Genomic DNA, 114,752 nt, shown 5'->3' with positions numbered 1-114,752 from the left:
CGGTGGTCAGGCCGGTATTGACCTTGCCGTCGTCGGACAGGAACACATAGGTGGTCAGCAGCGGCGCGGCGGCCGTGGCCAGCAGCGCGGCGGTGGCCAGCACCACGAACGCCGCCGTGACGAGTCGCCGGACGAAGGCGACCCCGTGGTCGGGGTCCTCCTGTTCGGCACGCACCAGGGTCGGCACCACGATCGCGGTGAGCACGGCGCCGAGCACCAGTTCGGCGATCATATTCGGGATCTGGCTGGCCACGGTGAACGCGGAGGCGATGGCCGGGCCGAGGACGGTCAGCAGCAGCAGCTGTTTAGCGAAGCCGGTGACCCGGCTGATCAGGGTCACGAACGCCATCGATCCGGAGTCGCTCAGCAGCCTGGAACTCGAATTCGAATTCTGCTCGGCCGCTTTCGTGGCGGCGGGCCACTCCTGGGTGCGCGGCCGGTTGCCCTCGGCGACCGCCACGGGTGCGCGGCGGTGCGGCGGCGGGGCCGGCTCCGGCCGCGCCTGCGGCGGTGCGTAGCGCGGCGGGGGCATCCGGTTGGACGGCGGCGTCGCGGGAATCGGGCCCGAGTGTCCGGGTCCGGGGCGCGGTGCGCTGGTCGGGATCGGCCCGGACTGACCCGGCGCGGGTCGCGCGGGTGCCGGACGCGGAGCGCCGGGCGGCATCTGACCTGGCTGACCCGGTGCGGGCCGCGGCGGACTGGCGGGAATCGCGCCGGATTGACCGGGCGCGGGGCGCGGCGGGCTGGCCGGGATCGCGCCGGATTGACCGGGCGGCGGTCCTGGCCGCTGGCCGGGCGGAATCGGTCGGGGCTGGGCGGGCGGCGGTGCGGGATATTGCCGCTGCCCCGGGTGCGGTGCGGGTGCGGGCCGTTGCGGCGGGCCCGGTGGCCGTTGGGGCGGTCCGGGTGGCATGCGCTGGCCCGGCCACGGCTGCGCCGAGGGCCGGCTGATGTGCGGCACTCGGGGCGAGGGCGGTTCGTGCGGGCCGGCGTTCATGTCCGGGTCCTCGGCCTCCGCCTGCGGCGGTAACCGTTCCCACGGCGCAACCGGCGCCCGACGGGCCGGTGGCCCGTCTCGCCGATCGGATCGAGGCCGATGCGCCGATGAGTCATCGTCGCTCATCATGCCTCCTGCGCCCGGCTCGGCAGTGCAACCCGGTCGGCTCGGCGAGCGGCGTCCACGCTGAATCGCTCACCGTTCCTCCTGGTACTGCCCATTACTCACACCGCCCCTGCGCCGATGCGAGCCTTCCGCGATTGTCCTCCACTCTGCCACTGTGGTTTGTCGGACGTCCAAATCCGGTAGACGCGGCCGGTGACACAACAGAGGGCGCTAGCTCACCTTCCCTCACTGTGCCTCCTGGTGCTCCTGCTGCATGACGCGGTTCTTGGCCCGCCGGTATCGATTCACCCGGCGCCGGGTGCTCGGATCGAAACCTTCGTCGGCCGGGTCCGGCTGGCCGCGGAACCGACGCCACAAGCGGCGCCCGGCCAACAGAAACAGCAGTACTCCGGCACATGCGGTAATTATGGCCAGGGTTTGACCATAGGCGTTGGAGCGCACCGAGACCGAGGTGGCATTCCCCAGTGGAATCCCGTCCGGTGTGGTAAGGGAGATCGGAATCACCAGGTTACGGCTGTCGCTCACCTCGGTCGGGATTTGGAACGAGCGTGTCCCCTTCGGCGGCAGTTGCTGTTCGCCCAGGTCGGTGATCTTTGCCTCGTGGGGCGCCTCGATGCGGAACTTGATCCGGATGGACACCGGCAGATTGTTCCGCGCGACCAGCAGCAACGGGCTCTGCTCGGACGCGAGGGTGTACACGCCGCCGGGCGGCAGCACGGTCACCGAGTGATAGATGTTGTCCATCGCCCGGGTGTTCTGGTCGATCCGGCGCTGGGCGAAGGTGTCGGCCTGGGCCGCGTCGCCGGTGCGCCGATCGGACAGGCTGAGCACCCGGAGCAGGTCGTCGCGCAGCGGGTCGAGGAACTCGCGCGGCGTCGGATCCGCCTCCGGCACCTCGACCAGCGCGCGCATCAGCTCGCTGATCCGGCGGCCCTGCTCGCGCACCGGCCCGATGAACCGGTCCGGCACCGCGTCCGCGGCGGCCTGGGTCAGATAGTCCAGCTCGTAGGGCTGCGGGTCCGGCGGCTGGGTGACCAGGTCCTGGAACGGCCGCGGCGTCGCGAGATTGCTGCGCACCAGCAGTTCGATCTGCCGCAGCAGCGCGGTGCCCTCGTCCTTGCTCGCGCTCCACTGCTGCGGCGGGACGAGTAATAAGGAGCGCGGCTGGTTCGGCTGCGGGTTCAGCGCGGACCAAGAGATCGCGCCGAGCGCGTCCTGCAACCGGGCGACCCTGGAGTCGTTGCTGACCTCGTAGCGGACCTTGGTGGGGGTGAACGAGGGGGTCGGCGGGTTGGAGCCGAGCGCGGCCAGCGCCGTGGCCGACCAGATGTCGAAGGTCGCGACGTGCAGCGCCGGGTCGACGGCCGGGGCGGTCGTCGGATTCCCGTTCGGTGCGGGCGGATTGGCGGCCGGTGGCGCGGGCGTGGCCGGCGGTGGCACCGGCGCGGTGACCGAGGGCACCCGGACGACGTCCGGGTTCACGCCTTCCGCAGGCACCGTGGTCTGCGTCGGCAGTTTCTTGCTGTCCCCACGACCGGTGGACGTCTGCGTCGCCTCGGACGTCCCCGCCGTGCCTTCCGGCGCGATGGCGGAGTCGGCCAGCACGGCGGTGCCGAAACCATGACTGCGCAACAGGATTCCCGCGCCGTTGTCGATGCTGCCGGAATCCGGCAGGCTCACCCCGCGCACCGACTTGGTGGCCAGAATCGAGTCGACCAGTTCGGCGGGCGCGTTCATCGCCCTGGCCGAGAGGTCCGGATCGTTCACCGCGGCCAGCGCGTCCAGGTCTACCTGCGCGAACGGCAAGGCCACCGAGCACATCGTGCCGGTCAGCGCGCGCAGTCGGTCCAGCCAGGTCTGGGCTTGGGCCGCACCGGTTCCCGGGCGGGTCGCGCCGTCCGGATCGGACGGACTGGCCAGCACCCGATAGCCCTTGGTCATCTCCTGCACCGTGACCAGCAGGTCCGGATCGATCGCCAGGCACACCGAGGCGGCCAGGGCGCGATCGCGGGTCGGCGTGGTGTCGAACACCGTCTCCAACGCGCCGAGCAGCTGATCGAGCCGCCCGCCCTTGGCGAGGGACGCGGCCAGCTCGTCGTCGGTGAGCTCGACCTGCCCGTCCGCGGTCCCCGGCCGGCCCGCGACCAGGCGCGGACGGTCGGCCAGCGGCCACAGCAGCGTGGTGGCCACCGGCGCGTCGGTCGGCGCGGTCACCGCCTGACTCGCGTCCGGCGCGTCGGTGCTCTTCGCCGTGGGCGGCGGCACGCCGAGCACCGGCAGCAGGAACCTGGCGTCGTCGAGCCTGGCCTGGCTGCCGTAGTCGGGCTTGCCGTTCACGTTCAACAGCAGCGGATACACGCCCGGCTCGGTGATATTCAGCGTGCTCTTGCCGCTGCTGCCGCCCGGGCGCAGCGGAATAGTGACGGTGAACTTGGTGCGCTCGCCCTTGTCCAGCTGCGCCACCACGTCTTCGAAGTCACCGTTGACCTCGTAATTGACCTGGTCCTGCTGCAAAGTCGCGCGCAGGTCGCGGGGCACCGCGACCGCGGCCGCCCGCTGTACCCGGATGGTGAGGTCTTTGACCTTGCGGTCCCCGATATTCATGATCGAACCGGACACCGTCAGCGTCGAATCGCTGGTCGTGGTCACCGCGGTCGGCGTCACCGAATCCAGGGACAGCTTCAGGAATTTCGGCCCCGACTCCGACCCGGTACCGGTCGGCTGCGCCTGCGCGGGTACCGCCAGCATCGGCAGTACCGTCGCCGAACCCAAGATGGTCAGGACCGCCACGATGATCCGGAACAGGCCCGCCCGCCACCCGGCCACCACCCCCCATGGAATCGCTGCGCGATGCAGGGCCATCCATCGCCTCATCGCTTGCCGGTCTCCATCCGGTCGATCAGCTTGTTCGCCACTTCGGCCAAGCGTCGTTCGTCCGCGTACGCCAGTCGAGAATTCAACTCGCTCAACGGCACCCACGCCACTTGAGTGACCTCCACGTCGGCATCGGACAGTTCGCCGCCGGTGGAACGCAGTAGATAATGATGCACGGTCTTGTGTACCCGCCGCCCATCGGTGACGAACCAGTAATCGATGCTGCCGAGTTCGGCGACCACCACCCCGTTGATCCCGGTCTCCTCGGCCACCTCGCGGATCGCGGTCTGCTCGGAGGTCTCGCCCTCCTCGATATGCCCTTTCGGCAGCGACCACAGCAGCCGTCCGCGCCGATCCGTGCGTCCGATCAGGGCCGCGCTGCGCTTGTCCCGCGGGCCGTCCAAACCGTCCACGACCAGGCCACCGGCCGAGGTTTCGCGGACCGTGCGCATGCGCGGTTTCGCCGCGTTGGCGGCCGAACCGCGGCGCCGAGGCTGGCGGCGTCGACTGTTCGCGCGATCGGCCGGAGACACCAAGCAATCCTACTGTGTTGGATTTGCGCTGACGCACGCCCCGCGCAACCGACACTGCGCCGGAATCTCGCTTGGTAGGGCTCGGTAAGCTGCTATTTCGTGGTTTCGACCGAGTCCGAGGACGCAGAGCTGGATAGACGTACCCGATTGCTGGCTGCCGCGGCGGTGACGCTGGGCAGGCTGTCGGAGGTACTGGAACCGCTCGGCGAGATGTTCGCGGCGAGCGGTCATGAGCTGTATCTGGTCGGCGGCAGCGTGCGTGACGCGGTGCTCGGCCGGCTCGGCACCGATCTGGACTTCACCACCGACGCCCGCCCCGAGCAGGTGCAGCAGTTGCTGCGCGGCTGGGCCGATCATCTGTGGGACACCGGCGGTTTGGCGTTCGGCACGGTCAGCGGGTCCAAGGGCGGCCAGCAGTTGGAGATCACCACCTTCCGCAGCGACAACTACGACCGGGTTTCGCGCAATCCCGAGGTCACCTTCGGCGACAACCTCGGCGACGACCTGGTCCGCCGCGACTTCACGGTCAACGCGATGGCGGTGCGGATCGGCTCGGACGGCTCGCTGGAGTTCGTCGACCCGCTCGGCGGGATGGACGCGCTGCTGGCCGGCCTGCTGGATACGCCTGCGGCGCCGGAGGATTCGTTCAACGACGACCCGTTGCGCATGCTGCGCGCCGCCCGGTTCGTCTCCCAGCTCGGCTTCGAGCTGCATCCGCGGGTGCACACGGCGATCACCGCGATGGCCGAGCAGATCGAGCGGATCACCGCCGAGCGGGTCCGGGTGGAGCTGGACAAGCTGATCGGCGGCGCGCACCCGATCGACGGCATCAACATCATGTGCGAGACCGGGCTGGCCCAGCGGGTGCTGCCCGAGGTGCCCGCGATGAAGCTGGAGATCGACGAGCACCACCAGCACAAGGACGTCTACTGGCACTCGCTCACCGTGCTCCAGCAGGCCATCGACCTGGAGGAGGGCGACCCGGACCTGGTGCTGCGCTGGGCCGCGCTGCTGCACGACATCGGCAAGCCGGACACCAAGCGCAACGAGCCGGGCGGCGGCGTCAGCTTCCATCACCACGAGGTGGTCGGCGCGAAGATGGTGCGCAAGCGGATGCGCGCGCTGAAGTACCCGAAGCAGTTCACCGAGGACGTGGCCCGGCTGGTGTTCCTGCACTTGCGTTTTCACGGTTACGGCAAGGGCCAGTGGACCGATTCCGCGGTGCGCCGCTACGTCACCGACGCCGACGAGCTGCTCCCCCGGCTGCACAAGCTGGTCCGCGCCGACTGCACCACCCGCAACAAGCGCCGGGCCGCCGCGCTGCGCGGCACCTATGACGACCTGGAAACGCGCATCGCGAAGTTGCAGGAGCAGGAGGATCTGGCCAAGGTCCGCCCCGACCTGGACGGCAACGCGATCATGGAATTGCTCGGCCTGCCACCGGGTCCCGAGGTCGGCAAGGCGTGGCGGTTCCTCAAGGAGCTGCGCCTGGATCGCGGCCCGATGACCCGCGACGAGGCGGAGTCGGCCCTGCAGGAGTGGTGGAAAGCCCAGGCCTAGAAGACGATCAGCGTCGTCCCGGTGACGATGGCGGAGCGGATCTGGGCCAGATCGAACGACCCGGTGATCTCCGGCAGCTCGATCCGGAAGCGGACCAGATCGCCGTCGCGGGTGGCGTGCACGATGCGCGCCTGATTCGGTAGTTGCTCGAGCAGCAGCGCGGGCGTGCCGATCATCCGGCGCGGCATCCGCAGGCCCAGCCAGGTGGCGCGGAGCAGGTCCACGGTCACCCGGTTGTCCGTCACGGAGGCGTCCACCAGCGCGGTCAGCCGTCGGCGCCGGTGCTTGGCCCGGATCAGTCCGCTGTCCTCTATATCCAGCACCCAGTCCAGCGGCTGGCTGTTGATCCAGCCGACCAGGGCCGCGGTGGTGACCGTGCCCTCGAGGTCGAGCCGCGCCGCCCGCACCTTCGTCGGCACGCCGGGGATGAGCCGGACGCCGTGCGCGATCACGGTCACGGCCTCGATCGGGTGGTTGTCCCAGCGCAGCCGGGACAGGACCGTCTTGGTCTGGAAATGCGCGCCGCGGCGGCGGACCTTCAGCACCTGCAAGGTGGCGTGCAGGTCGTGGCCGAGCAGTGTGGCGCTGACCTCCTGCCCGCCGAAGCGGCTCAGGATGCCTTCGCTGAGCACGGTCATCAGGGCGTCCGGCATCAGCGCCGTGACGGTGCCCGCACCGAGGTCGGCGCCCGCGTCCACCCAGGAGGTGGTGACGGAGATCCACTGTTCCAGCCAGGATTGCTCGAACAGGCGCTTGCCGAGATCGACGGCCCGTAGCGGCGACCAGGACTTCGGATCGAAATACGTGGCCATGATTGGTCCGAGCGTACTTGCCGACGCTGAACTGGACCATCGTCCTGTGACCCAGGTCGCGTTCGGCGCTGAGCACCCCGTCCTGACCGGGCATTCTTGCTTGGAGAGCACCGGCACAACGAGAATCGGGTGCGGTCCGACACACCGCCACGGAAAGGGTGCATATGCCGCTGGATCTGAACAGCGATCTCGGCGAGGGCTTCGGTCCGTGGAAGATGGGCGACGACGCGGCCATGCTGGACATCGTGACCAGCGCCAACATCGCCTGCGGGTTCCACGCGGGCGACCCCTCGATCATGCGCCGGACCTGCGGGCTCGCCGTGGAGAAGGGCGTCCGGATCGGCGCGCACGTCGGCTATCGCGATCTGGCCGGGTTCGGTCGGCGCGAGGTCACCATGGTTCCGGCCGAGCTGCGCGACGAGGTGCTGTACCAGATCGGCAGCCTCGACGCGTTCGCCAAGGCGGCCGGTGATCGGGTGCGGTACGTGAAACCGCATGGTGCGCTCTACCATTCGGCCGCTCGGGACCGGCAGCTCGCGGACGCGGTGCTGGGCGCGCTGGTCGATTACGACCCGGAGCTGGCCCTGCTGGGTCCGGCCGGCTCGCAGCTGGAGCAGGCGGCGGAGGCGGCGAAGGTGCGATTCGTCGGGGAGGGATTCGCCGACCGCGCGTACACGCCGGCCGGCACGCTCGCCGCGCGTGGCCTGCCCGGCGCGGTGCTCGGCACCAATGAGGCGGTCACGCAGGCGGTTTCGATCGCCATGTCGGGCACGGCGCGCACGGTGGACGGATCCGGCGAGGTCACGGTGCGGGCGGCCAGCATCTGCGTGCACGGCGACACTCCGGCCGCGGTCGAGATGGCGCGACTCATTCGCACGGCCCTGGACGAGGTCGGGGTGCCGGTCGAATCGTTCGGCTGAGCATGACCGACCGCGAACCGGCAGCGGCGGATCCGGAACGGCAGATCCGGGCCGCCGGCGACTGCGCGCTGCTCGTGCTGCCGTCGCACCACGACGAGGTCGCGAAACTGGTTGCGGCTCTGCGTCTGCACCCACCGAAAGGTGCGCAGGACATCCTGCCCGCCGCGGAAACCGTTCTCGTGACGCTGCTTTCGCCGAAGCACGCGGAATCCGTACGGCACGAGTTGGCGACCCTGCTGCGCGAGCTGCAACAGCCGACGGCAGAACAGGATTCGGGCATTGTTTCCCGTGGAACACTGCGCGACAACGATTCTCCGGACGATCCGCTGGTCGTCCCGGTGCGCTACGACGGCGCCGATCTCGCCGAGGTCGCGCGACTACTCGGACTGGCCGAAGCCGAAGTAATCGCCGCACACACCGGAACGATGTGGCGATGCGCCTTCGTCGGATTCGCCCCCGGCTTCGGCTATCTGGAGTCACCCGATGCCCGATTGACCGTGCCGCGTCGCCCGGAGTCCCGCACCACCATCCCGGCGGGCGCGGTCGCACTGGCCGGCGGCTACTCGGCCGTCTATCCGCGCAGCACCCCCGGCGGCTGGCACCTCATCGGCACCACCGGCCTGCGGATGTGGGACGTGGACCGCGATCCGCCCGCACTGATCCGCGCGGGTGGTCTCGTCCGGTTCGTCGAGGACTGACTCAGTTCGCCGAATCCAGCTGCGCGTGCATGAGATACACGTTGTAGCTGTCCCAGGACGAAATGGTGAAGTACAGATCCTTGCCGGTCGACCACGGATGGATGAACCCGCCGTAGGACTTCGGATAGTCGGCCGTGGACAGCAGCTGCGCCGCCTCGGTCCAACTGCCTTGGGGTTCCGCCGCATTGCGCACCACGATCGCGCCGCGACCGGAGTCCAGATACACCATCTGCCACTGCGCGTTGTCCCGGTCGTAGCGCACCGACACCTCGCTGGCCAGGCCGGGAACCAGTGGGGTGGCCTGATTTTCGGCGGCCGGCGCCCAGCTGCCGTTCACCCAGTACTGGTAGGCCGAGGTGTTGAGCACGTCGTCCTTCGGCACCCGCGCGAGACCGATCACGCCGACGCGTCCGTTGGGCGTGCCGAACATGTAGACGTAGTCACCCTGCGGCACCATCGCCGCGACCTGGAACCGGCCGACGCCGAACAGGTTGTCCCACTTGGCATGCTGATCCTTGGTCCAGGTGCGCCCGTTGTCGTCGGAGTAGGCGAGCCCGCCGTAGTTGTTCGACCACAGTCCCGGGATCCGGCTCCACCGATTCACCGACATGTAGCTCAGGTACTGCCGGTCGCCCAGCGCGAAGCCGGAGGTCGGGATGGTGGTGGTCTCCCAGTTCTTGATCTTGCGGCTGTCCAGGATCTCGGCGGCGTGGCAGCGGCTGTCCTGCACCATGGCGTCCAGCGACATGCCGTCGGACAGCTCGTGATCGGTGCTGTAACCCAGCACGTTGCTGCGCCAGTCCTGGTCGTCGTGCCCGGCGCCGCCGACCTGCCAGCCCTTGCCGAAGGTGTCGCCGAACACGACGGCGACCTCCCCCGGCTTGGTCTCCCACATCACGCCGAGGTCGGTGCCGTCCACCTGCCAGCGCAGGTCGGTGCGATTCTGCGAGCCGTGCCCGGTGATCTGGCCTGCCAGTTCCACCGAGGTGACCCGTGGTTCGGCCACCGGTGCGGCGAGTGGTCCCGGTTCCGCGGGGCGCGTCACCACCGGCGGTGCGGGCTGTGGCGCGAGGCCGGGTCCGCCGGGGACCGGCACCGGGATCGGTTCGATCTCGGGCTTGAATTCGATGCGCGGCACCTTGATCGGGTCGGCCGAACTCGGGCCAGGCGGTTGGCCTGCTTCCGGGAACGGGCTCGGATCAGGGTTCGGCTCAGGCGGTTTCGCGATGTCGCGGACTTCGGGGCACGGCGTGTGGCACGGATCGGCGGCCGGCGGACCCGGGTCGATCCTGGTCCTGTCCGGCTCCGGTCCGGGCACCGTGATCGGCGTGAGCTGCGGAATCGGCACCGGAATGTCGATCCGCTCGGGTAGCACCACCGAAGGCAGCGGCGGCAGCGCGGGATCGCGCTCGCGATTCAGCGGATCGAAACCGACCTCGCCGCAACTATTTACCGGCGAGGGGGCCCAGGGGAACGGCGCGGCCTGCGCGGCCGGGACGGGCAGCAGGCACAGCCCGCCGAGCACCGCACCGAACAATGCCGGTGCACCAGCGGATCGGCTTCCGAAGCGGCGCATCACGTATCACGATTCCGCGCCGGAAAACCCATGTGTCGCTGACTCCTGTCGAATCGGGCCGAAGCGAAAAGAAACCTACCGGAATGGACTGTGCGAAATAGGGAACCGAATGTCGGTCGCGCGCGTCCAATCACATATGAACGAGATCGAGTACGTGTTCGGCACGGGCGACGGCACGGTGCACGTCTGGCACAGCCAAGCCGATCTGGAACTGGCCGGCCCGGCCTCGGCCACGGCCGACGCGGTCCAGCTCGACTTCGACGGCGACGGCCTGACCGACGACGCGATGTGGGACACCTGCGGTTCCGGCATCGCCGACGTGGCCGCCTTGGACGTGGACAACGACGGCGTCCTCGACCACTTCTATACCGACCCGACCGGGTTCGGCACCTGGAATCACCACATCACCGGCACCGCGTCCGACGCCGTCAGCGAACCGCTCGACTGGATCGTGCGCACCGACCACATGGAGGCCCACCAGCACACGGCCGCCGATGCCGCACCGCAGGATCCGATCCCCGGCTGGTCGAATGTCGACGAACAGCCGCCGCATCAGCCGACGCTCAAAGACCCGCCACCGTCGCACCGGCCCCCGGACGACCTACCCGACTACCTGGCCCAGCGGATGAATCCCACCGGACGGCACCTGGACGACGATCCGGTCATCACCTGAATAAATAGCGTCAGCCGAGTTTCCGCCGCCGCATATTGAGCGCGATGGCGGCAATTCCCGCGCAATAGATTCCGGCGCCCACCACAATCACCGGCAAGGACCGCCCGTCGTCCGGGATAACCAGCGCCGCCGCGGCGATCGCCAGGATGAACGCGATATTGAACACCGTGTCCTGCAACGCGAATACCTGTCCGCGCCGGGCGTCATCGATATCCATCTGCATCGTCGCGTCGCCGGTCAGCTTGATCGTCTGCCCGGCCAGCCCGAGCAGGAACGCGCCCACCAACAAGAGCTTGTGCGCGTGCGGCACCGCCGCGCCCTCGTCCACGATGGCGATCGGGGTGACCAGCGTCAACTGGACCACCGTCGCGGTCAACAGGCCGGCCACCACCGTCTTGGATCGGCCGAGGCGCGGAATCAGCAGCGGCGCGACCACGGCCGCCACCAGCATGCCCGCGGCGATAGCGGCAATGGCGACCCCGAACCCGAGCAGCCCGCTGCTCAACGCGGAACCGTGGGCCGGTCCCTGCCGCAGCACGAGCACCATGATCAAGGTGTTGATGCCGAACACGATTCGGTGCGTACCGATGCCCAGCATCGCGGTGGTCACCTGTACCGACTCCCACACCGCCGTCGCACCCGTGCGCAGGCCGGTGGCGATCGCGCGCACCGTGCTCTCGTCGGACGGCCCGCCCGCGTCCGGGCCGAGCACCCGCGGCGCGAACCCCGCCGCCAGCAGCGCGCTGACCACCGGCCCGAGCCCGCTGATCGCCACCGCCACCGCCGAGGCGAAGTCGCCCGCCCCGATCGACCCGATCACCGCCACCGAGGTGGCCGCGCCGAGCCCCGCGCAGCCCGAGGCCACCGTGGCCAGCACCGAATTCATCGGCACCAGCCAGTGTTTGGCCAGCACCTTCGGCAAGGCCGCCGATACGCCCGACAACACGAATCGGCTGATCCCCACCACGGCCAGCGCGAGCAACAACAGCGGCGTCTCCCCGAGCCCGGCCAGCAGTCCCGCGCAGACCAGCGCGATCAACACCGCCCGCGCCACGTTCGCCACCAGCAGCACCGTGCGCCGATCCCACCGGTCCAGCAGCGCCCCCGCGTACGGCCCGATCAGCGAATACGGCAAGAGCAGCACCGCGAAGCCGGCGGCGATCGCCAGCGGATCGGTCTGCCGCTCGGGATTGAACAGAATCGCCCCGGACAGCGCCGCCTGGAACATCCCGTCCCCGAACTGACCGGTGAACCGCACCAGCGCCAACCGCAGCACGCCCGGGCTCTGGCGTAGCGCAGTCCACAGCGGCTCCGGCCGCTCGTCCGAGGGAATGGAGCTCTCCGAGCGACCAGTGGACACGCCGCGAGGTTACTGGCTGCGGCGGATTCGCGCCGAATCAGTGCGCGCCGGTGACCAGCGCGCTGACCGCCGCGCGCATGTCCGGCGCCATCGGCAGCTGGTCGAGGGCGCCGGCGTCGATCCAGGCGAACGCGTCGTGCTCGCCGGGTTCGAGGGCCACCTCGCCCGGTTCGACGTCGACCAGGAAGCTGAATTTACGTACTCGGGACTTGGTTCGGGTGGCGTAGTCGATGCCGCCGAGGAAGTCGGTGATGCGGCGCACCCGCAGGCCGGTCTCCTCGAACAGCTCCCGTTCGACGCATTCGGCGAAGGTTTCGCCGGATTCGACTCCGCCGCCGGGTAGTTCGTACATGCCGCCGTGATAGTCGTCCGGCACCCGGCGCACCACCAGGAGTTTGCGCTCGCGGAACACCGCGACGCCGACCACGAAGTGGGCGATGCCGTCGCGGCGCGCCTCGCTGCGGAGTTGTCGCTCGATGCGCGCGAGGGCCTCGGGTCGCATCTCTTCGTCACCTCCGGTTGCATTGCGGCGCATCATTTTACGAATCCGGCCCGGGCGTGGGAAGCGCGCACCCACCGGGTCGCTGGACCGGTCGGTTCTGCTCGCCTGACGTTCACCCGCTGGTCGCTCGCGTAAAATGCCGAGTGCAGGACAATTTACTAGGAATGTGGAGTACCGCGACGTCTGTGCTCCTACCCTGAAAGGTGATCGGTGCACGGTCCCGAGAGGAGGACCTGATGTCCACACTCACGACACCACACATCGACGTCCATCGAGCAGGCGACCGCATGAAGACGCGGGTTTCCTGGCTGGATTCGAAGCATTCGTTCTCGTTCGGGGAGCACTACGATCCGGACAACACCCACCACGGCCTGCTGCTGGTCAACAACGACGATGTGGTCTCCCCCGGTCAGGGCTTCGACACGCATCCGCACCGGGACATGGAGATCGTCACCTGGGTGCTCGGCGGCAGCCTGGTCCATCAGGACTCGCTCGGCCACAGCGGCATCATCTACCCGGGTCTGGCCCAGCGGATGAGCGCGGGCACCGGCATCCTGCACTCGGAGAAGAACGACGCGTGGCGGATCGACGGCGCCCGGCACGACGAGCCGGTGCATTTCGTGCAGATGTGGGTCGTCCCCGATGAGCCGGGCCTCACACCCGGCTATCAACAGCTCGAGATCGACGACGAGCTGGCGTCCGGCGGTTTGGTGACCGTGGCCGCCGGCCTGCCGCGCTACCGCGATCGCACCGCCATCGCCATCAACAGCAGCCACGCGGCGTTCCACGTGGCCCGGATGACCGGCGATCCCGAGCACGTCATCGATCTGCCCGACGCCCCTTACCTGCACGTATTCGTCGCGAGCGGCGAGGTGGAGATGGAAGGCGTCGGCACCCTGGACGAGGGCGACGCGGTCCGGCTGACCCGGTCCGGCGGCCAGCGCGTCATCGCCCGCAGGCCGTCGGAGATCCTGGTCTGGGAGATGCACGCGCGCCTCGGCGCGCAGTAGCCGAACGGCCTGATTCGATCTCGTCGCGCGCGTCCAGCCACCGCAGGCCGCCGGCTTGCGACAAAATGGGCATACCTCGCATTAACATCCGCCCGTAGCGCATGCGATCAGTAGGCGATCCCCGCGTACCCGCCGGCCCACCTGGTCCGGATCGAGCGGCGCGAGGCACCGACGGAGAGGAAGTCCATGTCGCAATACCCGCCTCCCGGCCAATATCCGCCACCTCCCGGGTACGGCCAGCCACCCGGCGGTCAGCAGCCCGGTCAGCCCGCGTACTGGCAGGAGTCGCCGAAGGGCAAGGGCCTGGCGATCACCGCGCTGGTGCTGGGCATCATCGCGCTGCTGAGCTTCTGGACGCTGGTCGGCGGCTACCTGTTCGGCGCGTTCGCCATCATCTTCGGCATCGTCGCGCTGGTGAAGACCCGCTCCGGCCGGGCTGGCGGCGCGGGGATGGCGATCACCGGCCTGATCCTCGGCGCGCTGGGCCTGATCGGCGCCATCGTGGTCACCGTCGTGGGCTACAGCTTCTTCGTCAACAGCGGCGGCAAGGACTTCGTCGACTGCGTGAACAAGGCGGGCGGCGATCAGTCCAAGATCGACCAGTGCGAGAGCGAATGGAATCAGCGACTGGAGGACAAGTTCAGCGTCACCCTCACCCCACCGCCGGCGCCTACTCCCCGCTGACCGCCGCGCAAGCCCGGGTAGCGGCCAGCACGTCGCCCATTTCCGGGCGAAAGTCGCGCTCGGGCTCGGCAATCCACTTGCGGTAGCCGCTGCCCTCGTCGGTCGGCGAGGGCAGCACGATATGACTGCCGGGCAGCGCGACCGAGGCACAGACCCGGAACAGCTCGGCGAACAGTTCGGTGTCCAGATACGAGTTGTCGGTGGGACCGGTGAGGAACGTCCACCGGTCCGAACGCGGATGCGCGATGATCGGGCCCGCCCGGTCGTCGGGCGCCGCCTCGGTCAGCCACGCGCGCACCCGGCGGCCCAGCGCGGCGGGCATCACGACCGCCCCGACCGCGCCCACCTCCAGCATGATCCGGCCCAGCGCGGGATCCACGACTCCGTATAGGCCGTGGTCCTTACGATATCGGCGGCAGCGGGCGATGGCGTCCTGCATCGTCGTGTAATCGGAAGACGCGGGATAACTGCCTGATTCAGTGCGGGACAAACTCATGACGTTCCTCGCCTCGATGCGGGTGGATCGCGTGAAGGGGGGAGAGAATCGACCGCTGAAACCCGACCCTAATGCCGCACAACTGGGTTGACAATAGTCACACGCCGGTGAGTCGACCCCGCGTACGATCGCCTGTCATGGCACCCGTCTCGCCTACCGTTGCCCGCTGGGAACTGGTGTTGCGGCTGCGTGAGCTGCGCGAACAGCGCGGCTTCGATTCGGCGGGCTTCGCCAAGCGGGTCGGCTTCACCCCGGCCAACTGGTCGCATGTGGAGAAGGGCCGCCGCGTGCTCACCGGCAACACCATCGGCCCGGTGCTCGAGCTGCTCGAGGTGGAGGCCGAGGAGCGCGCGGAGCTGCTCGCCCTGCTGGAGGCCAGCAAGCAGCGCGGCTGGTGGACCAAATCGTCCGCGCTGATCGGCCCGGAATTGCAGCGCCTCTACGGCATGGAATACGGCGCGCAGAGCATCCGCAGCTACGACAGCCTCGTGGTGCCCGGCCTGTTGCAGACCGAGGACTATGCCCGCGCGCTGATCAGCTCCGACGTGATGATCCGTCCGGTGCAGGTGGACCAGCTGGTCGCGATCCGGATGCGCCGCCAGGAACGGTTGCGCGGCACGGAACCGGTCGAGCTGACCGCGGTGATCGGCGAGGGCACGCTGCTGCAGCAGACCGGCGGCCCGGAGGTGCTGCGCGCGCAGTTGACTCATCTGGCCGAACTGATCGACCAGCTGGACACCATCGAGGTGCGGGTCATCCCGTTCGCCGCCACCGCGGGCGCGGTGCTCGGCGGGTCGAGTTTTCACCTGATCGATTTCGCCGGCGAGCAGCTCCCGACCTTCGGCTGGGCGGAGAGCGCGGTATTCGGCGGGGCGGTCGACGACCCGGAACTGGTCCGCGATCTGAGCTTCGCCTACGTGCGCGCGCAGGAGCAGTCGCTGGACCGTGTCGCATCATCGACCCTGATCAGGACGTATGCCCGAGTGTAAAATCCGGCCCATGGCCACCACCGCTACTTCCCGGTCGGTTCGCACCGACTGGTTCCGGTCGACTCGATCGAACAACGGCAACCAATGTGTCGAGGTCCGCTTCGATGGGGACGCGGTGCTCATCCGGGACAGCAAGTACCGCCGCAATCCAGCCAACCACCCCGCCGACGAACCCATCATCACCGTCACCGCCCGGGAGTGGACCACGTTCCTCGACAGCCTGCGCGCGCCCGGACGAACGTCCGGCGCGCTGATCGCGCACACCACCGCCGACGGGCACACCACCCTCCAGCACGGCAGCACCGTTCTCGGCTACACCCCGCAGGAGTGGGACGCCTTCCTGCTCGGCGCCCGCGACGGCGAGTTCGATCGCGTCGCGCTCACCGCCTGATCGACGCACTGCCAAATCCATGACCGTTGCCCCCGGCTGTCCGCAGTCGGGGGCCGATTTCTGTGCGCGTCGGCATACTGGACAGCGTGACTTCCGAGCTGAACAGTCCCTCCGGTATTGATCTGTCCTACCTTGACCAGGCCGTACGGGTGCAGGACGACCTGTTCGCGCATGTCAACGGCAAATGGCTGGACGACTACGACATACCGGCCGACCGCGCGGTGGACGGCGCCTTCCGTACGCTCTACGACCAGGCCGAACTCGACGTCCAGGTGATCATCGAGCAGGCCTCCGCCCAAGCCGCCGAGCCGGGCACCGATGCCCGCAAGATCGGCGATCTGTTCACCAGCTTCATGGACACCGAGACCGTCGCCGCGGCCGGCCTGGCCCCGATCTCGGCGGAGCTCGCCGCGATCCACCAGGTCGCCGATCGCAGCGCGTTCGCCGCGCTGCTCGGCTCGTTGCAGCGCACCGGCGTCGGCGGCGCGGTCAACTTCTACGTGGACACCGACGACAAGAACTCCACCCGCTACCTGGTGCACGCCACCCAGTCCGGCCTCGGCCTGCCCGACGAGTCGTACTACCGGCAGGACGAATCCGCCGAGATCCGCGCCGAATACATCGCGCACATCGGCCGCATGTTCGCCATCGCCGCGGCGGATCCGCGGATCGCCGACCTGCTGCCGCAGGACCTGGACACCGTCGGGCAGCGGGTGTTCGAGCTGGAGCGCAAGCTGGCCGCGGGCCACTGGGATGTGGTGCGCCGCCGCGACGCCGAGCTCAGCTACAACCTGACCACCTTCGACGAGCTGGTCGCCGCGCACCCCGAGTTCGACTGGGCGGCCTGGGCTTCCGCGCTGGCCGAGAACGTGTCCGCGTCCGGTCCCGAGGTGCTCGCCGAAGTCGTGGTCCGGCAGCCGGATTACCTGGACACCTTCGGCCGCGTGTGGACCGAGGAGTCGCTGGCGGACTGGCAGGCCTGGGCCGCCTGGCGGGTATTGCGTGCGCGCGCACCGTATCTCACCGACGAGCTGATCGCGGAGAACTTCGCCTTCTACGGGCACACGCTGACCGGCGCCGAGGAGATCCGCGAGCGCTGGAAGCGCGGCGTCTCGCTGGTGCAGGACCTGCTCGGCGAGGCCGTCGGCAAACTGTATGTGGCCGAACACTTCCCGCCGGACGCCAAGGCCAGGATGGTGGAGCTGGTGGAAAACCTCCAGGAGGCCTACCGCCGCAACATCGCCCAGCTGGACTGGATGGGTCCGGACACCAGGGCGGCCGCGCTGGCCAAGCTGGAGAAGTTCACCCCGAAGATCGGCTACCCGGACAAGTGGCGCGACTACTCCGACGTCCGGATCGACCCGGCCGACCTGGTCGGCAACTACCGCAACGGTTACGCCGCCGACCACGATCGCGACCTGAACAAGCTCGGCGGCCCGGTGGACCGCGACGAATGGTTCATGACGCCGCAGACGGTGAACGCCTACTACAACCCCGGCATGAACGAGATCGTCTTCCCCGCCGCGATTCTGCAGCCGCCGTTCTTCGACATGAACGCCGACGACGCCGCCAACTACGGCGGCATCGGCGCGGTGATCGGCCACGAGATCGGCCACGGCTTCGACGACCAGGGCGCCAAGTACGACGGCGACGGCAACATGGTCGACTGGTGGACCGACGACGACCGCACCGAATTCGGTAAGCGCACCAAGGCGTTGATCGAGCAGTACAACGTGCTCTCGCCGAAGGACCTGCCCGACGAGCACACGGTCAACGGCGAATTCACCATCGGCGAGAACATCGGCGACCTGGGCGGGCTGTCCATCGCGCTACAGGCCTACAAGATCTCGCTGGACGGCAACGAGCCCGCGGAGATCGACGGCCTCACCGGCCTGCAACGCGTCTTCTACGGCTGGGCCCAGGTCTGGCGGACCAAGGCCCGCACCGAGGAGGCCATCCGCCGGCTCACCGTCGACCCGCACTCGCCGCCCGAATTCCGTTGCAACGCAGTGGTTCGCAATATCGACAGCTTCCACGAGGCGTTCGCGGTGAACCCGGGCGACGCGCTGTACCTGGATCCGGCCGAGCGGGTCAAGATCTGGTAGGTCCGGCGGACCGAGGGACGCCTCAGCGCAGGCGTTCCTCGGTCGTCGCGTCGAAGAAGAACACGTCGTCGAGCTTGGGCCGCAGGCGCAGCTGATCGCCGAGCGCGACCTGGAAGCGGCGGTCCACCCGGGCAACTACCTTGCCGGAGCGGCTGTTCCAGTCCGCAGCCACGCCGTGGCTGTAGACGAACGACTCCGAGCCCAGCTCTTCGAGCAGCTCGGCGGCGACGGTGAGCCCACCTTCGTCGGTGGTCACCTCCCACGATTCCGGCCGGATCCCGACGATCACCCGATCGCCGGTATCCGCCGTGCGCGGCACCGGGATGCGCAGATCGTCGAGCACCGCGACCCCGTCGCGCACCGGCGCCTCCAGCAGGTTCATCCCCGGCGAGCCGATGAATCCGGCGACGAAGGTGTTCACCGGGTTGTCGTAAAGCTCACGGGGCGCGGCGATCTGCTGCAACTTGCCGTCGAGCAGCACGGCGACCCGGTCGCCCATGGTCATCGCCTCCACCTGATCGTGGGTGACGTACACCGTGGTGGTGCCGAGCCGCTTCTGCAGCGCCGCGATCTGCGACCGGGTGCTGACCCGCAACTTCGCGTCCAGGTTGGACAGCGGCTCGTCCATGCAGAACACCTGCGGCCTGCGCACGATCGCCCGGCCCATCGCGACCCGTTGCCGTTGTCCGCCGGACAGTTTCGCCGGTTTGCGGTCGAGCAACTGCTCGAGCTCCAGCATCTTCGCCGCCTCCTGCACCCGGACCAGGGTGTCGGCCTTGCTCATGCCTGCGTTGCGCAGCGCGAAGCCCATGTTCTCCGCGACTGTCATGTTCGGGTACAGCGCGTAGCTCTGGAACACCATCGCCACGTCGCGCGCCCGCGGCGGCAGCGCGGTGACGTCCTTGCCGCCGATCAGGATTCGGCCCGCCTCCACCGATTCCAGCCCGGCCAGCATGCGCAGGCTGGTCGACTTGCCGCAGCCGGACGGGCCGACGAGCACGATGAACTCCCCGTCGGCGATGTCGATGTCCAGGCTGTCGACGGCGGGTGTCGGCGCACCGGGATACAGGTGCGTCACACCGTCGAACTGCACTGTGGCCATGGGCGTCGATCTCCTCGTGTGAAACTCACGGTGGCGGCCACGCGCGGCGGCCGCCACCGGATGCGGGTGTTACTTGGGCAGCTTCGGGGTGATCTGCCGGTCGATGATGGCCTGCAGCTGACTGGTGACATTGGCGTAAACCGTTGCCGGGTCGGCGTTCTGCAGCCCGATCTGCTCGAGCCCGGTGCCGATGATCTGGTCGCCGCCGGGCACGAATACCCGGGCGTAGTCCTGCGACTTGGTCAGCGGCAGCTGGTCGATGGCGACCTTCGCGTTCGGGTTCTTCGCCAGGAAGTCCTGTTCGCTCGGATCGGTCACCGCCGACTTACGCACCGGCATGTACCCGGTGGCCTGGGAGAAGTACGCCGTGTTGGTGGCGTTGGTGATGAACTCGATGAACTTGAGCGCGTTCACCTTCCGCTGATCGGAGATCTTCGCCGGGATCGCGAGCCCGGCGCCGCCGGTGGTGACGCCGGGGCCGTTCGGGTGCGGCAGGTTCGCGGTGCCGAACTGCAGCTTGCCTTCCGCGTTCTGCTTGATGCCCTTGAGGTCACCGGTGGAGGCGATGGTCGAGGCGATCACGCCGGTGCCGAAGTCGACGGCGATCTGCGGCTTGATGCCCGCGTACTTCTTGGTGTGGATCATGTCCCGGAGGAACTGGGCCGCGGTGATGGAGCCGGGCTCGGTGAACTTCAGCTTCCACTGATCCGAGTACGCGCCGCCGAAGGTCCAGTTCGGGCCCTGGAAGGTCCAGGCCAGGTAGTTCTTCGCGTCGCCCCAGCCGTGCGCGAGCTTGCCGTCGCCGACCACGGCCTGGATCTTCGGGCCCCACTCGTCGAACTCGGGCCAGCTGTTCGGGCCGCGGTCCGGCAGGCCTGCCTTCGCCCAGACGTCCTTGTTGTAGTAGAACAGCGGCGTCGAGCGGGAGTACGGCAGCGCGTAGTGCTTGCCGTTGAACAGGTAGTCCGCGGCCAGCGAGTCGACGTAGTCGTCCAGCTTCACCCCGGCGTCGCCGAAGTGCCCGTCCAGCGGCTCGATGGTGCCGTTGAGCGCGTAGTTGAACCACCAGACATCGGACAGCACAACGACATCGGGCAGCTCGCCGCCGGTGAGCGCCGCGTTGAACTTCTGCGCCACCTCTTCGTAGTTGCGGCCCGCGTCGATCAGATTGACCTTGAGCTCGGGGAACTTCTCCTGGAAGCGCTTGATCAGCTCGGCTTCCTGATCCTTCGAGCTGCCGGGGTGGTTGGACCAGAAGTTGATGGTGTTGGCGTCGCCGGACTGCTTGGCGCCACCGCCGCTGCCCGCGCACGCGGTCAGCGCCGCGCCCGCGGCGACGGCGCCGGCCAGCCCGATGAATCCGCGCCGGGACAGCGCGGGGAATCGATTAGTGGACACGTGGTTTCTCCTGTATCTAACCCTTGACCGCACCAGAGGTGAGGCCTTTGATCATGTGGCGTTGCAGCAGCAGGAACACCACGAGAATCGGCAGCATGGTCAGCAGCGTGCCCGCCATCACCGGCCCCCAGTTGGTGACGCTCGGATTCTCGGTGTTCTGCAAGAGGGTCAGGCCGACCGGCAGCGTGGCGACCTCGGGACCGTCGGCCATCAGGAACGGCCAGAGGTATTCGTTCCACTCGTTGACCAGCGTGACCACGGCGAACGCGACCATGGTCGGCCCTGACATCGGCAGCACCACCTTGACCAGCAGCCGCCACCAGTTCGCGCCGTCCATCCGGGCGGCCTCGATGACCTCCGACGGCAGCGACAGGAAGTGGTTGCGCATCAGGAAGGTGCCGAAGGCGACGCCGCAGAGCGGAACGATGATGCCCACCAGGGTATTTCGCCAGCCCAGCTGGGCGACCAGCGCGTAGTTGGAGATCACGGTGATCTGGTTGGGCACCATCAGGGCCGCGATGATCACCAGGAACACCACCGACTTACCGGGGAAGCGCAGGAACACCAGCCCGTACGCGCTGAGCACGCCGAGCACGAACTTCACTGCGGAGATGACCGCCGTGACGATCACCGAATTACGGAAGAAGGTCCAGAACGGCAGCTTGGTGGTGGCGTCCTGATAGTTCTCCGGATGGAAGCTGTGCGGCCAGTACACCGCGGGCTGCACGTAGATGTCCGGGCGGGCCTTGACCGAGGTGATGATGATCCAGAACAGCGGAACGCCGACGATGATCAGCACGCACACCATGGCGGCATAGCCGAGCAGCTTCACCCCGCGCTGGCGCCGCTGGTAGGAATTCGTTTCAGCGCCTGCGCTTTTCACTGCTCATTCCGATCCATGACGCGAACCTGCACCAGCGTGACCACCAACAGCACCACGAACATGATGGTGGCCACGGTCGCGCCGTACCCGGCGCGGAAGTTACGGAAGGTTTCCTCGTACACCTGGTAGACCATCGTGGTGGTGCCGGTGCCGAGCGGCCCGCCGCGGGTCATCACGTTGATGATGTCGAAGACCTGCAACGAATTCAGCAGCACCGTGATGGACAGGAAGAACGTGGTCGGGCGCAGCTGCGGCAGCAACACTTTGGTGAAGGTGGTCCAGCGGCTCGCGCCGTCCATCTCGGCCGCCTCCATCAGCTCGGCCCGAACCCCTTGCAGCGCGGCCAGATAGATGACGAAGCTGTAGCCGAGGTTCTTCCAGATGTAGGTCACCGTCACCATGAACAGCGCCCAGTGCGGGTTCTGGTAGAAGTCCGGCACGTTGTCCACGCCGAGCCGGCCCAGCACGTCCTGGACCAGGCCGAAGCTCGGATCGAAGATGAACTGGAAGGCCACGCCGATGGCGGCGCCGGAGATGACGAACGGCGCGAAGATCGCCGAGCGGACCACGTTGCGGCCGAACAGCTTCCGGTCCAGCAGCATGGCCAGCGCCAGGCCGAGCACCATGCTGCCGACCACCGCGGCCAGGGTGAACACCAGCGTGTTGGTGACGATGTCCCAGGAGTCCGACCGGCCCCACCACTCGGTGTAGTTGTCCACCCCGATGAAGGTGGCCACCGGGTCGGAGATGTTCCAGTCGAAGAACGAGAGCCGGATGTTGTCGATCAACGGCCGGTAGACGAACAGTGTCAGCAGCGCGAGATTGGGTACTACCAAGATCAAGAACAGGACGTAGTCCTGCCAGGGCCGGTTCCGCAAACCGCGTCCGCGCGGTTGGGGTAGTACTCGTTCCGGCTTAGCTCGCACGTCGCGCACTCTACGGACAGGAGCAAACAGTCGGTTAACGCTGTCCGGACGAACGCTGAACTTCTCGAGCACGCGCCCAGTGAATCAAGAAGCCGAACATCACGATCAGCAAATCAGCTAATTGATCGTAATGTTCGGCTCGATGACGTGTCTTCGGTTGTGCGGGAAGGCTAGTCGTTCCAGTCGCCGGCCAGGCCGTCGCTGGTGCCGATCGAGCCGCCCTTGGTGTTCACGATGACCACCGGGTCGCCCTTGCGCGAGTTCTCCATGAACCACTTGGCGTTCTCGGTGCTCACGTTGAGGCAGCCGTGGCTGGAGTTGGAGACGCCCTGCTGGCCGACCGACCACGGCGCGGCGTGCACGAAGATGCCGCTGTTGGAGATCCGGGTCGCGTACTCGACCTCGAGCTTGTAGCCCTCGGGGTCGGTGGTCGGCACCCCGTAGGTGGACGAATCCATGATCATCTTGCGCAGCTGCTCGCCGACCACGTAGGTGCCGTTCGGCGTCTCGTGCTTGGTCTTGCCCATCGAGGTCGGCATCGTCTTCACCTCTTCACCGTTGCGGGTGATGGTGATCGTGTGCGTGTTGTCGTCGGCGGTGCTGACGAACGCGTCGCCGATCCGGAAGGCGCTGCGGGTGCCGCCCGCCTCGACCGTCACGTCGGTGTTGTCCGGCCAGAACTCGTTCGGCCGCCAGCGCACCTGCTTGTCGCCGCGCCAGTAGAAGTGGCCCGGCGCGGCCTTCGACGAGGTGACCTTGATGAACTTCTCCGCGGCGCCGTGATCGGGCACCGGGTCCTTGAAGTTGATGATGATCGGCTGGGCGACACCGACCTCCTCGCCGTCGGCGATGTTGATCGACGGCGGCGCGAAATTCGGCTGCTGCGGCGCCGGATCCTGAGCGGAACCGGCCGATCCGGAGCCGAACGGGAACGGCTCCGCGTCGGCGGGGGCGACCAGCAGGACGCCCGCCGCGATCGTCGCGGACAACAGGGCGCCAGCCCGCAGCCTGCGGGTTAGCTGAGCTCCCCTGCGATGGGCAGGTAGCGACCCGGTGTGCGAAGCGACATGCATAGGTTTCTCGTCCATTCCATCTCTCGGCACACCCGTGCGGACGCACGCGTGACCCGAGATCTCTCATCGGCGTGGAGCAGGCAGAGCTCACCCCACGGGTATTGACGGCCCGACCCTCATCCTTCCTACCGTCCCGGTGCGGCCCGAAGCCAGTTGCGTTTCAAAATGATTCGTTCAGACCGTCCGGTGTGGTAGCCGTCACATAACCCGGTGACCGTTGTCCGGCTTCCCGAAAGGTACCGGTCACGTCGGCGAGTCCGGTGTGTGGATCGATGCCGCTGGTCGGTCGCTGTGGCGCCGCCGTCAAACGCCTTCGTGATGTAAATCACCCTCGACGACGAACGGAATCGAGCGATGCGGACCGGTTGCTATGTTGTGCGGCACCGACATCGGCGCACGGCCGTTCGCATACCGCGCGGGCAGCCGCAACCGCACCTGGTTCACGATGGTAGCCAACGCGATTCGCAGTTCGTAGTCCGCCAGCGCGGCCCCGACGCAGCGCCGATGCCCGCCCCCGTACGGCGCGAACTCGAACGGCCCGTACTTGCGCTCGATGAACCGCTCCGGCCGGAACCGCCGCGCGTCCGGCCACACCTGTGGGTCCGAGTGCAGCAACGGCACCGCGACCCCCATCGTGTCGCCAGCGGCGAGCGGCACGCCGCGCAGCGTGAACGGCGCGGTCAGCCTGCGCACCACGATGGGCACCGCCGGATGCAGGCGCAGCGTCTCCTGACACACCGCGTCCAGGTAGGGCAGCCGGGCCAGCTCGACCGGGCTGACCTCGGGTCCGGCCGCGCGCAACTCCGCGCGCAGCCGGTCCAGCGTGGCCGGTTCCCGGTGCAGGTGGAACAGCGCCCAGACCAGCGTGGTCGCGGTGGTCTCGTGGCCGGCCACCAGCAGCGTGCGCAGTTGCTCGCACAGCTCGGCATCGGTGATCGCGGTGCCGTCGTCATAGCGCGTGCTCAGCAACATGCCGAGGATGTCGGTGGCCAATTCGCCGGTGCCGGTGCGCCGGTGCGCGATGTCGTCCAGGATCAGCCGGTCCAGCCGCGCGCGGGCCGCGACGAACCGATCCCACGGCGCCTGCCCGAACAGTCCGTGCCGCAGCAGCGGCACCAGCAGCAGCGGCCCGGAGAACGCGGTGAGGAATTCGCCGACCGCCGTGCTGTATTCGGCCCGGCGCTCGCGGCTGTCCACGCCGAACACCGCCTCCAGGATCACCCGCAGGGTGATCGCCCTGGCCGCCGCGCGCGAATCGATCCGGACGCCCGGTCGCCAGGCCTGGCCGCTCCCGTCGGTGCCGCCGGCCAGTTCCTGCCGCACCGAGTCCAGGATGATGTCCCCGTATACCCGGATCCGCGCACCATGGAAGGCCGGGGCGAGCAGCGCGCGATCGCGGCGATGCCGCTCGCCCGCGGCCAGGATCAGCGAGGTCGGGCCGACCAGCGGCTCGATCGGATTGGGCTGCGGCGGTTCGAGCGCGTCGATCGGCGCGCGGAACAGCTCGCGCGCCCCCGCGGCCGTTCCGGTGAACAGTCCCGACCCGAAGCCGGGAAAGCGGACGAAGAACGGATCGCCGTCGCGCGACCGGCGCCAGCGGAAGTACCGGTCGAAGTCGATGCCCGCGGCCAGCGCGTGCAGCACGAACAGCCGCGGTGCGCGCGGTGCGGTGCCTGCGCGCGGCTCGGCTGTGCCCACGTCCATATCTATAGGTACGAACTCACCGGGCCGTCGGTTCGACGCGAGTCAGGAATCCGTCTCGTCGACGACCACCGCGGGCTTGGCCCGGCGCACGGTATTGCGCGCGGTCGCGGCCAACCGGGCCAGCCGGGCGTCGCCGAGCGCGGTCACCGCGTTGCCGAGCCGGTTGGTGACGAAGGCGATGGACATGCCGAGCTCCGGATCGGCGTAGGCGCCCGACCCGCCGACGCCGTAGTGGCCGAACGCCTTTCGCGGCTGCTGCTTGGACATCAGCACCGGGCGGTGATAGCCGAGGGTGAATCGCAGCGGCAGCCCGAGCACGTAGTCGCGGCTCTCGGCGGGCTGCACCTGGTTGATCGTCTCGATCGTCTCCGGCCGGAGGAACCGCACGGGCTCGGCGCCGCCGGGGCGCGGCCCGAAGACCTGTCCGCCGTTGGCCAGCGCGCCGTACATCCTGGCCAGCGCGCGCGCCGAGAAGACGCCGTTCCAGCCGGGCATCACCGCGTCGTGCACCCGTGGGTCGCGGACCAGCTCGTCGAAGCTCTCCGGCATGCCTGCCTCGGCCAGCCCGCGAATCGGGCGCACCCAGGACAGCACCGACGAGGCGGTGTTCCAGCGGATGCCCGGCGGGCTCAGGTGCGGGAAGATCTTGGCGATCCGGTAGCGCTCGGATTCCGGCACCCGGAACCAGAATTCGTCCAGGCCGAGCGGCTCGGCGATCTCCCGGCGCACCACGTCGACGAACGAATCGCCGGTGACCCGCTGCACGATCTCGGCGACCAGCCAGCCGAAGGTGATCGCGTGATACCCGGAGGTGCGGATGCGGCGCGGGTCCGGCGGGCTGTCGGCCAGCGTCTTGATCACCGCGTCGTAGTCGAGGATGCCCTCGCGCCCGGGGACCAGGCCGCGCACCCGGTGCAGGCCCGCGCGGTGGGACAGGACATCGCGCACGGTGATGTCGTCCTTGCCGTGCGCGGCGAATTCGGGCCAGTACCGGGCGACCGGTGCGTCGTAGTCGATCAACCCGCGTTCGGCCAGCCGGTGCACCACGGTCGAGGCGACGCCCTTGCCGGTGGAGAAGGTCAGCGCGACGGTGTCGCCGTTCCAGCGCCGATCCTTGTCCGCCCAGCCGCCCCAGATGTCCACCACGGGCTTGCCGTCGAGATAGACGGCCAGGGCGCCGCCGCCGCGGTTCGGCTGGGTGAACATGCCGAAGAATTGATCGGCCAGGCGGATGAACCGCGGGTCGACCAGCATTTCCTTGGGCGCGGCGAGCTTGCCGTCGGCCGGGTCGGCGGCATCGAAGCCGCCCGTTGCCATTGCCGAAACCATGGGGTCACCTCCTGACCTGACCACCGATCGCGGGTGCGTTCCTCAGGGTAGCTGGTGTACCGGGGTCTGCCAGCGGCCGAAAGGGGTGCTGAGGCAGGTGTCACCCGTGCGCGAATTCCAGGCGAAGGCCCCGCCACCCAGGCAGACCACGGAGCGTTCGACGGTCTGCGCGCTCGCCCTCGACCCGTCGAGCGCGACCGAAACCGCGACGATCGGCACCCCGGGACTCTGCGAAACCTCGTCGCGGTCAATGGAACTGAGGGCGATCGCGTCCTGGCCGACGCCGACCGCGATCGGGATGCCGCCTGCCCCGTTGCTGGCGCCGACGCCGCCGCGCACGCCGACGCCGATCGCCGTGGCTCCCGCGGTGGCGTTCGCGTAGCCGACACCGTCGATGCCGAAGGATTTCGCCTGGCCGAGCAGGTCGGTGGCGGCCCGGCAGGCGGTGCGGCCGTCGATGACGGTGATGTCGGTCCCCTTTTCCGAAGTGCAATGCACATCGGTAGCTGAGGCGACACCGGGCAACCACAGAGAGGCAAGTACCGCGGCGGCCGAGCAGACGATCACGCTGATCAGCTTCACGGGCAACTCCTCTCGAACTCTGAAACCCCACTGTACTCAGATCGGTTGCTGGAACCTCGATTCCATAGCGCGCTTGCGAGTCGCGACTGCGCGAGGCCGCACGGTCGAGTCGACGTGTGCGCGTTCGATGGTGTATGCATGGCGTGTATTTGCAAGCGCAGCTTTATCTTGTTTACTTCGGATTCTTACGGGGGCGTGAGTTCGGAGCGTGACAGCTCGGGAGGACTGTTTCGTGTCTGGTCAACTGACCTGGGGTCGTGTCGCGTTTGCGTCATTCGTCGCGGCGGCCGCGCTCGCGCTGGTCGGCTGTAGTTCGACGGTCAGCGGTCACGCGCAGCCCGCGGTGGACAACGGCACCATCAACGCCGTCTCGATCACCAGCACGCCGAAGCCGTCGTCCGGCCGGCCGACCACCGGCAAGCCGACGCCGACCAGCAAGGGCGGCAACACCGACTTCCAGGCCAACGAGGGCGATTGCGTCACGCTCGGCGGCACCACCTCCAACGCCACCATCACCAAGGCGTCCTGCGGCAGCCGCGCGGCCAACTACAAGGTGATCGGCAAGGCGCCGAAGAGCACCCAGTGCGTGGGCGACGCCGACAACTACTACGCCGAGACGCTCAACGGCATCGAGCAGGGCGCGTACTGCCTGGACATCGACTGGGTGGTCGGCGGCTGCATGGACGTCGGCGGCGACGATCCCAAGCGGATCGACTGCACCGGCGCCGCGCCGGTCAAGGGCGTCAAGGTGGTCAAGCGGGTGGACGGCGCGGACGACGTGAACGTCTGCGGCAGCGGCACCGGATACGTCTACGAGCAGCGCCACTTCGTCGTCTGTGTGCAGGAGATCTGACTGCCCGCCCCGGCGGTGATCTGACACATTCGCCCAACGGTGAACTCCCGGGCAACCGGGCGCCGGACGGCTAAGTTGAGCCGGTGAGCACGACTGATCTTCCCCGGCTGAAATCGGCCACCGGCCGCTGGATTCTGCTGGCCACCATCCTCGGTTCGTCGGTGGCCTCGCTCGACGCGACCGTGGTGAACATCGCGCTGCCGCGAATCGGCGAGTCCCTCGACACCGACGTGGCCGGGCTGCAATGGACGTTGAACGGGTACACGCTGACCCTGGCCTCGTTCATCCTGCTCGGCGGCTCGCTCGGCGACCGGCTCGGCCGGCGCAAGGTGTTCGTCTGGGGCACCATCGGTTTCGCCCTGGCCTCGGTGCTGTGCGGCGCGGCGATGAACATCGAGATGCTGGTCTTCGCCCGCATCCTGCAAGGTGTGGCCGGCGCCATGCTGACGCCGGGCAGTCTCGCGCTGATCTCCTCGTCCATCGATCGCCGCGATCAAGGCGCGGCGATCGGCCTGTGGTCCGGCTTCGGCGGGGTGGCCGGCGCGTTCGGGCCGTTCCTCGGCGGCTGGCTGATCGAGCTGGCCGGCTGGCGCTCCATCTTCTTCATCAATGTGCCGCTCACCCTGGTCGTGGTGCTGGTCGCGCTGAAACACGTGCCGGAGAGCCATGATCCGAACGCCAAGGCGCGGCTGGACGTGCCGGGTGCGGTGGTGGTCGCGCTCGCGCTCGGCGCCCTGACCTTCGGCCTGATCGAGACCATGCCGCTGCTGCTGGTGGCCGGCGTGCTGCTGCTCACCGCGTTCGTGGTGATCGAGCTGCGCAGCGACCATCCGCTGGTGCCGCCGGTGCTGTTCGCCTCCCGCGTGTTCACCGCGGCCAACCTGGTCACGCTCGCGGTCTACGCGGCGCTCGGCGGCGTCTTCTTCCTGCTCGTGCTGGAATTGCAGTTGGTGGCGGGCTATTCACCGCTGATGTCGGGAGTGGCGACGGTGCCGATCACGCTGATCATGCTGGTGCTCTCGGCGCCGGCCGGGCGCTGGGCGCAAATGCACGGGCCGCGCATTCCGATGACCATCGGTCCATTGCTCGCCGCGGGCGGTCTGGTGTTGCTGCTGCGCATCGGCCCGGACACTGTCTACTTCACCGACGTCCTGCCCGGCGTGCTCGTCTTCGGCTTCGGTCTCGCCGCACTGGTCGCGCCGCTGACCGGGGCCGTGCTCGGCGCGGTGCCGTCCAGCGAGGCGGGCATCGCGTCCGGGGTGAACAACGCCGTCGCGCGGACCGCGCAGCTGCTCGCCGTCGCGGCGCTGCCGGGTCTGGCCGGAATCTCCGGCGCCCTCGGCGATCCCGTCGCCTTCAACGCCGGTTTCGGCACGGCCATGTGGATCTGCGTCGGCCTGCTGATCGCCGGCTCGCTGCTCGCGGCCGCGCTGCTGCGCCAGCCGCGCCGACCAGCCAGCCTGGACAGCGTCGACTGCCTGCCGCAGTGCGGCGTTGCCGGTCCCGCGCTGGCCCCGGCGCAGACCGAGAAACCGACGGCATAAACGAGAAATGAGCGGGCGCAACCGGTTCGAATCCGGGCGCCCGCTCACTTCGCGTGTCTGGTGAGACGGCTAAATAGGCATGTACCCCGCACCAACGCCGCCGCGCGCGTTGATGTCGTCCATGATCGTGCTCATGTTGGTGCCGACCTCGGGGCCGAAGCAGGCCATGGCGAGGTAGGCGTTCACCATGCCGACCAGGGTGGAGCCGATGACGACCGGCGCGCCGGAATCGCCCTCGACCACGCACATCTGGCTCCAGGTCTCCATGTTCGACCCGAACACGTCGCCCCAGCTGATGCCGCAGGTGTTGCCGGTGGTCCGGCCTTCCTTGCACACGATGTTCGGGAACGCCGCCGGAGCGCCGAGCCCGGTGATCGTGACGTTGCCGACCCGGTTCACCGGAATGATCTTGCCCGGCTCGAACTGGATGACGGCGTAGTCCAGATCATGGTTGGAGTAGACGAACCGGCCGATCACGCCGGCGCCGCGGTTGGACTCAGCGAAAACCTCGGCACCGGGATCACCGCAGTGGCCGGCGGTCAAGCCGACGAGGCGGCCCGCGTTGTCGTGGCCGACCGTGGTGACGGTGCATTCGAATTGGTTGTCGATGATGATGCCGGAACCGCCGCCCAGAACCGGCGGGCCGGGATCGGCCTGAGCGGCCCCCGCGCCCGTCCCGAGTAGCGCCGCACCGAGGGCTACGGCGAAGGCGGCGGTGGCCACCTTGGCGAGTTTGCTGAACATGTCCCTCCAGACGTCGGAAGCCCGCACGATATCAATCTGTCGCACCCATCGTGTCAGTATTCGGGCCCGGGCGCGTCATCTACTGCGGGGTGTCCACGGCGGGCGAGCCTTGACCCCATTTTAGACATAAGGACGAATTCGTCTCTTATTTGTAATAATAGCAACCGGCTATGAAAATGACCGTTGCCCGTTTCGAGTTTGTCCTCGAACAGTAGTACAGCCCGTTCTGTTCGGTTCCGGAAACAAATGCGATTTTGAATGAACTCTTTCCGAATAAATTAGTGTGATGATCATGTCTGGGCGGCCGATTCATCGTGCTGACCTGTAACTTGTTCCAGACAAACCACCCTCGGTTTTGGGCGCTGACCCAATGCCAGTGGCCGCCGCCATAGCGTTTAGGACACAGTGACCGTCGTCTATGACTGCAATCACAGGAGGGTGGTGTGTTCTGGCTTACTACGTAGTAAGGTGCGTCAAGCAAACAAGTCGTCGGGGCAGCCAACCGGCGTCGAGAGGGGTTAGCCAGTGCAGTCGACCAAGAGTCCTCCAACAGGATCACGGATGAGTGATGCGGTCGATTGGACCAAGGGTTACTGGGCCGACCATCCGAAGGCTTCGCTGGAGACCTTCGGCCGCCAGATCACCATGGGGATCGCCGCGGTCGCCGAGTTGTTCATCGCAATCTTCCGGCGCCGCTTCCCGTTCAACGAGTTCGTCCGCCAGTGCGCGTTCATGGCCAGCGTCTCCGCCGCGCCCACGCTGCTGGTCGCCGTCCCGATCGGCGTCATCGTCTCCATCCAGGTCGGCTCGATCGCAGGCCAGGTCGGCGCCACCTCGTTCATCGGCGCGGCCAACGGCCTCGGCATCATCCAGCAGGGCGCTCCCCTCGTCACCTCGCTGATGATCGCCGGCGCGGTCGGCTCCGCGGTGTGCGCCGACCTCGGCTCGCGCACCATCCGCGAAGAGATCGACGCCATGAAGGTGATGGGCGTCGACCCGATGCGCAGGCTGGTCGCCCCCCGGCTCGGCGCGGCGATGCTGGTCAGTGTGCTGCTCTGTGGCTTCGTCGTTTTCGTCGGATTCCTGACCGGTTACATCTTCAACATTTTCGCGCAGAACGGTACGCCGGGTTCCTACATCGGCACCTTCTCGTCGTTCGCGGTTACTACCGATCTCTTTGTCGCACTGGTCAAATCGCTGATTTTCGGGTTGCTCGCGGCAATCATCGCCTGCGACAACGGATTGAACGCGCGCGGTGGTCCCGGCGGCGTGGCCAACGCGGTGAATTCCGCGGTGGTGAGTTCCGCCATCATGTTGTTCGGCGTGAATCTCGTCATCACCCAGGTGTACAACGCACTGTTCCCGTCACAGGTGGTCTGAGTGTCGTCGACTTATGTTCCCCCGCTGCTGCGGCCGTTCCAGCAGCTTCGCAAAACCGCGAACGCGCCGATCGATCTGCTCGCCAGGCTGGGCCACCAGGTCTTCTTCCTGCTGCGCTCGATCGGCTCGATTCCGTTGGCGCTCAAGCACTATCCCAAGGAAGTGTGGCGGCTGCTCTCCGACGTGAGTTGGGGCAACGGGAACCTGGTCGTCGGCGGCGGCACCATCGGCGTCGTGGTCATCCTGAGCGCGTTCGGCGGCATGACCGTCGGCATCCAGGGCTACAACTCGCTGAACCTGCTGGGGCTCAGCCCGATCACCGGCGCCATCTCCGCCTTCGCCACCACGCGTGAACTCGGGCCGCTGCTCGCCACGATCGCGTTCGCCGCGCAGGCGGGCTGCCGGTTCACCGCGCAACTGGGCGCCATGCGCATCTCCGAGGAGATCGACGCGCTGGAGTCCATCGCGATCCGGCCGCTGCCCTACCTGATCAGCACCCGGATGTTCGCGGCCATGGTCGCCATCATCCCGCTGTACTGCCTCGGCCTGGCCATGGCCTACATCTCCTGCTCGCTGACCGTGCAGCTGATCGGCGGCACCGCGAGCGGCACCTACCAGCACTACTTCTACCAATTCCTGGTGCCGACGGACGTGATCTACTCGCTGCTCAAGGCGATCCTGTTCGTCGCGATCACCACGTTCATCCAGTGCTACTACGGCTTCTTCGCCTCCGGTGGTCCGGAAGGCGTCGGCGTCGCGGCCGGCCGCGCGATCAAGGTGTGCATCATCGCAGTTGTTTTCGCGAACCTGTTCATGACATTGGCGATCTGGGGCATCAACCCCGGCATCAGGATCTCGGGGTAGCACCAGATGATCATCGATCCCAGTGGGCGCGGGCCCACGATGCGTCAGTTGATCGTGGCCGGTCTGGCCGGCCTGATCGTGCTCGCGCTCGTGCTCGGCTTCCTGACCCTGCGCTACAAGGGCTACTTCGTCGAGAAGGTGAACGTCACCGCCAACTTGACCACCACCGGTGACGGATTGCCGTCGCAGGCCGACGTCAAGTTCCGCGGCGTGCTGGTCGGCGCGGTCAAGGAGGTCGAGGTCGCGGCCAAGGGCGAGCTGCAGAAGGTGCAGATCGAGGTGAAGCCGGAGTTCGCCAAGGGCGTGCCGGCCAACGTCACCGCCCGGGTGGTGCCGAGCAACCTGTTCGCCGTCACTTCGGTCGAGCTGGTCTTCAACGGCCCCGCGGACCAGTACCTGCACGAGGGCTCGATCATCGAGGAAGACCGCAGCAAGGGCACGCTCGCGCTGCAGGACACGCTCACCACGGTGCGCAACATCCTCGACCGGATCGATCCGATGCAGTTCGGCCGGGTGCTGGGCACGCTGTCCCAGGCGCTCGACGGCAGCGGCCGGATGCCCGGCTCGACCATCGAGCGGCTCGACCGCTGGTTGCAGTCGGTCGACGACTCGATCCCGAATCTCGGTGTGATGCTGGGTGATTTCTCCACCTCGTTCCACGCGCTGAACGAATCCTCGCCGGAACTGCTGGACGTGCTCGGCACCTCGGTGCAGACCGCGCGCACCATCGCCGACCGGCGCAGCGAGCTGGTCGCGCTGATCACCGGGGCGGGCAGCACGGTCGACACGGTGAACGATCTGTTCGCCCGCAACGGCGACGTGGGCAAGCAGGTGACCACGGGCACCAGCGACATGTTCGGCGCGGTGGCGGCGGACCCGAGCGCGATCACCCGGACGATCCTGAACCTCAGCGAGATGACCCGGCGGATGGACTCCACCTTCACCTGGGGCCCGCAGCAACAGCAGGTCTGGGACGCGGGCATCACGCTCACCCCGTACAAGCCGTACACGGTGGCCGACTGCCCGCGCTACGACGAGCTGGCCGGACCCAGCTGTGCCACCGCCCCCGCGGTGAACGAGCTGCCGCCGCTGCCGGACAACCTGAAGCCGCGCGCGCTCGAGTCGGCGGCCGGTCTGCCGCCGGTGGTGCCGATGCCCGGCCTGCCGCTGATCCCCGGCGTCACCACCCCGGACTCGCGGCCCGCCGACGCCCTCGTGCCCAGCGCGCCCCGTCCGTTCGCGGGCACGCCGCTCGAGGGTCTGTTCCCGATGCTGCCCGGCCTCGGTCAACCGCAGGCCCCGGCGCCCGCTCCGGCACCGGTCGCCCCGGCCGCCGCACCGGCGGGCATCCCCTCGGCCGGCGAGATCTCCTACAAGGGTGACGCGGCGATCGCACAGCTGCTCGGCCGCCAGCCGACCACAGCCGAATATCTGCTGCTGAGCTCGATTTTGAAGGGCGGGACCATGCACGTGGCCGAAAACCGGGTCAGCCGATGAGCATTCGCAAACCGCTGATCGGGTTCGGTATCTTCGCGATCGTTTCGATTCTGGTCACGGTCGTCGTGTGGAACACGTTGGCGCGCATCGTGAACGGCGACACCAACACCTACTCGGCGACCTTCTCCGACGTGCTCGGCCTGCACGAGGGCGACGACGTCCGGATGGCGGGCGTGCGGGTCGGCAAGATCGAGAAGATCGAGCTGACCCGCGACGCCAAGTCGAAAAAGCAAGTGGCCAAGGTGACCTTCGTCGTGCAGCGGGATCAAACCCTGTTCGACGACACCAAAGCCCTGGTCCGCTACCAGAACCTGATCGGCCAGCGCTATGTCGCGCTGGCCCCGGGCAAGTCCTCCGGCCCGGTGCAGCTGAAGAACAACGCGTCGATCCCGCTGGACCGGACCGAACCGTCGTTCGACGTCTCGGGCCTGCTCAACGGTTTTCAGCCGCTGTTCCAGGCGTTGCAGCCCGAACAAGTGAACCGCCTGTCCGAGACCTTCATCCAGGCGTTGCAGGGTGACGGAGTCTCGTTGAGCGCGTTCATCGTTCAGGCCGCGCAACTGGCGACCGACTTCCAGCGCCGGGATGCGATCCTGTCCGATGTGATCTCCAACCTCTCCGGTGTGATGGCGGGGTTGGCCAGACGAGGTGATGAATTGGAGACCCTGGTGACCCAGACCCGGGCCTTGATCGGCGGGTTGTACGAACAGGGGCAGTCGCTGCAGACCTCGACGGTGCAGATCGCCAACGCCACCAGCTCGCTGGTGGACATGGTCGGTCAGATCCAGCCGAAGCTGCAGGCCGCCCAGAACTCCACCAGCGCCGCGCTGACCCTGCTGCTCGCCAACGGCGCCAAGCTGGATCAGGCCGCGATCGACCTGCCGAACATCATCTCGGCGGCGGGCAGGCACACCGAGGAGGGCGGTTACGCCAACGCCTACCTCTGCGGTTTGGACGTCTCGCTCTACGGCGTGCTGTTCCCCCGCGGTCTGTTCTCCCAGATCGGTGGCACTTCGCACTCGGCGGTGTGCCGCCCATGATGACGAAGCTGAAGGCGAGATTCGCCGCCAACCGCTACTTCTGGCTCGGCATCCTCGGCGGTGCGCTGATCGTGGTGCTGCTGCTCGCGTCCGGCCTGGTCAAGCTGATCGGCGTCGGTGAGCAGAGCATCAAGGCCGAGTTCGTGCAGGCCGCCGGGATCAAGGTCGGCGACCGGGTCAACGTGGCCGGCGTGACCAGCGGCCGGGTCGACGGCGCGAAGCTCGAGGGCGACCACGTGCTGCTCACGCTGAGTATCAACAACGGTGTGAAGCTCGGTCCCGACGCGCACGCCTCGATCAAGATGGCCACGCTGCTCGGCGCCCGCTACGTCGACCTGGACCCCGGCGACGGCTCCGGCCTCAAGGGCGGCCGAATCCCGGTGTCCAACACCGCGGTTCCGTACAACCTGGCCGACGTGGTGCAGGAGGGCACGCCGAAGTTCGAGGCGCTCGACACCAAGAAGCTGTCCGAGTCGCTGAACCTGATCAACCAGCAGATGGGTGACTCCCCGCAGCTGATGGCGCAGGCGCTGGACAGCGTCGGCGCGCTGGCCAAGGTGATGGACACCCGCAAGGCCGAGGTCGACAGCCTGCTCAAGGACCTGAACCGGGTCACCCAGATCCTCGGCGACAACCGCAACAGCGTGCTGCTGGTGATCACCCAGGGTGAGGCCATCGCCAACCGGGTGATGGAACGCCAGGGCCTGCTGCGGCAGCTGCTCGACAACGTCGCGTCGCTGACCAGGCAGCTGCAGGAGATCGGCGCGCAGAACGACAACCAGCTCGGCCCGACCATCGAGCAGCTCAACACCATGTCCGAGGGCTTGCAGAAGAACAAGGACAACCTCGATCGGCTGCTGTCGCTGATGCCGCCGACCGTGCGCTACCTGGCCAACTCCTGGGGTGGCAATGGACCGTACGGCAGCGTCGGACTGCCGTGGATCTTCCCGGACAACTGGCTGTGCTTCGCCCAAGTCATAGAGGGGTGCCAGGGATGACCTTCCCGAAGGCCGTCAAGGTACGGACCATCGCCAAAATGCTCGTGGTCAGCGCGGCGGCACTGGCCGTCGGCAGCTGCTCGCTGGTGCCGAGTTCGGTGAACAACGCGCTCGGCCAGACGATTCAGGTCACCGCCGACTTCGAGAACATCGCCGGCATCTACGAGGGCAACCCGATCACCGTGCTCGGGCTCGACGTGGGCAAGGTCGACAAGATCGTGCCGAAGAGCACCTACATCGAGGTGCACATGTCGATCAACAACGACGTGAAGATCCCGAAAGACGCGATGGCCGCGATCATCTCGCCGTCCATCGTGACCGACCGGCACGTCGAGCTCACCCCCGTCTACACCAGGGGCGACACCCTGGCCGACGGTGCGCACCTGCCGCTGGCCAAGACCAAGACGCCGGTCGAACTCGACACGATGATCAAGACCATCGACCAGTTCGCCGCCGCGCTCAAGCCGGAACCGGGCTCCGAGGGCATCGGCCCGCTGTCCGGCCGGGTGCTGTACCCGATGGTGAACGGCAACGGCGAGAAGATGCGGGACACGCTCAACGCGCTGTCCGGCGCGCTGAAGGTCGGCGTGGACAACAAGGACGCGGTCTCCAACATCATCATCAAGCTCAACGAGCTGACCACGATGCTGGCCGACAACGACCAGTCGGTGCGCGACTTCAGCAACCGGATGACCCAGATGACCGGCCTGCTCGCCGATCAGTCGCCCGGCCTGGAGGCAACGCTGAATCAGATCAACGACTTCCTGAACAACACCAGCACCACCCTGGCCCAGCATCAGGATCAGCTGGCCGGCAGCCTGGCCGGGCTGACCAACGTCACCCAGCAGCTGCGCGACAACGCGTACGGCATCACCGAAATCGTCGACGTCGCACCGATGGTCTTCCAGAACGTCGACCGGATCATGAACCGCGAGCACGGCTACGTCCGGCTGAGCGCGCTCATCGGCACCACGCTCAGCGGTGAATTGGTGAGCCTGTTCTGCGAGCGGATCCAGATGAAGGCAGACGGCTGCCGAACCGGAAACATGCAGGACTTCGGGCCCGACTACGGTCTGACCGCGGCGCTGCTCGGACTGACGAAATGACGTACCGAATGACGATCAAGGCACGCCGCGCGCTGATCGCCGTCGCGGCGGTGGCCGGTGTCGGCATCACCTCGGGCTGCGGGCTCACGGTGGAGAAACTGCCGCTGCCCAAGCCCGGGGTTTCCGGTGAGACCTACACGATCCACGCGGTTTTCGAGAACGCGCTGAACCTGCCGGATCAGGCCAAGGTGAAGATCGGTGGTTCGGATGTCGGGGTGGTCTCCAACATCAAGACCAAGAACTTCCAGGCGGTCGTCGACCTGACCATCAGCAAGGACATCGAGCTGCCCAAGGACAGCACCGCCGAGCTGCGCCAGGCCACCCCGCTCGGCGACGTGTTCGTCGCGGTGTCCAAGCCGAAGACCGAGCCGGGCGCGGAAACGCTGCACAACGGCGACACTCTCGGCCTGGACAAGACCTCGGCCGGCGCGACCGTCGAGCAGCTGCTGATCTCGATCTCCATGCTGTTCAACGGCGGTGGCGTCGCCGCGCTCAGCAAGCTGACCTCGGAGCTGGACTCCATCGTCGGCGGCCGCGGCCCCCAGCTGTCCCACCTGATCACCGAAATGACCGGCGTGGTCGGCAGTTTGAACGACAACAGCGCCAAGGTCGACGGCGTGCTGAACGAGTTCAGCGCGCTGGCCAACACCATCGAGGCCCGGCGCGGCGAGCTCGGCCAGGTCGCCGACACGCTGCCGCAGATGATCGGCGCGATCGCCGAGAACAACCGGGCCATCGGCGATCTGCTGACCAAGGTGTCGACCACCAGCGCCGCGCTCGGTGACTACGCCGACACCTCCGGCCAGCAGCTGGGCAGCCTGCTCGACAACACCCACCAGCTGATGGATGCGCTGGCCAACACCGGCGACAACCTCGGCATCCTGCTCGATCGGCTGAAGGTGATCCGGCCCAAGGTCGACGCCACCTTCCGCGGCAAGAGCTTCGCGGTCTACGCCACCGCGACCAACCTCGACCTCAGCGCGCTGACCGATCCACAACACGGCGGGTTCCAGGATCTGCGCGACATCCAAGACCTCGCGGGCAGCCTGATCCAGGTCCTGCAGATCGTGCAGGGTCGAGTGCAGGGGGGCCACCGATGATGGCGAAACTGATGCAGCACAAGCTGGTGCTGTCGAGCATCGGCCTGGTGCTGGTGTTCCTGATCGGCGCGACCTACCTGATGATCAGCATCATGCGGGTCAATCCGCTGAAGTCCAGTTACACCGTAACGGTGAACCTGGACCGCTCCGGCGGTCTGCAACCGGGCAACGATGTGACGCTGCGCGGCTACCGGGTCGGCAAGGTGACCTCGATCAAGCTGACCGATCGCGGGCAGGCCATCGCCGCGGCGGCGGAGATCGAGAGCAAGTACAAGATCCCGGTCGACACCGCGATCTCGGTGCAGGCGCTCTCCGGCGCGGGCGAGCAGTACATCGACTTCCGCCCGGCCAGCGAGCAGGCGCCGTTCCTCGGCGACGGCGCGGTGATCAAGTACGACGCGGCGAAGATCAAGACCCCGACCCCGATCTGGTCGGTTCTGGACAACTCCAGCGCGCTCATCGCCCAGGTCGATCCGGACAAGTTCGGCGTCATCCTGCGCGAGCTCGACACCGCGCTCAGCGGCGGCCCGGATCAGTTGCGCGGCATGGTGAACGGCATCAGCCTGGCCATGGCCGGTTTCGACAGCCTGCTCCCGCAGACCACGAACCTGATCGCCAACCTGCGCACCATCGCCAACACCACGTCCAACGCCCAGCCGGACCTCGGCACGTTGACCCGCAATTCCGGCGCGCTGTTCAACCAGTTCAACAACGCCAACGCCGAATTGCAGGGCATCTTGGAGAAGGCGCCCGGACAGTTGAGCAGCCTCGGCGCGGTGCTGGACAAGACCAGTGACCCGATCACCAGCCTGGCCACCAACTTCGCGGCGATGACCAAGGCCGCGCAGCTGCGCCTGCCCGCGTTGCGCGCGCTGTTCCCCTCGCTCGCGCTCGGCGCGGACGCGCTGGGCGTGCCCGCCCACGATGGCGAGTTCCACGCGATCATCGACATCTGGCCCCGGCCGTACTGCACGTACAACGTCACGCAGCTACGCAACGAAGTCGTCCAGGACGGCACGATCCGCAAGTGGAACTACTGCGAGAATCCGCCGCCTGGCTCGGAAATCCGTGGTGCGGCCAACGCACCGCGACCCGATGTGCCGAACAACGGCGCGCACATGCCGCCGGGTGTGGATCCGAACGAGCGGACCCTGCCCCCGGTGCGGTGAGTTGTACCCGGTCCCGCGGCGAAACCGTGGGTCCGGGCATACTCGCCGAGAGAACGCGTACGGTTCGCCCGAGATGCGGGCCCGTCAGTCGATCGGTGCGCCCGCGCGCCGGGAAAGTGCAGGTTTGTATCGATGTCCACCGACGACGCCGAGACCAACAAAGACGCCGAGAACGCTGAGGGCACCAAGGTGACCGAGAGCGCCCCGGCAGAGGACGCCGCGACGGCGAAAACTGAACTGTCGAAGGCAGATCCCGAGCCGTCGAAGGCCGACAAGGTAGCGACCGACAAGGTCGACAAGGCGCCGAAGACCGACCTCGCCAAGGGCGCGGGCAGCTCCGCCGCCTCGAGTCGGTCCACCTCGGTGCCGATCATCGCCGCGTTCGTGGCGGGCGTGCTCGCGGTGGCCGCGATCACCGCGGTGGTGGTGTTCTTCCTGCAGGGCAAGGACCGCGGCGAAAAGCTCGACGCGATCCGGGATTCGACGGCGGCCGGCTGCAACTTCGGCAAGGACGTCTCGATCTACGACTACACCAAGAACCTCGACGACTACTTCACCAAGGTGAAGTCCGGCGCGAGCGGCGAATTCCTCAAGGAGTTCGACGACGCGACCAAGGCGCTCAAGGACGCCATGGTGCAGGCGCAGGTGAAGTCCTGGGTCGACGACGTGCAGTGTGGCTACCAGTCCGGGGACAAGACCGAGGCCAAGGTGCTGGTCACGCTGACCCAGTACCGGACCAACTTCACCCAGACGACGCCCGAGCGGCAGTTCGTCGTGGTGATCGCGCAGCTGACCAAGTCCGGCGACAAGTGGCTGGTCGAGAAGCTCGATTCGCCGATGCTCAAGGGTTCGGGCACCGGACTGCCCGGTGCTCCCGCGGCGGGTGCGCCCGCTCCCGGCGCCCCCACGCCGGGCGCGCCTGCTCCGGCCACGCCCGCGCCTGCCCCGCAGCCGGGTAACTAGCCGAACGAGTGCCTCCGGCGGTGGGCCGAGCCACCACCGCCGGAGGTCATTCAGGCAGTCGGTCTTTCTCCGGATGGATCAGAACAGCGTTAGTGTCTGCGGCGCCGACGGCGCGGCCGCCTTCCCCGCGGCCTGGTCGATCGGCGCTTCCGGCGCCGCCGGCGTTTCTTCCACAGTCACCGCGGGAATTTCCGCGGTGTTCGCCTCGGCAACGGCCGCTGTCGCGGCAGCCTTCCGAGCCGCCTCACCGGCAAGCGCATCGGCCTGCTCGTTGAAGTAGTTGCCGACATGTCCACGGACCCAACGGAACCGGACGGGGCCGGGCCTGCTGGCGATCGACTTGTCGATCTGCCGGATGAGTTCGACGTTCTTCACGGCGCCACCGGCCGAGGTGCGCCAGCCGTTGAGCCGCCAACTCGAGATCCACTCCGACGCGCACTTGATCGCGTAGAGCGAATCGCTTTCGATCAGTAGGGGTTCGGCGCCGGGATGGCCGAGAATCGCCTCCAGTACCGCGCGTAGCTCCGCCACCTGATTGGTGCCGGACGCCGCTCCGCCGCTCAGCGAGGAGCCCTGATGATTGACCCAAGCCCAGCCGATGGCGCCGCCGGGGTTGCGCAGGCAGGATCCGTCGGTGCTCACGATGATCATGGCTGGCACCCTACGCAATCCGACCGACAAGATCGGTACCGTGGAATTCTTCTATCTCCCTTCGCAATTGGGACTCGGTGCGGCGGAGCGCCGATTTCACGGCGGAATCCACCAGACCGACGCAGAGCCGCCCGGCCATGCCACGCGGGGGGCTGTACTCCGCCTCGGACGTCAGCACCGACCGCCCGTATCCGAGCGGATCGAAGCGCAGCGTCAGGGTCCCGGACAAACGCCCACGCAGCGTATACCCGATCACCACGTTGCGACGATATTCGGTGACCTCGCATGTCACCGTCGGCCGCCAGACCACCAGCCGGGCGGTGGTCGTGAAGGTCGCGCCGAGGCCGGCGTCCAGTTCGCCGGTCGGCTCGAAGTCGGCGACCGCGAACATCCAGTCCGGGACGAACAGATGGTTGTCCGTATAGGTGAAGGCGACCTCGACCGGCGCCCCGACGTCACTCGCGTACTTGATGCGGCCCATCAGGCCCTCCGTGCTCGATTCGCGGCATTCGCCGGCCCTCCGTGGTTACGCAAGCTGCCTCCTCCGGGCCTGAGGCTCACGCCGCTGGGTTCCACGACTGGCGTTAAAAGTACTACAGCTCTCCTCTTTATTGGAGGGGTTGCGCGGTATTTGGTGTGTCGGTTTTCCACATTGCTACCGGGCGGTTGCTTGGTTGCTCAGCGCCGGTCAACGGCTTATTAAGACCATTCGGTCTGGTCTATCGGCGGATAACCGGCTCAGAGTTGATCGACGATGTACTCCGCGATCGGCATCGCGGAGGTGGCCGCGGGCGACGGCGCGTTGAGCACGTGCACCGAGCGCGGCGTGCGTTCGATCATGAAGTCGTGCACCAGGGTGCCGTCGCGCAGCACCGCCTGCGCGCGGATGCCCGCCTCGCGGGGCTGGAGGTCGGCGAGGGTCAGTTCGGGACAGTAGCGCCGGCACTCGGCCAGATACCCGCGCTTGAACAGCGAGTTGCGCAGTTCCCGCAGTCCGGTCCGTACGTTGGCCGCGGCCACCCGGTGTACGCCGGGAAAACCGAGGATCGCGCGCGCGTCCTTGGCGTCGAAACTGCCCTTGCGGTATCCCTCCCTGGCCAAGCCGAGGACCGCGTTCGGCCCGACGGTCAGCGTGCCGTCGATGGTCGGGCTCAGGTGCACGCCGAGGAACGGCAGCGTGGGATCGGGGATCGGGTAGATCAGCGTGCGCACCAGCCCGGCCCGTTCCGGCGGCAGCTGGTAGTACTCGCCGCGGAACGGGACGATCCGGAAATCGTTGCGCAGTCCGGCCATTCGGGCCAGCCGATCGGCCTGTAAGCCCGCGCACGCCACCAGCGTGCGGGCCGTCCACGACCCGGACGGCCCGGTCGCGGTGACCGTGGCGTCGGTCTCGGCGAGCGCGGTGATCTCGGCGCCGAAGACCAATTGCCCACCCGCGGAACGCACCTCGCCGGCCAGCGCGGTGGTGATCGCGGTGTAGTCGACGATGCCGGTGTCCGGCACGAACAACGCGCCGACGCCGGTGACCTTCGGCTCGCGCCGGCGCAGTTCGGCCGCGTCCAGCAACTCGACCGGGACGCCGTTGCGCACCGAACGCTCGTGCAAAACCAGCATCCTGCGGTGCTCGGCCGCGTCGGTGGCGACCAGCAGCTTGCCGCACACCTCGTAGGGAATCCCCTGCGCCGCAGCGAATTTCTTGGTCCAGCTCGCGCCACGACGGCACAGCCGCGCCTTCAGGCTGTCCGGCGGATAGTAGATGCCCGAATGGATGACGCCGCTGTTGTGGCCGGTCTGATGGGTGGCCAGCGCCGCGGCCTTCTCCAGCAGCACGAGGGTCGCGCCGGGGTGGCGGTGCAGGATTCGATGGGCCGTCGCCACGCCGACGATGCCACCGCCGATCACGCAGAAGTCGTACGTACTGTTCGGCATAGGAGAACAGTAGGCCGAGAGTTACACCGCCACGGTGGGTTCCGGGCGGTGCGGGCTCGCCGCCTCCGGGTCGGTCACGGTCGGTGCGGGGGCGGTGGTCGACACGCCGGTGTCCGGAGCGGGTTTCGGGTTCGGCGCGGGATGCCGGTTGAGTCGCAGGTCGTGCTCGCCGAGCGACGGATCGGTCAGCAGCAGCACCACTTCCCCAGTGCGCGTGTCGAATTCGGTGCGCAGCTGGGTCACGTTCGCCCGCTCGTCCGGCGCGCCGGACGGCTGATGACCGGTCAGCACGGTCAACGCGTTGGTACCGACGGTGATCGCGATCGTGTCGGTGCGCACGGTGCCCACCTGCGCGTCGACATAGGCATCGCCGAGGTGCAGCTTCCCGCCGACCGAGCCGGGCCGCGGCGCGACCGCTGAATCGGCGTGCGGAGCAACCGCTTTCGGGGCCGCAGCGACCGGCTCCTGCGGATGCCGGGTGAATACCGCGGGCAGCTCGAAGCTGCCACCGGTCAGCACGGTGTCCGTCCAGCCGTGCTCGCTCGTCGATTCCTCGACCGACTGCGCGGGCGGCGCGGCGGCCTCGATCGGCCGGTTGAGTTCGGCCATCTGATGCACGACGTAGGAGCCCGCGACGACGGTGAGGCTGAGGCTGGTGGCACCCGCGAGGACGATCGCGGCGTGCTTGGCGATCTGGACGTGTCTGTTTCCGGTCACGATGCGTTCCTTCCTGTGCCCCTGCTCCCCTGGCAGCGCGGCCCGCATCGTCGAAAGCCGTACAGTTGTCCAGGTTACGGCGTGGCCGGAGTGGGTATCGCGTCGGGGAGATCAGAATCACAGTCCCGCGCGGGTTCGGCCGACGAACGGCTACCGAATCCGTGGGGTCGTTTATGTTTCCAGCACCTCATGGGCGGGTAAACATTCCTCTAGCTGGCGAGCGTCATCCTCGACTGCCACATCGAGACACCCGGCCAACGGCGTCCGGCCGACACGAACGGCGCACCCAAGTGTGGCGCTCGCCCGCTCCCGAATCTTTGGATCGGGTCGGGTGGGCGACGGCCGGATGACGCATCCGGCCGTCGTTGCTTTTCAGGCGAACTGACCGGCCGTCCGGCCGGAGCCCGTCGGTCCCGCGAAAGCCTGTGCCAGGGTGAGCCATTGCGCCGCGTCCGAGCCGACCGACTCGATCGCGAGGTCGTCCGGATGGCGACGCTGGGTCACCAGCAGGCAGAAATCCACGGCGGGTCCGCTCACCCGCTGCTCGGCGTCCTCCGGTCCCCAGGACCAGATCGTGCCGTCGGGTGCGGTGAGTTCGACCCGGAATTCGGCCGCGGGCGGGGTCAATCCGTGCACGGTATACGCGAAGTTCCTGGTCCGCACCCCGATGTGGGCCACCGTGCGCAGCCGCGCGGTGGGGGTGCGGGTGATGCCGAGGGTGTCGGCCACGTCCTGGCCGTGCGCCCAGGTTTCCATGATCCGGGCGGTGATCATCGAGGCCGCGCTCATCGGCGGGCCGAACCAGGGCAGCTTGGCGCCCGCGGGCACCGCGCGCAGCGCGTCGGTGAGGGACTTGCGACCCCGGTGCCACCGGTCGAGCAGCTCGGCGGGCGGCGCGGTCGCGGCCTCCTCGGCGGCGTCGTCGACGAAGGTGAAGGCCTTGGGTCCGGCGTCGGTCACCAGCTTCTGGAAGCCCTCGGCATCGGCGGAGGCCACCGTCGCGATCTCATCGGTCCAGGCCAGGTGGCCGATCTGATGGGCGATGGTCCAGCCGGCCGCGGGCGTCGGCAGCGACCAGTCGGCCGCGGCCAGGGGGGCGACGATGCGTTCCAGATCCGCGCACTCCTCGGCGAAGTCATCGAGCAGCGCTTCGAGGTCAGCCATCTGTTCCCCTGCCGATCAGTCGAACGCACACCACCGCGTGTGCCGTCGCGGTTCAGCATCGCAGTGGCCGGAGAAAAATGCAAGCACGCGTGCTTGTATTTGTATCGGTCGCCCAGCCGGGTGATTACCAGCCGAAAATGATCAGGTGCGAGGCGCCGACCGCCAGTCCGAGCACCGCGCCGTGCAGGTAGAGCAGCCACGCGTCCTGCTCGACCGAGGCATAGAACATCTCCATGAACTCTCCCGGCGTCAGCTGCCGCAGCTTGCGCGCCGCGAACACATCGATGGTCTTGGCCTGCTCCAGGATGAATTCCTCGTCCTCGGCCAGGCTCGGCGCGAGCCCGACCGCGGCCCCGGCCGCGCCCGCCTTGAGGTTGTCGAACTGGCGACGGCCCAGCGCCGCGCGGACGAACGAGGTGGTCGGGCCGAGCTGCCGGTGGATCTCGTCGGAGATGAGCCGCTCCAGCAGCTGCCGGGTCTTGTCGCCGTTGGGTCCGTCCAGCAGTTCCCTGGACAGGTTCGGCAGCGTGAGCACCTGGTAGGCCAGGATGTGCGCGAGATCGGTGGCCGCCTGCGGCTGCCGTTTGGCCAGCAGCGCCTGCTTCCACAGGTACTTGTACCGGGGCTGCGGGTCACCGGGCTCGAACACCATCTTCACCGCGATCACGTTGACGATCACGCCGATCGCCGCCGAGGCGAGCAGCACGATCACCCAGCCCGGCACCCAGCCGAACACCGGAATGTGCTGGTGTACATGCATGTACAGGGCGAGCAGCAACCCGAACGGTGCGCCCAGCAGGCCGATCCGGACCATGAAGCGCAGCTCCGGCGCCGCGATCGTGGTGGTCAGGTCCTTGAGAATCCCCGGGTTGTCCTGCAGGTACCGGATGACGAAGCTCTTGATATCGATGAGCTGATCGACGTTGTCGCCGAGCGACTCGAACGCTCGCCGCGACAAGGCCGGCAGCTCTCGATCCACCCGCTGGTAGATGATCTGCTTGGCCGCCCGCGGCACCGTGCGCCACAGGTCCGGGTTCTCCCGGTTCATCAGCTCGTCCACCAGCGGCTGCACCTGTTTGCGCGCCAGCACCGCGACGTAGTCCGCGATCCCGTCCAGGTCGAGCTCGTGGATGAAGTCGCGCGGACTGCCGATCCGCATCAGCGCCTTGTCCACGCAGATGCTGGCCATCTTCTCGGCCCGCGCCGGAATGAACCCCTGGAACCCCAGCTGCTGCCCGTCCCCGGAAAACGTCGGCAGCACCTGCACCCGCCGCGGGAAATACGGATACAGCAGATACAGCCCCGGGATCCGGAACCCGCGAAATCGCTCCGGCCAGAACAACATCAGCACGCCGGTCCAGTTGGTCAGCCACCCGGCCAGCGCACTGAAGATCGGAAACGTCACCAGATCCACCACGAACTTGGACTGACCGGTGAGATCTTCCCAATCGATGAACACGCCGCCGGCGAGCGAACTCATCGATGGATCTCCCTAGGCCGAGCCGACGGAACCGCCGGTATGAGGTATCAAGGCCCCAACATTGTCATTGCGCCGGAGCGAGTGTCAACGCGGCCCGGGATGGGGCTTACGCCGGGATACGAATGCCCGATCCCGCGCCGGTTTCCTGAACCCAGTCGAGCAGCAGGCGCTGCCGCTGGATCTGCTGCCTGCGGTTGTGCTGACCACTCAGCCGATCTGCCTGCCGGGCCCGGCGCCGACTGCGCTGTGAGATCAGCGTGCTCAGCTCGCCTGCGGGCGCGATCCCCCGCGTGACCGCCCAGTTGACCACCGCGCGGAACCATTGCCGTTCGGTGTGCACCACCCAGGTGTAGACGATGGCGAAGATCAGGATGTACAGCACCGTCCTGGCGATGATCGACCCGACCGGAATGTTCGCCGGGCTCGGCGCGTCCCAGCCGAAATGCAGTGCGGCGCCGAGCAGATAGAACATCACGAAGACCTGCGCGCGCCGCCCGGCCGACCAATCCGAGCGCGCCACCGCCAGCACGATGCCGATGCCGGCCAGGGCGGTGAGCATCCAATGCGAGGTGATGCCGGTGAGCAGCCGCACGATGCCGACGAGGATCGCGGTCGCCGGATTGTCCTGTGCGGAAAGTAGTCCGGCGTTGGCCGAGTAGGTGATGTTCTCCACGACCTGGAACCCGAGCCCGGTGCAGCCGCCGAGCAGCAGTCCGTGGATCGGCCGATTCACCATCGGACGCGCGAGCCACGCGACCGCGAACACGCCGATCCCCTTGACCGCCTCCTCCACGATCGCCGCGGAGATCGGTGCCTGCCAATCGATCGCGAACGCGTCACCGGCCAGGTTCTGGATGATGCGCATGTTGTGGTCGTTGGCGAACATCGCGATGCCCGGCCCGGCCAGCGCACCCCAGAGGAAGCCCATGACCAGCGGCGTGCGGATCCGCCGGCGCGCGCGAAGCCGATCCAAATGCAGGACCAGCCAACCGAATACGAGCAGCGTGGCGAGGGTGAACGGCAGCCCGGCCAGAATGTTGCGCCAGGTCAGCGCCGCGACCGGGGCCAGTTGGAGGACCAACCCGGCTAGGCCGAGGAACGCGATCAGGCAGTACGTCCAGAACAGCGCCGACTTCGGCTGGAACCAGTTCATCGGCGCACCGCCAGCGTCTCGAGCACCGGCGTCAGCTCGGGCAGCGTGGCGTCGTCGCCGATCAGCGCGAGGGTGACCGCGAGTTTCTCGTTGCCGACGATCGCGCACACCCCGGCGCGGTCCGTGCCCCGGCAGGTCCGTCCGCGGAACCCGTTCGGCGTCGTGATCTCCCCGTCGAAGTCCGCATCGAAACCCTGCGCGCCCAGCACTTTCAGCCGCCATGCGGCCGCCTCGTCGAAGTCCGTGACGCCGTCGATCACGCTGACCGCGAGCCGCGACCCATCCGGCGCGACCAGCACCGCGGTCGTCTGATCCCCCGTCGGCCTGCGCTGCCAGCCACCGACCCCGCCGAAGCTCACCGTGTCGGGTTCCGCCCCCGGCGCGGTCACCTCGATCCGCGCGTCCGGCGCGACCGCCGTCTCCCTGGTCGGAACCAGCGCGGCGAGCACCGACGGGACCGCGATCAGCGCCGCGATCACCGCGAGCACCAGCCCCGCCTGTTTCCAGTCGGGCCCGGTGCGGGTCGGCCGATTCATCCGGATGCTCCCCTCGGCGATCTACTGCGAGCTACCGAGAAACTGCCACCGACCAGCGGTGCAGCCGATCCAACGATATGCCGAACGCCCTCGTTTACCTGGGAACACGCCCGTCGCCCCGGCCCTGTCGCCCCGCCCGCGGCGGACCGTAAACAATCCGTAAACCGGTTCCAGCACAGTGAAGACACACCAGAACGGCGGGCTCGGAACCGGACTCGCCCCTTCGAAAGGAACCCCATGCGCAAGCTCAAGCTCCAGGTCCAAACCACCGTCGACGGCTACATGGCCGGCCCGAACGGCGAAATGGACTGGATGACCTTCCCCTGGACCGACGACGTCGGCGCCTACGTCGCCGCCCTGATGGAATCCGTCGACACCATCCTGCTCGGCCGCAACCTCGCCGAAGGCTTCATCCCTACCTGGGCCTCCCGCACCGAGGCGGACGGCGAAGACCAGGCCACCATCGACTGGATGAACAACACCCCCAAAGTCGTCGTCTCCACCACCCTCACCGACTCCCCCTGGCCCAACACCACCCTCGCCGACGGCGACCTCACCACCCTCATCACCGACCTGAAGTCCCAACCCGGCGGCGACCTCATCGTCTACGGCGGCGGCACCCTCGTCTCCTCCCTCATCGCCGCCAACCTGATCGACGAACTCCACCTCTTCGTCAACCCCACCTCCATCGGCACCGGCCTCCCCGTCTTCCCCGCCACCGCCTACCAACCCCTCCAGACAATCGCCGCAACCCCCTTCGCCTGCGGCATCACCGCCCTCCACTACGCCCCGAGGCCGTCCTGAGCACTGCGGCTCAGTGGTTCATTGCAGCCATGACCTGTGGGTCGGGTACGAGTCGAAATCGTCGGGCCAATCGGAGGGGCCGACGGTGTCGTCGGCCCGCTTCTTCGGTGCGGGCGGCGGTGGGGGCGGCTCCGGGGTCCAGCGCCAGATGAAGCGCGGCGAGCTCTTCATGTCTTCGACCTCCGGTGGCACCGGCCGGGCGAGCTGTTCGATGTCGGACCACCGGCACTCGCCACTGGCCACCCGAGCGGCGTAGGCCTGGAGCTCGGGTGATGCGACGTGCGTTGCGGCAAGGTTCGACATGAATTCTTCGTCGACGACGGCCGGCTCGTTGAGCAGCGCCTCGATGTCGGTGTGCTCGAGCCGGATCCGGGCGGTATCCAGGTCGGCGATGGCGTCCATGACACCTCGGACAGCGGCCGCGACGGCTGGATCGAGGTCCGGTTCACGATTGCTCGACCAGTTCGGATTCACGCGTTGTCCCAGGGTTGCGTGCCGGCCCCCACCTCGTAGTCGGTCTTCGGCCGGTCCAGGGTGTGATTGAGCTGAGCGATCTCCGCTACATCCTTGGCGATGGCCGCCTTCTTGGTCGCGTCATCGATCGCGGAGGTGACCGGCTCGATGACCTGGTCGAGCTTCGCCTTGGCCTTGTCCCGAGCCTGCCCGACCGGATCCGAGACGACTTCCAGCAGTGTTTTCACCCGATCGCGCAACACCTCGATCGTCTTCACCAGGTCGATCGCGGTGGTGATGATATTGACGAGCCTTCTGCCGATGTCGGCGATCTCGGCCGCGGTGCCGACGACCGGGATCTTCTTGGCGATCACCTTGATCGCGTCGCTCAGGCTGCCGATTTTGACGCGTGACTCGAGCAGCTCCCAGACCTTGGTGATGATGGTCTTGACGGCGTTGCGGATCTTGTCGGCGACCACGCCCAGCGCGTCGCCGATGACCCGGCCGACGGGACCTTCCCACTTCATCGCCGCGATCTGGGCTTGCGCCCAGCTGCTGAACGCTATGGCGGCCTTGCCATCCCAGTGCTGGTCGACGCGGTTGACCCCGGATTCGAGGTTCTTCCCGCAGGCCTCCATCGCGTTGCCGGCGATCTTGTACGACTCGCCGATTCGCCGGACCTCGCTCCAGTTTCCCGGAATCGGCTTCAACGCCTCGCCGAGCACGTCGATCTCGTGACCGGCGATCCGGGTGATGCTCTTAATGGCCTCGTTCACATTGTCGAGCACCGGAAATACTTCGCCGATCAGTCCGGCCGTATCTTCCTTGTTCGCCTGTGGCTCATCGAGTTCGGCCTTTTCCGGCTTGGCGTAGCTAACCGAACCCTCGTACGGCTTGGCGTACCCCGCGGCCTCCTGATCGACCAGCACGGGTACGGCAACGTCGCGGTTGGCGAGGTTGACCTTGTGTTGGTTGAGCGCCTCGTAGGTGCGGCGGTCCGAGTCGTGATACAGCCACGCCGCCCGGTTCAGCTCACTACCGGTTTCCACGGTTTGGATACCGATGTCGCCCATGCGTTTGAAGGTGGCGTCGGCCGCGACGCGGACCGGTGCCAGCAGGTCATCGATGATCGGGCCGTGCAACCAGTCCGCTGCCGGTCCGTTCTTGTTGATGAAGTTTCCTGCCGCGATGGCATCCGCGCCGAGATCGGCAACGAGCGTTGCCAGCCCGCCGATTTCCGGCGCGACTGCTTTGAATGTTTCGCCCATGCGACCTTCACTCCCCATTCTGGTCACGGGGCAAGTCGACCAATTCCATTGCCGGCCACCCCCTGCCCCGATCAGCTGGCGGCGAACTTACGACACTGACCGGCGAGCGTCAACCCCGGCAGTCATCAGCAGGCTACTTCCACGAGACGCGGGCGAAGATGTCACGCAGGACATCTCGATGCTGCGCGCACAGGTTGTCGGTCTCGCTGGTGGGTTTCGGCGGTTCGGTCGCGGTTACCGGCCGGATATTGACGGTGACCTCGCGATCCTTGCTGCGGCGCACGGTGGCGCTGCAATACTCCACCGGTTCGGTGGGCGTGTTGTAGTAGATCAGGACCGGCTCGCCGAGCTGCTGGTTCAACCAGGCCGACGTCGGGTCCTGGACCGGTGGCAAACCTTCCGGGCGCGGCCGGAGATTGAGCACCGCCGCGAGGATCTCCCGCTGGTCGACCACGAAGCTGCAGGCGTCGATATTTGTCAGTTCCTCGCCCGGCGATATGCCGAAATTCCTGGCGGCCGACAACCCGGCGACCCCCGAGATCTTCGCCGCGTCGCCGGACTGAACGAGCGAGCACGGGTTGAGTCCGTCGAAGACGGCCAACGGCGCCGCATCCGGGCTCAGTGGAACCGATGCCGCCGCCGCCGGGCCGCTGGTCGAGGACGGACCTGCCGCTGGTTCAGCAGAACCACCGCAACCGGTCAGGGCAGCCGCGGACATCACGCCAAGAGCCAGCACCGTCTTCTTCATAGCTGCTTTCTACCTGCATGGCCGTACCCGGACAACGCTCGACCCGGCCCTTGGCACAGGTTTGGCAGACCGGAACAGCGCCGCCGCTTCGCCCACAGCGAACGCGGGGAAGGATCCGGAACAAAGGGGGGTGGGGTGGGGTTGAGTTGGTATCGCTCAACTTTTGGAAGGGTCGAACACGTGACTACACCACAGAACCTGCCGGTGCTGTTCCTGACCGATCCGATCGTGCTGCCGGGCATGGTCGTGCCCATCGAACTGGACGAATCGGCGCAGGCTGCCATCGACGCCGCGCGCGCGGCCAAGACCGACGCGGTGCTGCTGGCGCCGCGGCTGACCGAGGGCTACGCCTCCTACGGCGTGGTCGCCACCATCGAACAGGTCGGCCGGATGCGCGGCGGCGCGCCGGCGGCCGTGCTGAAGGCCGAGCGGCGCGCCAAGATCGGCCACGGGGTGACCGGGCCGGGGGCCGCGCTGTGGGTCGAGGCCGAGCCGGTCGAGATCCCGACGCCGGACGGCCGGACGAAAGAGCTGGCCGCCGAATACAAGAAGCTGGTCGTCTCGGTGTTGCAGCGCCGCGAGGCCTGGCAGATCATCGACGCGGTCAATCAGCTGACCGACCCGTCGGCGATCGCGGACACCGCGGGCTACGCGCCCTACCTGACCGACGAGCAGAAGCGCGAACTGCTGGAGACCCCCGACGTCACGCAGCGGCTGAACACGCTCATCGAGTGGACCAAGGACCACATCGCCGAGGCCGAGGTCACCGAGAAGATCAGTGACGACGTGCGCGAGGGCCTGGAGAAGAGCCAGCGCGAGTTCCTGCTGCGCCAGCAGCTCAACGCGATCCGCAAGGAGCTCGGCGAGGACGAGCCGGACGGCGCCGACGACTACCGCACCCGGGTCGAACAGGCCGACCTGCCCGACAACGTGCGCGCCGAGGCGCTGCGCGAGGTCGGCCGCCTGGAGCGGGCCAGCGATCAGAGCCCGGAAACCGGCTGGATCCGGACCTGGCTGGACACCGTGCTCGAGCTGCCGTGGACGGTGAAAACCACGGACAGCACCGACGTTTCGGCCGCCCGCGCGGTGCTGGACGCCGACCACCACGGCCTGGACGAGGTCAAGGACCGCATGGTCGAGTACTTGGCCGTGCGTTCCCGGCGGGCCTCGCGTGGGCTCGAGGTCGTCGGCGGTCGCGGCTCCGGCGCGGTGCTCGCGCTGGTCGGTCCGCCCGGTGTCGGCAAGACCTCGCTGGGTGAATCCGTGGCTCGGGCCATGGGCCGCAAGTTCGTTCGCGTCGCCCTCGGCGGCGTGCGCGACGAGGCGGAGATCCGCGGTCACCGGCGCACCTACGTCGGCGCGCTGCCCGGCCGGATCGTCCGTGCGATCAAGGAGGCGGGTTCGCTGAATCCCGTTGTACTGCTGGACGAGATCGACAAGGTCGGCTCGGACTTCCGGGGTGACCCGGCGGCCGCGCTGCTCGAGGTGCTGGATCCGGCGCAGAACCACACGTTCCGCGATCACTACCTGGATCTGGATCTGGACCTGTCCGACGTGCTGTTCATCGCGACCGCCAATGTCATGGACACCATCCCCGGCCCGCTGCTGGACCGGATGGAACTGATCACCGTGGACGGCTACACCGAGGACGACAAGGTCGGCATCGCCCGCGACTTCCTGGTGCCCCGGCAGCTGGAACGCAACGCGCTCACCACCGACGAGGTGACCATCACCGACGCGGCCCTGCGCGAGATCGCCGCCAACTACACCCGGGAAGCCGGCGTGCGGCAGATGGAGCGCCTGATCGCGAAGGCGTTGCGCAAGGCCGCGACTCGACTGTCCGAGGACGGACTCGGTTCGGCGACAGCCGATCTCGGCTACGAAGCCGAGCTGGGCTACGACGCGCTGGTGAAATCCGAAGGCGGCGAGCCGAAGTCGCTGATCATCGACCTGGGCGAGCTGAAGGACTACCTGGGCCGTCCCCGCTTCACCCCCGACTCGGTGGAACGCACCGCGGTCCCGGGTGTGGCGACCGGGCTGGCGGTCACCGGCCTCGGCGGCGACGTCCTCTACATCGAGGCCAACGTCGCGGAGGGCGAGCGCTCGCTGACCCTCACCGGTCAGCTGGGCGACGTGATGAAGGAGTCCGCGCAGATCGCGCTGACCTATGTGCGCTCGCACCTGGAGGAGATCGGCATCGAACCGTCGGTGCTGGATCGCAACATCCACGTGCACTTCCCGGCGGGCGCGGTCCCGAAGGACGGACCGTCGGCGGGCGTCACCATGGTCACCGCGCTGGTGTCGCTGGCGCTGGGCAGGCAGGTGCGCGCGGACGTCGGCATGACCGGCGAGGTCACGCTGAACGGACGGGTGCTGCCGATCGGCGGCGTCAAGCAGAAGCTGCTCGCCGCTCAGCGGGCCGGCCTGAAGACGGTGTTCATCCCGGCCCGCAACGAGCCGGACCTGGACGACGTCCCCGCCGAAGTGCTTGCCGCACTGGACGTCCGCCCCGTCGGTGACGTGGCCGACATCCTGGCCTACGCCATCGAGCCGGTCGCCGAACCGGCCCTGGCCGGACGGACCTTCGCGGCCACCGCCTGACGTGGGCGAACGGGCCGGGCACCGGGGATGGTGCCCGGCCCGTTCTCGTGTAATCGGCACGCAAGGGCGGTGCAAGCGGGTGGGCAGAGCATCGGAGCATGACTTCGACGCAGCAAGTGCCCGTTCTCATCGTCGGCGGCGGCCTGGTCGGTCTGTCCGCCGCGCTCTTCCTCGAATACCACGCGGTGCCGTTCGTGCTCGTGGAGAAGCGGACGGGTGCGTCGGTACTGCCGCGGTCGCGCGGCGTGCACATCCGCACGGTCGAGCTGTTCCGGCAAATCGGCATCGACAAGCGGGTGCAGCAGGTGGCGGCGACCGCGTTGAAGGCGGGCCAGTTCGGCGGCGCGCGCCGCGGCGCCACGCTGACCACGGCCGAGTCGCTCGACCTCGGCAATCTGGTGCAGAGCCTGGCGAATCGCGAGCCGAGCCCGGCCGGCTTCTGCTTCCTGCCGCAGGTGCAGCTCGAGCCGCTGCTGGCCGACCTGGCCCGCGAGCGCGGCGGTGACCTGCGGTTCGGGGTGGAGCTGACCGAATTCGCCGCGGACAAGTCCGGAGTCACCGCGACCGTGCGGGATCAGGCGGGTGACGTCTCGATCATTCGGGCCGACTATCTGATCGCCGCCGACGGCGCGGGCAGCCCGATCCGGCGAGAGCTCGGGATCACCGGCTGGGAGCTGCCGCCGACCCACCACTACCTCAATGTCTTCGTGCGGACCGACCTCACCGAGGTGCTCGACGGCCGCACCTTCAGTCAGTGCGAGATCGTCAACGACGAGGTACGCGGCCTGGTGCTGACGAAGAACAACACCGACGAGTGGTCGTTCCACTTCGAATACGACCCCGCGCGAGAGACTCTCGCCGACTACTCCGCGCAACGCTGCGTCGAGCTGGTCCGCGCCGCGATCGGCGTGCCCGGCATCGAGGTCGAGGTGCTGGCGAAGTCCGCTTGGGACACCGGCGTTTTCGTCGCCGACGAATACCGCCGCGGGCGGATCTTCCTGGTCGGCGACGCGGCGCACCGCCACGCGCCGTGGGGTGGATACGGCGCCAACACCGGAATCGCCGACGCGCACAACCTGATCTGGAAACTGGCCGCGGTGCTGTCCGGCACGGCCGGACCGGCGCTGCTGGACAGCTACCAGCCCGAGCGGCGACCGCGTGCGATCGTCGCCGCCGAACAGGCCCGGCTCGGCACCGATTTCGACACCCGCTACGGCGTCGAAACCCCGGACAACGCAGCAGATCTCGCTCGGCAACTGGCCAACGACGTGGTCATGACCCGTTACCGGTACACCTCCACCGCAATCCTCGGCGACCGCACGGGCACCGCGCATGTCGACCAGCTGACCGGCCAGGTCGGTACCCGGGTCCCGCACGTGTGGATCGATCAGTCCCAACAGATCTCGTCCCTCGACCTGAACGGTCCAGGCTTCGCCTTGCTGGTCACAGGCACCTCGGCCGCATGGCGGGACGCGGTCGCCGAAGCGCAGTGGGAAACCGGGATCGACATCGTCGTACATGCCCTGCCGATGGCCGAATGGGCAACGCGCACCGGCCTGCCCGAGGGCGGCGCTCTGCTGGTCCGCCCGGACGGAATCGTCGCGGGCCGCTCCGACGAGGACCTCTACCCGAGCGCGCTCACCGCTGCGCTACGCCGCCTCGTCGGCGCCTCGTCCAACGGCGCGAACCTGCTCGACGAGGCAACGGCCGGCGCCTGGTAGGCGAACCCGGGCCGGACCACCCCGCCGTGCCCGGCCCGGGACGCCAACGCGGACAAGCGATCACGCGCGATCGGCCAGCTCCCGCTCGACGCTGCGCGCCGTCCCCTGCGCCACCGCGCAGAGCACTGTCTCACCGTCGGCATCCTCGGTATAGATCTCGCAGTGCACCACGGCCTGACGACGGGTGGCGCCGGTGACGGTAGCCACCGCCCGCAGCCGAATTCCCTTGGCGGGGCGCAGGTAAGTGATGGTGAAGCCACCGGTCAGCACGTTCGCGCCGAGCGCGGTGCCCGCGGCGAAGGTGAGCGCGTTGTCGGCCGCGTAGGACAGCACGCCGCCGTGCACGAAGCCGAACTGCTGACCCAGTTCGGGACGGATCGGAATCACCAGTGTGACTGTGCCGTCGCCGAATTCGGCGATCTCGGTGCCGACCAGCCCGGCGAAGGGTTGGGCGGCCAGGACCTGCTTGGCGAGGTCGATATCGATGATCATCAGCTTGTCCCCAGGGTCAGCCACGCCGCGTCGGCGAGTTCGTCCGCGATGTCGGTCGGCGCGGCGAGCAGGTTGCCGCTCAGCCAATGCCGCGAGTATTCCTGTGCCGGGCCGAGCCACAGCGCGTAGACCAGATCGAGCGAAAGATCGCGCACCGCGCCGTATCCGGCGTGCGTGCGCCACCAGCGGGCGACGTTGCGCAGGAACTCGCGATTGCTGTCGCTCTCCCGCACCCCCGGCGGCCGCGCGGACAGCAGAACCTGTGCCCGGTACTGGTTTTCGGCGACCCAGCGCAGGTGTTCGCGCACCCCCGCCGTGATCCCTTCGCGCGCATCGGAACTGTCGCCGACCGCGGACCAGAAGTGCTGCTGGTAGTCGGCCAGCGCGTTCGCCCACACCTGCCGGTATAGCTCCGCCTTGTCCGGAAAGTGGTGATAGAGAGCGCCGACGCTGGCCCCGGCGGCCTCGCGGATCTGGGCCAGCGTCGCGTCCAGCGCGCCCCGCTCCGCGAATTGCCGCTCGGCCGCCAGCAGCAACCGATCTCGAATCTTCACAACCAGAATTTAGTTCTGTTTTGCGGACAGCGCAAGGGACGGGGCCCTACTCGAACAGGTCAGGCCGGACGCGGCCGGCGCAACAACCAGGCCAGGAACGACCGCCGCGGCAGCCGCGGATACCGCACGCTGATGGATCCGGAACGCACCTGCCCGTCCACCCGCAGCACCGGCGCGCCGGGATGCGACGCCTCGGTCGCGCGGTTGTACACGCTGCCGCTCTTGGTCTTCACCCGATCCACATCGACCCGCCACCCGCGCGGCACGATCAGCCGGATGCTGCCCGAGCCGACGGTGGCATGCAGCGCGACCTCCCCGTGCGGGCAGAGCGCCTCGGTGAAGTCGAAAGTGATACTGCCGGAACCACACTCGGCGGTGAGCTCGGCGGGAACGGGCCACTGGCCGCGCTTCTCCCGCGACCCGCTCCCGGTCCGCAGCTCGATCGGCTCGTTCGGCACCGGCAGGTCCGCGGTGACCGCCACCAGTTCCGCGCTGGTCTGGGCCGAGTAGGCCAGGATCAGCCGCCGATCCAGTTCCAGCAGATCGAGCCGCCCCTCGGTCACCGCGATGTGCAGCCGGCGCACGACGACCTGCCGCTCGGTGTCCCCGACCCGGATCGCGGGCAACGCGGCGGGCCTGTCCTGCGCATCGGTCATCGCTCTGCTCCCCCTTGCTCGTCTCAGTGAAATCGTACGACCGCCAGCCGCTCGACGCCGCCGTCGTGGGCCGATCGGGGCGGAGTTCCCGCTTCCTGTCACCCCGGTGCGGTAAGACGGTGATATGGCCAGATGGCTGTTGCACGTCGATCTCGATCAGTTCCAGGCGGCGGTGGAGTTCCGCCGCCACCCGGAGCTGCGCGGCCTGCCGGTCATCGTCGGCGGCAACGGCGACCCGGCCGAACCGCGCAAGGTGGTCACCTGCGCGTCCTATCCGGCGCGCGCGTTCGGCGTCCGGGCCGGGATGGCGCTGCGCAGCGCGCAGCGCAAATGCCCCGAAGGCGTGTTCCTGCCCTTGGACATGGTCAGTTACGAGGAGGCCTCGGACGAGGTCATGTCGCTGCTGCGCACCTTCCCCGGCCGGGTCGAGGTGTGGGGCTGGGACGAGGCGTTCCTCGCCACCGACACCGACGACCCGGAGGCGCTCGCCGGTGAAATCCGCTCCGCGATAGCGCAATTGGAGCTGTCCTGTTCGATCGGCATCGGCGACAACAAGCTCACCGCCAAACTCGCCACCGGCATCGCCAAATCGACCGGCAAGTCCGATGCCGGACCGGCCGACGACGCGGGCGCGGCCACCGGCGTCTTCCGCCTCACCGCCGCGAACTGGACCGAGGTGATGGCGCACCGTCCGACAAACGCGTTGTGGGGCATCGGCAGTCGGATCGCCACCCGCCTCGCCGACCTCGGCATCAGCACCGTCGCCGACCTGATGGCCGCGGACCGGCAGCGGCTCGCCGCCGAATTCGGCCCGAACACCGGGCCGTATCTCTGGGTCCTCGGCCACGGTAAAGGCGACACCGACGTCACCACCGAACCGCGAGTTCCACTGGGCCGCAGCAAATCCGAGACCTTCCCGCACGACCTCACCGACCCCGCCGAGATCCGCGCCCAGGTGGCCCGCCTGGCCACCGAGGTCACCGAGGAAATGGCCGAGGCGGGCCGGGTCGGCACCCGGGTTTCGGTAACCGTCCGGACCAACACCTTCTACACCCGCAGCAAACAGGAAAAACTGCCGACTCCGACCATCGACCCCGCCGAGATCACCGAGGCCGCGCTGCGCATCGTCGACCGCTTCACCCTCGACCGTCCCATCCGCCTGCTCGGCGTCCGCCTCGAACTGGTCCCGGAGTAGACCGGCCCCGCGAGCTGCGCGGTCTGGGACAGACGCTCGTATGCTCGTCGCATGGAGTTCTGGGCGATGGTGGCGCACGAATCGGACAGCGGGATCGTTCTGACCAAGCAGGAGGTCGGGGACGATTTCCTCGGGCCTGGCGAGGTGACCATCAAGGTGCACTTCTCCAGCGCGAACTACAAGGACGGGCTGGCGATCACCCCCGGCGGCGGGGTGGTGCGCAAGTATCCGATCGTGCCCGGCATCGACATCACCGGCGAGGTGGTCTCCTCCGCGGACGACGACTTCACCCCCGGCGACCTGGTGGTCGCGCACGGCTACGACATCGGCGTCGCACACAACGGCGGGTTCGCCGAGTACGCCAGGGTGCCCGCCGACTGGGTGGTGAAGCTGGACGGCCTGAGCCCCAGGGACGCCGCCGCGCTCGGCACGGCGGGCTTCACCGCGGGCCTGAGCGTGCAGTCGCTGCTCGATCGCGGCATCACCCCGGATTCGGGCGCGGTGCTGGTCACCGGCGCGACCGGCGGCGTCGGCAGCGTGAGCATCGACATCCTGTCCGGCCTCGGCTTCGAGATCGTCGCCTCCACCGGCAAGACCGACGCGAGCGATCTGCTCGGCGAGCTCGGCGCCAACGAGATCATCGGCCGGCTGCCCGAGGACCCCGACGCCAAGCCGCGGCCGTTGAACAAGGCCCGCTGGGCCGCCGCGATCGACAGCGTCGGCGGCAAGTCGCTCGCCTACATCCTCAGTGCCATCGGATACGGCGGCGCGGTCGCGGTCAGCGGCCTGACCGGCGGTTCCGGCCTGCCGACCACCGTGTTGCCGTTCATCCTGCGCGGCGTCGACCTGCTCGGCATCGATTCGGTGTTCGTGCCGATCGAGAAGCGCCGCGAACTGTGGACCCGGCTGGCCAACGAGCTGCGCCCGCAACACCTTTCGGCGCTCACCCAGTTCGCCTCGATCACCGATGCGGAGAAGGTGCTGCATTCCATCCAGGGTGGCACGCACACCGGGCGCACCGTCTTCAACGTCCTCGGCGAATTCTGAACGGGCGGAACTAGTTCCACACACCGAAAAGACCGGCTCGATCAGCGATCGGGCAGGTCTTTCGGTATTCGGTTGTCCTACTTGACCAGTGCCGCCTCTGCGCCTGCGTCCGCCGGCGTGGTCTTGGTGTTGCGCATGACGAACAGGGCGACGATCGCACCGGCCAGGATTCCGGCGCCACCGGCGAGGAAGCTGACCGACATGGCGTTGGTGAACGCGTCCCGCGCGGTATCGAGCAGCGCGTTGTCGCCGGTCTGCGCCGCCAGTGCCAGCGCGTCGCCGATCGAATGCCGCGCCGCCTCCGGCGCCGAGTCCGGCATGCCGCTGGTGAAGGTGCTGGACAGGATGCTGCCGAGCACCGCGATGCCGAGCGCGGCGCCCGCCTGCTGAATGGTGTCGTTCAGCGCGGACCCGACGCCCGCCCGCTCCGGCGGCACCGCCCCCATCAGCGCGGCGATGGCGGCCGGCTGCGCGAGCCCGGCCCCGGCGCCGAGCACCACCAGCGCGCCGGCCAGCACCCCGAATCCGCTGTCCGCGGACAGACCGGCCAGCAGCCCGAGCCCGACGGTCGAGACCAGCATGCCGGTCATCGCCAGCGTGCGGTTGCCGACCTTGCTGCCCAGACCCGCCCCGAGCCCGTTGAACACGATGGACGCGGCCATCATCGGAATGAACGCCAGCCCCGCCTCGGTCGGCGAGTAACCCAGCACGAATTGCAGATACTGGGTAAGCACCAGCAGCAGACCACCATTGGCCACCTGGACCAGCGTCAGCGACAGGCTGCCCCCGGCGAAGTCACGGTTGCGGAACAGCTCCAGCGGCACCATCGGATGCTCGACGCGCTTCTCCCACACCAGGAATGCCACCAGAGCGGCCACGGCGACGACCAGCGTGCTCACCGTGGACGCGTGATCGAAACCGCCCTTGGGGAATTCGATGATGGTCCACACCAGCGCGGTCATCCCGACCATGGACAGCACCGCGCCCGGCACGTCCGGCTCGGTCCACGGCCCCTTCGATTCCGGCATCAACACCAGCGCCGCGATGATCGCGACCGCCGCGACCGGGATATTGATCAAAAACGCGGCGCCCCACCAGAAGTGCGCGATCAGCACGCCGCCGAGCACCGGACCGCCGACCAGGCCGAGCACCGAGGCGGCGCTCCAGAAGCTCATCGCCTTGCGCCGCTCCTCGGCGTCGAACACGGTGATCAGGATCGACAGCGTGCTCGGCAGCACCAGCGCGCCGCCGATGCCCATCACCGTGCGGGCGACGATCAGCTCGACCGGGCTCGACGCCAGGGTGGCCCCGAGTGAGGCGACGCCGAACAGGACGAGGCCGATGAGCATCACCCGGCGTCTGCCGAACCGGTCGGCCAGGCTGCCCGAGGTGAGCAGCAGGCCCGCGAAAACCAGGATGTAGGAGTCCAGGATCCACTGGATGTCCTGGGCGCTCGCGTGCAGATCCGCGGCCAGCACCGGTACCGCGACGGCCAGCACGAAATTGTCGATGACCAGGACCAGCGTGCTGAGGCACAGCACGATCAGAATCCACCAGCGCTTCGGGTTGCGGGTGTCCATCGCGTCCATCGGTAACTCTCTTCTCACGGTGCTGCGTACGACGTTCTGTTGTTGCGAACAATGTACGCATGATTCTCTCGTGTTCGCAAGTGCGTACATCGTGCGCTACTGTGGTCGGCAACCGAAGGGAGTCGATGTGGCCGTCGAAAAGCAGCAGGTCGGATCGGTGTGGACGCGTCCGCGCAAAGGCCGGGAGCAGCCCGCGCTGACCAGGGAGCAGATCGTCGCCGAGGCGGTCGCCCTGCTGGACGCGGAGGGTATGGAGGCGCTGACCATGCGCCAACTCGGCGCCCGGCTCAATGCCGGCGCCACATCGCTCTACCGGCACGTGGCCAACCGCGACGAGCTCATCGAGCTGGTCGTCGACGAGGTCTACGGCGAGATCCGGGTGCCCGAGATCGCCGACCCGGCGGCCTGGCGCACAGCCACCGAGGAGTGCGCGGAAAGCCTGCGCGCGATGATCCTGCGGCACCCGTGGATGGCCTCGACGCTCGGCCAGGTGGGCATGTCCTACCTGGGCCCGAACGTCATGCGGATGAACGACGGCCTGGTCGGGCTGTTCGAGTCCGGCGGTTTTCCGGCGGCGGAGACGAGCGACGCGATCAGCGTCGTCATGAGCTACGTGGTCGGGATGGGCATCAGCGAGGCCGCCTGGCTGGCCCTACTCGGCCGTTCCGGGCAGACCGAGCGGGAGTTCGTCGCCGCGTTGCGGCCCGCCGCTGAGGAAGCCGCCAAGGACTACCCGCGATTTCAGCAGGACGACTGGGATACCGACCCGGTCGAGCGGCGCGACCGCAAGTTCCGCTACGGCCTGGACCGGGTGCTGGACGGGCTCGGCGCTCGCCTGGGCTGAGGCGTCAGTGCCAGGTGTGGTCGGTGATCGGGGTGCGCGGGCCGAACTTCGGCTTGAACGCCTGCCCGCTGACCTCCAGCAGTCGCACCGCCCGATAGCGGTGCGGCCGAAGGGGTTCCAGGTATTCGACCATCGTGTCGTCGTCGATCGCGTGGCCGAGCAGGGTCCAGCCGATCATCGGCGCGAGGTTGTAGTCGCCGACCGACAGCGCGTCCGCGTCGCCGAACGCGCGCTGCGCCGTCTCGGCGGCGGTCCACACGCTGATCCCCGGGATCGATCGGAGCCTGCGGGCGGCCTCGGCGGGGTCGACGCCCGCCGCGCGTTCCAGTGAGCTCGCCACCCTGGCCGCCCGCACGATCGTCTGCGCGCGCTGCGGGGTGACATTGGCCCGGTGGAAGGCCCAGGACGGCACCCGCCGCCAGGTATCGGCCTCGGGCGGCAGCCGCAGGCTCTCCGGCGCGGGCCCCGGTGCGGGATCGCCGAACTGCCGCACCAGCTTTCGCCAGGAATCGCGAGCCGAGATGTTGTGCACCTTCTGCTCCATGATGGCCGGCACCAGCGCCTCGAAGACCAGGCCGGTGCGCAGCATGCGCAATCCGGGAAAGCGGCGATGTGCCTCGATGAGCTTCGGGTGGTCCGGGACGAAGCCGTGCACGTCCTCGTCCAGGCACAGCATGTGGTCGAGTCCGTCGAGGAATTCCTCGGCGCCCGGACCCCAGGCCTGGCCCTGCACCGCGGCGGGTCCGGACTGGGTCAGTCGATAGGTGACCGGGCCCGAGGTCATCCGGGAGGCGTGCCAGTGCGCGCCGTCGCGGGTCGTGTGGTGGCACGGATCACCGGCGCCGCGGCGCAGCGGGGCGATGGTGGCGGCCAGGTCGATCGGGCGGTCGGACGTCACGGTCCTGGCCAGACCGGTGGGGTCTCCTACCGGTTCGACCATCGCGTTACGCATCGGTCCATTCTGCCCGATGCCGCCCCCAGGAATGTGCGTCAGGCCACGCCCGATCGAGAAACTACTCGCGCACAACGCAATTCGGCGCTATTCGATACCGGATATGCATGACTGCAGGTCCCCGGTATTTTGTAACGCGAAGAATGGATGTGGCGATATTCGTTCCGATCGGCAAACAGCTGGCAGTCGCCACATGGAGGTATCGAATGATCACCAACTTGCTCAACTGGTTGCTCGCTGCATGGGGCGGTGTTTCCGCAGGCAGTTCGGGTTATCAGATTCCGCCCGGCACCCTGCCGTTCGGCAGCTGACCGGTAGCGCGCACTCGCCGCGACCGTGGTCCGGCGAGCGCGCGAAAGTCTCACTGCTCCAACAGGAATTGGGCCAGATGGCGGCTCTGCCGTCCGCTCAGTTGGGCCGCCTGGGTCCGGCAGGAGAAGCCGTCCGCGAGCAAGATCGTTTCTTGGCCGGCGGTACGCAGCGCGGGTAGCAGGCCGTTCTCGGCCACCGCGACCGAAATGTCGTAATGGTCACGCTGCATTCCGAAGTTTCCCGCGAGGCCGCAGCACCCGGTGATTTCAGTCACATTGATTCCCATTGTGGCTAACAATTGGCGATCAGTGTCGAATCCCATAATCGCGTGCTGGTGACAATGCGGTTGCACCACAACTGTCCGACCCGGCGATTGTGGCGGCTGCCAGTTCGGTTGTTCCGCCAGGAACTCGGCGAGCGTGCGCACGGCCCGGGCGGTCGCCGCCGCGCGCGGGTCCTCCGGTAGCAATTCGGGCAGGTCCGAGCGCAACACCGCGGTGCAGGACGGTTCCAGCCCGATCACGATGCCGCCGCCGCGCACGTGCTCATCCAGTGCGTCCAGCGTGGCGCGCAGGCGCGCACGGGCGCCGTCCAGCTGACCGGTGCTGATCCAGGTGAGTCCGCAGCACACGCGCCGGGCGGGAATGCGCACCCGGTAGCCCAGCGACTGCACCAATTGCGCCGCAGCCAGGGCGATCTCGGGATCGAAGGCGTCGGTGAAGGTATCCACCCACAGCATCACATCTGGTTGGCCGGTACCGGCTTCCGTTGCAGTCGTTGAGGTATCGGCTGCATCGAGGCTCGGCCCGGCGAGCGGGACGACTCCGCCGAAGTCACGCCACATCCGGCGGAAGCTGCGATCCGCCAGTCGGGGAACTGCACGGCGCGGATCAATGCCCGCCGCGCGCAACCCGATTCGGCGCAGTACCGCGCTGCCCGCCAATCGGTTGGCGACACGCGGCATGCGCGTCGCCAGCGCCAGCCAGCGCGGCAGCCAGCCGAGCGAGTAGTGGTCGATCGGTCGCGGACGATGCCGATACCGGCGATAGAGGGCCTCGGCCTTGTACGTCGCCACATCGACGCCGGCCGGGCAGTCGGACCGACATGCCTTGCAGGACAAGCACAGATCCAGCGACTCGGCGACCGCGTCGGACGACCACGGCAGCGCGCCGCGCACCACCTCCTGCAACACCCTGGCCCGGCCGCGGGTGCTGTCCTTCTCGTCCTTGGTGGCCAGGTAGGACGGGCACATGAACCCACCGGCGGCACGGGTATCGGCGCGGCACTTGCCGACGCCGACGCAGCGATGCACCGCGGTGCTCAAATCGCCGTGGTCGTGCGGAAACGCGAAGCCGCCCGAGGCGGGGATCAGCGGCAGCCCGGCCAGCCGCAGGTCGGCGTCGATCGGTCGCGGTGCGACGAGCACTCCCGGGTTGAGTACGTCGGCGGGATCGAAAAGCGCCTTGTATCCGGCGAATACGTCGAGCACCTGACGGGAGTACATGAGCGAGAGCAACTCCGAGCGCGCTCGTCCGTCGCCGTGCTCGCCGGACAGCGAACCACCGTGCCGGACAACCAGTTCGGCGGCGTCGAACAGGAAACGCCGGAACCGTTGCGGCGCATCGGCGATCGGGAGATCGAGCCGCACATGGATGCAGCCGTCGCCGATATGGCCGTACAGCAGGCCGTCCACACCGTGCTCAGCGGTCAGATCGGCGAAATCACGCAGGTAGGCGCCGAGTCGTTGCGGCGGTACCGCCGCGTCCTCCCACCCCGGCCAGGCCGGCTGTCCGTCCGGGGTGCGACCGGCCAGGCCGGCACCGTCCGCGCGGATATGCCAGAGTGCCGCCGCGACAGCGGGATCGGTGACGATTCGGGAGTCGAGCGCATCGACGGACCGGCGCAACTGCTCGGCGACCGCCAAGGCCTCCGCGGGTGTGTCACCTGACGTTTCCACGAACAACCAGCCGCCTCCGCGCGGCAGTTCCGGAACGGTGCCGCGATGGGCGCGGACTGCATCGACCAGTCGCGCATCGATCCCCTCGACCGCGGTCGGCTTGCATGCCATCACCGCGGCGACGTTGTCCGCGGCGGTGGCGATATCGGGATAACCGAGCACCGTCAACACCGCGGCCTTCGGCAGCGCGACCAGCTCGACCGTCGCGTCGAGCAGCAACCCGCAGGTCCCCTCGGATCCGACGAACGCCTTGGCCACCGCCGAACCACGTTCGGGCAGGAGATGTTCGAGCCCGTAACCCGACGCCTGGCGCTCGAAGCGCCCCAAGTCCGTGCGCAGCACCGCGAGATTCGCCGCGGTGAACTCGGCGAGCCCGGGCAGCACCGACAGATCGTTGGCCAGCGTCCGCTCGACGCCCGTTCCGTCGAGAATCCGCAGTTCCCGCACCGTATCCGAGGTGCGCCCCCAGGCCACCGCACGTGGCCCGCAGGCATTGTTGCCGATCATCCCGCCCAGCGTGCACCGGTTCTGCGTGGACGGATCCGGCCCGAACCGCAGCCCGTGCGGCCGGGCCGCCCGTTGCAATTCCGACAGCACAACTCCTGGCTGCACCCGCGCGACCCGTGCGTGCGGATCTATTTCCAGGATCCGGTGCATATGCCTGCTGAAATCCAGCACCAGCCCCGGCCCGATCGCATTCCCCGCCACCGAGGTCCCGCCGCCGCGCGCGGTCACCGAGAGTCCGTTGTCCCCGGCGACCTCCAGCGTGACGGCCACATCCTCGTCCGAATGCGGGAATACCACCGCGCGCGGCAACACCCGATAATTGGAGGCGTCCGACGAATACTCCGCCCGCCGTCGCTCGGACGCGTCGACCACGCCGTCGAGCCTGCCGCCCAGCGCCTCCACCACCCGGTCCTTGGTCACCCGGCCAGCCTAGGCGCGGGCGCGGAGGTTTCGCTGTGCGCGGAATCCGGATGCGGTGGATGGACTTGCTCTCAACCTTTGTTGAGGTCTTAATGTCGGTGCCGAGGGCTTTGATGGGTGGGGAGCGAGAGGGAGAACAACGTGAGCGAGCGCCAGCGAGCGAACCAAAGACACAGCGTGCTGATGCGCGCGACGGAGCCGAGCGTCAGCGAGGCGCAGTCGTGAGTATCGAATCGGTGGCTTGGAGCCAGATGTACCGGCGGGCCAACGCGCCACAGGAGCAGCGGCAGTTCAGCCTGGCCACCGCGCGGCGCATCCTCCGATTCGCCGCGCCACACCGGCGCCGGATCGGCGTGTTCCTCCTGTTCAGCGTCCTGTCGGCGCTGCTGGCCGTCGCCACGCCGGTGCTGGCCGGCCGGGTGGTCAACAACATCGTCGACGGGGCCGCGCCGCGGGTCGTGGTGAATCTGGCCCTGATCATCGCGGTGCTCGCGATCTTCGATGCCGCCTTCGGGCTGGTCATCCGTTGGCTGTCCGCGCGCATCGGTGAGGGCCTGATCCTGGATCTGCGCACCGCGGTCTTCGACCACGTGCAGAAGATGCCGATCGCCTTCTTCACCCGCACCCGGACCGGCGCGCTGGTCAGCCGGTTGAACAACGACGTGATCGGCGCGCAGCGCGCGTTCAGCGACACCCTCTCCGGCGTGGTCGCCAACCTGGTCACCCTCGCGCTCACGCTCGGCGTGATGCTCAGCATCTCCTGGCAGATCACCCTGATCGCGCTGGTCCTGCTGCCGGTGTTCGTGCTGCCCGCCCGGCGGATGGGCAACCGGCTGGCCGACATGCAGCGCGAGGCGGCCAAGCTGAACGCCGCCATGAGCACCCAGATGACCGAGCGGTTCTCCGCACCCGGCGCGACGCTGGTGAAATTGTTCGGCCGCCCGCAGCAGGAATCCAGCGAATTCGAACTGCGCGCCCGCCGTGTCCGCGACATCGGCGTCCGCACCTCGATGTTGCAGACCATCTTCGTCACCTCGCTCACCCTGGTGTCGGCGCTGGCGGTCGCCCTGGTCTACGGCCTCGGCGGCTGGTACGCGCTGCGCGGACAGCTGGACGCCGGTGCCGTCGTGGCCCTGTCGTTGCTGCTGACCAGGCTCTACACCCCGCTGACCGCGCTGGCCAGCGCCCGGATGGAGATCATGGCCGCGCTGGTGAGCTTCGAGCGGGTCTTCGAGGTGCTCGACGTCAAGCCGCTGATCGAGGACGCGCCCGACGCGGTGGCCGTGCCGGACGGACCGGTCGCGGTCGAACTGGACGGCGTGACCTTCGGCTACCCGTCCGCGGACAAGGTGTCGCTGGCCTCGCTGGAGGACGTCGCGACCCTGGACACCCGCGGCGGCGTCGACGTGCTGCACGACGTGTCGCTGCGCGCCGAGCCCGGCCAGCTCATCGCGCTGGTCGGTTCGTCTGGCGCCGGTAAATCCACTGTCGCCCAGCTGGTTTCCCGGCTGTACGACGTGGACGGCGGCACGGTGCGGCTGAACGGCACCGACGTGCGCGACCTGACCAGCCAGTCGATCCGGGACACCGTCGGCCTGGTCACCCAGGACGGGCATCTGTTCCACGACACCATCCGGGCGAACCTGCTGCTCGCCCGCCCGGAGGCGCAAGAAGCGGATATGTGGGACGCGTTGCAGCGGGCCCGGCTACGTGACCTGGTCGAATCTCTGTCGGACGGCCTGGACACCGTGGTCGGCGAACGCGGCTACCGCCTCTCCGGCGGCGAACGCCAGCGCCTCACCATCGCCCGCCTGCTGCTCAAGCAGCCGCGCGTGGTCATCCTCGACGAGGCCACCGCCTCACTCGACTCGACCTCGGAAGCCGCGGTCCAGGAAGCACTTTCGGAGGCCCTGGAAGGTCGCACCGCCCTGGTGATCGCGCACCGCCTGTCCACCATCCGAGCTGCCGACCAGATCCTGGTCATGGAGGACGGCCGAATCATCGAGCGCGGCACACACACTCAACTACTGGCCGAAGAAGGCCGCTACGCCGAGCTGTACCGCACCCAGTTCGCCGACGAACCGGTCACCGCAGCCGCCTGATCGAAACAGCTCCGACACCGCACACTTTGTCTGTCGTTCGGGGGATCCCGATTCCGCATTGCGCTACCTATTCTCAAAGGGTAAGTAATTCTGCCGCAGTTCATTTGAGTTAGGAAATAAAAATGCGACAAAGGTTAGCGGTCGCTCTGATGGCGGGTGTTGCGTCGATTGGCGTCAGCCTCGCCATGGCCCCGACTGCTGAGGCCGCGGTGACCATGGATCAAGGGCAACTCAGCCTGGCCTGCCAATACAACCAAGGAAACATCGGTTGGCGCGCCAATCTCGACTATCCGAATCAGGGTGGTTTCGGCTGGCGGTGCTGGCTGCCGAGCCATCCGGAACGGGGCCGCCCAGGGGTGAATATCGAATCCTGGTGCCAGTACGCGTATGGCCTGCACGCCCGCGGCGGCTCGACCGCCTACAACTGGCGGTGCGACGTTTAGTTCGCGGCAGATCCCGACACACCGAATAGCTGGACATTGGGGTACGGCATAAGCTGACCGGCTACGCGTATGTTCTTTTGCGATCGACGATAACGGGCGATGAGCGAAAGGGCGGTAATGGCGGTCCAGCAGCCGAAAACGGCCGAGGTCGTGATTATCGGCGGCGGTATCGTCGGGATATCGGCGGCCCTGCAATTGGCGAAACGGGGCATCCGCGACGTCGTCGTGGTCGAGCGGCAACAGCTCGGCGCGGGGGCGACCGGAAAATCGGGTGCCCTCATTCGCTGCCACTACACGAATGTGCCCGAGGCCCGGCTCGCTCTGGAAAGTCTGCGCATCTTCCGCGAATGGGACGACGAGGTCGGTGCGGGCTCGCCCGGCTTCGATCCGGTCGGTTTCCTGCGCCTCGTCGCACCACGTGACGAGGCAGCCCTGCGCACGAATGTCGCTGCGCTACAGGCGATCGGCATCGAAACAAGCGTCGTCACCGCCGACGAGGCGCGCACGATCGAACCGCTGATCCGCACCGACGATCTGACCGTCGCCGCATTCGAACCGGGTTCGGGCACCGCCGATCCGAATGGCGCGCTCTATGGATTGGCAACGGCCGCAACGGCGCTCGGCGTACGCATCCTGACCGAGACACCCGCGACCGAGATCGTGACCCGCGGCGACCACGTCGCGGGCGTGAACACCGAAGCAGGCCACATCTCCACGGGCACAGTCGTGCTCGCCGCCGGCGCACGCTCCGACCAGCTCCTGCGCCCGCTCGGCCTCGACTTCGGCCTGACCCCGACGCGCACCCAGGTGGTGATCTTCCGCTGGCCGCCCACCGTCGACCTCGGCCGCAAGCATCGCGTCGTCATCGATTCGACCCGCGGTTCCTGGTTCCGGCCCGAGGGCAGCGCCGGAACCCTGGTCGGCCTCGGCGTGGCGGCCCGCCCGACCACCCCGGACGACGCCGACGAAACCATCGACTCGGCTGCTGTCGCCCGCGCCAGATCGGCTATGGCGCAGCGCTTCCCGGGTTTCGCCGCGGCCACCATGCGCGGCGGCTGGGCGGGCACCTACATGTACAGCGCGGACGGCCACCCCATCATCGATCAGATACCCGCCGTCCCCGGCCTCTGGGTGATGACCGGCGACAGCGGCACCTCCTTCAAAACCGCCCCCGCGATCGGCATCTGCCTGGCCGAATGGATCACCGAGGGAGCACCGAAGCTGGTCGATCTCACCGCTTTTCGGTCGACCCGATTCGCCGAGGGCCGGCCTTGGGTCGACGACGCCCCCTACGCCAAACCCGACGAACTAACTGTTCGGCGCTGACCATTGATTCGCCGCGAAATATTGCTTACGTGCTCGGCTTATCCGCGTAGCAGGTCGTATCCTCCGCAGGCAGCGCGCCCGAACCGAAGTACGTATTGATCGCGTCATTCACACAAGCACTGAGCCCCGGCCGAAATGTCATGTGAATACGCACATCCTGCAACGTGACCAGCCGCGACCCGGTCATATCCGCATGCAGCCGAACCGCATGTTCCAGCGGCGTCCGCGGATCACCGCTCGAATTCAGAATGAGCGCGGGCACCGCATTCCGCACCACGGTCGCCGGCTCCACCGGCCCCGCCCAGAACGCGCACGGCTGGATATTGCCCGCCATCGCCCCGAACACCGGCTGGCTGCCCCGGCTCTCCTCGATGTTGCGCCAGTACCAACCCGGATCCCGGGGCACACCGACGTCTCCGCAGGCGATCTGCGCCAACGTCGAATCCTCGCCATCGCGCAACGCCGTGATCGTCGCGCTGAGCCAAGGCGTCCGCGCCGACGACGCCGGTCCGCCTGCCGCATCGGCGATCTCGCGCACCGTGTCGGCCAGCTTCTCGTTCAACCGGAAGTTCATCAGCATCCCGTGCAGGATGAACGGCAGCCAGTGATCGTCGATGGCGAAGCCGTCCATGACGACCGGCTGCCGCGCCACGGTATGCAGCAGCTTCTCCACCGTGCCGCGCACCAGCTGCGGCGTCGCGCCGAAGTGGTACGTGTCGTCCTTCGCCGCGGCCCACGTAGCCCAGTCGTCCAGGGCACGCTCGTCGGCCGGTCCCCAATCCTGAACCAGCCCTTCCCAATACCGATCCGGATCGATCGCGCTGTCCAGCACGATCCGCCCGCTGCGCTCCGGGAACATCTGGGTGAACACCGCACCGAGGTAGGTGCCGTAGGACAGCCCGAAGTAATCGATCCGCTGCTCGCCCAGCACCGCGCGCACGACGTCCATGTCCCTGGCGGTATTGCGAGTGGTGAACTGCCGCATCATCTCCGGGTCGTGCACCAGGCAACCCGCGGCCATGCCCACCGACTGCACCGTGTCGTGCGCGAAGCCGAGCGGATCCAGCCCCGCCGAACGGATCATCTCGCCGACCGGCCACCCGCAGCGCGGACTGCGCCCCGACTCCCCGACCCCGCGCGGATCCATCCCGATCAGGTCGTGCGTGGCCAGCACATCCGGCGTCAGCACATCACCGAGCAGATCGACGCTGTCCAGTCCCTCGCCGCCGGGCCCACCCGGATTGGCCAGCAGAATCCCTTGGCGCCGAGCCGGATCGGTGGCCGCGACCCGCGAGATCCGCACGGTCATCGTCCGCCCGTCCAGCCGCCCGTAGTCGAGCGGGACCTGCACATCGGCGCACGCGCCGCCGGCCTTGTCCAGGTTCGCGATCTCGCAGGACTGCCAGTGCAGCTGCTGGCCGTAGAACCGGTCCAGGCCGGCGGGTCGCGCATCGTCTCCCGGCGCGGCATTGCTGTAGACCGGCACGGCGGCGAGCACCGACACCGCGATTACCGCCACCGACCGCCGCAACACCCGCACCAACACCAGACTCGCCTCTCCCATACCGCTCGCGCAGAGAACGGTAGCGGATCAGCTCGGCTCAGTCAGTCGGACCGATTCCTCAGGACGGCAACGCGCGCTCGTCGAGCACGCACTTGCCCGCCTCCACCAGCGTGGCCCGCGCCCGCCGCCGCACCCGGCATCGGTCCACGGTGCAGTCGAGGTGCAATTGCATTGCCGCATGGGCTTGTTCGACATTCAGCACGCCGGGATCGGCGCCGCAGGCCAGCATCGCGGCCACGTGCATGTTCAGGTTCGTGAGCTGCATCAGGCGACCCCCGCCGGCTGCGGGCCGACGGACCATCGATGTCGGGTCGGCGTCGGTTCCTCCGGCCAGGCGGATTGCCGTACCGCCATCCCGACCGCCTCCAGCGCGGTCAGCCCGACCTCGTCGGCGAGCTCGCCGACCAGATCGAGCAGCGACGGCACCACCTCGGCAACCCGCAGTGCGGCAACGGCTTGCGCGCAGGTCAGGGTGCGGCCGGGGAGGTAGGACACCACCCAGCTCCCGTGTCCGACGCTGCGCGCGCGATGCGCGGTGAGATCGCTGGTCATCAAGGACGACGCAATGACATGTACAGCCATGACTCCTCGTTCCTGCGGGCGACTCTTGCTGAGTACCCGGAAGTTTCGAGGCGGAGACGCCGGGGAGGGCGTTCGATCCGTCCGGGCATACTTCCAGCACACCATTGCCGGGTGCCCGAAACAACGCCCGCGATGGATATCCAAAGATTTCGCGCGAATTCCCAGCACGAAAACCAGCCGGGAGGGGAGGATTCTCCATAGTGGACGAAAGAGCCCGCTGCCCAAGCGAAGTGACGGGGAACCGAGCTTGCTGGTTGCCCCCGCAAAATCGCCGGTGAGCAGCAGAACACAGAACGGAGCGTGCTGTGTCAGCGAGTTCGGCAAGAACGTCGGCGAGTTCGGAGCGAGCGTCCGGGGGGTTCGACAAACCGACCGGTACCGAGAGCGCCTCTTCTACTCTACCGCGCAGGCAGCTAGGCCGATATCTGCGCGATTGGCGGACCCAGGCGGGGCTCACCATCGCCGAGGCCTCGCGGCTGATGGAATGGGGCGCAAGCACTTTGCAGCGGCTGGAGAAGGGGCAGGCCGATCGCATCCGCACCATCGACATCCAGGAACTGTGCCGGATCTACGGCATCCACGAGCAGCTGGCCGACGGGCTCAAGGGCCTGGCCCAGCAGGCCGCGGTCAAGAGCTGGTGGCACGCCTACGGCGATCTGATCCCCGAAAACTTCGATGTCTACGTGGGTTTGGAGGCATCGGCCCAGCAACTGAGTTCCTACCAATCGGAACTGGTGCTCGGTCTGCTGCAGACCGCGGACTACGCCAGGGCTCTGCATCGTCTCGGCTATCCGGACGATTCGGAGACAGAACTGGAGCGCCGCGTCCAGCTGCGGTTGCAGCGACAGGCGTTGATCACCCGGAAATGCTCCCCCGCGACGGTTGCCGTGGTGTTGCACGAGTCGGTGCTGCGCCGGGTGGTCGGTGGCGTGAAGGTGATGGCGGCCCAGCTACGACACCTCGCGGACCTGAGCACCAGCGACAACGTCTCGGTGCGCATCCTGCCGTTCGCGGCCGGCATACCGCTGGGCGATTCCACCGGGCCGTTCACCGTGCTGGAGTTCGGCACCGACAGCAAGGGGCAGCCGGTGGAGCCGCCGGTGGTGTACGTGGAGGGCTTCACCGGCGATCTGTATCTCGAACGCCCGGTCGACGTGCAGCGGTACCATCGGGCACACGAGAGCCTGCAACGGGCGGCGCTGGATATCCAGACCAGCCGGCAGTTGCTCCGGCAAGTGGCTAAAGAGTTTGCGGCATGAGTAGTTAACTTATTGGGGCGCAATAATTTACGTTCGCAGTCGGGGTTATGGCACCGTTTGCCGACCCTGGCTCCAACAAAGGAGTTGTTGTCGTGAGCATCAATAATGGCGCGAATGTCGATCTTTCCGGAGCGACCTGGCGCAAGGCGGGCAACGGCGAAGGCAAGGACAGCGTCGAGGTCGCCCTGCTGGCAGACGGCCACATCGGCCTGCGCGACGGCAAGAATCCCGACGGCCCGGCCCTGGTCTTCACCCCGTCGGAGTGGGCCGCGTTCACCGCGGGCGTACACGACGGCGAGTTCGACCGTCCCGAATAGTTTCGCTTCTATAACAATGGGGTAGCCCACTCTTTGTGGACCGTGGGCTCAAAGGTTCCCACTCCCGGTACAAGAAATTGCGACCTGGGGATTGGGTCGAATGGCTGATCGTCGCGTTGCTGTTTGCCGTGACGGCGATCGGCCTGTTCATCCTCACCGGATCGCTGATGTCGTCGCTGGTCATCGGCCTGCTCGTCGGCGTTGTCGCCGTCGCGGTGGTGGCCATGTTGTAAACGGGGGTGCCCTCCGGCAACGGCCGGAGGGCACCTCGTCAACGCTGCATCAGCCGGTCAGCGGCGAAACAGCTTGTTACCCAACCAGACCAGCGGATCGTATTTCTGGTCCGCGACGCGCTCCTTCATCGGGATGAGCGCATTGTCGGTGATCTTGATGTGTTCGGGGCAGACCTCGGTGCAGCACTTGGTGATATTGCACAGGCCGAGCCCCTGCTCGTCCTGCGCCAGGTCGCGCCGATCGGCGACGTCCAGCGGATGCATTTCCAGCTCCGCGATCCGCATCAGGAACCGCGGCCCGGCGAACGAGGTCTTGTTCTCCTCGTGGTCCCGCACCACGTGACAGGTGTCCTGACAGAGGAAACATTCGATGCACTTGCGGAACTCCTGCGAGCGCTCCACATCGATCTGCTTCATCCGGTAGTCGCCCGGCTTGAGATCCGCGGGCGGGGTGAACGACGGAATCTCGCGCGCCTTCTGATAATTGAAGGACACGTCGGTGACCAGGTCCTTGATCACCGGGAAGGTGCGCATCGGGGTGACCGTGATGACGTCGGCCTCGGTGAAGGTGGACATCCGGGTCATGCACAGCAGGCGCGGGCGGCCGTTCACCTCGGCCGAGCAGGAACCGCACTTACCCGCCTTGCAGTTCCAGCGCACCGCCAGATCGGGTGCCTGGGTGGCCTGCAACCGGTGGATGATGTCGAGCACCACCTCACCTTCGTTCACCGCGACGGTGAAATCGTGCAGTTCACCGCCGTCGAGGTCGCCGCGCCACACGCGGAATTTGGCGTCGTAACCCATCGCTACGCCTCTCGCTCAGTCGATTTCCCGGACTGCGCCGGATGCCCGGCGATTTCCTCCGGGGTGTAGTACTTCTCGAGCTCGCCGAGGTCGAAGAGGGCGAGCAGTTCCGGCCGCATCGGGGTCTGATCCTTGGGTGTCACCGTGACATCCGGGATGGTCTCCCCCGCCGTGCTCGGATCCACCGCGCAGACCAGCAGCTTGTGCCGCCAGCCGGGATCCATCGACGGATGATCGTCTCGGGTGTGCCCGCCGCGACTCTCGGTGCGCAGCAACGCCGCCTTCGCGACGCACTCGCTGACCAGCAGCATGTTCTCCATGTCCAGCGCGAGGTGCCAGCCCGGGTTGAACTGGCGATGCCCCTCGACGGTGACCTGCTTGAACCGGGCGCGCAGGTCGGCCAGCTTGGTCAGCGCCTCCTGCACCTCGTGCTCCTTGCGGATGATGCCGACCAGGTCGTTCATCGTCTGCTGCAGGTCGGTGTGCAGGGTGTACGGGTTCTCGCCCGCACCCTCGGCCGGCGGATCGAACGGCGCGAGCGCGATTTTCGCGGCCGCGGTGATGTCCGCGTCGGTGATCGTCGGCCGCTCCGCGAGCTGCTCGACGTACGCGGCGGCCCCGAGGCCCGCCCGGCGGCCGAATACCAGCAGGTCCGACAGCGAGTTGCCGCCGAGCCGGTTGGAGCCGTGCATGCCGCCGGAACACTCGCCCGCCGCGAACAGGCCGGGCACCGTCGCCGCGCCGGTGTCGGGATCGACCTCGACGCCACCCATCACGTAGTGACAGGTCGGGCCGACCTCCATCGGCTCCGCCGTGATGTCCACGTCCGCAAGCTCTTTGAACTGATGGTGCATGGACGGCAGGCGGCGCTTGATCTCGTCGGCCGGCATGCGCGAGGCGATGTCGAGGAAGACGCCGCCGTGCGGGGTGCCGCGGCCGGCCTTGACCTCCTCGTTGATCGCGCGCGCGACCTCGTCGCGGGGCAGCAGGTCAGGGGTTCGGCGCGCGGAGTCGTTGTCGCGCAACCACTGATCGGCCTCCTCCTCGGTCTCGGCGTACTGCCCCTTGAACACCGGCGGGATGTAGTCGAACATGAACCGCTTGCCGTCGGTGTTCTTGAGCACGCCGCCGTCGCCGCGCACACCCTCGGTGACCAGGATGCCCTTGACGCTGGGCGGCCAGACCATGCCGGTCGGGTGGAACTGCAGGAACTCCATGTTGATCAGCGTGGCCCCGGCGCGCAGCGCGAGCGCGTGGCCGTCGCCGGTGTACTCCCAGGAATTCGAGGTCACTTTGTACGACTTGCCGATGCCGCCGGTCGCCAAAACCACTGCGGGCGTTTCGAACAGGATGAAGCGGCCGGATTCGCGCCAGTAGCCGAACGCGCCGGAGATCCGGTCGCCGTCCTTGAGTAGCTCGGTGATGGTGCACTCGGAGAAGACCTTGATCCGCGACTCGTAGTCGCCGGTCGCGGCGAAATCCTCCTGCTGCAGCGAGACGATCTTCTGCTGCATGGTGCGGATGATCTCCAGGCCGGTGCGGTCACCGACGTGCGCCAGCCGCGGGTAGGTGTGGCCGCCGAAGTTGCGCTGGCTGATCCGGCCGTCGGCGGTCCGATCGAACAGTGCCCCATAGGTTTCCAGTTCCCACACCCGGTCGGGCGCCTCCTGCGCATGCAGTTCGGCCATGCGCCAGTTGTTCAGGAACTTGCCGCCACGCATCGTGTCCTTGAAATGCGTTTGCCAGTTGTCCTTTTCGTTGGCATTGCCCATCGACGCGGCGCAGCCGCCTTCGGCCATCACGGTGTGCGCCTTGCCGAACAAGGATTTGCACACCACCGCGACGGAGTGGCCGTGTTCTCTGGCCTCGATCACCGCGCGCAATCCTGCGCCACCGGCCCCGATGACGACGACGTCGTACTTGTGCCGTTCCACTTCTGGCATGGCCGCGAATACTCCTGGGGTTGGGGCGGATCAGTTGATGAACCGCAAGTCCGAAATCGTCTTGCTGGCAACCAACATGACGTAGAAGTCGGTCAGCACGAGCGTGCCGAGGGTGGTCCAGGCCAGTGCCATGTGCCGGGTGTTCAGTTTGGAGACCTGGGTCCAGAACCAGTAGCGCACCGGGTGGGCGGAGAAGTGCTTGAGCCGTCCGCCCGCGATGTGCCGGCAGGAATGGCAGGACAGCGTGTACGCCCACAGCAGGATCACGTTGAGCCACAGCACGAAGTTGCCGAGGCCGAGGCCGAAGCCGCCGTCCTTGCCGTGGAACGCGACGGCCGCGTCGTAGGTGTTGATCACCGAAACCACAATGGCCACATAGAAGAAGTAGCGGTGCGCGTTCTGGATGATCAGCGGCAGCCGGGTCTCACCGGTGTACTTGGCATGCGGCTCGGCGACCGCGCAGGCCGGCGGGGAGAACCACACGGCCCGGTAATAGGCCTTGCGGTAGTAGTAGCAGGTCAGCCGGAAGCCGAGCAGGAACGGCAGCACCACGAAGCCGAGCGGAATGATCGTGGGCAGATCGCCGAACGGCGTGCCGAAGTGGCTGGCGCCCTCGACGCACGAGGTGCTCAGGCACGGCGAGTAGAACGGCGTCAGGTAGTGGTAGTCCGGAACCCAATATGCCGTTCGCACATAGGATCTGATCGTCGCGTAGATGACGAACGCGCCCAGACCGAGCACCGTGACCAGTGGTGGAACCCACCATCGGTCGGTGCGCAGCGTGCGTTCGGAGATTCGGGCCCTGGTCTTGCTGAAGACACCGGTCCCCGTTTCCGGGGTGGTGGTCGGTGCGGCACTCACAGGAAGATGCCTCGCTGATCTGCTGTGCGGTTGGTCATCGATACCTCCGCAATTCGAATGTGATGCCCAGCACCATACGACACGCCCGCTATCGCTCGAGCGGGGTCCCGGCATACCGGGTCCGGGTGAATGCCCGTGATTTGCGCCACATTGGCTGTCGTTTCAACCGTCGCCGTCGAGCGGTGAACGGACCGCAAACTCTTCGAACTCGACTAAAACAGAACAGCATTCGAGGGAGGTCCGGCCGAACGAAACCTGAAGTCGAAATAGCGACGCGCCGGTTGTCACACGGAGGCAACATATTTGTGGTGATGTTCTCCCGAGATGTACCCGCTGACGTGCGCTGATGCCCACGTCCGCGCCGGACTTGGCCGGGGGAAGGAGCACCAAGATGAGAAGAGCCGCGATCGTTGCGCCGGTGCGTACACCGAGTGGGATCGAGGGGGGTGCGCTGTCCGGAATGCCACCGGAATGGATGGCTTCGACGGTGCTGTCGGCGGTGATCGAACGCTCCGGAATCGACCCGATGCGCATCGAGGACGTCGCGATGGCGTGCATCGACGGGGGTCTGGCTACCGGTCCGGAGTTGAGCAGGCTGGCCGCGCGCGGCGCCGGACTGCCGTTCGCCGTGCCCGGATTTCTGACCGATCGACGCTGCGGCAGCGGGCTACAGGCGGTGATCACCGCGGCCATGATGGTGCAGACCGGCGCGGCCGACGTCGTGGTGGCCGGCGGGGTGGAGTGCGCCGCGGATGCCGCTGCCTGCCATGGGGAATCGGCCAGCCGGTCCGATCTACTGAATGCCGAGGACCTGGCCCGCTATTACGGGATCAGCCGGGCCGAGGCCGACGAGTTCGCGGTGGCCAGTCATCGCAAGGCCGCGCGTGCCTGGCGGCAGGGGACATTTGCCGCCGAGGTGATTCCGGTCGGCGTGGTGGATGAGCCGGGTTGGGCCGACCCGGGTCTCGAAGGCACTGGGGGACACCGGATTCTGCGGGACGAAGGTCTGCGCGACGACGTCTCCACCTACACCTTGGCCGCGTTGCGACCGCTGCTGGTGAATGGTGTGGTCACCGCGGGCAATATGAGCGCGCACCGGCACGGCGCGTCGGCCTGCCTGGTCGTCGCGGAGGACCGCCTGGTCGATCTCGGGCTGACCCCGATGGCGTATCTGGTCGGCTGGGCCGCGGCCGGATGTGATTCGCCGACCGCGTCGCTCGGTGCGGCGCCGGCGGTGGCGAAGCTGCTCGGCCGGACCGGGATCGACCTGGACGACATCGATCTGGTCGAGATCAACGAGGGTTTCGCGGTGGAAGTGCTTGCCCTGGCCAAGGAATGGGATTTCGATCCGAGCGACCGGCTCAATGTGAACGGCTCGGCCATCGCCCTCGGGCATCCGGTCGGCGCCACCGGCCTGCGGATCATGACCACGATGCTGCACGAACTCGCGCGCACCGGCGGCAATTACGGCCTGGAAGCGATCGCCCTCGGCCATGACCACGGCATCGCGGCGTTGTTCGAGTCGGCCGGGTCCGCGCCGATCGTCGAGACCCCGCGCGGTGCGCGGTTCCACGGCGCTCGGCCGAACCGTCGTTTCGGCAAGCATCGCGCCTGATCACAGACAGCACTTCGCGGACCCGCCGGCACGGAACGGGCCCGCGAAGTCGGGTTCGGGTTATTCGGTCCGCGGACGCGAGTGGAAGCCCAGGCCCTCGTCCTGCGCACCCATCCAGGCCGCCTCGTCGGACTTGCTGTCCGGGACGTAGATGGTGTCCTGCGGGCGGCGGCGGACCTCCGGCGGCGGCGACTGCTCGAGCTCGTCGGCGTCGATGACGAGCCGCTCGAGGTCGTTCTCCAGCCTGCGCACCATATTGGCGTCGCCATAGTGGCTGCGCAGTGCGCCGATGGATTGCCGGAGCTGGCCGACCGTGTAGCGGAGTTCCGCGATTTCGCTGCGTGTCATCGATACCTCCTGTGTTCCTGGCAGACATGCGAACTCGGTGGGTAACGGGTACTTCCATGGTCTGCCTGGAAGCGCGCTGCACCAAGCCGTGTGACTCACCACACAACGTGATCTTTAACACAGTACAGAAAGAATTCAGATCTGGCTCGTCAGCTGCGAATCTTCGGCAGTTCGCCCAAGTGTTGCTCGGAGTCGGCCGGCCCGCTTGGTGTGAACCACCGATTGGTCAACTTCGCTGTTCCCGGGCTGCCCAGCATTCATCCGGCGACGGCGTACTCCGGTCCCTGCCCGCGCAGTCCGGCGACGACCTGATCGACCAGGCCGACGATGGACAGCGCCACCTCCTCGGCCCGTTCGAAGATCACGCTGTGCCCCGCGCCCTCGAGCGGAACCAGTCGCGAACCGGCCAGCTGCGAGGCGAGCACCACCGAGTGGGTGAACGGCACCACGATGTCGGCGGTGCCGGCCAGCACCAGCGCCGGGATGGCGCCGAGCCGGTGCAGCGTCGCGGTCTCGTCGAAGGTGATCAGCGAGCCGAGGAAACTCGACATGGTCAGCAGCGGGGTGTCGTTCAGCATGGCGGTGGCGACCGCGACCATCCGCGGGTTCACCCGCCGGGTCCCCGAATTAGCCGCGCGCATGATCGGCTCGAAAATTCGGCGCGACATCCGCTTCGAGCCCTGCATGACTCGCGGCGCGCGGACCACGGCCACCTGCAGCGAGTTCACCGCCCGCCGCTTGAGGAACCGGCCGAGCCCCACCTCGGTCAGCCCGTTGGCGGCGCCCGCGATCAGGCCGACGCCGACGACCCGGGTGCCGATCGTGTCCGGGAACAGCCGGGAGTAGGCCAGCACCACCATCGCGCCCATCGAATGCCCGACCAGGATCACCGGCCCGGTCGGCGCGACCGTCCGCAGCACAGTGTCGAGATCGCGGCCGAGCTGATCGATCGTGTACGTCGACGGATCGGCCTGACCGGACTCACCGTGGCCGCGATGGTCGTAGAAAACCATCCGGGTCTCCGCGCCCCACTGCCGCAGCAGTTGATCACGCAGGAACGACCAGGATTCGGTGCGCAGGCAGTGACCGTGCACGAAAACCACGGTCAGGGACGCGGCCTCGGTCCCGAACGTGCGAACCGAGATCGGAATCCCGTCCTCGGCCGACACCGTGACACGGTGACCGTCGTAATCGGCGGCGCAGCGGGCGATCGCTGTGGACATGAGGTCCTCCTGGGGAGGGTGCATCCTTGCGGACCGTTCTTGCCCGGTTGTCGATATACATTTCCGCCGCGTTACCAGCCCATACCCCCCGTTACGCACAAGTTGTCCAACCGATGCATGGGATGTATCCAGACCCCTACCGGCCCCCTCGATCGGACAATCTACGAATCACTAGGCCAGAAGCTAGATTCCAGTAGAAGCCCATGATCGACCATCGCTCGCTGCGCATGGGCTCTCATCGCTACACCCCCGCGGATCTGCCTCACCATACTGATATCTACATCTATCTAGTATTTTCTGTATAGACACGAAGATTTACCGATCAAACCTCCGTGTTCGGTCACTTGCCGAAGGCCTCGAATCGTCGAGTGCAACGTTCATACAAGGCATGGAGAGAGAAGATCAGCATCAAATAGATCGGGATCGACAAAATCTCCCAGTTCTCATTCCGGGCAGTGAGCGCCGCCGCTACCGCCACCAGCGCATAGGTCCCGAAAAATGCGATGCGAACTGCGGTGAGCAGACATCCATCAGGCGGCCGCCGCCGGCAGACGACGATCGCGGACAGCACTACCGCCAACGCCACGCCGACCGCAATGCGCTGCGCCACAACGACTCCCGCATACTCCCCGACGAAGGTGAACAGCAGTCCGCACCCGATCAAGACGGGTACAACTGCGAGAACAACAAGCCCGAACAATCGAACCCGCGGTTCCCACGCGGCCACCTCCGGGGTCCTGCGCTCAGCCATCATTGCACTGTCTTCCAGCCAGACTTGTTGTCTCCCCCGACCGATGCATCGTCAAAATCCGAAGACGGCGAATCCATCTGTATGTCCCCTATTGATATTTGCCTACGCCTGGTAGGCGGTCGCGGCCACTTTCTCTGGAACCGATCTGGATGTCAAACATGCTGGCGCGCAGGCGATCGGCCCGTGAGGGCATTCGATACCACCGACGAGGGAAATCTACGTCTATCTAGTGATTTGCCGATACTGCTGAATATTCGTCTGATGGCACCCACCGGGCGTCACGTTGGTGAGCTTGGTTGGGCGTGACGTCCGGTGAGTGGTCGGCTGAGTTGGGTCAGGGTGCGGAGTGGCTGCGGGTCGACGGGAGGAACGGGCGCAGCAGGTTCTGTTCCGTCGACGGCCCCAGTTGCCATTCGGCGATCCACGGGCCGGTGCCTTCGCTCGGGTCGAAGACGCCCTCTTCGAGCCAGGTGTAGCGGCCGGTGAGGACGCCGCGGGAGAGGGTGCGGTCGTCGTCGTCGGTGTTGTCCCAGAGTGCGTCGAACAGTCTGCGGATCCGGACTCGGGACTGTTTGCAGAAGGCGTCGGCGAGTTCGGTTGCGGCGGTGGCCTCCGGCGCGCCTGCCGTGCGCAGGGCCTGTGCCCGCATGCAGGACGCGGACATGGCGAACAGCTCGGCGCCGATGTCGACGATCCGGCCGAGGAAGTTCTGCCGGTACTCCAGTCCGGCCTGCCAGCGGCCCATCGCGTACATCAGGGACCTGGCCTGCTTGCGCGAGCTGCGTTCGACGAACCGCAGATGCTTTGCCAGCGTGCCGAATTCGGTATAGCCCGCGGGCACGGTGCCCGAGCCGACCGCGAGTTGCGGGAACCACTTGGCGTAGAAGCCGGTCGCGCCGACCGCCGCCTTCGCCTTGTCCTTGAACTCGGCATTGCGGTCGACCAGCGCGCCCGCCGCGGACATGTGCGCGTCGGCCATCTCCCTGGCGATCAGCAGCCGCATGATCTCGCTGGAACCCTCGAAGATGCGGTTGATCCGCAGATCGCGGACCAGCTGTTCGGCGCCGACCGCGCGCTCGCCCCTGGCCTCGAGCGAAGCGGCCGTCTCATAGCCGCGGCCACCGCGGATCTGCACCAGCTCGTCGGCGATGGTGCAGCTCATCTCGCTGGCCCACAGTTTGGCCAGCGCCGCCTCGATCCGGATGTCATTGCGCGCCTCGTCGCACATGGCGGCGGACAGATCGAGCGCCGCCTCTAGCGCGTAAGTGGTTGCGGCGATGAAGGAAATCTTCTGACCGACCGCCTCGTGCTCGCCGACCGGCTTGCCCCACTGCACCCGCTCGGTGCTCCACTCCCTGGCGATCTTCAACGACCACTTCGCCGAGGCCGTGCACAGCGCGGGGATGGCCAGCCGGCCCGCGTTGAGCGTGGTGAGCGCGATCTTCAGCCCGTCGCCCTCGCGGCCGATGAGATTGGCCCGCGGCACCCGCACGTTGTGCATCCTGGTGACGCCGTTCTCGATGCCGCGCAGACCCATGAACGCGTTGCGCCGCTCCACCGTGATGCCCGGCGAATCGGCCTCGACCACGAACGCGGAGATGCCGCCGCGATGCCCTTCGCTCTTCGGCACCCTGGCCATCACCACCAGCAGCTCGGCGACCACACCGTTGGTGGTCCACAGCTTGACCCCGTTGAGCTCGTAGGCCGTTCCGTCCTCGATCGGGGTCGCGGTGCTCGCCATCCGCGCCGGATCGGAGCCGACGTCCGGCTCGGTGAGCAGGAACGCGCTGACCGCGCCCGCGGCGCAGCGCGGCAGGAACTCCGCCTTCTGCTCGTCGGTGCCGGCCAGCTTCAGCGGCTCGGGCACGCCGATGGACTGATGCGCCGAGAGCAGCACGCCGAGACTCGGATGGGCGGAGCCGACCAGCATCAGCGCGCGGTTGTAGCCGAACTGGGAAAGCCCCTGTCCGCCATAGGATTCCGGGATCTTGAGCCCGAAGCAGCCGAGTTCGGCCAGCCCTTTGACGTACTCGTCCGGGATCCGGCCCTCCGCCTCGATCACCCGGCCGTCGATGGATTCGCAGAACGGCCGCAGCCTGGCCAGGTAGGCCTCGGTGCGGGCGGCGTCCTCGGCCCCTGGCTGCGGGTACGGGTGGATCAGATCGAGCCGGAACCTGCCGAGAAACATCTCCTTCGCGAACGATGGTTTGGCCCAAGTGGTTTCGCGAGATTCCTCGACCAGTGCTCGGGCCTGTTCTTCGGTGGCGTCGACTTTCGCGGCTGTCGCCATGATGTCCTCCTCGGACGTGATCAGGATCACATTCGAGTGTAGGAACTTTAGTTACCGGCCGGTAGGGCCGCAGGTCGATTGATTTCTATATATCTCTAATGATCTTGGTAGACAAGCTAATACGGAGCTACCCATGCATGTTCGTATTGCCCGATTCGGAAGCTCACACGCTGCGTAGGTAGCGACCGAAGTGCGGCACGGTGAATCCGATCGTGCCGCGCTCGGCCGAATAGATCAGGCCCTTCTTGATCAGTCCGTCCCTGGCCGGCGAGAGCGAGGCGGGTTTGCGGCCGAGTTCGCTGGCCACCGCCGAGGTCGCCACCGGACCGTCGTCGCCGGCCAGATCGGCCATGGCGCGCATGTACTCTCGCTCGGCCGGCGTTGCCCGTTCGTAGCGGGAGCCGAAGAAGCCGACCGCCAGTTCCTCCTCCGCGGTCGGCGAGGCCACCTCCACATCTTCCGCGGAGATCGGGCTCTCCGGCGCCTGATCCCAGGCCGCCTTGCCGTAGGCCTGCACAAAGTACGGATAACCATCGGCCTTGTGGTACAGCGCATCCAGCGCTTCGTCGGTGAATTTCACCTCTTCGCGCTCGGCCGGCGCGATCAGCGCGAGGTCCGCGGATTCGCGGTCGAGTCGATCGATGCGGTGATAACTGAACAGTCGCTCGGAGTAACTCTTCGACGCGGACAGCACCGCGGGCAGATGCGGCAGGCCGGCGCCGACCACGATCAGCGGCGCGGTGTCCTGGCTCAATTCGTGGCAGGCCCCGCAGATCGCGGAGATGTCGGCCGGACTCAGATCTTGCATCTCGTCGATGAAAATCGCGATGCCGACGCCGATTTCGCTGGCCAGCGCCGCCGCCTCGACCAGAAGCTCGACCAGGTCGATCTCGATGTCGCCGGAATCCGCCCGCCCGGTCACCGCGGGCACGTCGATGCCCGGCTGCCAGCGCTCGCGCATCCCCTTGTCCGCGGTGGCGCGCAACGCGAAAGCCTTGAGAATGCCGAGGAAGTCGTCGACCCGCTCCGGGTTCCGGTGTGCCATGGCGATCGCGCGGACCGCCATGTGCAGCGCGGAGGACAGCGGACGGCGCAGTTCCTGATCCGGCCGGGCCTCGATCTTGCCGGTGCCCCAGCCGCGCGAGATGGCGGCCGAGCGAAGTTGATTGAGCAGCACTGTTTTTCCGACGCCGCGCAGGCCGGTGAGCATGACGCTGCGTTCCGGCCGGCCGCGCGCGATGCGCTCCAGCACGATGTCGAAAGCGGTGAGTTGCTTGTCGCGCCCGGCTAATTCGGGTGGGCGCTGTCCGGCTCCGGGAGCATACGGATTCCGCACGGGGTCCATGCCCTAACACCGTAGCCCGTTATGTCCGCGAAATCTGTCCGTATCTACGGCGTGTCCTAGATATTGCTAGCGGTCGGTATTGCACGATGGCTCTCGCACGGTTGAGATGGGCACGGAAGTCATTACGCTGGTGGCGTTTCCAGCGAGTATCGGAGGGTCATGTCCGACGAACCCACCCCGACCACCGCCGAGGTGGTCGAATCCTGGAACGTGCCACCGGGGGCGACGGTGGCGCACCGCATCCGCGCCAACATCCTGGCGGCGATAGGGCAGGGCTATGACGATCCGCAGCTCGTCGCGGACCTCGCGGTCGGGCCGTTGGTGATGGCGCTCGGCAAGTTGGAGGTCGGGCTCGCCGATGCGCAGCGCCGGATCGCCGAGCTCGAGCAGACACTCACCGAACGCGACGGCGAGGCCGCCAACGGCCGCGAATCCTGAATTCCCAAAGGACGATTCGGACATTTGCCGCCGATCGGTAACAGACACTTATTCGCCGATATCGTGTCGTGACCCAGTGGGCGTGTCGTGATTCCGGGCGATCGTCCAGGGAGTTTGTCGGGACCGGAAAACTACCAGGTCTGTGCGCTGGACAACACCGCGTCGGCATCGTAATCTCTTCGTGACTTAGTGGAGTCCTGTCGTTTCGAAAGAGAAGCGGCGCCACACAGTTACCGCCTTAGCGGCCGTCGGGGCCATCTTCCCGCCTGCCGTGCCGGGAACACCCGCAGTGTTCGACTGGGTGATTCCTTGCGGCCATTTCTTGGTCGCTCACCGGTCGGCGGGAGAGTACGAAGATCGGAGACGTAGCTCGGTGGGTAAACACAGCATGCAGCGGGATTCGCGCTTGCCGAATTCCGTCAAGGGTGCCCTCGTCATGGGCGCGGTGGCCGCGACAACCGGCGCGATGCCCGCGATCCCCGCGATGGCGGCAACCATCAACCTCCCCGGACTGGGCAACTTCGATGTTCCTGTGCCACAGGAATACGAGGCGCCGGTCCAGCAACTCAACCAGCAGATCCAGCAGGCCGTGTCGGCCATGCCGAACGCGCAGGTTCCCGGCGCACCGCAGCAGCAGGCGGCGCCAGGCATCCCGAACTTCGCGCCGAACATGCCCGGCCTGTTCAATCCCGCTCCCTCCGCCAGCGATATCGCGCTCGACGCCGCCAAGACCAAGGTGGGCGCGATGTACTCCTGGGGTGCCGCAGGGCCCTCCAACTTCGACTGCTCGGGTCTGGTCCAGTGGGCCTACCGGCAGGCCGGCGTCGAACTCCCCCGCACCAGCTTCGAGCAGTCGCACGTCGGCGCTCCGGTGGCCTTCCAGAACCTGCAGCCCGGCGACATCGTCGTGACCAACGGTGGCGGCCACGTCGGCATCTACGCGGGTGACGGCAAGCTGCTCAACGCCGTTCAGTCCGGCTCGCCCGTCTCCTACACCCCGCTCCGCGCCGGCGATGTGGTCACCGCACGCCGTATCGTCTAACGAGTGACCCCCGCCGAAAACGGCATCCGTGCGAACGGAAAGAGCACCGCGACGCAGGCCCGAGTCGATTCATGGACTTGGGCCGTGCGCCTGTTCAAAACAAGATCCGCTGCCGCCGAGGCCTGCCGAGGTGGACACGTCCGCGTCAACGGCGCCGCGGCCAAGCCCGCCCAGCCGGTCAAGCCCGGCGACGAGGTGCGCATCCGCCAGAGCGGCGTCGAACGCATCGTGATCGTCGAGCAGATCATCACCAAGCGAGTCAGCGCCCCGGTCGCCGCGCAATGCTTGATCGACCGCAGCCCGCCGCCGCCTTCGCGCGAGATCCTCGCCGCCCAGCCGCGCCGCGACCGCGGGTCCGGCCGGCCCACCAAACGCGAACGGCGCGAAACGGATCGACTCCTCGGCCGCACCGAAGACTGAGTCAGGTCGAGGTCGTCTTAGCCGGCGCCTTGGCCGCCAATCGATTCGCCGCCACCGCAGCCGCGGCGATCGTGCACAGCGCGCCGAGCATCAACGCCGCCGCCTCCCCCGGGATCAGCACATGCAATTCCGTGCCGACGGTGACCGCCGCGACCGGAACACCGATCTGCGCCGCCGCGAGCGCCCCATAGCCAACTGGCTGACCGATCAGGCGCGGAATCAGGTGAACCAGCACCGCGCCGACCCCGAGCGCCAGTCCGAGCGCGATCAGGCGCGGGTGGTCGCCGAAGTCGCGCAGGTTGAGCCGAGCGCCGAGCCAGACAAAGAACAGCGGCCCGAGGAAACCGTCGTTGATCGCGAACAGTTGCCGGGCCACCCGGCGCGGCTCGCCGATCGCCGCCACCGCGAGCCCGGCGGCGAAGCCCGCCAACATGATCGACACCCGGGTCTGGGTGGCCACCGCGCACAGCGCGAACAGCACGGCGAGGCTCACCCGCAGTTCGAGCGCGAGCTTGCGATCCTCGGACAACCGATGCGCCCGGCGACGCGCACCCGACTGTTCCAGCCAGCGCAGCACCACGAAGAGCAGGGCTCCGCAGGCGGCCACCGCGAGGGCGCCGAGAGCGGCGCGACCCGCGTGATCCGGATCGATCGCCAACGGCAACGCCACCACACACGCGGTGTCCGCGATCGCCACCTGCGCGGTCAACGCGAGTACCGGCTTGCCCGCCAGCCCGAGCGAGTCGATGATCGGCAGCACCAGCGCCGCCGACGAGGAGGCGAGCAGCACCGCGTACATGGCGCCGTGCCCGGTATCGAACCAGTGCGCGATGCCGAATCCCGCTGCGGCAGCGAGCAATCCGACGATCACCGCACGGATCACGCCGACGCTGAGCGCGGACCGCACCGCCGGATCACGCACCGGCACATGGGTTCCGGCGACGAACATGACCACCGCGAACCCCATGTCCGCGAGGAAGGTGAAGATCGGATCGGCGCTGTGCAGCACGCCGAACCCGGTGGCGCCGAACACGATTCCGGCGATCACCTCGCCGAGGATCACCGGCACGTGCCACGAGCTGCGCAGCGCGAGTAGCGGCCCGAGCAGGCCGAGCGCGAGGACCAGTGCGAGGGTGGAAAAGGTCACGGCATGGCGGCGATCTTCGCCGGAATGGCGATGTTCTCGTCGGCCCAGTGGATCGCGCAGACCCGGTGGTAGCCGTCGGCGATCACCATCGGCGTCCCGGTGCGGAAATCGCCGCGCACCAGCAGAATCGGCGACAGCGACTTACCATTGTTGATCTTGATCAGATCCCGCCGGACATGCGAATTCTCCGGCGGCAGCAGCTCGAGCCCGGCCGCGCGCAGAATGTCCTTGGCCTTCTTGTACACGACCGGACCGGCGCGCAGGTCGTCCACCACGGCACCGACCACCTTCGGCCCGGCCAGCAACTCCAGGTAGTCGGCGGCTGCCGGGTAGTCGTGCTCCTCCGGCTCGTCTTTCCACTGCACGGAGATGTTGTCGGTCGCCATGCGCCTCATCATCGCGGCCCGCGGCCCGGATCAGCGGGATCTCGACGGTGTTTCGGAATGGCTCAGATCATCGCCACCGGGGCGAGCTGTCCGGCGATATAGCGGGCCCGGCATTCCCCGCGGCGCAGCTTGCCGCTGGTGGTCTTGGGGATGCGACCCGGCTCGACCAGCATCACCGAACCGGGCATCACCTCGTGCGCGGCCGCGACCGCGGTGCGGATCCGGCGGGCGAGCACCGAGAGTTCGGCGGGCTCGGTGGCCTCGACGACGCGCAGCTCGGCCACGATCACCAGATCCTCGCGCCGCCCGTCGTCGTGCCCGAACGCCGTCACGTGCCCGGGCCGGATCTCCACGGCGCAGGCCTCGACCGTCGCCTCGATGTCGGCCGGGAAGTGGTTGCGGCCGTCGACGACGATTACGTCCTTGCGCCTGCCCGCGATGTAGAGCTGCTCGTCGAACCAGAAGCCGAGGTCACCGGTGCGCAGCCAGTCGGCATCGCTGCCGCGCAGGGTGGCGTGGAAGGTCTCGGCGGTGGCGTCGGGCCTGCCGTAATAGCCGTCGCACACGTTCGCGCCGGCCACCCAGATCTCGCCGACCCGGCCGGTGGGCAGCTCGGCGCAGGACACCGGGTGCACGATGCGCACGTCCTGTCCGACCGGTGCGCCGCAGCCGACCAGCGGTGTGCCACCGAGTGACTGGTCGAGCTGGACCGCCCGGCCCTCGGCAAGCGCGCTGCGGTCGAAGTGCTGTGCCACCGGTTCGGCGCGCCAGTCGCCGACGGTCACGGTCAGCGTCGCCTCGGCCAAGCCGAAACCGGCCGTGTGCGCACGATGCTGGAAGCCGTATTCGGCGAAGGTCTCGGTGAATACGGCGAGTGCGTCGGCCCGGACCGGTTCGGAGCCGTTGAGCAGCATGTCGAGGCAGGACAGGTCGAGCCCGGCGCGTTCCTCTGGTGTGGTCGACGAAACCGTCAGGCACAGACCGAAATTGGGGCCGCCGGTGATGCCCGCGCGGTAGTCGCTCACCGCGCGCAGCCACCGGATCGGCCGTTTCGCGAATTCCGCGGGGGACATGGTCAAGCCGGGTACGCCGCAATAGAGCGGCAGACACAGGCCGAGGATGAGGCCCATATCGTGGAAGAACGGCAGCCAGGTCAGGATGGGTTTGCCCGGCGTCGGTTGCAGGGCTTGGCACAGCTGTTCCAGCGCCGTGGTCATGTTCGCGTGGGTGACCCGGACGCCGGCGGGGGACTGGGTCGAGCCCGAGGTGTACTGGAGATAGGCGAGATCGGCACGGATCGGATCGATCACCGGGGCGGGCGGATCCGTCAGGGGCGCAGTGATATCCGGGGCGAGTTCGACCACGGTGCCGAGTACGGGACCGAGGATCGTCGCACGGGTCGAGTCGCCGTGGGACAGTAGGGCGAGCGTCGGTCGCGCGTCGGCCAAGACCGCGAGCAGTCGCTCCTTGTTGCGTGTGCCTGCCGCCGGAAACAGCGGCACCGCAATGCGATTGCTGTACAGGCAGGCGAGAAAGGCGACGGCGTAGTCGAGTCCATGCGCGCACAGGATGGCGATCCGGTCGCCCGGCGCGCTCGCGTCCCGGAGCCGTTCGGCGAGTTCGCCTGCGGCGGAATGCAAACCGGCGTAGGTCAGCGAGGCGGGCAGCCGTTCGTGCAGGCGATAGCGCAGCTCGGTGTAGGCGACCTCGTCCGGCCGGGTCGTGGCCAACTCGGCGATCCGTTCGGCGAGGCGGTTGCAGGCTGTCACGAGACCTCGCTGGGGTGGGCGGCGAGCCGATCGACCAGGGCGGCGCCGAGGAGATTCGCGAGGCGCACCGCCATGGGGGAGGTGTCGCCGGTCGGGGCGTAATCCACTGCCGAGAGGTAGGTCCCGGTATATCGCAGCAGCTCGGACAGCAGTGCGGCATCGTGGCGGGTGTCGAATGCGGCGATACCCGCCTGCCGGACAGCCGCGTTCGGACCGGTCGTCCATCCACCCCAGCCGACGCTGAGCACACCCCGCCCCGGGTAGGTCAGGGCCAGGGAGTCCATCGCGGCGTTCGCGGCGGCATCGGCAGCTCGGCCGGGCGCACCGAATGCGCCGGTGGCGCAGGAGAACAGCAGGACGAAGTCGGTCGGGTCGGCCGCGGTCAGCTCGATCAGGTTGCCCGCCGCGGTCAGTTTGGCGGCGAACGCCGTGGTCAGCTGGCCGGGCGTGGTGGTGTCGACGGTGGCCTCCGTGGTCGTGCCCGCCGCGTGTACGAGGCCGCGAATGGTCGAGCCGCATTCGCGGATGTCGTTGAGCGCGTTGGCCAGATCGCGCCGGTCGGCGGTATCGCAGCGGACCACGACGATCCGGTCCTCCAGTCCGTCGAGCAGCGACGGCACGGGACGGGGCGCGCGGGTGAGGATCACAACGTCGCGGGCGCCCGAATCGAGCAGCCAGCGCACCGCGACGGCGCCGATCGTGCCCAATCCGCCGGTCACCACGTAGGTTCCGGCGGCATCGATGGCGGTCGAGGTCGATCGGAGTCGCGCGGGAGTGAAGCGGCGGACGGCGAGATTGCCTGTGGAGACGCGCAATTCGTCGGCGAATGCGGTGTCGGGCAGTTCCGCCACGGATCGGGAGAGCAGGGCCAGGTTCCGCGGATCCGCATCGGTCCAGATCAGGCGCACCGAGCGGCCGGATTCGAGTTGCAGGGAGCGGACCAGACCGGCGAGCGCCTGGGGCGCGGCCAGGACATCGGGATCGACACTGTGCGGGTCGACAGTCATAGGTTCCGGCAGGACTACCGTCAAGGACGCAGTGCCGGCCTCGGCGTGCACGCGCTGGAGTAGATCGAGGACACGGCAGGTGGTCGCGGCGGCGCTCCTGCCCGGCCCGATGGGGTCGGAGTGCGTTGCCGACGAGCCTGTTTCGGTAGGCCATACCAGGACCACCGCGGTGCGTGCGTTGCTAGTGTCACCCAGCGGCAGGTCGGTGATGAGCGGCCGCGGCGCATCCGGCTCGCGCGGGACCCGGTCGGTGGGGATGGTGCCCGCCAGCGCGTCGGCCAACCGGATGGCGAGGTCCGAATCGCCGATCACCAAGGCACGCTCGGCCATCCGGTTGCCCGGATCGTCGAGGGCGACGAACTCGGGATCGACAGCCTGCCATGTCTCCTCGCGGAAAGGCATGGGGCGATCGGCTTTTCGTGGTGCGACGGTAGAACGCGCCGGAGAATCCAATCCCACGAACCGGATTCGCACGCCGGACAGCGCGAGACACGGCACCCCGTGCTGGTCGGTAGCGATAACGTCGCCGGTGAGCCCGGTGGCGGTGCGCTCGCGGACGAACGCATGCGCCTCGAGGACAGTCCGATTCGGTTCAGCGGACAACCACGCGGAGGCGATACCGACCGGCAGCGGTAGTACGTCGGCGGGCACCTCGTCATAGACGGTCGCGGTGAGCAATTGCAGGCAACCGCTCAGCGTTGCGGTGCTGTGCAATTCGGCGACGTCGAACAGGCCGAGCGCACTGTCCGGGCCGGTCGCGATGCCGCGCAGCACCCGGAACCGCGGCCCGTACTCCAGCCGCAACCGGTGCAGTTCGGCATAGAACGCGGCGGGCGCGACCAGCCGCATCCGGTGTCGCCCGGCCCGATTGGCATCCACCACCCGCATCCATGCGACGATATCCGCGGGTGTGGGGTCACCGGCGGGACGCGCCGATGCCAGCGCTGCGGACTCCGTGACCTCCGCCCGTACGCTTCCGTCGCCGTCCGTGCGATAGCCGACCTCCGGCAGCGCCGCGAGCGCGGTCCGTTCGTGCACCATGAAATCGGTGAGCACCGTGGCGCGCGCCAGATGCAGCAGCCTGCGCAGCCAGAACGCCGTGGGCACGATCGGTGCGCCGTGGATCACGTGCTCGGTGAGATCGTCAGGGGGGAAGACGGTTTCGTTGGTATCCGGCTCTGCCGCGGAGGTGATCAGCGGGAACTTGCGCTTGCGCCACGTGCGCCGTGGTGGGGTGCTGAACGGTCCCTGGGCGGACCAATCGACCGGCCGGCCTTCGAGGTGGAGCTGGGCGAGGCAGGTGAGAAACGCGCCCGCCTCGTCGTCGCGGGTCGCCACCGGATGCGTCGCGGCGCGGAACTCGGGATACGCACGGACAGCAGGGGTCAGCACGGGATGCGGCGAAATCTCCAGCACAGTCGAGAGGCCGTCCTCGGCTGCGTGTTCCAGCGCGGCCGCGAGTTCGACGGTCCCCGAGGCATTCTCGGCCCAATAGGCGCCGTCCATCGCTGCCGTGGTGATCAATTCCGCGCGACGCGCAGTGGAGTACAGGGGAATGTGCGGTGTAGTCGGCTTCAGATCCGCCAGCGCTTCGACGAATTCGGGCGGCACCGGGGTGACCAGCGGACTGTATGCGGTGGCGTCGTCCGCGATCCTGGACGCCGACATGTCGCGACGCTTGGCCCGCCGGACGAGCGTATCGATGTAGCGCGGAATCCCGGAAACGACCACCGACCGTGGACCATTGACCGCCGCGATGCCGACCTGCGCCCGCATCGGCTCCACCAGCTTCGCCGCCTCGAACGGCGCCGCCGCCAGCAGCGCCATGGCCGTTCGATCGGCCGGTGCGGCCACGATCCGGCTGCGCCGCACCACGATCAGCGCAGCGTCGGCCAGCGACAACGCGCCACCGACGGCGGCCGCGGCGATCTCACCGAGCCCGTGCCCCGTCACCGCGTCCGGCCGGATGCCCCACGCCGCCAGCAGTTCCGCCATCGCCACCTGGAACGCGAAGAGGGCAGGCGGCACGAGTGCGAGCGCGCGCGAACCATTTCCGTTGCCCGAGGGGGTCAGCGCGAAGCCGTGTCGCGGCGTCCAGACCCGCGGGCCGTCCGCCGCGACGATCGCGTCGGCGACCTTGGCCAACGCGCCGGCGAACCCACTGTGCCGCGCGGCCAGCGCGCGCCCCATCGCGAGATGTTGTCCCCCTTGCCCGGCGAACAGGAACAGCACCCCACCCCGTCGCCGGGTCGCCGACGGCCCGATCACCGCCGCGCTCGAATCACCGTGCGCGACAGCGTGGAGCTGCTTCATCGCGTCGCCACGATCCCGCACCAGCACGCAGGCCCGAGTTCGCTGCGGCAGCAATCGTGTAGTGGCGGAGGCGAACTCGCGCAGCGATTCGGTACCGGCCGCGAGGCGCTCGGCGAACCGGCCTGCCTCGGCACTCAGCTCCGCGGTATCGCGACCGGTGACCGAGATCAACACCGGCGGATCGTCCCCGCGGACGGCTCGCGGCAGCTCGACACCGCGCAGTACCGCGTGCGCGTTGGTGCCGCCGAAGCCGAACGAGCTGACCCCCGCGCGACGTTCGCCCAGCGGGACCGTGCTCCAGTCGACGGCCGCGGTCGGCACCCTGAGTCCACGCTCGGCCAACTTCAGCAGCGGGTTCTCCGTCTCGACGCCGGGCATCGGCGCGATGACGCCGTGGTGGATGGACAACGCCGCTTTGATCAACCCGATGACGCCCGCGGCTGCTTCCAGATGCCCGATCGCGGACTTCACCGAGCCGATCCAGATCGGCTCGGTATGCGCCGAGGACTCCGGTGCGACCACGGCGGCCAGCGCGCCGACCTCCACCGCGTCGCCCAATGCTGTTCCGGTGCCGTGACATTCGAAATATCCGGCGGTCCGCGGATCGAGCCCGGCGCGGGACCAGGCGGCGCGCAACGTCTCCTGCTGCGCCCGGCCGTTCGGCGCACGCAGCCCGTTGGAGCGGCCATCCGAACCGACCGCCGTCCCGGCGATCTCCGCGTACACCCGATTGCCTTCGCGCACCGCGTCTTCGGTGCGTTGCAGGATCACCACCGCACAGCCGTCCGCCCGGGTGTACCCGTCGGCGGTCGCGTCGAACGGCTTCGCGCGTCCGTCGGCGGCCAGGAAACCGCCGTCCGCCAGGTAGTTCGAGGCATGCGGCAGCAGCAGGAGATTGACCCCGCCGGCGATCGCGAACGGTGCCGTGCCGTCGGCGACCAGCCGGACCGCCAGGTCGACGGCGGCCAGCGACGACGAGCACGCGCTGTCCACCACCAGGCTCGGTCCACGCAGATCCAGCACGTAGGACAGGCGATTGGCGATGATGCCGAGCGCGGAACCGGTGACCGCGTAGGGCGCGTCGAAACCGTCCCGCCCGAGCACGGTGACGCCGTGGTCGTAACCGCACGCGCCGAATACCACCGCCGCACCGGAACCCCTTGTGCGGTAACCGATTCCGGCGTCGTCGAGGGCCTCGACCGCGACCTCCATGGCCAGCCGCTGCTGCGGATCCATCAGCGCGGTCTCCCGCTCGGTGAGGGCGAACCACTCGTTGTCGAACGCGTCGATGCCGGCCAGATATCCACCGCGTCGTGCGCCGAGTCGCCCGGCCGGCGGCGGCCCGGTCGCGTCGCGGCCCGCGAGCAGCAGCCGCCAGAATTCGTCGCCGCCGTCGGCTCCCGGCACCCGGCAGCCGATCCCGACGATGGATACCCCGGTCATCGCATCGCGAGATACTCGACCAATTGGTCTATGTCGGGGTAGTCGTACATCGCGGTCAACGAGACCTCGAACCCCATGGCATCCTCGAGCCGCGCGGTCAGCCGGGCCAGCTGAGTGGAGCTCAGGCCCAGGTCGGCGAACGGCGCGTCGGTGCAGACGGCGGTCGCGTCGACGCCGAGCAGCTCGGCCACGGCCGTCACCGCCGTGGTCGTCAGCGCCGCACGACTGCGTACCATCGAGCTCCGATCCATTCCGAGACGCAGCTACCCCCGAATCGGCGGCTCGTCTCTACCGCCCAGGTACCCCCCGCGATTATGCCGAGATATCGCACTATGGAGAAGAGTCTTTTGCGTGGCCTGCGCCGACCTGGCCGATCGCCTACCGTGGCGAGGTGAGCGAAAACTCCGCACGGCCGGCCGATGGACGCCCAGGAACCCTCGGCACGCTGGCGCGGTGTTGCGCCGCACTGGCCGCCACGCCGGGCCGACTGCTCCGTCCACGCCGACCCGACCGGGCGTTTCTCGCCGGTCTGGCTTCCGCGCCCGCGCCGAAGGCCACCGCGACCGTCCGGCTGATCGCGCTGCCGCAGGCCACGATGGCCGCGCCGGCCATCATCGTCGCCGAGGGCGTGCGCAGCCTGCGCGAGTTGCCGATGTCGATGGGTGCGTTTCTGGTCGAGCATCCGCAGGCGCGGTTTCTCGTCGACCCGGCGATCTGCGCCGACGTGCACACCCGAGTCCTGCCGGGGCATCCGTTCCCGGTCGGCAAACTGGTGGCGCCGGACAAGCCGGTGCTCGGACTGAGCAACGCGCTCGCGGCCCGCGACCTCACCGCCGCCGACATCGACTTCACCCTGGCCACCCACCTGCACTGGGACCACGTCGCCGGCCTGCTCGAATTGCCGGATTCGATCGAACTCCGGGTCCCCGCGGTCGAATACGCGTGGGCCATGCACGGCGCGACCGCGCCGATCGGCGTCATCCGGGAACCGTTGCGCGGCCAGTCCATCGCGCCGGTCGAGCTAGACGGCCCGCCCGTGCTCACCTTCCCGCGCAGCCACGACGTGTTCGGTGACGGCTCGGTCGTCCTCGTCGATCTGGCGGGTCACACCCCCGGCAGCATCGGCGTGCTGCTCGCGGTGGACGACGGCACCCGGGTCCTGCTGGCCGGTGACGCCGTCTGGAACACCTTGCAGGTCAAGTTGATCCGGGAGAAGGCCCCGATGCCCGGCAACCTCTTCGACGCCGACCGCGACGCCGCGTTCCGCACCATCCAACGACTGCACGCCCTTCCGGCCGACATCGAGGTCATCGCCAGCCACGACTACGACGCCGTCCTGGCCCGCGCGGTGCAGGCGAACTGAAGCGCGATCCGGGCAGAGCGCAGAACGCCGGGCCCGGCTGAAGCGCGGGGCCCGGCGTTCGATCGGTGGATCAGCTGGCGCGGAGGCCGATGATCAAGCCGTCCTTGGTGCACTTGGACGGGGTGGCGGGGTCGGGTTGGGCGTTGCACTGCCAGCCCTCGATGGTCTGGGCGTCGGTATTGCTCACCGTGGTCGCGTATTTCGTCGCGACGTTGATCGCTTCCGTGCAGCCGACCCGGCCGGCCGGGGTGCCGACGGCGATGACGGTGCGGGTGCCGCCGCCCGCGTCGGTGACCGGGCCGCAGTCGACGTCGGCCACGGCGGCAGCGGGGGAGGTGGCGATCGCGGGGGACGTGGCGTGGCCGGGGGAGGTGGCGACGGCCGAGGTGGGGTTGACGGCGGCGGAGGGTGCTTGCAGGGCGGTCGAAATGGCGTGGGCCGAGTGGTCCGTCTCGTTGTTGCCGCCGCAGCCGGCCGTGCAGGCCACTACCGCGAAGGCGGTCGCGGCGACGGCCGTCAGGTGGAGGAATTTCACCGAGTTGGCTCCTGATCTCTAGGCGAAGCGGCCGAATCGGCGCAGGTGCAGCGTGATTCGGCCGTAGCTGTCATGTTGCCAGTTCCCATTCAAGCACGCGGCTACGCGCCGGGACCAAGATCAGCGGCGGACCAGCAGCTCCAGCGCCTGCGCGGCGGTCAGCGAACCGGCGCTGACGAGTTCGAGATTCGCCAGCGCCGCCTCGTGCGCTGCCACGCTCGCCGCGGCGACGCAGTCGGACACCGGGTGCACGGTGAAACCCAGATCGGTGGCGTGCCTTGCGGTCTGCTCGACCGTCAGGTTGGTCGCGACCCCGGTGACGAACAAGGTGTCGATGTTCTGCTCGGTGAACCACTGAGCCAGTGCATTACCCGCCAGCCCGGACAGCTTCTGGTTGTCGAACACTTCGCTCGCCAGCCCGTCCATCTCCGCGATCAGCCGGCTGCCCGCCGAATCCGGCCGGAACTCGGTCTGCGCCGCGCCGACCGATCGCATGAAACCGGTATTGCGCACCAGTTCGCCCTCGCCGACCGGGATGGTGAACCGGGTGAAGATCACCGGAAAGCCTTGCGCGGCGGCGGCTTTGTGGAAATCCACCGCACGCGCGACGACGCCGCTGGCGGCGACCGGCTCGGCGAGCATGGGCCCGAAGAAGCCGTCCGGCTCGATCACATTCACCTGCCAGTGCAGTGCGAGTACGGCCGCGCGGATTCGGGGGATCGCCATCCCCCGACCCTACGTCAGGCTATCGCGCTCAGGATGAATAATCTTTGCGCAGTTGAACTTTGACCACCTTGCCGCTGGCGTTGCGCGGCAGCTCGGCGACCAGCACCAGATCCTTGGGATGCTTGTAGCGCGCCAGGTTCGCGTCGAGGAACGCGGTCAGCTCGGCCAAGGTCAGCTCGTCCTCGGCGGTGTTGAGCGCGACGACGGCCACCGGCATCTCGCCCCACTTGTCGTGCGCGCGCCCGATCACCGCGGCCTCGCGGATCTTCGGATGCGCGAACAGCACGTTCTCCACTTCGGCGCAGTAGATGTTCTCGCCGCCGGAGATGATCATGTCCTTCTTGCGGTCCACCACCCAGATGAAGCCCTCCTCGTCCTGGCTGACCAGGTCGCCGGAGTGGAACCAGCCGCCGGCGAACGCCTCCGCCGTCGCCTCGGGCTTGTTCCAGTAGCCCTGCATGAGTGTCGGTCCGCGGTAGACGATTTCGCCGACCTCGCCGGGCGCGACGTCGTTCATCTCGTCGTCGACGATCCTGGTCTGGATGGTCGGGATGGGCTTGCCGACCGAGCCGAGCTTGCGCAGCGCGTCCTTGCCCTCCAGCACGCAGGTGATCGGCGACATCTCGGTCTGCCCGAACACCGCGACATTGAACGCGTTCGGGAAGCAGTCGGCCATCGCCTTCAGCACCGTGTCGGAGGCGGGCGCGGCGCCCCAGCTGAGCGCGGTCAGCGCGAGTTTGCGCTCCTTCACCCGCGGTTCGGCGCAGATGGCCTGCCACTGCGCGGGCACGCAGAACGCGCTGGTGGCCTGCTCCCGCTCGACCGCGTCGAGGAATTCGGTGGGATCGAACGCGCCGAGCGGATGCAGCACGGTCTTCGCGCCGAGCAGGAAACATGGTGCGAGACTGCCGAGTCCGGCGATGTGGAACAGCGGCGAGGTGCAGAACCCGATCGAGCTCTGTTCGGTCGCCAGCGCCCGGATGACGGTCAGCGCTTGGGAATTCATGTTCGCGTAGGACAGGATCGCGCCCTTCGGGCTACCCGTGGTGCCCGAGGTGTACATGATCAGCGCGGGGGTGTCTTCGGGGATGTCGAGCGGGGTGTGCGGTTCGCCGCCCTCGGCGAGCACGTCGTCGAAGCCGAGCACGCCGTCCGCGCTCGGCCCGCCGATCACGAAACATGTTTCCAGCGTGGCGGATTGCGCCTGCACGGCCGTGGCCAGCGGCAGCAGCACGGTGTCGGTGACGATCGCCTTCGCGCCGCTGTCGCTGACGATGTAGGCGACCTCGGGCGGGGTGAGCCGGAAGTTGACCGGGACCGCGATGGCGCCGAGCGCGTTGATGCCGAACACCGCCTCGACGTATTCGGGGTAGTTCAGTGCGAGGATCAGCACCCGGTCGCCGAAGCCGACGCCGCGGCGGGCGAGCGCGTCGGCGAACCTCAGCGAGCGCTCGTGCAGTTGCCGCCAGGTGGTGTCGGCGTCGCGGAACCGCAGCGCGACCGCGTCCGGGCGCATCTGCGCGTGCACGGCGATCTGGTTGTTCCAGTGATTACGCCGAGACCTCAGCGGCTCGTCGAGCGCCTGCACACGGTTGGTCATGCCACGAACTCCTCTCGGCCCGGCACGTGCGTCCGCCGGGGATGGCCGACCGCTGTGACGGGCTGAACTGAGCGCAGAATATCAACTAACTTATGCGGACGGCAAGGGGTCGCGAGATGAACCGCCGTTAATTGGACAGGGTGAACGTCGAGACCGGTAAACCCCGCCTCAACTGATGTTTTGTAGGGACTTTCAGTTGCTTAGGCGCAGCAACAAGCGCTGTATTGCGTCGAACAGATGCGAATGTCGGCTTACTTATGGGTTGAACCTCGGTGGATCCTCGTGTCACTATTCAGGTTCTTCGGGCGAACTGGCACGCCCGGGCGAGGCAGAGGAGAGCGCAATGCTGCGGACCAGGTTCACCGAGACCTTCGGTGTGCGACACCCGATCGTGCAGGGCGGCATGATGTGGGTCGGCCGGGCCGAGCTCGTCGCGGCCGTCGCCAACGCGGGCGGGCTCGGTTTCATCACCGCGCTCACCCAGCCGACCCCGGACGACCTGCGCCGCGAGATCGAACGCACCAGGGAGCTGACCGATCAGCCGTTCGGCGTGAACGTCACCATCCTGCCGTCGATCAACCCGCCGCCGTACGCGGAGTACGTGCAGGCGATCATCGACAGCGGCGTCAAGATCGTCGAAACGGCCGGCAGCAATCCGGAACCGTTCCTGCCGTACTACAAGGACGCGGGCATCAAGGTGCTGCACAAGTGCACCAGCGTGCGGCACGCGTTGAAGGCGCAGCGGATCGGCGTCGACGGCGTCAGCATCGACGGCTTCGAATGCGCGGGCCACCCCGGCGAGGACGACGTGCCCGGCCTGATCCTGATCCCCGCGGCCGCACGGGTGCTGGACATTCCGATGATCGCGTCCGGCGGATTCGCCGACGCCAGCGGCCTGGTCGCCGCACTCGCCCTGGGCGCGGACGGCGTCAACATGGGCACCCGTTTCCTGTGCACCCAGGAGTCGGCGGTGCACCAGAAGGTCAAGGAACAGATCGTCGCGCACACCGAGCGCGATACCCAGCTGATCTTCCGCACCATGCACAACACCGCCCGCGTCGCGGACAACGAGATCAGCCGCAAGGTCGTCGAAATCGAAAAGGCCGGCGGCACTTTCGAGGACGTGCGCGACCTGGTCGCCGGTGCGCGCGGCCGTCGCGTCTTCGAAGAGGGCGACCTCGACGCGGGCATCTGGAGTGCGGGCCAGGTCCAGGGCCTCATCCACGACATCCCGACCTGCGCGGAGCTGATCACCCGCATGGTCAGCGAGGCCGAAGCGCTCATCACCGCGCGGCTCGCGGAAACGGTTGTGGCCTAACAGTTCCTACATGGCGAGGGCCGGCGGCGACGGAACAACCTGCGCCGGCGGCCGGTAGGTGCGCCATGCCTCGGTCAGGCGGCGGGCCGCCTCGGTGAGCGTCTCGGTCGGATGCAGGAAGTGCAGGCGGACGTGGTCCGCGCTGCCGCCGGTCGAATCCAGCCCGCTGCCAGGCAGAATCGCGACTCCGTGGCGCAGCGCCGCTTGGGCGAACGAGGTGCCGTCGCCGTATGGCAAACGCACCCACAGGGTTTGGCCGCCCGCGACCTCCGGCACGACCCAATCGGGCAGTAGCCGAGCTAGTTCCGCGCGCAGGTGGTCGTGCCTGACCTTCCGTTCCGGCGCGAGCCGCGCGCAGACGGCGGCCAGGCGCGGCACCAGTTCGGCCGCCGCCAACTGCGCGGGCACGTCGCCGCCGAGGTCGTGCACCGCGCGGATCCGGGCGAGCCGGGCGATGGTCGGCGCGGCGGCCCGCACCCAGCCGATGCGCAGTCCGCCCCACACCGTCTTGCTCAGTGAGCCGACGGTGATCACGGCGTCCGAGTGCGCCGCCAGCGGTGGCGGCGTGCGGAAACCGGGGAAGCCGAGTTCGGCGAGTACCTCGTCCTCGATGATCGGAACACCTTGCGTCGCTGCGGTTTCCGCCAATCTGCGCCGGATCGACGGTGGCAGCACCGACCCGGTCGGATTCTGAAAAGTGGGGATCACATAGGCGAGCGCGGGACGATGCTCCCGCGCGGCCGCGGCGAATCCGGCGAGCCCGGGCGAAAGCCCTTCGATCACTGCCGCTTCCGCGCGGAACGCTTCGAGTGCGGGCGGAGAGCTGGGCGATTCCATCAGGACCCGATCGCCGGGCTGGAGAAAGCACCGGGCCAGCAGCGAAAGCGCCTGTTGTCCACCGGTGGTGACCAGTACCTGTTCGAAAGTAGTTGGCACACCACGGGTCCGGTAGTACTCGGCGATCGCGTGCCGCAGCCGCGGATGTCCGGTCGGGTAGTACCCGATATCGCTGGTCGTCGCCGCCAGCTCGGGCAGGATCCTGGCGTAGCACTCGGTCAGTTCCACCGGCGGGGTGTCCGGCGCGGCGCAGGCCAGCGGAATCACGTCGGGCCGCGGCTCGAGCAGATCGAGAAAGACCGGCGCGCTGGTGGTGTCGGTGGGGCGGGCGAGCGGATTCCCGGCCACCCGGGTTCCGCTGCCCTGGCGTCGGACGATCCTGCCCTCCGACTGCAACAGATCGTAGGCGGCGACCACGGTGCTGCGTCCCACCGCCAGCGTGCTCGCCAGCACCCGATCCGGCGGCAGCGGTGTGCCCGCGGGCAATTCGCCGTCATCGATCAGGCGGCGCAGTCGCGCGGCCAGCAACGCGTACAGCGCGCCCCGCCCCGCGGACCAGCGCCCGAGGCGTTCGGCGACATTGATTGGCTCCATAGCCAAACCAATTCTGCCCGATTGGCCATGGCGTGACGACCCCGGCCGTTCGACGATTACTGCCATGACAGCAGCAAGAATCACCGCTCCGGTATCGATCCAGGACGTGGTCGCCGGGCTGCCCGGTCCCTTTCAGCAGCGCGAACTGGCCGTCGTCAACGACACCGTCGTGCGCGTCGCCCAGCTGGCCGGCGCATTCCCGTGGCACCACCACGACGAAGACGAACTGTTCCTGTGCTGGGACGGCGAGTTCCGGATCGAGCTGGACGGGCAGGACCCGGTTACCCTGCACCCGGGCGAACTCTTCGTGGTGCCCAAGGGGGTTCGACACCGTCCGGTCGCCGACCGGCCCGCGCACACCCTGTTGATCGAGCGTCCGGAGACCGCGCAATACGGAAACTGACTCAGCTCGCGCGGACCCGGCCGGACAGGCCGGGTCCGATCAGCTGTTCCAGTCGCCGATACGCCTCGGTGGGCGGCAGCGGCGGGTCCGCGTCGGCGATCGCGCCGAGCACGCCGACCACACCCCAGGACAGGAACGTCACGGTCGAGTCGAATTCGGCCTCGTCCATGTCGAGCAACTCGGTCAGCCGCTCGGCGAGGATCTCGGCGACCATTTCCCGCGTGGTCCGTAGCAGCAGCGCACCGCTCTTGCGGCCGAGCAACGCCTGATACACCTCGGGATTCGCGGCGGCCAGCTGGAACAGCGTGTGCACCGGGGCGAGCGGCGTCGCGGCGTCGGCCCCGGTTTCGCTGCTCGGCGCGGTCACGGCGGCCCGCAGATAATCGGTGCTACTCACCAGCAGCAGGTCGTCCTTGTCGCGGAAATGCGCATAGAACGTGGACCGTCCGACATCGGCCCGGTGCAGTATGTCCCGCACCGAGATTCGGTCGTAGCCGCGCTCCAGCATGAGTTCGATCAACGCCCGATGCAGCAGGCTTTTCGTCCGCCGTACCCGGCGATCTGTGCTGCCCGTCAGTCTTTTCACTTCCGACGACAATGTGCCTCCCGTACAAATGTCGCGAATCCGTCCCGAATGGAACGGTTTCCGTGGTTTTGCCTCTGGTCGAAGTGGCGGCCCCCTCCCGACCATGAACACATGACCAAAAACGCACCCCAGTCTTCCATTCGACAGGGCCACCATGACACCGAAACCGGTGTTCTGCTTACCAAGCCGCGGAGTTACCTCGCTTTCAAGGCCATATTCCTGCTCGGCCGCGGCACCGAACTCAACGCCCGCCTGGTCGCGCTCAGCGGCGCCGCCCCCGGCCGTCAAGTCGTCGACATCGGTTGTGGCCCAGGCGATCTCGCTCGAAAACTAGCCGTCCGAGTAGGTCCTGGAGGCAGCGTCGTCGGCATCGATCCCGCCGTGGAAATGATCGACTACGCGACCGAACATTCCAATGCTGTGACGAATTGCCGATTCGAACTAGCGGCCGCCCAGACGCTGCCGCTACCCGATGCAACCTTCGATGTGGTGACTTCCACCTTTGCCATGCACCATATCCCGGAGGCACAACGTCGCGCGGCCATCGCGCAGATGTTCCGGATACTGCGTCCCGGTGGCACGTTGCTGCTGGCCGATACCCATCCGACGGGTCGAATAGCGGCCGCCGTGGTTCGGATCATGGCTCGAATCGCCGCGCGCCGGACACTCGAGGAGAGGGGGCCGGGCCATGCCGCGGACCCGTTGGCGGCGGTCGACATTCGCCGTTATCGGGACATGTTGCAGGAGGCCGGATTCGGCAACGTGACCTTCCGCGCTGTGCGTCCCTCGACCGGAGTTCTGCTCGCCACCAAGGAAATCCGCGGCTAGATCATGTCCTTCGCGGCCATCCAGCGCATGGTGAACCAGCCGCACAGCACCGGCAGCCAGCAGGTGAGCACGCGGTAGAGCAGCACCGACGGGACCGCGATATCCAGCGGCACGTTGAACGCGCCGAGGCCACCGATCAGCGCGGCCTCGACGGCGCCGACGCCGCCGGGGGTGGGCGCCGCCGAGGCCAGCGTGCCGCCGATCATGGTGACGATGGTGACGGTGATGAACGTGGTGCCGCCGCCGAAGGCTTCTACGCTGGCCCACAGCGCCCCGGCCATGCCGAGGGTGATGGCGGCGCAGCCGAGAATGATCACCGAGAAACGCTTCGGATCGCGGGCCAGATCGGCCAGCTCGCCGAGCACCTCCTGCAATTGCGGGCGCACCGAATTGTTCAGCCAGTGCCGCAATTTCGGCACGAACATGAAGGTGCCGATGATGCCGACGCCGACCCCGGCGATCAGATACAACACCGTGGCATCGGGCACGAAGTGCGAAAGGTCCGCGGAGGTGCCGGCCGCGACGCTGAACACGGCGAGCAGGCAGAGGTGGGTGATCACCTGCACCGCCTGTTGCAGCGCCACCGCGGCGGTGGCGCGCACCGTGCCGACGCCGCCCTTCTGCAGGAAGCGCACGCTGAGCGCGAGCCCGCCGACCCTGGCCGGGGTGGTGGTCGCGGCGAAGGTGTTGGCGATCTGCATGATCACCAGGTTCTTGAAACTCACCGCGCCGGACGCGCACGCCCACAGTGCCGCCGCCGCACCGACATAGGTCAGGCAGGAGACCGCGAGCCCGAGCAGCGCCCACCACCAGTTGGCGGTCTTGAGCTGGGTGAAGAAGGTCGGCACCGCGCTGATGAACGGGTACGCGACGTAGACCAGGGCGATCAGCAGCACCAGCTGGATGATCTGGTTGCGGGTGAAGCGGGTGATCTGCTCGGCCTGGATCCGGTCCTGCCCGGTCTGCTTGCGCACCTCCTCGCGCGCGGCGGACATGGCGCCCTTCCAATCCGGCACCGTCTTGCGCAGCCCGGCGGGCAAGGCGGACTTGGTCAACCGGCTCGCGGCGGCGAGCACCGGCTGCTCGCCGAGGGTCTTGATGGCCGCGCTGACCGCGGGCTCCTTGCCGAAGATCGCGGTCGTCGACACCAGCAGCTGCGCGATGTCGGACTGCTGCTGCTTGAGCGAGGCGCCGTACTCGGCGCTGGCGAAGCCGCCGAACCGGGTGGTGCCGTTGTCGATCCGGATCTCGGTCGGGCGCAGGTCGCCGTGCGAGATCTGGCCCTGGTGCAGCTCGTCGAGCGACTTCCACACCCCGGCCAGCTGCTCGACCGGCGCCTCGCTGAGCCGGGTGCCCTTGGGCATGGTGTGCGCGTGCAGCATCCAGCCGCGGTCCAGCGCGGCGACGGCGACCGGCGTGCTGCTGGCCAGGCCGAGGTCGCCGATCGCGAGGGCCATCAGCGCGCGGTGCTCGACCGCGCGATGCATGGATCCGTGGATGGCCGCGGTTTCACTGGCGCGGAAGGTGAGCCAGCGCCACAGCTGGCGCAGCGCGCCGAAGCTGCGCTGGTTCTTGCCGTACATCTCGATGACCAGCCCGCGTTCGGGTCCGTCGATGGCGGCGGCCAGCACCAGCGGCCCGCGCCCGGCCGGATGGACCACGGTGAATCTGGTGACCGTGTGCCCGCGTTTGGCCAGCACCCGCACCGCGGCGTCGAGCGGCACCTCCAGCGCGGGCGTGCCGACCACCAGCACGATGACCGCGCCGACCAGCCAGCCGACGGCCAGCCCGAACATCGCCCGCGCGGGCACCACCGTGCTGACCACCAGGTGGATCGGCGCGAACGCCAGCAGCAGGAACCACAGATACCGCCGCGGGCGGTTGGGCAGCCACGGGCTGGACACCGTCAGCACGGCCGCCAGCATCGCGATCCAGCGCGGGTCGTCGAGGAATTGGGAGAGGAAGGTATCGAGCCGATCCGGGACTTGCAGATGCCATTTCGGGGCCGAGAGGCCGGTGCCGGTGATGGAGAGCAGCAGTCCCGCGGTCAGGCCGGCCGCCGCGTAGCCCGCGAGCAGTTTCCACTGCCTGCCGATGATCAGCTCGAGCAGGATGGCGAACGGCAACGCCAGGATCGCCATGCCGTAGACGAGATATACGAGGTTCGATTGGTCGGGATTGAGGAACCCGACGATGTTGGACACCGAACGTTCCAGCGCAAGCCATTCCGGCCGGGTAATCACCGAGGCCGCGACGACAATCGCCACCCACACCGCCGCCAGCACGACGCGGATGATGTCACTCGTCCGCCGGATCAGCGGCTGTAGCAGGTTCCCCGTTACCGGGATTTCCCGCCCGTCGACTCGCATGTTTCGGCACTTTCGGATCGAGTTGGAGCTGCGTCGGCCACCCTCGCTCACCCTTTCGGTGAGTATGCAGGAGACCGGCGTGGACGATACACACCAACACGCCGCGTCCGCCTCGGCCAAATGTCGGCGGGCCCGCTGCCCTGTGCGCTATCTCACCCGCGCGGAGGTTGAAGCTGACATTGGTGTCAGGTTCGACAATGAACGGCATGGACAACGAGCTCTACGACTACAGCCCGATCACCGAGCGCGCGCCGATTCACTGGCCCGGCGGCGCGCGGGTCGCCTTCTATGTCGGCCTCAACGTCGAGCACTATCAGGTGGATCAGCCGTCGACCAGCATCTTCCCCGGCACCGCCGGCCTCGCGCCGGACCCGCTGAACTACGGCTGGCGCGACTACGGCCCGCGGGTCGGCATCTGGCGGCTGACCGAGATCCTGGACCGGCACGGCATTCGGGCCAGCGCACTGCTCAATTCCGATGTGGTCCAGCATAATCCGCAGATCATCGCGGCGGGACTGGAGCGGGACTGGGCCTGGCTGGCGCACGGCAAGAACAACTCGATCTTCCAGGCCGACATGTCGATCGAGCAGGAGCGCGGGTACCTCACCGAGGTGGTCGAGACCATCGAACGGGCCACCGGTCGCCGCCCGCGCGGCTGGATGGGGCCCGCGCTCACCGAAACCTTCAACACCCCGGCGCTGTTGGCCGAACTCGGCCTGCACTATGTGCTCGACTGGACCAACGACGACCAGCCGTATCCGCTGAATGTGCCCGGGATGCTGAGCGTTCCGTACACGGTCGAGTTGAACGACAACACCCTGTTCCTCGGCAAGGGCACCAGCGGCCCCGACTTCGTGCAGATCGTCAAGGATCAGCTCGATCAGCTGTATGCGGAGTCGGCCGACAGCGGCCGGGTGCTGGCGCTCGCGCTGCACCCGTTCGTCATCGGGCAGGCGTTCCGGGCCAAGTATTTGGACCAGGCGCTGGAGTACGTGGTGAACCATCCCGGCGTGTGGCTGACCACGACCGACGAGATCGCCGCGCATTTCCACGGCGAGTCAGCAGTTGCCGAATCCGCCCGCGCCGAAGACGATCAGGTCAGCTAGACCGACGTTGAGGAGGCAGGAATGGCTGTGCAGGACCAGGATCTGATCGGAAAGACCGTGGTGGTGACGGGCGCGAGCTCCGGCGTCGGCGCCGAGGCGGCCGCGCGGTTGGCCGCGCGCGGCGCCACCGTCGCGGTGGTCGGCCGATCGCCGGAACGGACGGCGGAGGTCGCGGCCAAGGCGGGCGCCGAGCCGTTCATCGCCGACTTCGCCCGCTTCGACGAGGTGCGCAAGCTGGCCGGCCAGCTGCTCGACCGCTATCCGCGCATCGACGTGCTCGCCAACAACGCGGGCGGCTCCTGGCCCAAGCGCACCGCCACCGACGACGGCAACGAGCTGACCTTCCAGGTCAACCACCTGTCCCCGTTCCTGCTGACCACCCTGCTGCTCGACCGGCTCGTGCAGTCACAGGCCAGGGTGATCAACACGGCGAGCACCACCTACCGGATGGCCAGGCTGAACCTGGACACCGCCAACGCGACCACGGGTTCGTTCAACCAGATGGGCGCCTACGCCGCGTCGAAGCTGGCGAACATCGTGTTCACCAGGGAGCTCGCGCGCCGCACCGCGGGCACCGGGTTGGTCACCGCCGCCTTCCATCCGGGTGCGGTCGCCACCCACGTGTACGACCACGCGCCGCTCGGACTGGGCCGGCTCATCCGGTCGCCACTGGGCAAGCCGTTCTTCCTCCGGCCGGAGCAGGGCTCGGAACCGTTGGTGCACTTGGCGACCACGCCGGAGGAGATCAACGGACAGTACTTCCACCGGTTCAAGCTGGAGCCGCCGAGTAACAAGCAGGCGGTGGATCCCGCTCTCGCGCAACAGCTGTGGGAGTTGTCCGAGCGGGTCACCGGGTAGCTACCGGTCGGCCTCGGCCAGCCGATCGGGGTGGGCGTTGTCCGCCGCGCTCGGCTCCTGCCCGACGCCGAACACGCCGCCGGTGAAGTCGTTGCCGTCGAGTTCGACGATCGCCTGCGCCACCTGTTCGGTGGATACCAGCGCCGGAAAGCTGGTCGGCGCAATGGCATTCGCGCGCACCCCGAACTCGGCGAACTCGTCGGCGGTATTGCGGGTCAGCTGGTTGAGCGCGGCCTTCGACGCGGAGTACAGCGTCTGTCCCGGGTACACCTCCGAGCCGGAGATGCTGGAGACATTGACGATGTTGCGGTTCGCCGCGCGATTCTGCACGCCGTTGTGCAGCCAGAACCGCTGCGCCAACCGCGCCGAAAGCCGTAGCGGCACGCTGACATTCAGGGTGAAATGCGGATCGAACTGCTCCAGCGCGGCGTCGCCGTCGACGATGCCGCGCGGTTGCAACTGCACGTGCGCGGCATTGTTGACCAGCAGATCGACCTTCCCGAACCGGGCCAGCGCGAGGTCGACCACCCGCTCCACCTCGCCCGGCGCGGTGAGATCGGCGCGGATCACGAAGACCCGCGAATTGTTCTCCGGCACCGGCTTTTCCGGATCGAGCGGATCGACGAACCACTCCAGCTGCGACGGCACCGCGGGCGTGCGGGTGCGGCAGACCGCGACGATGTCGTAGTCGGTGTAATAGGAGCGGCAGAACACGTTGCCGAGCGTCCCGCCCGCGCCCGTGATCAGGCAGACCCGGCGTTCACCAGTAGACAATGCGGTCCCCTCCCCAACGCTCGATCGCTTCGTCCTTGGTCCGGTGCGCCCACATGACCACGCTGTTGCGGTCCTTGACGTTGCCGCCGGCGAAGGTGTGCCAGGTGCGCGGCGTCACCTCGAACATGATCAGCGAATTGTCCAGCGGCGGAACCAGAGTGAGTTCCGGCAGCTTGTCGCCGTCGGCGATGTTGTCGTAGAGCGCGGTCTCGCCGCCGTCGCCCGGCTGCCAGCCGGGGTTGCCGAAATAGAACAGCACCGCCACCGCGCGGACCGACTCGCGGGCTACCACATCGGCGGCGCGCGCGCCGGACTTGGTATCCACCGAGCCGTCCGGCAGCCGGACCTCGCCGGGTCCGGGTGGCTCGCCGGGGAACCAGGCCGGGTTGAGATCGTTGTGCGGCCAGCCGTACGGGGCGCCCGGCGCGTGATGATGCACCGAGCCCTCGAGGTCACCGGTCCCGGTGACGCCCGCGACCCCGGTGATCAGGTCGTGCCACTCGCGTGAGGTGAACACCGAGAGCGCGGTGTCCGCCAGATCGGCGAGGCGCACGCCCACGGCGCTGTAGTTCGTCGCCACCTGCCCGAACAATTCCGCGCGATCGCGCTGCACCCGCGCCAGGTCGTCGGTCATCCGCTGGTAGTACTCGGGCACGAACACATCCCGGGCATACACGTGCGGGAACGGCTGACTGCGGCGGATCCACCGCCGATGGGCGAACAGATCCGCGAACCGCTCCGGTCGTGCCTGCGCCTCCAGTACCGACTCGGTTGTCACACCACTCACTCCCTCCCGGTCGCACCTCTGGCGATCATATTGCCCGGTGGGTACCCCGCACAGGTGGTGTTCGTTTTGTGCGCGGAGTGCTGGGCAGAGGTGCGAGCGGGCGCCTCAGGCTGGGCTGATGGCGGTCAGGGGTGCCTTTCCGTTGGACGTGGCCGGGTCGGCGGTGGCGCGCAGCGTGCCGTATTCGTAGTCGCCGAGCGGGAATTTGCGGTTGCCGCGGCGGGCCGCGAAGAACCCCGATGGCCGCACATAGGTGGTGTCACCCTGGGAGTTCCGGTAGTAGGTGGGCACGTGACCGTTGAGCTCGGTCAGATAGAACCGCAGCGCCTCGGCTCTGCGATGGATCCGCCGGTGATAGGCGTCGTGCACCGACTGGCGGACCTCCATGACCGACGCCTTGCGCCGCCGCGCCTCGGTGATCGCGCGCACCGCGTGGTCGGCGGTCATCTCGACGAAGGCGTGCCAGCCGCTCCCGGTCCACGAGTACGGGCCGACCAGCATCCACCAGTTGGGCAGCCTGGGCAGCGCCACGCTCTGATACGCCTGCAAACCCTGCTCGGTGAAGAACGTGCTCAGATCGAACCCGTCCCGGCCGACGATGGCGCCCGGCTTGTAGGTCTCCGGATCGGAGAACACCTCGTAGCCGGTGGCGAGCACGATCATGTCGAACCGGTGCTCGATGCCGTCCGCGGTCTCGATGCCGTCCGGCGTTATCCGGGCGATGGGCTCGGTGACCAGGCGGACGTTGTCCCGGTTGAAGGTGAAGGTGTAGTTGGACATGGTGGGCCGCTTGGCAATCGGGCCGTAGTCCGGCGCGAGCGCCGCCGCGGTCGCCGGATCCTTCACCACCCAGCGCAGATAGCGCCGGTAGGCCGCGATGGCGACCGCGTCCACCGTGCGCAGCGTGGGGCGCACCAGCCACATCGGCGCGGAGACCCCGGCGCGCAGGCCGAGATCGACGACGATGAGCACCGCGTTGTTGATGCCCGCCTGCACGCCGGGCACCCGCAGGATCGCTTGCACCGGGGCAGGCACGGCCACATCGGGTTTGGGCACCGACCAGACCGGAGTCCGCTGGAACACCGCCAGTTCGGCGACGTGCGGCGCGAGCGACGGCACGATCTGCACCGAGCTGGCCCCGGTGCCGATCACCGCGACCCGCTTACCCGCGTAGTCGTGGTCAGCGTCCCAATCGCTGGGCCGCTGCAACTTTCCGGTGTAGGACGCCAGGCCGGGGATGCCCGGATCGTCCTTCGGATTGACGAACGCACCGACCGCGCTGATCACGAAACGCGCGGTGATCTCGGTCCCGTCGGCCGCGTGCAACCGCCAGATGTGCCGTTGCTCATCCCATTCCTGGCGCACGATATCGATGCCGAACCGCAGATGCGGGTAGAGCCCGAACCGTTTCGCCACGTCGACGTGATATGCCTTCACCTCGGGCCCGCGCGGAAAGAACCTGGTCCAGTTGGGGTTTCGGGCGAACGAGTACTGATAGGTGAGCGCGGGCACGTCCACACTCAAACCGGGATACCGGTTTTCGTGCCAGCTGCCGCCGACCTTGTCGGCGCGCTCGAGGATGGCGAAGTCCTCGACGCCGGCCTTGCGCAACTTCACGCCCGCCGCGATTCCGCCGGGACCGGCGCCGATGACCACTACCTCATGGTCGTACGGCAGCGAACCAGGCTCGACCGCAACAGGTTTCGGCTCATCTACCATCTGCCTGCTCCAGCTTCTTCGGCCGGCTGCGCACCGGAGAAGCGCGCGGCGAGGAACGCGAGGTAGGCGATGAACCCGACCGACCCGATCGGGCGGCTGCGCCGGAAGGTGATCGCCAGTCCCAGCACCATTTCGGTGAATCCGTTGCGATAGGTCCAGCGCCGGGTCGCGCGTGGAAAGGCCCGCGCGGTCAACGGATCGAAGGCCCGCGGGGCGGTGAAATGGGCCGCCCCGGTCCCGGCCAGCCCGAGCCCGAATGCCCGCGCGCGCAGGCTGTCCGGGGTCCGCGCGGTGATCACGACGGGATGCTGCGGCGGCTTACCCGCCGCGAGCGCCCGAGTTGCCTTGCGCCGGTGGCGACGGCCGATGATTCTGCTGCGCATGTTGTCTCCTCGGTAGGCGCTAGGTGCGGACGCTCAGCCTGCGGCTGCGGAAGAACTCGGCCAGGTCCTCGTTGCTGAACGAGTCCGGCCGGACGTCCTCGATATCGCCGGTGTAGGTGCCCGACGGGTCGCCGGCGACCTTGGTGAACGCGTAGTGATCGAACGGGAAGTGCTTGTTCCCCCACCACATTTCGAGGTGCGTGCTCGGCCGGATGGCCGCCGGATCGCCCTGATAATTGACGTAGTAGGTGTTGGAGTCGGCGCACGCGTCGGACAGCCACATCGTCTGCGACCCGCGCCGCACGCACTGCCGGTAGTAGGCCTCGTGCGGCTCCTGCTTGATCTCCACCGCGGTGGCGCCGCGCTTGCGCGCCTCCTTGATCGCCCGGGCCGCGTGCCGGGTGGTGCACTCGATCATCGCGAGATAGGAGCCTGCCGCGAACCCGTACGGGCCGGTGATCAAGAACAGATTCGGGAATTTCGGCACCGTTACGCCCTGATACGCCTGGTAGCGGTTGCGATCCCAGAACTCGCCGAGCTCGAGACCGTCCCGGCCGAGCAGCGGATACGGCGGCGTGTAGCCCTTGTCCATCACCCGGAATCCGGTGGCGCACACCAGCACATCGGCCTTGCGCAGCACGCCGTCCGCGGTGACCACGCCGGTCTTGGTGACCTTCTTGATCGCGTCGGTGACCAGTTCGACGTGCTCCCTGGTGAAGGTGCGCAGGTATCGATTCGACACCGAAGGCCGCTTGCAACCCGGCGCGTAGTCCGGCGTCAACCGTTGGGCCAGTTCGGCATTGCCCGGCAGCTGGGCTCGATACAGCGCCCCGCCGCCGCGCTGGGCGAGCCTCACCGCACCCGGTATCCGGCTGTGGAACACCCCGACGCCGGAGATGCCGAAGTCGATGCCGAGCGTCACCGCGGCGCGCAATACCCGGCGCAGTGGACCCACATTGACCATGATGTTCTTCGCGAAAGCCGGAATCGGGAAGTCCGGTTTCGGCGCCACCCAGATCGGCCGCCGCTGGAACACCGTGAGGTTCGACGCGATGTCCGCCATCTCCGGAATCAGTTGCAGTGCAGTCGCACCCGTGCCGATGACCGCGATCCGCTTGCCCGCGTAGTCGAAGTCGTGATCCCACTTGGCGGTGTGCACGATCTTGCCGCCGAACTTCTCGATGCCCTCGATATCGGGCATCTTCGGCACCTCCAGGCCGCCGACCGCGCCGACGACGAACCGCGACGTGACCTCCTGGCCGGTGTCGAGCTTGCCGCGCCAGAGATGGTTCCGCTCGTCCCACTCGCCGCCGACCACCTTGGTGTTCAGCAGGATTCGCGGTCGCAGCCCGTACTTGTCCACCACCTGATCGGCGTAGGCCTTCACCTCGGCGCCCGGCGCGAACATCCGCGACCACACCTTCGGCGGCTCATAGGAGAAGCTGTAGTAGACCGACGGAATGTCCACCGCCACACCGGGATAGGTATTCGCCTGCCAGGTGCCGCCGATGTCGCTGTTCTTGTCGACGATCAGAAAGTTGTGAATTCCGGCCTTGCGGAGTTCGACTCCCATCCCGATGCCGCCGAAGCCGGCGCCGATGACGACGACTTCGAAATCGGGCTGCTCGACCGAACGCGAGTGCGCCGCCTGCGCAGGTGCTATCGACACGGTTTGCCTCCGTTGGTAGTGCTACAAGCGACGATAGCACTGTCTGGGACAGCTTGACCAGGGCTGCCGCGCGTCGAGAAACCCGCAGGTGCGGGTGCGGGTTCGTCGAATTCGGGAGCCGGCGGGTCAGCCGACCGACATCTGGCGGTCCTGCTCGTCGGCCCGCCGCTTGCGCACCGCGGCCAGGTCGACCGGGCGGTCCGGGTCCGGATCCTCGATGGCGCCGAGGGCCTCGGCGAGCATCGGCAGCCAGCGCAGGATCTCGTCCCGGTAGGACCCCTCGGTCTCCAGCTGGCTCAGCACGCCGACCAGCGTGAGCACGGCCCGGGCGAACGGGGTGAAGTAGGCGGGCATGGTCAACTCGCGGATCACGTTCGACAGCCGCGGATTCGTGGTGCGCAGCACCTGCCTGCGCAGCCACGGCGTGGTCATCCGGTAGGTCGAATGCTTGAACGGCTCGCTGCACGGCTCGACCACCGCGTAGAGCGCCTCCACGTCGAAGGTGCGCCCGGACGCCACGAAGCCGTGCCGCCTGGTCGCCGCGGCCAGGCCCAGCGGCCCACCGGCGTTGAAGAAGACCTTGCAGTAGTCCAGCGCCAACTCCTCGAAGCCCTCCGGCGGCCAGGGGGAGCAGGCGCCGAAGTCGACCACGCCGAGCCGTCCGTCCGGCAGCACGCGGAAGTTGCCGGGATGCGGGTCGGCATAGAGCAGCCCGTGCCTGCCCCAGCCCGAGGTGATGAACCGGAGCATGAGCATGCCCACCCGGTCCCGCTCGGCCTGCGCGCCGGAGGCCACGATGCGGGTCAGCGGGGTGCCCTCGACCCACTCGGTGATCAGCACGTCGCCGCGCTGCGCGATCACCTGGGGAATGTAGAAGTCCGGGTCGTCGGCGTAGGCCGCGGCGAAGGTGCGCTGGTATTCGGCCTCGGCGGCGTAGTCGAGTTCCTCGCGGACACAGTCGCAGATCGCCTCGGTGACCGCTTTGACGTCGGCGCCGGGCAGGAAGACGGTAGCC

The 114,752-nt window shown here is 67.9% G+C and carries 104 protein-coding genes (2 of these 104 only partly in view); 42 read left to right on the top strand and 62 right to left on the bottom strand.

Annotated features, from left to right (window positions below):
• The 3 genes from AB0M22_RS14550 to AB0M22_RS14540 all read right to left on the bottom strand — a co-directional run.
• Positions 1-1,126: the start of a lipid II flippase MurJ gene (locus AB0M22_RS14550; protein WP_364725625.1), read on the bottom strand. Its footprint begins 3,317 nt before the window's first position; 1,126 of the gene's 4,443 nt are visible here — the first part of the coding sequence; it begins with the start codon at positions 1,124-1,126; its stop codon lies beyond the left edge, outside the window.
• Positions 1,127-1,348: 222 nt separating this feature from the next.
• Entirely contained in the window at positions 1,349-3,985 is a 2,637-nt protein-coding gene (locus AB0M22_RS14545) for a DUF6049 family protein (RefSeq protein ID WP_364725622.1), read from the bottom strand.
• A gap of 8 nt (positions 3,986-3,993) precedes the next feature.
• Entirely contained in the window at positions 3,994-4,530 is a 537-nt protein-coding gene (locus tag AB0M22_RS14540; protein ID WP_150400452.1) for an NUDIX hydrolase, read from the bottom strand.
• Positions 4,531-4,629: 99 nt separating this feature from the next.
• On the opposite strand from AB0M22_RS14540, the gene AB0M22_RS14535 reads away from it, so the two are divergent.
• Positions 4,630-6,090, top strand: a complete 1,461-nt coding sequence (locus tag AB0M22_RS14535) for a CCA tRNA nucleotidyltransferase (RefSeq protein WP_364725618.1) — start codon at positions 4,630-4,632, stop codon at positions 6,088-6,090.
• On the opposite strand, the gene AB0M22_RS14530 is transcribed toward AB0M22_RS14535, so the two are convergent.
• On the bottom strand, positions 6,087-6,902 hold the full coding sequence (locus AB0M22_RS14530; protein ID WP_364725615.1) for a hypothetical protein: 816 nt from the start codon (positions 6,900-6,902) through the stop codon (positions 6,087-6,089). The genes AB0M22_RS14535 and AB0M22_RS14530 overlap by 4 nt on opposite strands.
• Positions 6,903-7,066: 164 nt before the next feature.
• Here AB0M22_RS14530 and AB0M22_RS14525 point away from each other — a divergent pair, with 164 nt between their 5' ends.
• On the top strand, positions 7,067-7,822 hold the full coding sequence (locus AB0M22_RS14525) for a 5-oxoprolinase subunit PxpA (protein ID WP_364725612.1): 756 nt from the start codon (positions 7,067-7,069) through the stop codon (positions 7,820-7,822).
• 2 nt (positions 7,823-7,824) lie between these two features.
• Positions 7,825-8,520, top strand: a complete 696-nt coding sequence (locus tag AB0M22_RS14520; RefSeq protein ID WP_364725609.1) for an allophanate hydrolase subunit 1 — start codon at positions 7,825-7,827, stop codon at positions 8,518-8,520.
• A gap of 1 nt (position 8,521) precedes the next feature.
• On the opposite strand, the gene AB0M22_RS14515 is transcribed toward AB0M22_RS14520, so the two are convergent.
• Positions 8,522-10,096 carry a DUF4185 domain-containing protein gene (locus tag AB0M22_RS14515; protein ID WP_364725606.1) on the bottom strand — a complete coding sequence of 525 codons (1,575 nt, stop codon included), beginning with the start codon at positions 10,094-10,096 and terminating at the stop codon, positions 8,522-8,524.
• Between the two features lie 136 nt (positions 10,097-10,232).
• Between AB0M22_RS14515 and AB0M22_RS14510 the strand changes: the two genes are divergently transcribed.
• Positions 10,233-10,769, top strand: a complete 537-nt coding sequence (locus tag AB0M22_RS14510) for a hypothetical protein (protein WP_364725604.1) — start codon at positions 10,233-10,235, stop codon at positions 10,767-10,769.
• A gap of 10 nt (positions 10,770-10,779) precedes the next feature.
• On the opposite strand, the gene AB0M22_RS14505 is transcribed toward AB0M22_RS14510, so the two are convergent.
• Positions 10,780-12,129 (bottom strand): MFS transporter, encoded by a 1,350-nt coding sequence (locus tag AB0M22_RS14505; RefSeq protein ID WP_364725602.1) that lies wholly within the window; start codon positions 12,127-12,129, stop codon positions 10,780-10,782.
• A gap of 37 nt (positions 12,130-12,166) precedes the next feature.
• On the bottom strand, positions 12,167-12,631 hold the full coding sequence (locus AB0M22_RS14500; RefSeq protein WP_364725599.1) for an NUDIX domain-containing protein: 465 nt from the start codon (positions 12,629-12,631) through the stop codon (positions 12,167-12,169).
• 236 nt (positions 12,632-12,867) lie between these two features.
• Between AB0M22_RS14500 and AB0M22_RS14495 the strand changes: the two genes are divergently transcribed.
• Positions 12,868-13,641: a pirin family protein gene (locus AB0M22_RS14495; protein WP_364725595.1), complete on the top strand. Its 774-nt coding sequence runs from the start codon at positions 12,868-12,870 to the stop codon at positions 13,639-13,641.
• Between the two features lie 186 nt (positions 13,642-13,827).
• Positions 13,828-14,325 carry a DUF4190 domain-containing protein gene (locus AB0M22_RS14490; protein WP_364725592.1) on the top strand — a complete coding sequence of 166 codons (498 nt, stop codon included), beginning with the start codon at positions 13,828-13,830 and terminating at the stop codon, positions 14,323-14,325.
• Here AB0M22_RS14490 and AB0M22_RS14485 read toward each other — a convergent pair.
• Complete coding sequence (locus AB0M22_RS14485) at positions 14,312-14,704, bottom strand: hypothetical protein (protein ID WP_364725589.1); 393 nt, start codon at positions 14,702-14,704, stop codon at positions 14,312-14,314. The two genes, AB0M22_RS14490 and AB0M22_RS14485, sit on opposite strands and share 14 nt — an antisense overlap.
• A gap of 254 nt (positions 14,705-14,958) precedes the next feature.
• Between AB0M22_RS14485 and AB0M22_RS14480 the strand changes: the two genes are divergently transcribed.
• The 3 genes from AB0M22_RS14480 (at position 14,959) to AB0M22_RS14470 (ending at position 18,306) form a co-directional block, all read left to right on the top strand.
• Positions 14,959-15,810 carry a Scr1 family TA system antitoxin-like transcriptional regulator gene (locus AB0M22_RS14480; protein WP_364725587.1) on the top strand — a complete coding sequence of 284 codons (852 nt, stop codon included), beginning with the start codon at positions 14,959-14,961 and terminating at the stop codon, positions 15,808-15,810.
• 10 nt (positions 15,811-15,820) lie between these two features.
• Positions 15,821-16,201: a DUF397 domain-containing protein gene (locus AB0M22_RS14475; RefSeq protein WP_364725584.1), complete on the top strand. Its 381-nt coding sequence runs from the start codon at positions 15,821-15,823 to the stop codon at positions 16,199-16,201.
• A gap of 86 nt (positions 16,202-16,287) precedes the next feature.
• The gene (locus AB0M22_RS14470) at positions 16,288-18,306 is read left to right on the top strand and encodes a M13 family metallopeptidase (RefSeq protein WP_364725582.1); all 2,019 of its coding nucleotides are present in this window, start codon (positions 16,288-16,290) and stop codon (positions 18,304-18,306) included.
• Between the two features lie 22 nt (positions 18,307-18,328).
• On the opposite strand, the gene ugpC is transcribed toward AB0M22_RS14470, so the two are convergent.
• The 8 genes from ugpC to AB0M22_RS14430 all read right to left on the bottom strand — a co-directional run bounded on the left by ugpC (position 18,329) and on the right by AB0M22_RS14430 (position 27,303).
• Positions 18,329-19,408 carry a sn-glycerol-3-phosphate ABC transporter ATP-binding protein UgpC gene (ugpC, locus tag AB0M22_RS14465; RefSeq protein WP_364725579.1) on the bottom strand — a complete coding sequence of 360 codons (1,080 nt, stop codon included), beginning with the start codon at positions 19,406-19,408 and terminating at the stop codon, positions 18,329-18,331.
• 69 nt (positions 19,409-19,477) lie between these two features.
• Positions 19,478-20,806 (bottom strand): ABC transporter substrate-binding protein, encoded by a 1,329-nt coding sequence (locus tag AB0M22_RS14460; protein WP_364725576.1) that lies wholly within the window; start codon positions 20,804-20,806, stop codon positions 19,478-19,480.
• A gap of 16 nt (positions 20,807-20,822) precedes the next feature.
• Positions 20,823-21,614, bottom strand: a complete 792-nt coding sequence (locus AB0M22_RS14455; protein WP_364726930.1) for a carbohydrate ABC transporter permease — start codon at positions 21,612-21,614, stop codon at positions 20,823-20,825.
• A 71-nt stretch (positions 21,615-21,685) separates the two neighbouring features.
• Positions 21,686-22,615, bottom strand: a complete 930-nt coding sequence (locus tag AB0M22_RS14450) for a sugar ABC transporter permease (RefSeq protein WP_364725573.1) — start codon at positions 22,613-22,615, stop codon at positions 21,686-21,688.
• Positions 22,616-22,785: 170 nt separating this feature from the next.
• Entirely contained in the window at positions 22,786-23,688 is a 903-nt protein-coding gene (locus tag AB0M22_RS14445) for a L,D-transpeptidase (protein ID WP_364725571.1), read from the bottom strand.
• A gap of 303 nt (positions 23,689-23,991) precedes the next feature.
• The gene (locus AB0M22_RS14440; RefSeq protein ID WP_364725568.1) at positions 23,992-25,386 is read right to left on the bottom strand and encodes a cytochrome P450; all 1,395 of its coding nucleotides are present in this window, start codon (positions 25,384-25,386) and stop codon (positions 23,992-23,994) included.
• A 48-nt stretch (positions 25,387-25,434) separates the two neighbouring features.
• Entirely contained in the window at positions 25,435-26,646 is a 1,212-nt protein-coding gene (locus AB0M22_RS14435; protein WP_364726927.1) for a serine hydrolase domain-containing protein, read from the bottom strand.
• Positions 26,647-26,763: 117 nt separating this feature from the next.
• Positions 26,764-27,303, bottom strand: coding sequence for a DUF6764 family protein (locus tag AB0M22_RS14430; RefSeq protein ID WP_364725565.1), 540 nt, complete (start codon positions 27,301-27,303; stop codon positions 26,764-26,766).
• Positions 27,304-27,535: 232 nt separating this feature from the next.
• On the opposite strand from AB0M22_RS14430, the gene AB0M22_RS14425 reads away from it, so the two are divergent.
• Positions 27,536-28,156 carry a hypothetical protein gene (locus AB0M22_RS14425; RefSeq protein WP_364725563.1) on the top strand — a complete coding sequence of 207 codons (621 nt, stop codon included), beginning with the start codon at positions 27,536-27,538 and terminating at the stop codon, positions 28,154-28,156.
• Between the two features lie 83 nt (positions 28,157-28,239).
• Positions 28,240-29,700: an MFS transporter gene (locus AB0M22_RS14420; protein WP_364725560.1), complete on the top strand. Its 1,461-nt coding sequence runs from the start codon at positions 28,240-28,242 to the stop codon at positions 29,698-29,700.
• A 69-nt stretch (positions 29,701-29,769) separates the two neighbouring features.
• Here AB0M22_RS14420 and AB0M22_RS14415 read toward each other — a convergent pair whose 3' ends face one another.
• Positions 29,770-30,444: a S1 family peptidase gene (locus tag AB0M22_RS14415; RefSeq protein ID WP_364725557.1), complete on the bottom strand. Its 675-nt coding sequence runs from the start codon at positions 30,442-30,444 to the stop codon at positions 29,770-29,772.
• Positions 30,445-31,005: 561 nt separating this feature from the next.
• Between AB0M22_RS14415 and AB0M22_RS14410 the strand changes: the two genes are divergently transcribed.
• The 9 genes from AB0M22_RS14410 to AB0M22_RS14370 all read left to right on the top strand — a co-directional run bounded on the left by AB0M22_RS14410 (position 31,006) and on the right by AB0M22_RS14370 (position 40,561).
• Positions 31,006-31,824, top strand: coding sequence for an ABC transporter permease (locus AB0M22_RS14410; protein ID WP_191093763.1), 819 nt, complete (start codon positions 31,006-31,008; stop codon positions 31,822-31,824).
• Entirely contained in the window at positions 31,825-32,688 is an 864-nt protein-coding gene (locus AB0M22_RS14405; RefSeq protein WP_150400427.1) for an ABC transporter permease, read from the top strand.
• Between the two features lie 6 nt (positions 32,689-32,694).
• Complete coding sequence (locus tag AB0M22_RS14400; protein ID WP_364725554.1) at positions 32,695-34,185, top strand: MCE family protein; 1,491 nt, start codon at positions 32,695-32,697, stop codon at positions 34,183-34,185.
• A complete protein-coding gene (locus AB0M22_RS14395) occupies positions 34,182-35,225 on the top strand; it encodes an MCE family protein (RefSeq protein WP_364725551.1) in 1,044 nt (347 codons plus the stop codon). The genes AB0M22_RS14400 and AB0M22_RS14395 overlap by 4 nt, the downstream gene beginning before the upstream one ends.
• On the top strand, positions 35,225-36,223 hold the full coding sequence (locus AB0M22_RS14390; RefSeq protein ID WP_364726924.1) for an MCE family protein: 999 nt from the start codon (positions 35,225-35,227) through the stop codon (positions 36,221-36,223). The genes AB0M22_RS14395 and AB0M22_RS14390 overlap by 1 nt, the downstream gene beginning before the upstream one ends.
• Positions 36,220-37,329: an MlaD family protein gene (locus tag AB0M22_RS14385; protein WP_364725547.1), complete on the top strand. Its 1,110-nt coding sequence runs from the start codon at positions 36,220-36,222 to the stop codon at positions 37,327-37,329. The genes AB0M22_RS14390 and AB0M22_RS14385 overlap by 4 nt, the downstream gene beginning before the upstream one ends.
• An 8-nt stretch (positions 37,330-37,337) precedes the next feature.
• Positions 37,338-38,429 carry an MlaD family protein gene (locus tag AB0M22_RS14380; protein WP_364725544.1) on the top strand — a complete coding sequence of 364 codons (1,092 nt, stop codon included), beginning with the start codon at positions 37,338-37,340 and terminating at the stop codon, positions 38,427-38,429.
• Entirely contained in the window at positions 38,426-39,598 is a 1,173-nt protein-coding gene (locus tag AB0M22_RS14375) for an MlaD family protein (protein WP_150400423.1), read from the top strand. The genes AB0M22_RS14380 and AB0M22_RS14375 overlap by 4 nt, the downstream gene beginning before the upstream one ends.
• Positions 39,599-39,730: 132 nt before the next feature.
• The gene (locus AB0M22_RS14370; RefSeq protein ID WP_364725541.1) at positions 39,731-40,561 is read left to right on the top strand and encodes a hypothetical protein; all 831 of its coding nucleotides are present in this window, start codon (positions 39,731-39,733) and stop codon (positions 40,559-40,561) included.
• A gap of 78 nt (positions 40,562-40,639) precedes the next feature.
• Here AB0M22_RS14370 and AB0M22_RS14365 read toward each other — a convergent pair whose 3' ends face one another.
• From AB0M22_RS14365 to AB0M22_RS14330, 8 genes are all read right to left on the bottom strand, one after another.
• Complete coding sequence (locus AB0M22_RS14365; RefSeq protein ID WP_364725538.1) at positions 40,640-41,212, bottom strand: ribonuclease H; 573 nt, start codon at positions 41,210-41,212, stop codon at positions 40,640-40,642.
• Between the two features lie 10 nt (positions 41,213-41,222).
• Positions 41,223-41,693, bottom strand: a complete 471-nt coding sequence (locus AB0M22_RS14360) for an SRPBCC family protein (RefSeq protein WP_364725536.1) — start codon at positions 41,691-41,693, stop codon at positions 41,223-41,225.
• Between the two features lie 257 nt (positions 41,694-41,950).
• The gene (gene lhgO / locus AB0M22_RS14355) at positions 41,951-43,141 is read right to left on the bottom strand and encodes an L-2-hydroxyglutarate oxidase (RefSeq protein WP_364725533.1); all 1,191 of its coding nucleotides are present in this window, start codon (positions 43,139-43,141) and stop codon (positions 41,951-41,953) included.
• 21 nt (positions 43,142-43,162) lie between these two features.
• Complete coding sequence (locus tag AB0M22_RS14350) at positions 43,163-43,858, bottom strand: hypothetical protein (protein ID WP_364725530.1); 696 nt, start codon at positions 43,856-43,858, stop codon at positions 43,163-43,165.
• A gap of 372 nt (positions 43,859-44,230) precedes the next feature.
• Entirely contained in the window at positions 44,231-45,022 is a 792-nt protein-coding gene (locus AB0M22_RS14345) for a TIGR03084 family metal-binding protein (protein WP_364725527.1), read from the bottom strand.
• 124 nt (positions 45,023-45,146) lie between these two features.
• Positions 45,147-46,502 carry a hypothetical protein gene (locus AB0M22_RS14340; RefSeq protein ID WP_364725524.1) on the bottom strand — a complete coding sequence of 452 codons (1,356 nt, stop codon included), beginning with the start codon at positions 46,500-46,502 and terminating at the stop codon, positions 45,147-45,149.
• 106 nt (positions 46,503-46,608) lie between these two features.
• Entirely contained in the window at positions 46,609-47,655 is a 1,047-nt protein-coding gene (locus tag AB0M22_RS14335; RefSeq protein WP_364725522.1) for a PrsW family intramembrane metalloprotease, read from the bottom strand.
• Positions 47,652-48,191: a hypothetical protein gene (locus AB0M22_RS14330; protein WP_364725520.1), complete on the bottom strand. Its 540-nt coding sequence runs from the start codon at positions 48,189-48,191 to the stop codon at positions 47,652-47,654. Before AB0M22_RS14330 ends, AB0M22_RS14335 begins: the two co-directional genes overlap by 4 nt.
• Positions 48,192-48,428: 237 nt before the next feature.
• Between AB0M22_RS14330 and AB0M22_RS14325 the strand changes: the two genes are divergently transcribed.
• The gene (locus tag AB0M22_RS14325) at positions 48,429-48,995 is read left to right on the top strand and encodes a dihydrofolate reductase family protein (protein ID WP_364725517.1); all 567 of its coding nucleotides are present in this window, start codon (positions 48,429-48,431) and stop codon (positions 48,993-48,995) included.
• A gap of 18 nt (positions 48,996-49,013) precedes the next feature.
• On the opposite strand, the gene AB0M22_RS14320 is transcribed toward AB0M22_RS14325, so the two are convergent.
• The 3 genes from AB0M22_RS14320 to AB0M22_RS14310 form a co-directional block, all read right to left on the bottom strand.
• Positions 49,014-49,397, bottom strand: a complete 384-nt coding sequence (locus AB0M22_RS14320) for a hypothetical protein (protein ID WP_364725515.1) — start codon at positions 49,395-49,397, stop codon at positions 49,014-49,016.
• Between the two features lie 68 nt (positions 49,398-49,465).
• Positions 49,466-50,716: a hypothetical protein gene (locus AB0M22_RS14315; protein WP_364725512.1), complete on the bottom strand. Its 1,251-nt coding sequence runs from the start codon at positions 50,714-50,716 to the stop codon at positions 49,466-49,468.
• 133 nt (positions 50,717-50,849) lie between these two features.
• Positions 50,850-51,464 carry a hypothetical protein gene (locus tag AB0M22_RS14310; RefSeq protein ID WP_364725509.1) on the bottom strand — a complete coding sequence of 205 codons (615 nt, stop codon included), beginning with the start codon at positions 51,462-51,464 and terminating at the stop codon, positions 50,850-50,852.
• 180 nt (positions 51,465-51,644) lie between these two features.
• On the opposite strand from AB0M22_RS14310, the gene lon reads away from it, so the two are divergent.
• Both lon and AB0M22_RS14300 read left to right on the top strand, forming a co-directional pair.
• Positions 51,645-54,065, top strand: coding sequence for an endopeptidase La (lon, locus tag AB0M22_RS14305; protein ID WP_364725507.1), 2,421 nt, complete (start codon positions 51,645-51,647; stop codon positions 54,063-54,065).
• 98 nt (positions 54,066-54,163) lie between these two features.
• A complete protein-coding gene (locus tag AB0M22_RS14300; protein ID WP_364725504.1) occupies positions 54,164-55,786 on the top strand; it encodes an FAD-dependent monooxygenase in 1,623 nt (540 codons plus the stop codon).
• A gap of 60 nt (positions 55,787-55,846) precedes the next feature.
• Here AB0M22_RS14300 and AB0M22_RS14295 read toward each other — a convergent pair whose 3' ends face one another.
• Genes AB0M22_RS14295 through AB0M22_RS14285 form a run of 3 tightly spaced genes read right to left on the bottom strand, consistent with a single transcriptional unit; the run spans position 55,847 to position 57,488 of the window.
• Positions 55,847-56,278, bottom strand: coding sequence for a PaaI family thioesterase (locus tag AB0M22_RS14295; RefSeq protein WP_364725501.1), 432 nt, complete (start codon positions 56,276-56,278; stop codon positions 55,847-55,849).
• Positions 56,278-56,832, bottom strand: a complete 555-nt coding sequence (locus tag AB0M22_RS14290) for a TetR family transcriptional regulator (RefSeq protein ID WP_364725498.1) — start codon at positions 56,830-56,832, stop codon at positions 56,278-56,280. Before AB0M22_RS14290 ends, AB0M22_RS14295 begins: the two co-directional genes overlap by 1 nt.
• 59 nt (positions 56,833-56,891) lie before the next feature.
• Entirely contained in the window at positions 56,892-57,488 is a 597-nt protein-coding gene (locus tag AB0M22_RS14285) for a DUF1707 domain-containing protein (protein ID WP_364725495.1), read from the bottom strand.
• A gap of 124 nt (positions 57,489-57,612) precedes the next feature.
• Here AB0M22_RS14285 and AB0M22_RS14280 point away from each other — a divergent pair, with 124 nt between their 5' ends.
• Together AB0M22_RS14280 and AB0M22_RS14275 are read left to right on the top strand one after the other, a co-directional pair.
• On the top strand, positions 57,613-58,683 hold the full coding sequence (locus AB0M22_RS14280; RefSeq protein ID WP_364725491.1) for a DNA polymerase IV: 1,071 nt from the start codon (positions 57,613-57,615) through the stop codon (positions 58,681-58,683).
• Positions 58,684-58,734: 51 nt separating this feature from the next.
• On the top strand, positions 58,735-59,730 hold the full coding sequence (locus tag AB0M22_RS14275) for an oxidoreductase (RefSeq protein ID WP_364725488.1): 996 nt from the start codon (positions 58,735-58,737) through the stop codon (positions 59,728-59,730).
• Between the two features lie 77 nt (positions 59,731-59,807).
• Here the strand turns inward: AB0M22_RS14275 and AB0M22_RS14270 are convergent, their stop codons facing one another.
• Positions 59,808-61,319, bottom strand: coding sequence for an MFS transporter (locus AB0M22_RS14270; RefSeq protein ID WP_364725485.1), 1,512 nt, complete (start codon positions 61,317-61,319; stop codon positions 59,808-59,810).
• Between the two features lie 127 nt (positions 61,320-61,446).
• Here AB0M22_RS14270 and AB0M22_RS14265 point away from each other — a divergent pair, with 127 nt between their 5' ends.
• Complete coding sequence (locus AB0M22_RS14265) at positions 61,447-62,163, top strand: TetR/AcrR family transcriptional regulator C-terminal domain-containing protein (protein ID WP_364725483.1); 717 nt, start codon at positions 61,447-61,449, stop codon at positions 62,161-62,163.
• Between the two features lie 4 nt (positions 62,164-62,167).
• Here AB0M22_RS14265 and AB0M22_RS14260 read toward each other — a convergent pair whose 3' ends face one another.
• Positions 62,168-63,115, bottom strand: coding sequence for a DNA-3-methyladenine glycosylase 2 family protein (locus AB0M22_RS14260; protein WP_364725480.1), 948 nt, complete (start codon positions 63,113-63,115; stop codon positions 62,168-62,170).
• Positions 63,116-63,476: 361 nt separating this feature from the next.
• On the bottom strand, positions 63,477-66,311 hold the full coding sequence (locus AB0M22_RS14255; RefSeq protein WP_364725477.1) for an FAD-binding and (Fe-S)-binding domain-containing protein: 2,835 nt from the start codon (positions 66,309-66,311) through the stop codon (positions 63,477-63,479).
• Between the two features lie 221 nt (positions 66,312-66,532).
• On the opposite strand from AB0M22_RS14255, the gene AB0M22_RS14250 reads away from it, so the two are divergent.
• The 3 genes from AB0M22_RS14250 (at position 66,533) to AB0M22_RS14240 (ending at position 70,182) form a co-directional block, all read left to right on the top strand.
• Positions 66,533-68,413, top strand: coding sequence for an ABC transporter ATP-binding protein (locus tag AB0M22_RS14250; protein WP_364725474.1), 1,881 nt, complete (start codon positions 66,533-66,535; stop codon positions 68,411-68,413).
• Positions 68,414-68,598: 185 nt separating this feature from the next.
• Positions 68,599-68,856 (top strand): hypothetical protein, encoded by a 258-nt coding sequence (locus AB0M22_RS14245; RefSeq protein WP_364725471.1) that lies wholly within the window; start codon positions 68,599-68,601, stop codon positions 68,854-68,856.
• A 99-nt stretch (positions 68,857-68,955) separates the two neighbouring features.
• Complete coding sequence (locus AB0M22_RS14240; RefSeq protein ID WP_364725468.1) at positions 68,956-70,182, top strand: FAD-binding oxidoreductase; 1,227 nt, start codon at positions 68,956-68,958, stop codon at positions 70,180-70,182.
• 25 nt (positions 70,183-70,207) lie between these two features.
• Here the strand turns inward: AB0M22_RS14240 and AB0M22_RS14235 are convergent, their stop codons facing one another.
• The 3 genes from AB0M22_RS14235 to AB0M22_RS14225 are packed head-to-tail and all read right to left on the bottom strand — an operon-like array spanning position 70,208 to position 72,328.
• Entirely contained in the window at positions 70,208-71,746 is a 1,539-nt protein-coding gene (locus tag AB0M22_RS14235) for an alpha/beta fold hydrolase (RefSeq protein WP_364725465.1), read from the bottom strand.
• 58 nt (positions 71,747-71,804) lie between these two features.
• Positions 71,805-72,011 carry a hypothetical protein gene (locus tag AB0M22_RS14230; RefSeq protein ID WP_364725462.1) on the bottom strand — a complete coding sequence of 69 codons (207 nt, stop codon included), beginning with the start codon at positions 72,009-72,011 and terminating at the stop codon, positions 71,805-71,807.
• Complete coding sequence (locus AB0M22_RS14225; protein ID WP_150400401.1) at positions 72,011-72,328, bottom strand: hypothetical protein; 318 nt, start codon at positions 72,326-72,328, stop codon at positions 72,011-72,013. The genes AB0M22_RS14230 and AB0M22_RS14225 overlap by 1 nt, the downstream gene beginning before the upstream one ends.
• Before the next feature lie 305 nt (positions 72,329-72,633).
• On the opposite strand from AB0M22_RS14225, the gene AB0M22_RS14220 reads away from it, so the two are divergent.
• The 3 genes from AB0M22_RS14220 to AB0M22_RS14210 all read left to right on the top strand — a co-directional run bounded on the left by AB0M22_RS14220 (position 72,634) and on the right by AB0M22_RS14210 (position 74,137).
• Positions 72,634-73,587, top strand: a complete 954-nt coding sequence (locus AB0M22_RS14220; RefSeq protein ID WP_364725458.1) for a helix-turn-helix transcriptional regulator — start codon at positions 72,634-72,636, stop codon at positions 73,585-73,587.
• A 92-nt stretch (positions 73,588-73,679) separates the two neighbouring features.
• Entirely contained in the window at positions 73,680-73,904 is a 225-nt protein-coding gene (locus AB0M22_RS14215; RefSeq protein ID WP_223884809.1) for a DUF397 domain-containing protein, read from the top strand.
• Between the two features lie 77 nt (positions 73,905-73,981).
• Entirely contained in the window at positions 73,982-74,137 is a 156-nt protein-coding gene (locus AB0M22_RS14210; RefSeq protein WP_364725454.1) for a hypothetical protein, read from the top strand.
• A 57-nt stretch (positions 74,138-74,194) separates the two neighbouring features.
• Here the strand turns inward: AB0M22_RS14210 and AB0M22_RS14205 are convergent, their stop codons facing one another.
• Genes AB0M22_RS14205 through AB0M22_RS14195 form a run of 3 tightly spaced genes read right to left on the bottom strand, consistent with a single transcriptional unit; the run spans position 74,195 to position 77,745 of the window.
• Positions 74,195-74,941, bottom strand: a complete 747-nt coding sequence (locus AB0M22_RS14205; RefSeq protein WP_364725451.1) for a succinate dehydrogenase/fumarate reductase iron-sulfur subunit — start codon at positions 74,939-74,941, stop codon at positions 74,195-74,197.
• Between the two features lie 2 nt (positions 74,942-74,943).
• Positions 74,944-76,884, bottom strand: coding sequence for a fumarate reductase/succinate dehydrogenase flavoprotein subunit (locus tag AB0M22_RS14200; protein ID WP_364725448.1), 1,941 nt, complete (start codon positions 76,882-76,884; stop codon positions 74,944-74,946).
• A gap of 30 nt (positions 76,885-76,914) precedes the next feature.
• A complete protein-coding gene (locus AB0M22_RS14195) occupies positions 76,915-77,745 on the bottom strand; it encodes a hypothetical protein (RefSeq protein WP_150400396.1) in 831 nt (276 codons plus the stop codon).
• A gap of 391 nt (positions 77,746-78,136) precedes the next feature.
• Here AB0M22_RS14195 and AB0M22_RS14190 point away from each other — a divergent pair, with 391 nt between their 5' ends.
• Positions 78,137-79,360, top strand: a complete 1,224-nt coding sequence (locus AB0M22_RS14190) for an acetyl-CoA C-acyltransferase (protein ID WP_364725443.1) — start codon at positions 78,137-78,139, stop codon at positions 79,358-79,360.
• 60 nt (positions 79,361-79,420) lie between these two features.
• On the opposite strand, the gene AB0M22_RS14185 is transcribed toward AB0M22_RS14190, so the two are convergent.
• From AB0M22_RS14185 to AB0M22_RS14165, 5 genes are all read right to left on the bottom strand, one after another.
• A complete protein-coding gene (locus AB0M22_RS14185; RefSeq protein ID WP_364725441.1) occupies positions 79,421-79,708 on the bottom strand; it encodes a hypothetical protein in 288 nt (95 codons plus the stop codon).
• 257 nt (positions 79,709-79,965) lie between these two features.
• On the bottom strand, positions 79,966-80,931 hold the full coding sequence (locus AB0M22_RS14180; RefSeq protein ID WP_364725439.1) for an alpha/beta hydrolase: 966 nt from the start codon (positions 80,929-80,931) through the stop codon (positions 79,966-79,968).
• 340 nt (positions 80,932-81,271) lie between these two features.
• Complete coding sequence (locus tag AB0M22_RS14175) at positions 81,272-81,682, bottom strand: hypothetical protein (RefSeq protein WP_364725436.1); 411 nt, start codon at positions 81,680-81,682, stop codon at positions 81,272-81,274.
• A 334-nt stretch (positions 81,683-82,016) separates the two neighbouring features.
• Positions 82,017-83,972 (bottom strand): acyl-CoA dehydrogenase family protein, encoded by a 1,956-nt coding sequence (locus AB0M22_RS14170; protein WP_364725432.1) that lies wholly within the window; start codon positions 83,970-83,972, stop codon positions 82,017-82,019.
• Positions 83,973-84,135: 163 nt separating this feature from the next.
• Complete coding sequence (locus AB0M22_RS14165; RefSeq protein ID WP_364725429.1) at positions 84,136-85,317, bottom strand: ATP-binding protein; 1,182 nt, start codon at positions 85,315-85,317, stop codon at positions 84,136-84,138.
• Between the two features lie 159 nt (positions 85,318-85,476).
• Between AB0M22_RS14165 and AB0M22_RS14160 the strand changes: the two genes are divergently transcribed.
• The 3 genes from AB0M22_RS14160 (at position 85,477) to AB0M22_RS14150 (ending at position 87,217) form a co-directional block, all read left to right on the top strand.
• Positions 85,477-85,755, top strand: a complete 279-nt coding sequence (locus AB0M22_RS14160; RefSeq protein ID WP_364725427.1) for a hypothetical protein — start codon at positions 85,477-85,479, stop codon at positions 85,753-85,755.
• A 406-nt stretch (positions 85,756-86,161) separates the two neighbouring features.
• Positions 86,162-86,797: an NlpC/P60 family protein gene (locus tag AB0M22_RS14155; RefSeq protein WP_317983905.1), complete on the top strand. Its 636-nt coding sequence runs from the start codon at positions 86,162-86,164 to the stop codon at positions 86,795-86,797.
• Between the two features lie 3 nt (positions 86,798-86,800).
• The gene (locus tag AB0M22_RS14150) at positions 86,801-87,217 is read left to right on the top strand and encodes an RNA-binding S4 domain-containing protein (protein WP_364725424.1); all 417 of its coding nucleotides are present in this window, start codon (positions 86,801-86,803) and stop codon (positions 87,215-87,217) included.
• 1 nt (position 87,218) lies between these two features.
• Here AB0M22_RS14150 and AB0M22_RS14145 read toward each other — a convergent pair whose 3' ends face one another.
• From AB0M22_RS14145 to AB0M22_RS14125, 5 genes are all read right to left on the bottom strand, one after another.
• Positions 87,219-88,364 (bottom strand): cation:proton antiporter, encoded by a 1,146-nt coding sequence (locus tag AB0M22_RS14145; RefSeq protein ID WP_364725421.1) that lies wholly within the window; start codon positions 88,362-88,364, stop codon positions 87,219-87,221.
• On the bottom strand, positions 88,361-88,750 hold the full coding sequence (locus AB0M22_RS14140) for a hypothetical protein (RefSeq protein WP_364725419.1): 390 nt from the start codon (positions 88,748-88,750) through the stop codon (positions 88,361-88,363). Before AB0M22_RS14140 ends, AB0M22_RS14145 begins: the two co-directional genes overlap by 4 nt.
• 62 nt (positions 88,751-88,812) lie before the next feature.
• Positions 88,813-90,519: a fatty acyl-AMP ligase gene (locus tag AB0M22_RS14135; RefSeq protein ID WP_364725416.1), complete on the bottom strand. Its 1,707-nt coding sequence runs from the start codon at positions 90,517-90,519 to the stop codon at positions 88,813-88,815.
• The gene (locus AB0M22_RS14130; RefSeq protein WP_364725413.1) at positions 90,516-95,282 is read right to left on the bottom strand and encodes a type I polyketide synthase; all 4,767 of its coding nucleotides are present in this window, start codon (positions 95,280-95,282) and stop codon (positions 90,516-90,518) included. The genes AB0M22_RS14135 and AB0M22_RS14130 overlap by 4 nt, the downstream gene beginning before the upstream one ends.
• Positions 95,279-95,518, bottom strand: a complete 240-nt coding sequence (locus AB0M22_RS14125; protein WP_364725410.1) for an acyl carrier protein — start codon at positions 95,516-95,518, stop codon at positions 95,279-95,281. The genes AB0M22_RS14130 and AB0M22_RS14125 overlap by 4 nt, the downstream gene beginning before the upstream one ends.
• A 155-nt stretch (positions 95,519-95,673) precedes the next feature.
• Here AB0M22_RS14125 and AB0M22_RS14120 point away from each other — a divergent pair, with 155 nt between their 5' ends.
• Positions 95,674-96,645 carry an MBL fold metallo-hydrolase gene (locus AB0M22_RS14120; protein ID WP_364725408.1) on the top strand — a complete coding sequence of 324 codons (972 nt, stop codon included), beginning with the start codon at positions 95,674-95,676 and terminating at the stop codon, positions 96,643-96,645.
• A 70-nt stretch (positions 96,646-96,715) separates the two neighbouring features.
• Here AB0M22_RS14120 and AB0M22_RS14115 read toward each other — a convergent pair whose 3' ends face one another.
• The 3 genes from AB0M22_RS14115 to fadD5 all read right to left on the bottom strand — a co-directional run bounded on the left by AB0M22_RS14115 (position 96,716) and on the right by fadD5 (position 99,506).
• Positions 96,716-97,180 (bottom strand): hypothetical protein, encoded by a 465-nt coding sequence (locus tag AB0M22_RS14115; protein ID WP_364725405.1) that lies wholly within the window; start codon positions 97,178-97,180, stop codon positions 96,716-96,718.
• Positions 97,181-97,300: 120 nt separating this feature from the next.
• Positions 97,301-97,906 (bottom strand): cysteine hydrolase, encoded by a 606-nt coding sequence (locus AB0M22_RS14110; protein WP_364725402.1) that lies wholly within the window; start codon positions 97,904-97,906, stop codon positions 97,301-97,303.
• Between the two features lie 28 nt (positions 97,907-97,934).
• Positions 97,935-99,506, bottom strand: a complete 1,572-nt coding sequence (gene fadD5, locus AB0M22_RS14105) for a fatty-acid--CoA ligase FadD5 (protein ID WP_364725399.1) — start codon at positions 99,504-99,506, stop codon at positions 97,935-97,937.
• Positions 99,507-99,849: 343 nt separating this feature from the next.
• Here fadD5 and AB0M22_RS14100 point away from each other — a divergent pair, with 343 nt between their 5' ends.
• The gene (locus AB0M22_RS14100; RefSeq protein ID WP_364725396.1) at positions 99,850-100,824 is read left to right on the top strand and encodes a nitronate monooxygenase family protein; all 975 of its coding nucleotides are present in this window, start codon (positions 99,850-99,852) and stop codon (positions 100,822-100,824) included.
• A 6-nt stretch (positions 100,825-100,830) separates the two neighbouring features.
• Here AB0M22_RS14100 and AB0M22_RS14095 read toward each other — a convergent pair whose 3' ends face one another.
• The gene (locus tag AB0M22_RS14095; protein ID WP_364725393.1) at positions 100,831-102,255 is read right to left on the bottom strand and encodes a PLP-dependent aminotransferase family protein; all 1,425 of its coding nucleotides are present in this window, start codon (positions 102,253-102,255) and stop codon (positions 100,831-100,833) included.
• 64 nt (positions 102,256-102,319) lie between these two features.
• On the opposite strand from AB0M22_RS14095, the gene AB0M22_RS14090 reads away from it, so the two are divergent.
• Positions 102,320-102,658: a cupin domain-containing protein gene (locus tag AB0M22_RS14090; protein WP_364725390.1), complete on the top strand. Its 339-nt coding sequence runs from the start codon at positions 102,320-102,322 to the stop codon at positions 102,656-102,658.
• 1 nt (position 102,659) lies between these two features.
• Here AB0M22_RS14090 and AB0M22_RS14085 read toward each other — a convergent pair whose 3' ends face one another.
• The gene (locus tag AB0M22_RS14085) at positions 102,660-103,244 is read right to left on the bottom strand and encodes a TetR/AcrR family transcriptional regulator (protein ID WP_364725388.1); all 585 of its coding nucleotides are present in this window, start codon (positions 103,242-103,244) and stop codon (positions 102,660-102,662) included.
• Between the two features lie 111 nt (positions 103,245-103,355).
• On the opposite strand from AB0M22_RS14085, the gene AB0M22_RS14080 reads away from it, so the two are divergent.
• Positions 103,356-104,072: a class I SAM-dependent methyltransferase gene (locus AB0M22_RS14080; protein ID WP_364725385.1), complete on the top strand. Its 717-nt coding sequence runs from the start codon at positions 103,356-103,358 to the stop codon at positions 104,070-104,072.
• Here AB0M22_RS14080 and AB0M22_RS14075 read toward each other — a convergent pair.
• Positions 104,069-106,441, bottom strand: a complete 2,373-nt coding sequence (locus tag AB0M22_RS14075; RefSeq protein ID WP_364725382.1) for a lysylphosphatidylglycerol synthase transmembrane domain-containing protein — start codon at positions 106,439-106,441, stop codon at positions 104,069-104,071. The two genes, AB0M22_RS14080 and AB0M22_RS14075, sit on opposite strands and share 4 nt — an antisense overlap.
• 206 nt (positions 106,442-106,647) lie before the next feature.
• On the opposite strand from AB0M22_RS14075, the gene AB0M22_RS14070 reads away from it, so the two are divergent.
• Positions 106,648-107,547: a polysaccharide deacetylase family protein gene (locus tag AB0M22_RS14070; RefSeq protein WP_364725379.1), complete on the top strand. Its 900-nt coding sequence runs from the start codon at positions 106,648-106,650 to the stop codon at positions 107,545-107,547.
• A 21-nt stretch (positions 107,548-107,568) separates the two neighbouring features.
• Positions 107,569-108,405: an SDR family NAD(P)-dependent oxidoreductase gene (locus tag AB0M22_RS14065; protein WP_364725376.1), complete on the top strand. Its 837-nt coding sequence runs from the start codon at positions 107,569-107,571 to the stop codon at positions 108,403-108,405.
• Here the strand turns inward: AB0M22_RS14065 and AB0M22_RS14060 are convergent, their stop codons facing one another.
• The 6 genes from AB0M22_RS14060 to AB0M22_RS14035 all read right to left on the bottom strand — a co-directional run.
• Positions 108,406-109,179: an SDR family NAD(P)-dependent oxidoreductase gene (locus AB0M22_RS14060; RefSeq protein ID WP_364725374.1), complete on the bottom strand. Its 774-nt coding sequence runs from the start codon at positions 109,177-109,179 to the stop codon at positions 108,406-108,408. It lies immediately after the preceding gene.
• Entirely contained in the window at positions 109,166-109,957 is a 792-nt protein-coding gene (locus AB0M22_RS14055; RefSeq protein WP_364725371.1) for a 2OG-Fe(II) oxygenase family protein, read from the bottom strand. Before AB0M22_RS14055 ends, AB0M22_RS14060 begins: the two co-directional genes overlap by 14 nt.
• Before the next feature lie 114 nt (positions 109,958-110,071).
• The gene (locus tag AB0M22_RS14050; RefSeq protein WP_364725368.1) at positions 110,072-111,685 is read right to left on the bottom strand and encodes an NAD(P)/FAD-dependent oxidoreductase; all 1,614 of its coding nucleotides are present in this window, start codon (positions 111,683-111,685) and stop codon (positions 110,072-110,074) included.
• Complete coding sequence (locus AB0M22_RS14045) at positions 111,679-112,068, bottom strand: hypothetical protein (protein WP_364725365.1); 390 nt, start codon at positions 112,066-112,068, stop codon at positions 111,679-111,681. Before AB0M22_RS14045 ends, AB0M22_RS14050 begins: the two co-directional genes overlap by 7 nt.
• A 19-nt stretch (positions 112,069-112,087) precedes the next feature.
• Entirely contained in the window at positions 112,088-113,731 is a 1,644-nt protein-coding gene (locus tag AB0M22_RS14040; protein WP_364726921.1) for an NAD(P)/FAD-dependent oxidoreductase, read from the bottom strand.
• Between the two features lie 132 nt (positions 113,732-113,863).
• On the bottom strand, positions 113,864-114,752 hold the 3' portion of the coding sequence (locus AB0M22_RS14035) for an AarF/ABC1/UbiB kinase family protein (protein ID WP_364725361.1). It continues 602 nt past the right edge of the window; the window shows 889 of its 1,491 coding nt (coding positions 603-1,491); its start codon lies beyond the right edge, outside the window; its stop codon occupies positions 113,864-113,866.

The organism is Nocardia sp. NPDC051756, from assembly GCF_040681495.1.
GTDB lineage: Bacteria > Actinomycetota > Actinomycetes > Mycobacteriales > Mycobacteriaceae > Nocardia.
Note: the sequence above shows the minus strand (reverse complement) of the source record. Positions and strands in the feature narration are given on the sequence as shown.

Excerpts from the sequence above, each read along its gene's own strand:
- AB0M22_RS14545 (WP_364725622.1), bottom strand. The coding sequence starts at position 3,985 with ATGGCCCTGCATCGCGCAGCGATTCCATGGGGGGTGGTGGCCGGGTGG.
- AB0M22_RS14530 (WP_364725615.1), bottom strand. The coding sequence starts at position 6,902 with ATGGCCACGTATTTCGATCCGAAGTCCTGGTCGCCGCTACGGGCCGTC.
- AB0M22_RS14525 (WP_364725612.1), top strand. The coding sequence starts at position 7,067 with ATGCCGCTGGATCTGAACAGCGATCTCGGCGAGGGCTTCGGTCCGTGG.
- AB0M22_RS14520 (WP_364725609.1), top strand. The coding sequence starts at position 7,825 with ATGACCGACCGCGAACCGGCAGCGGCGGATCCGGAACGGCAGATCCGG.
- AB0M22_RS14515 (WP_364725606.1), bottom strand. The coding sequence starts at position 10,096 with ATGCGCCGCTTCGGAAGCCGATCCGCTGGTGCACCGGCATTGTTCGGT.
- AB0M22_RS14510 (WP_364725604.1), top strand. The coding sequence starts at position 10,233 with ATGAACGAGATCGAGTACGTGTTCGGCACGGGCGACGGCACGGTGCAC.
- AB0M22_RS14500 (WP_364725599.1), bottom strand. The coding sequence starts at position 12,631 with ATGCGACCCGAGGCCCTCGCGCGCATCGAGCGACAACTCCGCAGCGAG.
- AB0M22_RS14495 (WP_364725595.1), top strand. The coding sequence starts at position 12,868 with ATGTCCACACTCACGACACCACACATCGACGTCCATCGAGCAGGCGAC.
- AB0M22_RS14490 (WP_364725592.1), top strand. The coding sequence starts at position 13,828 with ATGTCGCAATACCCGCCTCCCGGCCAATATCCGCCACCTCCCGGGTAC.
- AB0M22_RS14480 (WP_364725587.1), top strand. The coding sequence starts at position 14,959 with ATGGCACCCGTCTCGCCTACCGTTGCCCGCTGGGAACTGGTGTTGCGG.
- AB0M22_RS14475 (WP_364725584.1), top strand. The coding sequence starts at position 15,821 with ATGGCCACCACCGCTACTTCCCGGTCGGTTCGCACCGACTGGTTCCGG.
- ugpC (WP_364725579.1), bottom strand. The coding sequence starts at position 19,408 with ATGGCCACAGTGCAGTTCGACGGTGTGACGCACCTGTATCCCGGTGCG.
- AB0M22_RS14455 (WP_364726930.1), bottom strand. The coding sequence starts at position 21,614 with ATGGTGTGCGTGCTGATCATCGTCGGCGTTCCGCTGTTCTGGATCATC.
- AB0M22_RS14445 (WP_364725571.1), bottom strand. The coding sequence starts at position 23,688 with ATGCATGTCGCTTCGCACACCGGGTCGCTACCTGCCCATCGCAGGGGA.
- AB0M22_RS14435 (WP_364726927.1), bottom strand. The coding sequence starts at position 26,646 with ATGCTGGTCGACCCGCGGTTCATCCGCCTGGCCGATCAATTCTTCGGC.
- AB0M22_RS14415 (WP_364725557.1), bottom strand. The coding sequence starts at position 30,444 with ATGTTCAGCAAACTCGCCAAGGTGGCCACCGCCGCCTTCGCCGTAGCC.
- AB0M22_RS14410 (WP_191093763.1), top strand. The coding sequence starts at position 31,006 with ATGAGTGATGCGGTCGATTGGACCAAGGGTTACTGGGCCGACCATCCG.
- AB0M22_RS14400 (WP_364725554.1), top strand. The coding sequence starts at position 32,695 with ATGATCATCGATCCCAGTGGGCGCGGGCCCACGATGCGTCAGTTGATC.
- AB0M22_RS14395 (WP_364725551.1), top strand. The coding sequence starts at position 34,182 with ATGAGCATTCGCAAACCGCTGATCGGGTTCGGTATCTTCGCGATCGTT.
- AB0M22_RS14390 (WP_364726924.1), top strand. The coding sequence starts at position 35,225 with ATGACGAAGCTGAAGGCGAGATTCGCCGCCAACCGCTACTTCTGGCTC.
- AB0M22_RS14385 (WP_364725547.1), top strand. The coding sequence starts at position 36,220 with ATGACCTTCCCGAAGGCCGTCAAGGTACGGACCATCGCCAAAATGCTC.
- AB0M22_RS14380 (WP_364725544.1), top strand. The coding sequence starts at position 37,338 with ATGACGATCAAGGCACGCCGCGCGCTGATCGCCGTCGCGGCGGTGGCC.
- AB0M22_RS14375 (WP_150400423.1), top strand. The coding sequence starts at position 38,426 with ATGATGGCGAAACTGATGCAGCACAAGCTGGTGCTGTCGAGCATCGGC.
- AB0M22_RS14370 (WP_364725541.1), top strand. The coding sequence starts at position 39,731 with ATGTCCACCGACGACGCCGAGACCAACAAAGACGCCGAGAACGCTGAG.
- AB0M22_RS14365 (WP_364725538.1), bottom strand. The coding sequence starts at position 41,212 with ATGATCATCGTGAGCACCGACGGATCCTGCCTGCGCAACCCCGGCGGC.
- AB0M22_RS14360 (WP_364725536.1), bottom strand. The coding sequence starts at position 41,693 with ATGGGCCGCATCAAGTACGCGAGTGACGTCGGGGCGCCGGTCGAGGTC.
- lhgO (WP_364725533.1), bottom strand. The coding sequence starts at position 43,141 with ATGCCGAACAGTACGTACGACTTCTGCGTGATCGGCGGTGGCATCGTC.
- AB0M22_RS14345 (WP_364725527.1), bottom strand. The coding sequence starts at position 45,022 with ATGGCTGACCTCGAAGCGCTGCTCGATGACTTCGCCGAGGAGTGCGCG.
- AB0M22_RS14340 (WP_364725524.1), bottom strand. The coding sequence starts at position 46,502 with ATGAGTTCGCTCGCCGGCGGCGTGTTCATCGATTGGGAAGATCTCACC.
- AB0M22_RS14335 (WP_364725522.1), bottom strand. The coding sequence starts at position 47,655 with ATGAACTGGTTCCAGCCGAAGTCGGCGCTGTTCTGGACGTACTGCCTG.
- AB0M22_RS14330 (WP_364725520.1), bottom strand. The coding sequence starts at position 48,191 with ATGAATCGGCCGACCCGCACCGGGCCCGACTGGAAACAGGCGGGGCTG.
- AB0M22_RS14325 (WP_364725517.1), top strand. The coding sequence starts at position 48,429 with ATGCGCAAGCTCAAGCTCCAGGTCCAAACCACCGTCGACGGCTACATG.
- AB0M22_RS14320 (WP_364725515.1), bottom strand. The coding sequence starts at position 49,397 with ATGGACGCCATCGCCGACCTGGATACCGCCCGGATCCGGCTCGAGCAC.
- AB0M22_RS14315 (WP_364725512.1), bottom strand. The coding sequence starts at position 50,716 with ATGGGCGAAACATTCAAAGCAGTCGCGCCGGAAATCGGCGGGCTGGCA.
- AB0M22_RS14310 (WP_364725509.1), bottom strand. The coding sequence starts at position 51,464 with ATGAAGAAGACGGTGCTGGCTCTTGGCGTGATGTCCGCGGCTGCCCTG.
- AB0M22_RS14300 (WP_364725504.1), top strand. The coding sequence starts at position 54,164 with ATGACTTCGACGCAGCAAGTGCCCGTTCTCATCGTCGGCGGCGGCCTG.
- AB0M22_RS14295 (WP_364725501.1), bottom strand. The coding sequence starts at position 56,278 with ATGATCATCGATATCGACCTCGCCAAGCAGGTCCTGGCCGCCCAACCC.
- AB0M22_RS14285 (WP_364725495.1), bottom strand. The coding sequence starts at position 57,488 with ATGACCGATGCGCAGGACAGGCCCGCCGCGTTGCCCGCGATCCGGGTC.
- AB0M22_RS14280 (WP_364725491.1), top strand. The coding sequence starts at position 57,613 with ATGGCCAGATGGCTGTTGCACGTCGATCTCGATCAGTTCCAGGCGGCG.
- AB0M22_RS14275 (WP_364725488.1), top strand. The coding sequence starts at position 58,735 with ATGGAGTTCTGGGCGATGGTGGCGCACGAATCGGACAGCGGGATCGTT.
- AB0M22_RS14270 (WP_364725485.1), bottom strand. The coding sequence starts at position 61,319 with ATGGACGCGATGGACACCCGCAACCCGAAGCGCTGGTGGATTCTGATC.
- AB0M22_RS14260 (WP_364725480.1), bottom strand. The coding sequence starts at position 63,115 with ATGCGTAACGCGATGGTCGAACCGGTAGGAGACCCCACCGGTCTGGCC.
- AB0M22_RS14245 (WP_364725471.1), top strand. The coding sequence starts at position 68,599 with ATGGCCCCGACTGCTGAGGCCGCGGTGACCATGGATCAAGGGCAACTC.
- AB0M22_RS14240 (WP_364725468.1), top strand. The coding sequence starts at position 68,956 with ATGAGCGAAAGGGCGGTAATGGCGGTCCAGCAGCCGAAAACGGCCGAG.
- AB0M22_RS14235 (WP_364725465.1), bottom strand. The coding sequence starts at position 71,746 with ATGGGAGAGGCGAGTCTGGTGTTGGTGCGGGTGTTGCGGCGGTCGGTG.
- AB0M22_RS14230 (WP_364725462.1), bottom strand. The coding sequence starts at position 72,011 with ATGCAGCTCACGAACCTGAACATGCACGTGGCCGCGATGCTGGCCTGC.
- AB0M22_RS14225 (WP_150400401.1), bottom strand. The coding sequence starts at position 72,328 with ATGGCTGTACATGTCATTGCGTCGTCCTTGATGACCAGCGATCTCACC.
- AB0M22_RS14205 (WP_364725451.1), bottom strand. The coding sequence starts at position 74,941 with ATGGGTTACGACGCCAAATTCCGCGTGTGGCGCGGCGACCTCGACGGC.
- AB0M22_RS14200 (WP_364725448.1), bottom strand. The coding sequence starts at position 76,884 with ATGCCAGAAGTGGAACGGCACAAGTACGACGTCGTCGTCATCGGGGCC.
- AB0M22_RS14190 (WP_364725443.1), top strand. The coding sequence starts at position 78,137 with ATGAGAAGAGCCGCGATCGTTGCGCCGGTGCGTACACCGAGTGGGATC.
- AB0M22_RS14185 (WP_364725441.1), bottom strand. The coding sequence starts at position 79,708 with ATGACACGCAGCGAAATCGCGGAACTCCGCTACACGGTCGGCCAGCTC.
- AB0M22_RS14180 (WP_364725439.1), bottom strand. The coding sequence starts at position 80,931 with ATGTCCACAGCGATCGCCCGCTGCGCCGCCGATTACGACGGTCACCGT.
- AB0M22_RS14175 (WP_364725436.1), bottom strand. The coding sequence starts at position 81,682 with ATGGCTGAGCGCAGGACCCCGGAGGTGGCCGCGTGGGAACCGCGGGTT.
- AB0M22_RS14170 (WP_364725432.1), bottom strand. The coding sequence starts at position 83,972 with ATGGCGACAGCCGCGAAAGTCGACGCCACCGAAGAACAGGCCCGAGCA.
- AB0M22_RS14165 (WP_364725429.1), bottom strand. The coding sequence starts at position 85,317 with ATGGACCCCGTGCGGAATCCGTATGCTCCCGGAGCCGGACAGCGCCCA.
- AB0M22_RS14160 (WP_364725427.1), top strand. The coding sequence starts at position 85,477 with ATGTCCGACGAACCCACCCCGACCACCGCCGAGGTGGTCGAATCCTGG.
- AB0M22_RS14140 (WP_364725419.1), bottom strand. The coding sequence starts at position 88,750 with ATGGCGACCGACAACATCTCCGTGCAGTGGAAAGACGAGCCGGAGGAG.
- AB0M22_RS14130 (WP_364725413.1), bottom strand. The coding sequence starts at position 95,282 with ATGACCGGGGTATCCATCGTCGGGATCGGCTGCCGGGTGCCGGGAGCC.
- AB0M22_RS14125 (WP_364725410.1), bottom strand. The coding sequence starts at position 95,518 with ATGGTACGCAGTCGTGCGGCGCTGACGACCACGGCGGTGACGGCCGTG.
- AB0M22_RS14110 (WP_364725402.1), bottom strand. The coding sequence starts at position 97,906 with ATGGCGATCCCCCGAATCCGCGCGGCCGTACTCGCACTGCACTGGCAG.
- fadD5 (WP_364725399.1), bottom strand. The coding sequence starts at position 99,506 with ATGACCAACCGTGTGCAGGCGCTCGACGAGCCGCTGAGGTCTCGGCGT.
- AB0M22_RS14100 (WP_364725396.1), top strand. The coding sequence starts at position 99,850 with ATGCTGCGGACCAGGTTCACCGAGACCTTCGGTGTGCGACACCCGATC.
- AB0M22_RS14095 (WP_364725393.1), bottom strand. The coding sequence starts at position 102,255 with ATGGAGCCAATCAATGTCGCCGAACGCCTCGGGCGCTGGTCCGCGGGG.
- AB0M22_RS14090 (WP_364725390.1), top strand. The coding sequence starts at position 102,320 with ATGACAGCAGCAAGAATCACCGCTCCGGTATCGATCCAGGACGTGGTC.
- AB0M22_RS14080 (WP_364725385.1), top strand. The coding sequence starts at position 103,356 with ATGACCAAAAACGCACCCCAGTCTTCCATTCGACAGGGCCACCATGAC.
- AB0M22_RS14075 (WP_364725382.1), bottom strand. The coding sequence starts at position 106,441 with ATGCGAGTCGACGGGCGGGAAATCCCGGTAACGGGGAACCTGCTACAG.
- AB0M22_RS14070 (WP_364725379.1), top strand. The coding sequence starts at position 106,648 with ATGGACAACGAGCTCTACGACTACAGCCCGATCACCGAGCGCGCGCCG.
- AB0M22_RS14065 (WP_364725376.1), top strand. The coding sequence starts at position 107,569 with ATGGCTGTGCAGGACCAGGATCTGATCGGAAAGACCGTGGTGGTGACG.
- AB0M22_RS14050 (WP_364725368.1), bottom strand. The coding sequence starts at position 111,685 with ATGGTAGATGAGCCGAAACCTGTTGCGGTCGAGCCTGGTTCGCTGCCG.
- AB0M22_RS14045 (WP_364725365.1), bottom strand. The coding sequence starts at position 112,068 with ATGCGCAGCAGAATCATCGGCCGTCGCCACCGGCGCAAGGCAACTCGG.